109 protein-coding genes, 2 tRNA genes, 1 other RNA gene and 1 pseudogene (2 of these 113 cut by a window edge) are annotated in these 109,351 nt (G+C 65.0%); 53 read left to right on the top strand and 60 right to left on the bottom strand.

Annotation, left to right across the window (positions count from 1 at the left end; translation table 11 throughout):
- Window positions 1–292, top strand: the end of a protein-coding gene (locus ACO2Q4_RS07975; RefSeq protein WP_395132805.1) for an adenosine kinase. It extends 716 nt beyond the left edge of the window; only the last 292 of its 1,008 coding nucleotides appear in the window; the start codon falls outside the window, past its left edge; the stop codon is at window positions 290–292.
- An 81-nt stretch (window positions 293–373) separates the two neighbouring features.
- On the opposite strand, the gene ACO2Q4_RS07970 is transcribed toward ACO2Q4_RS07975, so the two are convergent.
- From ACO2Q4_RS07970 to ACO2Q4_RS07940, 7 genes are all read right to left on the bottom strand, one after another.
- The gene (locus ACO2Q4_RS07970) at window positions 374–2,557 is read right to left on the bottom strand and encodes a 3-hydroxyacyl-CoA dehydrogenase NAD-binding domain-containing protein (RefSeq protein WP_423318500.1); all 2,184 of its coding nucleotides are present in this window, start codon (window positions 2,555–2,557) and stop codon (window positions 374–376) included.
- Window positions 2,554–3,024, bottom strand: coding sequence for a cupin domain-containing protein (locus ACO2Q4_RS07965; protein ID WP_423318498.1), 471 nt, complete (start codon window positions 3,022–3,024; stop codon window positions 2,554–2,556). Before ACO2Q4_RS07965 ends, ACO2Q4_RS07970 begins: the two co-directional genes overlap by 4 nt.
- Window positions 3,024–4,235: an acetyl-CoA C-acetyltransferase gene (locus tag ACO2Q4_RS07960; RefSeq protein WP_395132811.1), complete on the bottom strand. Its 1,212-nt coding sequence runs from the start codon at window positions 4,233–4,235 to the stop codon at window positions 3,024–3,026. Before ACO2Q4_RS07960 ends, ACO2Q4_RS07965 begins: the two co-directional genes overlap by 1 nt.
- Complete coding sequence (locus tag ACO2Q4_RS07955; protein ID WP_423318496.1) at window positions 4,232–4,873, bottom strand: glutathione S-transferase family protein; 642 nt, start codon at window positions 4,871–4,873, stop codon at window positions 4,232–4,234. The genes ACO2Q4_RS07960 and ACO2Q4_RS07955 overlap by 4 nt, the downstream gene beginning before the upstream one ends.
- A 275-nt stretch (window positions 4,874–5,148) precedes the next feature.
- A complete protein-coding gene (locus ACO2Q4_RS07950; protein ID WP_423318494.1) occupies window positions 5,149–6,927 on the bottom strand; it encodes an acyl-CoA dehydrogenase C-terminal domain-containing protein in 1,779 nt (592 codons plus the stop codon).
- Between the two features lie 19 nt (window positions 6,928–6,946).
- Window positions 6,947–7,348: a MerR family transcriptional regulator gene (locus tag ACO2Q4_RS07945; RefSeq protein WP_311758601.1), complete on the bottom strand. Its 402-nt coding sequence runs from the start codon at window positions 7,346–7,348 to the stop codon at window positions 6,947–6,949.
- Window positions 7,349–7,515: 167 nt separating this feature from the next.
- Window positions 7,516–7,923: a MerR family transcriptional regulator gene (locus ACO2Q4_RS07940; protein WP_423318492.1), complete on the bottom strand. Its 408-nt coding sequence runs from the start codon at window positions 7,921–7,923 to the stop codon at window positions 7,516–7,518.
- 141 nt (window positions 7,924–8,064) lie between these two features.
- On the opposite strand from ACO2Q4_RS07940, the gene ACO2Q4_RS07935 reads away from it, so the two are divergent.
- From ACO2Q4_RS07935 to ACO2Q4_RS07925, 3 genes are read left to right on the top strand one after another with little or no spacing between them, the layout of a single operon-like run.
- The gene (locus tag ACO2Q4_RS07935; RefSeq protein ID WP_311758603.1) at window positions 8,065–8,505 is read left to right on the top strand and encodes a PaaI family thioesterase; all 441 of its coding nucleotides are present in this window, start codon (window positions 8,065–8,067) and stop codon (window positions 8,503–8,505) included.
- Window positions 8,506–8,507: 2 nt separating this feature from the next.
- Complete coding sequence (locus ACO2Q4_RS07930; protein WP_311758604.1) at window positions 8,508–9,011, top strand: PaaI family thioesterase; 504 nt, start codon at window positions 8,508–8,510, stop codon at window positions 9,009–9,011.
- Complete coding sequence (locus tag ACO2Q4_RS07925; protein ID WP_311758605.1) at window positions 9,004–10,317, top strand: MATE family efflux transporter; 1,314 nt, start codon at window positions 9,004–9,006, stop codon at window positions 10,315–10,317. Before ACO2Q4_RS07930 ends, ACO2Q4_RS07925 begins: the two co-directional genes overlap by 8 nt.
- A 56-nt stretch (window positions 10,318–10,373) precedes the next feature.
- On the opposite strand, the gene ACO2Q4_RS07920 is transcribed toward ACO2Q4_RS07925, so the two are convergent.
- On the bottom strand, window positions 10,374–10,688 hold the full coding sequence (locus ACO2Q4_RS07920) for a DUF1476 domain-containing protein (RefSeq protein WP_311758606.1): 315 nt from the start codon (window positions 10,686–10,688) through the stop codon (window positions 10,374–10,376).
- Between the two features lie 149 nt (window positions 10,689–10,837).
- Between ACO2Q4_RS07920 and purC the strand changes: the two genes are divergently transcribed.
- The 9 genes from purC to rnr all read left to right on the top strand — a co-directional run bounded on the left by purC (window position 10,838) and on the right by rnr (window position 21,131).
- On the top strand, window positions 10,838–11,602 hold the full coding sequence (gene purC, locus ACO2Q4_RS07915; RefSeq protein WP_311758607.1) for a phosphoribosylaminoimidazolesuccinocarboxamide synthase: 765 nt from the start codon (window positions 10,838–10,840) through the stop codon (window positions 11,600–11,602).
- An 11-nt stretch (window positions 11,603–11,613) separates the two neighbouring features.
- A complete protein-coding gene (gene purS / locus ACO2Q4_RS07910; RefSeq protein ID WP_423318488.1) occupies window positions 11,614–11,853 on the top strand; it encodes a phosphoribosylformylglycinamidine synthase subunit PurS in 240 nt (79 codons plus the stop codon).
- Window positions 11,854–11,935: 82 nt separating this feature from the next.
- Window positions 11,936–12,808, top strand: a complete 873-nt coding sequence (locus ACO2Q4_RS07905; RefSeq protein ID WP_423318486.1) for a LysR family transcriptional regulator — start codon at window positions 11,936–11,938, stop codon at window positions 12,806–12,808.
- An 81-nt stretch (window positions 12,809–12,889) separates the two neighbouring features.
- On the top strand, window positions 12,890–13,369 hold the full coding sequence (locus tag ACO2Q4_RS07900) for a formate dehydrogenase subunit gamma (protein ID WP_311758610.1): 480 nt from the start codon (window positions 12,890–12,892) through the stop codon (window positions 13,367–13,369).
- Complete coding sequence (locus ACO2Q4_RS07895; RefSeq protein ID WP_395132823.1) at window positions 13,366–14,901, top strand: formate dehydrogenase beta subunit; 1,536 nt, start codon at window positions 13,366–13,368, stop codon at window positions 14,899–14,901. Before ACO2Q4_RS07900 ends, ACO2Q4_RS07895 begins: the two co-directional genes overlap by 4 nt.
- On the top strand, window positions 14,898–17,777 hold the full coding sequence (gene fdhF / locus ACO2Q4_RS07890; protein WP_423318484.1) for a formate dehydrogenase subunit alpha: 2,880 nt from the start codon (window positions 14,898–14,900) through the stop codon (window positions 17,775–17,777). Before ACO2Q4_RS07895 ends, fdhF begins: the two co-directional genes overlap by 4 nt.
- 7 nt (window positions 17,778–17,784) lie before the next feature.
- Entirely contained in the window at window positions 17,785–18,588 is an 804-nt protein-coding gene (gene fdhD, locus ACO2Q4_RS07885) for a formate dehydrogenase accessory sulfurtransferase FdhD (RefSeq protein WP_423318482.1), read from the top strand.
- Window positions 18,589–18,594: 6 nt separating this feature from the next.
- Window positions 18,595–18,822 carry a formate dehydrogenase subunit delta gene (locus ACO2Q4_RS07880; protein WP_311758614.1) on the top strand — a complete coding sequence of 76 codons (228 nt, stop codon included), beginning with the start codon at window positions 18,595–18,597 and terminating at the stop codon, window positions 18,820–18,822.
- 44 nt (window positions 18,823–18,866) lie between these two features.
- Complete coding sequence (gene rnr / locus ACO2Q4_RS07875; RefSeq protein WP_423318480.1) at window positions 18,867–21,131, top strand: ribonuclease R; 2,265 nt, start codon at window positions 18,867–18,869, stop codon at window positions 21,129–21,131.
- Window positions 21,132–21,241: 110 nt separating this feature from the next.
- On the opposite strand, the gene ACO2Q4_RS07870 is transcribed toward rnr, so the two are convergent.
- Window positions 21,242–22,840: a phosphoenolpyruvate carboxykinase gene (locus ACO2Q4_RS07870; protein ID WP_311758616.1), complete on the bottom strand. Its 1,599-nt coding sequence runs from the start codon at window positions 22,838–22,840 to the stop codon at window positions 21,242–21,244.
- 213 nt (window positions 22,841–23,053) lie between these two features.
- Between ACO2Q4_RS07870 and ACO2Q4_RS07865 the strand changes: the two genes are divergently transcribed.
- The 6 genes from ACO2Q4_RS07865 to ACO2Q4_RS07840 all read left to right on the top strand — a co-directional run bounded on the left by ACO2Q4_RS07865 (window position 23,054) and on the right by ACO2Q4_RS07840 (window position 26,375).
- A complete protein-coding gene (locus ACO2Q4_RS07865) occupies window positions 23,054–23,494 on the top strand; it encodes an HPr kinase/phosphorylase (protein WP_423318478.1) in 441 nt (146 codons plus the stop codon).
- Window positions 23,495–23,558: 64 nt separating this feature from the next.
- Complete coding sequence (gene rapZ, locus ACO2Q4_RS07860) at window positions 23,559–24,500, top strand: RNase adapter RapZ (protein WP_423318476.1); 942 nt, start codon at window positions 23,559–23,561, stop codon at window positions 24,498–24,500.
- Window positions 24,501–24,532: 32 nt separating this feature from the next.
- A complete protein-coding gene (locus ACO2Q4_RS07855; protein WP_311758619.1) occupies window positions 24,533–24,958 on the top strand; it encodes a PTS sugar transporter subunit IIA in 426 nt (141 codons plus the stop codon).
- Entirely contained in the window at window positions 24,955–25,245 is a 291-nt protein-coding gene (locus ACO2Q4_RS07850; protein WP_311758620.1) for an HPr family phosphocarrier protein, read from the top strand. Before ACO2Q4_RS07855 ends, ACO2Q4_RS07850 begins: the two co-directional genes overlap by 4 nt.
- 9 nt (window positions 25,246–25,254) lie before the next feature.
- Window positions 25,255–25,863 carry a TetR/AcrR family transcriptional regulator gene (locus ACO2Q4_RS07845; protein WP_423318473.1) on the top strand — a complete coding sequence of 203 codons (609 nt, stop codon included), beginning with the start codon at window positions 25,255–25,257 and terminating at the stop codon, window positions 25,861–25,863.
- An 83-nt stretch (window positions 25,864–25,946) separates the two neighbouring features.
- On the top strand, window positions 25,947–26,375 hold the full coding sequence (locus tag ACO2Q4_RS07840) for a DUF2852 domain-containing protein (protein WP_423318472.1): 429 nt from the start codon (window positions 25,947–25,949) through the stop codon (window positions 26,373–26,375).
- A 37-nt stretch (window positions 26,376–26,412) separates the two neighbouring features.
- Here ACO2Q4_RS07840 and ACO2Q4_RS07835 read toward each other — a convergent pair whose 3' ends face one another.
- From ACO2Q4_RS07835 to ACO2Q4_RS07815, 5 genes are read right to left on the bottom strand one after another with little or no spacing between them, the layout of a single operon-like run.
- Window positions 26,413–27,792 carry a glutamate--cysteine ligase gene (locus tag ACO2Q4_RS07835; RefSeq protein ID WP_423318470.1) on the bottom strand — a complete coding sequence of 460 codons (1,380 nt, stop codon included), beginning with the start codon at window positions 27,790–27,792 and terminating at the stop codon, window positions 26,413–26,415.
- A 50-nt stretch (window positions 27,793–27,842) separates the two neighbouring features.
- The gene (locus ACO2Q4_RS07830; protein WP_423318468.1) at window positions 27,843–28,358 is read right to left on the bottom strand and encodes a hypothetical protein; all 516 of its coding nucleotides are present in this window, start codon (window positions 28,356–28,358) and stop codon (window positions 27,843–27,845) included.
- Window positions 28,359–28,775 (bottom strand): GNAT family N-acetyltransferase, encoded by a 417-nt coding sequence (locus ACO2Q4_RS07825; RefSeq protein ID WP_395132837.1) that lies wholly within the window; start codon window positions 28,773–28,775, stop codon window positions 28,359–28,361. It lies immediately after the preceding gene.
- Window positions 28,772–29,920 carry a succinyl-diaminopimelate desuccinylase gene (gene dapE, locus ACO2Q4_RS07820; protein WP_395132839.1) on the bottom strand — a complete coding sequence of 383 codons (1,149 nt, stop codon included), beginning with the start codon at window positions 29,918–29,920 and terminating at the stop codon, window positions 28,772–28,774. The genes ACO2Q4_RS07825 and dapE overlap by 4 nt, the downstream gene beginning before the upstream one ends.
- Before the next feature lie 28 nt (window positions 29,921–29,948).
- Window positions 29,949–30,722 carry a sulfite exporter TauE/SafE family protein gene (locus tag ACO2Q4_RS07815; RefSeq protein ID WP_423318466.1) on the bottom strand — a complete coding sequence of 258 codons (774 nt, stop codon included), beginning with the start codon at window positions 30,720–30,722 and terminating at the stop codon, window positions 29,949–29,951.
- A gap of 160 nt (window positions 30,723–30,882) precedes the next feature.
- Here ACO2Q4_RS07815 and ACO2Q4_RS07810 point away from each other — a divergent pair, with 160 nt between their 5' ends.
- Both ACO2Q4_RS07810 and ACO2Q4_RS07805 read left to right on the top strand, forming a co-directional pair.
- Complete coding sequence (locus ACO2Q4_RS07810) at window positions 30,883–32,538, top strand: acyl-CoA dehydrogenase family protein (RefSeq protein ID WP_423318464.1); 1,656 nt, start codon at window positions 30,883–30,885, stop codon at window positions 32,536–32,538.
- 77 nt (window positions 32,539–32,615) lie between these two features.
- Entirely contained in the window at window positions 32,616–33,038 is a 423-nt protein-coding gene (locus tag ACO2Q4_RS07805; RefSeq protein ID WP_311758628.1) for an META domain-containing protein, read from the top strand.
- Between the two features lie 46 nt (window positions 33,039–33,084).
- Here ACO2Q4_RS07805 and recO read toward each other — a convergent pair whose 3' ends face one another.
- Window positions 33,085–33,810, bottom strand: coding sequence for a DNA repair protein RecO (gene recO, locus ACO2Q4_RS07800; protein ID WP_423318665.1), 726 nt, complete (start codon window positions 33,808–33,810; stop codon window positions 33,085–33,087).
- A gap of 63 nt (window positions 33,811–33,873) precedes the next feature.
- Here recO and ACO2Q4_RS07795 point away from each other — a divergent pair, with 63 nt between their 5' ends.
- The gene (locus ACO2Q4_RS07795) at window positions 33,874–35,649 is read left to right on the top strand and encodes an adenine deaminase (RefSeq protein WP_423318462.1); all 1,776 of its coding nucleotides are present in this window, start codon (window positions 33,874–33,876) and stop codon (window positions 35,647–35,649) included.
- On the opposite strand, the gene recF is transcribed toward ACO2Q4_RS07795, so the two are convergent.
- The 6 genes from recF to mutM all read right to left on the bottom strand — a co-directional run bounded on the left by recF (window position 35,646) and on the right by mutM (window position 41,958).
- Window positions 35,646–36,716, bottom strand: a complete 1,071-nt coding sequence (gene recF / locus ACO2Q4_RS07790) for a DNA replication/repair protein RecF (RefSeq protein WP_423318460.1) — start codon at window positions 36,714–36,716, stop codon at window positions 35,646–35,648. The genes ACO2Q4_RS07795 and recF overlap by 4 nt on opposite strands.
- A complete protein-coding gene (gene dnaN, locus ACO2Q4_RS07785; RefSeq protein ID WP_311758631.1) occupies window positions 36,713–37,831 on the bottom strand; it encodes a DNA polymerase III subunit beta in 1,119 nt (372 codons plus the stop codon). Before dnaN ends, recF begins: the two co-directional genes overlap by 4 nt.
- Before the next feature lie 97 nt (window positions 37,832–37,928).
- On the bottom strand, window positions 37,929–39,275 hold the full coding sequence (gene dnaA / locus ACO2Q4_RS07780) for a chromosomal replication initiator protein DnaA (RefSeq protein WP_311758632.1): 1,347 nt from the start codon (window positions 39,273–39,275) through the stop codon (window positions 37,929–37,931).
- 509 nt (window positions 39,276–39,784) lie between these two features.
- Window positions 39,785–40,054, bottom strand: a complete 270-nt coding sequence (gene rpsT / locus ACO2Q4_RS07775) for a 30S ribosomal protein S20 (RefSeq protein WP_311758633.1) — start codon at window positions 40,052–40,054, stop codon at window positions 39,785–39,787.
- Window positions 40,055–40,206: 152 nt separating this feature from the next.
- Window positions 40,207–40,983, bottom strand: a complete 777-nt coding sequence (locus ACO2Q4_RS07770) for an enoyl-CoA hydratase (RefSeq protein WP_311758634.1) — start codon at window positions 40,981–40,983, stop codon at window positions 40,207–40,209.
- A gap of 129 nt (window positions 40,984–41,112) precedes the next feature.
- Window positions 41,113–41,958 (bottom strand): bifunctional DNA-formamidopyrimidine glycosylase/DNA-(apurinic or apyrimidinic site) lyase, encoded by an 846-nt coding sequence (mutM, locus tag ACO2Q4_RS07765; RefSeq protein ID WP_423318457.1) that lies wholly within the window; start codon window positions 41,956–41,958, stop codon window positions 41,113–41,115.
- 76 nt (window positions 41,959–42,034) lie between these two features.
- On the opposite strand from mutM, the gene ubiE reads away from it, so the two are divergent.
- From ubiE to ACO2Q4_RS07745, 4 genes are all read left to right on the top strand, one after another.
- Complete coding sequence (gene ubiE, locus ACO2Q4_RS07760; protein ID WP_311758636.1) at window positions 42,035–42,787, top strand: bifunctional demethylmenaquinone methyltransferase/2-methoxy-6-polyprenyl-1,4-benzoquinol methylase UbiE; 753 nt, start codon at window positions 42,035–42,037, stop codon at window positions 42,785–42,787.
- Window positions 42,788–42,790: 3 nt separating this feature from the next.
- The gene (gene ubiB / locus ACO2Q4_RS07755; RefSeq protein WP_395132849.1) at window positions 42,791–44,332 is read left to right on the top strand and encodes a 2-polyprenylphenol 6-hydroxylase; all 1,542 of its coding nucleotides are present in this window, start codon (window positions 42,791–42,793) and stop codon (window positions 44,330–44,332) included.
- Between the two features lie 50 nt (window positions 44,333–44,382).
- The gene (locus ACO2Q4_RS07750; protein ID WP_311758638.1) at window positions 44,383–45,201 is read left to right on the top strand and encodes a TIGR00282 family metallophosphoesterase; all 819 of its coding nucleotides are present in this window, start codon (window positions 44,383–44,385) and stop codon (window positions 45,199–45,201) included.
- 100 nt (window positions 45,202–45,301) lie between these two features.
- Window positions 45,302–47,080: an SLC13 family permease gene (locus ACO2Q4_RS07745; RefSeq protein WP_311758639.1), complete on the top strand. Its 1,779-nt coding sequence runs from the start codon at window positions 45,302–45,304 to the stop codon at window positions 47,078–47,080.
- A gap of 31 nt (window positions 47,081–47,111) precedes the next feature.
- On the opposite strand, the gene ACO2Q4_RS07740 is transcribed toward ACO2Q4_RS07745, so the two are convergent.
- From ACO2Q4_RS07740 to ACO2Q4_RS07730, 3 genes are all read right to left on the bottom strand, one after another.
- Window positions 47,112–47,975 carry a lysophospholipid acyltransferase family protein gene (locus ACO2Q4_RS07740; protein WP_311758640.1) on the bottom strand — a complete coding sequence of 288 codons (864 nt, stop codon included), beginning with the start codon at window positions 47,973–47,975 and terminating at the stop codon, window positions 47,112–47,114.
- Window positions 47,972–48,754: a GNAT family N-acetyltransferase gene (locus ACO2Q4_RS07735; RefSeq protein WP_311758641.1), complete on the bottom strand. Its 783-nt coding sequence runs from the start codon at window positions 48,752–48,754 to the stop codon at window positions 47,972–47,974. The genes ACO2Q4_RS07740 and ACO2Q4_RS07735 overlap by 4 nt, the downstream gene beginning before the upstream one ends.
- Window positions 48,755–48,905: 151 nt before the next feature.
- A complete protein-coding gene (locus ACO2Q4_RS07730; protein WP_311758642.1) occupies window positions 48,906–49,082 on the bottom strand; it encodes a DUF3553 domain-containing protein in 177 nt (58 codons plus the stop codon).
- 41 nt (window positions 49,083–49,123) lie between these two features.
- Between ACO2Q4_RS07730 and ACO2Q4_RS07725 the strand changes: the two genes are divergently transcribed.
- The gene (locus tag ACO2Q4_RS07725; RefSeq protein ID WP_311758643.1) at window positions 49,124–49,813 is read left to right on the top strand and encodes a histidine phosphotransferase family protein; all 690 of its coding nucleotides are present in this window, start codon (window positions 49,124–49,126) and stop codon (window positions 49,811–49,813) included.
- On the opposite strand, the gene ACO2Q4_RS07720 is transcribed toward ACO2Q4_RS07725, so the two are convergent.
- The 7 genes from ACO2Q4_RS07720 to ACO2Q4_RS07690 form a co-directional block, all read right to left on the bottom strand.
- Window positions 49,810–50,712, bottom strand: coding sequence for a hypothetical protein (locus ACO2Q4_RS07720; protein ID WP_423318453.1), 903 nt, complete (start codon window positions 50,710–50,712; stop codon window positions 49,810–49,812). The genes ACO2Q4_RS07725 and ACO2Q4_RS07720 overlap by 4 nt on opposite strands.
- 52 nt (window positions 50,713–50,764) lie before the next feature.
- Entirely contained in the window at window positions 50,765–52,036 is a 1,272-nt protein-coding gene (locus ACO2Q4_RS07715) for a glutamate-5-semialdehyde dehydrogenase (protein WP_311758645.1), read from the bottom strand.
- 70 nt (window positions 52,037–52,106) lie between these two features.
- Window positions 52,107–52,460, bottom strand: a transfer-messenger RNA (tmRNA) gene (gene ssrA / locus ACO2Q4_RS07710).
- Window positions 52,461–52,592: 132 nt separating this feature from the next.
- Window positions 52,593–53,648, bottom strand: a complete 1,056-nt coding sequence (locus ACO2Q4_RS07705) for an ABC transporter substrate-binding protein (protein WP_311758646.1) — start codon at window positions 53,646–53,648, stop codon at window positions 52,593–52,595.
- A gap of 132 nt (window positions 53,649–53,780) precedes the next feature.
- The gene (ppk2, locus tag ACO2Q4_RS07700) at window positions 53,781–54,695 is read right to left on the bottom strand and encodes a polyphosphate kinase 2 (RefSeq protein WP_423318450.1); all 915 of its coding nucleotides are present in this window, start codon (window positions 54,693–54,695) and stop codon (window positions 53,781–53,783) included.
- A gap of 2 nt (window positions 54,696–54,697) precedes the next feature.
- Window positions 54,698–55,624, bottom strand: coding sequence for a homoserine O-succinyltransferase (locus ACO2Q4_RS07695; protein WP_423318448.1), 927 nt, complete (start codon window positions 55,622–55,624; stop codon window positions 54,698–54,700).
- Window positions 55,624–56,487 (bottom strand): ATPase, encoded by an 864-nt coding sequence (locus ACO2Q4_RS07690; protein ID WP_311758649.1) that lies wholly within the window; start codon window positions 56,485–56,487, stop codon window positions 55,624–55,626. The genes ACO2Q4_RS07695 and ACO2Q4_RS07690 overlap by 1 nt, the downstream gene beginning before the upstream one ends.
- A 200-nt stretch (window positions 56,488–56,687) precedes the next feature.
- Here ACO2Q4_RS07690 and ACO2Q4_RS07685 point away from each other — a divergent pair, with 200 nt between their 5' ends.
- From ACO2Q4_RS07685 to recN, 13 genes are all read left to right on the top strand, one after another.
- Window positions 56,688–57,857: an FtsW/RodA/SpoVE family cell cycle protein gene (locus ACO2Q4_RS07685; RefSeq protein WP_311758650.1), complete on the top strand. Its 1,170-nt coding sequence runs from the start codon at window positions 56,688–56,690 to the stop codon at window positions 57,855–57,857.
- A complete protein-coding gene (murG, locus tag ACO2Q4_RS07680) occupies window positions 57,854–58,948 on the top strand; it encodes an undecaprenyldiphospho-muramoylpentapeptide beta-N-acetylglucosaminyltransferase (protein WP_311758651.1) in 1,095 nt (364 codons plus the stop codon). Before ACO2Q4_RS07685 ends, murG begins: the two co-directional genes overlap by 4 nt.
- On the top strand, window positions 58,945–60,372 hold the full coding sequence (gene murC, locus ACO2Q4_RS07675; RefSeq protein WP_311758652.1) for a UDP-N-acetylmuramate--L-alanine ligase: 1,428 nt from the start codon (window positions 58,945–58,947) through the stop codon (window positions 60,370–60,372). Before murG ends, murC begins: the two co-directional genes overlap by 4 nt.
- Complete coding sequence (locus ACO2Q4_RS07670; RefSeq protein WP_311758653.1) at window positions 60,369–60,629, top strand: DUF2484 family protein; 261 nt, start codon at window positions 60,369–60,371, stop codon at window positions 60,627–60,629. Before murC ends, ACO2Q4_RS07670 begins: the two co-directional genes overlap by 4 nt.
- 2 nt (window positions 60,630–60,631) lie before the next feature.
- Window positions 60,632–60,997 (top strand): hypothetical protein, encoded by a 366-nt coding sequence (locus ACO2Q4_RS07665; RefSeq protein ID WP_423318445.1) that lies wholly within the window; start codon window positions 60,632–60,634, stop codon window positions 60,995–60,997.
- A 46-nt stretch (window positions 60,998–61,043) separates the two neighbouring features.
- Entirely contained in the window at window positions 61,044–61,964 is a 921-nt protein-coding gene (gene murB / locus ACO2Q4_RS07660) for a UDP-N-acetylmuramate dehydrogenase (protein ID WP_423318443.1), read from the top strand.
- A 117-nt stretch (window positions 61,965–62,081) separates the two neighbouring features.
- The gene (locus ACO2Q4_RS07655; RefSeq protein WP_311758761.1) at window positions 62,082–63,005 is read left to right on the top strand and encodes a D-alanine--D-alanine ligase; all 924 of its coding nucleotides are present in this window, start codon (window positions 62,082–62,084) and stop codon (window positions 63,003–63,005) included.
- Window positions 62,993–64,033: a cell division protein FtsQ/DivIB gene (locus ACO2Q4_RS07650; RefSeq protein WP_395132860.1), complete on the top strand. Its 1,041-nt coding sequence runs from the start codon at window positions 62,993–62,995 to the stop codon at window positions 64,031–64,033. Before ACO2Q4_RS07655 ends, ACO2Q4_RS07650 begins: the two co-directional genes overlap by 13 nt.
- 23 nt (window positions 64,034–64,056) lie before the next feature.
- Window positions 64,057–65,391, top strand: coding sequence for a cell division protein FtsA (gene ftsA, locus ACO2Q4_RS07645; protein WP_311758657.1), 1,335 nt, complete (start codon window positions 64,057–64,059; stop codon window positions 65,389–65,391).
- A gap of 219 nt (window positions 65,392–65,610) precedes the next feature.
- On the top strand, window positions 65,611–67,281 hold the full coding sequence (ftsZ, locus tag ACO2Q4_RS07640) for a cell division protein FtsZ (protein WP_311758658.1): 1,671 nt from the start codon (window positions 65,611–65,613) through the stop codon (window positions 67,279–67,281).
- A gap of 229 nt (window positions 67,282–67,510) precedes the next feature.
- Complete coding sequence (lpxC, locus tag ACO2Q4_RS07635; protein ID WP_395132865.1) at window positions 67,511–68,452, top strand: UDP-3-O-acyl-N-acetylglucosamine deacetylase; 942 nt, start codon at window positions 67,511–67,513, stop codon at window positions 68,450–68,452.
- Window positions 68,453–68,603: 151 nt separating this feature from the next.
- Complete coding sequence (locus ACO2Q4_RS07630; RefSeq protein WP_311758660.1) at window positions 68,604–69,449, top strand: outer membrane protein assembly factor BamD; 846 nt, start codon at window positions 68,604–68,606, stop codon at window positions 69,447–69,449.
- A 7-nt stretch (window positions 69,450–69,456) separates the two neighbouring features.
- Window positions 69,457–71,100, top strand: a complete 1,644-nt coding sequence (gene recN / locus ACO2Q4_RS07625) for a DNA repair protein RecN (protein WP_423318440.1) — start codon at window positions 69,457–69,459, stop codon at window positions 71,098–71,100.
- Here recN and ACO2Q4_RS07620 read toward each other — a convergent pair.
- The 5 genes from ACO2Q4_RS07620 to ACO2Q4_RS07600 all read right to left on the bottom strand — a co-directional run bounded on the left by ACO2Q4_RS07620 (window position 71,097) and on the right by ACO2Q4_RS07600 (window position 76,210).
- Window positions 71,097–71,423, bottom strand: coding sequence for a hypothetical protein (locus tag ACO2Q4_RS07620; protein WP_423318438.1), 327 nt, complete (start codon window positions 71,421–71,423; stop codon window positions 71,097–71,099). The genes recN and ACO2Q4_RS07620 overlap by 4 nt on opposite strands.
- A gap of 146 nt (window positions 71,424–71,569) precedes the next feature.
- Window positions 71,570–72,448, bottom strand: a complete 879-nt coding sequence (gene mmsB, locus ACO2Q4_RS07615) for a 3-hydroxyisobutyrate dehydrogenase (protein WP_423318436.1) — start codon at window positions 72,446–72,448, stop codon at window positions 71,570–71,572.
- Complete coding sequence (locus ACO2Q4_RS07610; protein ID WP_395132875.1) at window positions 72,445–73,452, bottom strand: enoyl-CoA hydratase/isomerase family protein; 1,008 nt, start codon at window positions 73,450–73,452, stop codon at window positions 72,445–72,447. Before ACO2Q4_RS07610 ends, mmsB begins: the two co-directional genes overlap by 4 nt.
- Window positions 73,452–74,597 (bottom strand): acyl-CoA dehydrogenase family protein, encoded by a 1,146-nt coding sequence (locus tag ACO2Q4_RS07605; RefSeq protein WP_423318434.1) that lies wholly within the window; start codon window positions 74,595–74,597, stop codon window positions 73,452–73,454. The genes ACO2Q4_RS07610 and ACO2Q4_RS07605 overlap by 1 nt, the downstream gene beginning before the upstream one ends.
- Before the next feature lie 113 nt (window positions 74,598–74,710).
- Complete coding sequence (locus ACO2Q4_RS07600) at window positions 74,711–76,210, bottom strand: CoA-acylating methylmalonate-semialdehyde dehydrogenase (protein ID WP_395132879.1); 1,500 nt, start codon at window positions 76,208–76,210, stop codon at window positions 74,711–74,713.
- Between the two features lie 109 nt (window positions 76,211–76,319).
- Here ACO2Q4_RS07600 and ACO2Q4_RS07595 point away from each other — a divergent pair, with 109 nt between their 5' ends.
- The 3 genes from ACO2Q4_RS07595 (at window position 76,320) to coaD (ending at window position 78,333) form a co-directional block, all read left to right on the top strand.
- On the top strand, window positions 76,320–77,225 hold the full coding sequence (locus tag ACO2Q4_RS07595) for a LysR family transcriptional regulator (RefSeq protein WP_423318432.1): 906 nt from the start codon (window positions 76,320–76,322) through the stop codon (window positions 77,223–77,225).
- Window positions 77,226–77,299: 74 nt separating this feature from the next.
- Window positions 77,300–77,737, top strand: a complete 438-nt coding sequence (locus ACO2Q4_RS07590) for a CBS domain-containing protein (RefSeq protein ID WP_311758668.1) — start codon at window positions 77,300–77,302, stop codon at window positions 77,735–77,737.
- Between the two features lie 101 nt (window positions 77,738–77,838).
- A complete protein-coding gene (coaD, locus tag ACO2Q4_RS07585) occupies window positions 77,839–78,333 on the top strand; it encodes a pantetheine-phosphate adenylyltransferase (RefSeq protein ID WP_423318429.1) in 495 nt (164 codons plus the stop codon).
- A gap of 220 nt (window positions 78,334–78,553) precedes the next feature.
- On the opposite strand, the gene ACO2Q4_RS07580 is transcribed toward coaD, so the two are convergent.
- The 8 genes and pseudogenes from ACO2Q4_RS07580 to pyrC all read right to left on the bottom strand — a co-directional run bounded on the left by ACO2Q4_RS07580 (window position 78,554) and on the right by pyrC (window position 87,231).
- Window positions 78,554–79,060 carry a bactofilin family protein gene (locus ACO2Q4_RS07580; RefSeq protein WP_311758670.1) on the bottom strand — a complete coding sequence of 169 codons (507 nt, stop codon included), beginning with the start codon at window positions 79,058–79,060 and terminating at the stop codon, window positions 78,554–78,556.
- Window positions 79,050–80,333: a DUF5930 domain-containing protein gene (locus ACO2Q4_RS07575; protein ID WP_423318427.1), complete on the bottom strand. Its 1,284-nt coding sequence runs from the start codon at window positions 80,331–80,333 to the stop codon at window positions 79,050–79,052. Before ACO2Q4_RS07575 ends, ACO2Q4_RS07580 begins: the two co-directional genes overlap by 11 nt.
- A gap of 426 nt (window positions 80,334–80,759) precedes the next feature.
- Entirely contained in the window at window positions 80,760–82,154 is a 1,395-nt protein-coding gene (locus tag ACO2Q4_RS07570; protein ID WP_311758672.1) for a helix-turn-helix domain-containing protein, read from the bottom strand.
- A 58-nt stretch (window positions 82,155–82,212) separates the two neighbouring features.
- On the bottom strand, window positions 82,213–83,421 hold the full coding sequence (locus ACO2Q4_RS07565; RefSeq protein WP_423318425.1) for a multidrug effflux MFS transporter: 1,209 nt from the start codon (window positions 83,419–83,421) through the stop codon (window positions 82,213–82,215).
- Window positions 83,422–83,502: 81 nt separating this feature from the next.
- A pseudogene (locus ACO2Q4_RS07560) lies at window positions 83,503–83,847 on the bottom strand (DMT family protein); the annotation flags it as partial.
- The gene (locus tag ACO2Q4_RS07555) at window positions 83,844–85,343 is read right to left on the bottom strand and encodes a replicative DNA helicase (RefSeq protein ID WP_423318423.1); all 1,500 of its coding nucleotides are present in this window, start codon (window positions 85,341–85,343) and stop codon (window positions 83,844–83,846) included. The gene ACO2Q4_RS07555 and the pseudogene ACO2Q4_RS07560, both read right to left, overlap by 4 nt.
- A 176-nt stretch (window positions 85,344–85,519) precedes the next feature.
- A complete protein-coding gene (locus ACO2Q4_RS07550) occupies window positions 85,520–86,191 on the bottom strand; it encodes an orotate phosphoribosyltransferase (protein WP_311758675.1) in 672 nt (223 codons plus the stop codon).
- A complete protein-coding gene (gene pyrC / locus ACO2Q4_RS07545) occupies window positions 86,188–87,231 on the bottom strand; it encodes a dihydroorotase (RefSeq protein ID WP_423318421.1) in 1,044 nt (347 codons plus the stop codon). The genes ACO2Q4_RS07550 and pyrC overlap by 4 nt, the downstream gene beginning before the upstream one ends.
- Window positions 87,232–87,357: 126 nt before the next feature.
- Here pyrC and ACO2Q4_RS07540 point away from each other — a divergent pair, with 126 nt between their 5' ends.
- A complete protein-coding gene (locus tag ACO2Q4_RS07540) occupies window positions 87,358–87,672 on the top strand; it encodes an antibiotic ABC transporter (protein ID WP_423318420.1) in 315 nt (104 codons plus the stop codon).
- An 80-nt stretch (window positions 87,673–87,752) separates the two neighbouring features.
- Here ACO2Q4_RS07540 and gap read toward each other — a convergent pair whose 3' ends face one another.
- From gap to purB, 4 genes are all read right to left on the bottom strand, one after another.
- Window positions 87,753–88,754 (bottom strand): type I glyceraldehyde-3-phosphate dehydrogenase, encoded by a 1,002-nt coding sequence (gene gap, locus ACO2Q4_RS07535; protein WP_311758678.1) that lies wholly within the window; start codon window positions 88,752–88,754, stop codon window positions 87,753–87,755.
- Window positions 88,755–88,907: 153 nt separating this feature from the next.
- The gene (locus ACO2Q4_RS07530) at window positions 88,908–89,051 is read right to left on the bottom strand and encodes a hypothetical protein (protein WP_311758679.1); all 144 of its coding nucleotides are present in this window, start codon (window positions 89,049–89,051) and stop codon (window positions 88,908–88,910) included.
- Window positions 89,052–89,146: 95 nt separating this feature from the next.
- Window positions 89,147–90,178, bottom strand: a complete 1,032-nt coding sequence (locus ACO2Q4_RS07525; RefSeq protein WP_423318417.1) for a FliG C-terminal domain-containing protein — start codon at window positions 90,176–90,178, stop codon at window positions 89,147–89,149.
- 56 nt (window positions 90,179–90,234) lie between these two features.
- Window positions 90,235–91,551 carry an adenylosuccinate lyase gene (gene purB, locus ACO2Q4_RS07520; protein WP_311758681.1) on the bottom strand — a complete coding sequence of 439 codons (1,317 nt, stop codon included), beginning with the start codon at window positions 91,549–91,551 and terminating at the stop codon, window positions 90,235–90,237.
- A 282-nt stretch (window positions 91,552–91,833) separates the two neighbouring features.
- Here purB and ACO2Q4_RS07515 point away from each other — a divergent pair, with 282 nt between their 5' ends.
- Window positions 91,834–92,895: an alkene reductase gene (locus ACO2Q4_RS07515; protein ID WP_423318663.1), complete on the top strand. Its 1,062-nt coding sequence runs from the start codon at window positions 91,834–91,836 to the stop codon at window positions 92,893–92,895.
- Between the two features lie 98 nt (window positions 92,896–92,993).
- Here ACO2Q4_RS07515 and glnA read toward each other — a convergent pair whose 3' ends face one another.
- Together glnA and ACO2Q4_RS07505 are read right to left on the bottom strand one after the other, a co-directional pair.
- Window positions 92,994–94,400 carry a type I glutamate--ammonia ligase gene (gene glnA, locus ACO2Q4_RS07510; RefSeq protein ID WP_311758683.1) on the bottom strand — a complete coding sequence of 469 codons (1,407 nt, stop codon included), beginning with the start codon at window positions 94,398–94,400 and terminating at the stop codon, window positions 92,994–92,996.
- 83 nt (window positions 94,401–94,483) lie between these two features.
- On the bottom strand, window positions 94,484–94,822 hold the full coding sequence (locus tag ACO2Q4_RS07505; RefSeq protein ID WP_311758684.1) for a P-II family nitrogen regulator: 339 nt from the start codon (window positions 94,820–94,822) through the stop codon (window positions 94,484–94,486).
- A 153-nt stretch (window positions 94,823–94,975) separates the two neighbouring features.
- Between ACO2Q4_RS07505 and ACO2Q4_RS07500 the strand changes: the two genes are divergently transcribed.
- From ACO2Q4_RS07500 to ACO2Q4_RS07490, 3 genes are all read left to right on the top strand, one after another.
- Complete coding sequence (locus ACO2Q4_RS07500; RefSeq protein WP_423318414.1) at window positions 94,976–96,496, top strand: NAD(P)H-hydrate dehydratase; 1,521 nt, start codon at window positions 94,976–94,978, stop codon at window positions 96,494–96,496.
- Between the two features lie 86 nt (window positions 96,497–96,582).
- Window positions 96,583–96,667 (top strand) — tRNA-Leu (locus tag ACO2Q4_RS07495).
- Between the two features lie 193 nt (window positions 96,668–96,860).
- Window positions 96,861–97,433, top strand: a complete 573-nt coding sequence (locus tag ACO2Q4_RS07490; protein ID WP_311758686.1) for an outer membrane protein — start codon at window positions 96,861–96,863, stop codon at window positions 97,431–97,433.
- A 175-nt stretch (window positions 97,434–97,608) separates the two neighbouring features.
- Here the strand turns inward: ACO2Q4_RS07490 and tig are convergent, their stop codons facing one another.
- Window positions 97,609–98,943 carry a trigger factor gene (gene tig, locus ACO2Q4_RS07485; protein WP_311758687.1) on the bottom strand — a complete coding sequence of 445 codons (1,335 nt, stop codon included), beginning with the start codon at window positions 98,941–98,943 and terminating at the stop codon, window positions 97,609–97,611.
- 375 nt (window positions 98,944–99,318) lie between these two features.
- Between tig and ACO2Q4_RS07480 the strand changes: the two genes are divergently transcribed.
- Window positions 99,319–99,394, top strand: a tRNA-Ala gene (locus ACO2Q4_RS07480).
- A 96-nt stretch (window positions 99,395–99,490) separates the two neighbouring features.
- On the opposite strand, the gene ACO2Q4_RS07475 is transcribed toward ACO2Q4_RS07480, so the two are convergent.
- From ACO2Q4_RS07475 to rpsF, 4 genes are all read right to left on the bottom strand, one after another.
- Complete coding sequence (locus ACO2Q4_RS07475) at window positions 99,491–100,189, bottom strand: hypothetical protein (protein ID WP_423318412.1); 699 nt, start codon at window positions 100,187–100,189, stop codon at window positions 99,491–99,493.
- A gap of 153 nt (window positions 100,190–100,342) precedes the next feature.
- Window positions 100,343–100,927, bottom strand: coding sequence for a 50S ribosomal protein L9 (gene rplI, locus ACO2Q4_RS07470; protein ID WP_311758689.1), 585 nt, complete (start codon window positions 100,925–100,927; stop codon window positions 100,343–100,345).
- Between the two features lie 12 nt (window positions 100,928–100,939).
- Window positions 100,940–101,167 (bottom strand): 30S ribosomal protein S18, encoded by a 228-nt coding sequence (gene rpsR / locus ACO2Q4_RS07465; protein WP_022704737.1) that lies wholly within the window; start codon window positions 101,165–101,167, stop codon window positions 100,940–100,942.
- An 18-nt stretch (window positions 101,168–101,185) separates the two neighbouring features.
- Complete coding sequence (gene rpsF / locus ACO2Q4_RS07460) at window positions 101,186–101,611, bottom strand: 30S ribosomal protein S6 (protein ID WP_311758690.1); 426 nt, start codon at window positions 101,609–101,611, stop codon at window positions 101,186–101,188.
- Window positions 101,612–101,905: 294 nt separating this feature from the next.
- Here rpsF and ACO2Q4_RS07455 point away from each other — a divergent pair, with 294 nt between their 5' ends.
- The gene (locus ACO2Q4_RS07455) at window positions 101,906–102,487 is read left to right on the top strand and encodes a YceI family protein (RefSeq protein ID WP_423318409.1); all 582 of its coding nucleotides are present in this window, start codon (window positions 101,906–101,908) and stop codon (window positions 102,485–102,487) included.
- Window positions 102,488–102,562: 75 nt separating this feature from the next.
- On the opposite strand, the gene ACO2Q4_RS07450 is transcribed toward ACO2Q4_RS07455, so the two are convergent.
- Window positions 102,563–102,901: a hypothetical protein gene (locus ACO2Q4_RS07450; protein WP_311758692.1), complete on the bottom strand. Its 339-nt coding sequence runs from the start codon at window positions 102,899–102,901 to the stop codon at window positions 102,563–102,565.
- Window positions 102,902–102,912: 11 nt separating this feature from the next.
- Window positions 102,913–103,140 carry a glycine zipper 2TM domain-containing protein gene (locus tag ACO2Q4_RS07445; RefSeq protein WP_311758693.1) on the bottom strand — a complete coding sequence of 76 codons (228 nt, stop codon included), beginning with the start codon at window positions 103,138–103,140 and terminating at the stop codon, window positions 102,913–102,915.
- A gap of 248 nt (window positions 103,141–103,388) precedes the next feature.
- Between ACO2Q4_RS07445 and prfA the strand changes: the two genes are divergently transcribed.
- From prfA to ACO2Q4_RS07430, 3 genes are all read left to right on the top strand, one after another.
- Window positions 103,389–104,444, top strand: a complete 1,056-nt coding sequence (gene prfA / locus ACO2Q4_RS07440; RefSeq protein ID WP_311758694.1) for a peptide chain release factor 1 — start codon at window positions 103,389–103,391, stop codon at window positions 104,442–104,444.
- Complete coding sequence (gene prmC, locus ACO2Q4_RS07435; RefSeq protein ID WP_423318406.1) at window positions 104,441–105,328, top strand: peptide chain release factor N(5)-glutamine methyltransferase; 888 nt, start codon at window positions 104,441–104,443, stop codon at window positions 105,326–105,328. Before prfA ends, prmC begins: the two co-directional genes overlap by 4 nt.
- A 228-nt stretch (window positions 105,329–105,556) precedes the next feature.
- The gene (locus tag ACO2Q4_RS07430) at window positions 105,557–106,495 is read left to right on the top strand and encodes a DUF4167 domain-containing protein (RefSeq protein ID WP_423318405.1); all 939 of its coding nucleotides are present in this window, start codon (window positions 105,557–105,559) and stop codon (window positions 106,493–106,495) included.
- A 12-nt stretch (window positions 106,496–106,507) separates the two neighbouring features.
- On the opposite strand, the gene rsmA is transcribed toward ACO2Q4_RS07430, so the two are convergent.
- The 3 genes in view from rsmA to ACO2Q4_RS07415 are tightly spaced (at most 58 nt apart) and all read right to left on the bottom strand, a layout consistent with a single transcriptional unit that may run on beyond the window.
- On the bottom strand, window positions 106,508–107,356 hold the full coding sequence (gene rsmA, locus ACO2Q4_RS07425; protein ID WP_311758697.1) for a 16S rRNA (adenine(1518)-N(6)/adenine(1519)-N(6))-dimethyltransferase RsmA: 849 nt from the start codon (window positions 107,354–107,356) through the stop codon (window positions 106,508–106,510).
- Window positions 107,353–108,321, bottom strand: coding sequence for a 4-hydroxythreonine-4-phosphate dehydrogenase PdxA (gene pdxA, locus ACO2Q4_RS07420; RefSeq protein WP_423318403.1), 969 nt, complete (start codon window positions 108,319–108,321; stop codon window positions 107,353–107,355). The genes rsmA and pdxA overlap by 4 nt, the downstream gene beginning before the upstream one ends.
- Before the next feature lie 58 nt (window positions 108,322–108,379).
- Window positions 108,380–109,351, bottom strand: the 3' portion of a protein-coding gene (locus ACO2Q4_RS07415) for a peptidylprolyl isomerase (protein ID WP_311758699.1). The gene runs 315 nt beyond the window's last position; only the last 972 of its 1,287 coding nucleotides appear in the window; its start codon lies beyond the right edge, outside the window — the gene reads right to left on this strand; its stop codon occupies window positions 108,380–108,382.

The following is a 109,351-nucleotide window of genomic DNA, read 5'->3' as shown; positions in this document are numbered from 1 at the left end:
TCTTGCCGCGGCCGATTGCGACACGGTCGTCTGCACGCGGTCGGGCGACGACGCGATCCTGATCCGCCAGGGCGAGCGGGTGACGGCCCCGGTCCACAAGGTCGTTCCGGTCGATGCGACGGGGGCAGGGGACCAGTTTGCGGCGGGGCTGATCTATGGGCTTGCGACCGGTGCGCCGCTGGCGGCTGCGGGGCGCATGGGCTGCATCGCTGCGGCCGAGGTCATCGGCCATGTCGGGGCCCGGCCGGAAAGCGATCTGCGCGCGGCCTTCCGGAGTGAAGGGCTGATCTGAACGCGCGGATTTGCGCTGTCGCAGGGGTACTTGAAAAACGGTGAAAGGGCAGAGGGTCGCGCCTCTGCCCTTCTGTACTTTTCAGGCAGCCTTGGCCTTGCCGCCGAAGCGGCCATAGAAGCTGTCGCCCTTGGCGGCCATGTCCTTGAGAAGCGCGGGCGCGGCAAAGCGATTGCCGAATTTCGCGGCAAGGCCATCGGCGATCTCGGCAGCGCGGGGTGCGCCCAGCATGTCGAGCCAGCCGAAGGGGCCACCTGACCACGGCGCGAAGCCCCAGCCGAGGACCGCGCCAACATCGCCTTCGCGGATATCTTCGAGCACGCCTTCCTCAAGCGCGCGGACGGCTTCGAGCGATTGGGCGAACATCAGGCGGTGCTGGATCTCGGTCAGTTCGGGCTGCGTTTCCGCCTCGGGCCACTGGATGGAAAGGCCGGACCAGAATCCCTGCCGCTTGCCGGCTTCGTCATAGTCATAGAAGCCCGCCTTGGACTTGCGGCCAAGTCGCCCCTGATCGGCCAGCTTGAAGATGACCTCGTCCACCGCGCCGTCGGGATAGGCGTCGCCCATCGCGGCGCGCGTCGCTTTGGCGATCTTGACGCCAAGATCTATCGAGGTCTCGTCCACCAGTTGCAGCGGCCCCAGCGGCATCCCCATCAGTTTCGCGGCATTCTCGATCAGCGTCGGGCTGACACCCTCGGCCACCATGCGGATGCCTTCGTTGATATAGGGGATGATGCAGCGGTTCGCGTAGAAGAAGCGCGCGTCATTGACCACGATCGGCGTCTTGCGGATCTGGCGCACGAAATCCAGCGCCTTGGCGACGGCACGCGGTCCGGTCTGCTTGCCCTTGATGATCTCGACCAGCAGCATCTTGTCGACGGGCGAGAAGAAATGGATGCCGATGAACTGGTCGGGCCGGGCGCTGGCCTTGGCCAGTTCGCTGATCGGCAGGGTCGAGGTATTGGTCGCGAAGATCGCGTCCTGCGGGATCACCGCCTCGGCCCGTTTCGTGACATCGGCCTTGACCGAGGGATCTTCGAACACCGCCTCGACGATCAGGTCGCAGCCGGCGAGGGCGGCATAGTCGGTGGTCGCGGTGATGCGGGCCAGAACCTCGGTCTTCTTTTCCTCGGTCGAACGCTTGCGGCTGATTGCCTTGTCCAGAAGCCCGGTCGAATAAGCCTTGCCGCGATCAGCCGCGTCCTGTGCCGCATCGATCAGTACGACCTCGATCCCGGCCATGGCCGAGACATAGGCGATGCCCGCGCCCATCATGCCCGCGCCAAGGATGCCGACCTTCTTCACGGTCTGATCCGGGGCCTCCGGGCGGTTTGCGCCCTTCTCAAGTGCCTCCTTGTTGATGAAGAGGCTGCGGATCATCGCGGTTGAACTGGGGTTCATCAGCACATTGGTGAACCAGCGCGCCTCGATCTTCAGCGCCGTGTCGAATGGCACCAGCGCACCTTCATAGACCGCGCTGAGCAGCGCCTTGGCTGCCGGATAGACGCCCAGCGTCTTGCCATGGACCATGGCGGAGGCGCCGACAAACGTCATGAAGCCCGCCGGGTGATAGGGCTCGCCCCCCGGCATCTTGTAGCCCTTGGCGTCCCATGGCTTCACCAGATCCGCCTCGGTCGCCTTCAGCACCCATTCGCGCGCATCAGCGACCGGATCGGCCACGACCTCGTCGATCAGGCCGGCAGCCTTTGCCTTGGCCGGATCGGAAAGCTTGCCTTCCAGCAGGAAGGGGGCAGCGGCCAGCGCGCCCATCTTGCGCGTGAGGCGGGTGGTGCCACCGGCGCCGGGAAAGATCCCGACCATGATTTCGGGCAGGCCGATCTTGGCCTTCGGGTTTTCGGCGGCAAAGATGCGGTGCGTCGACAGCGGCAGCTCCAGCCCGATTCCCAGCGCGGTTCCGGGAAGCGCCGCGGCAATCGGCTTGCCGCCCTTTTTCGTCTTGGGGTCCATGCCCGCGAGCTCGATCTTGCGCAGCAGGTGATGCAGCGTCATCACGCCCTCAAAGATCGCCTGCGCGCCGCCCTGTTTCATCTGCGCGATGACGTTGAGGTCCATACCGCCGGCGAAATCCTTCTTGCCGGAGGTGATGACGATGCCCTTGACGGCCTCGTCGGCCAGTGCTTCGTCGATCAGACCGTTCAGGTTCGCCGCGCCGTCAAGGCTCAGCACGTTCATCGATTTGCCGGGCACGTCCCAGGTGATGATGGCGACGCCGTCCGCGTCCTTCTGCATGGTGAAGTCGGTCATTCTTTATCTCCCTGTTGCGGGTAGGGGGTACCGTCCAGATGCGTGTACCCCGCAGGCGTCGCCAGAAGGTCGAGGCCCGGATAACGGCAGATGTTTTCCGGCCGGCGGCTGCCCACGATCAGGTAGGTTGCCGGCTGGTCTGTATGGTTCCTGAGGCAATGCGCTACCGGCGCTCCTGCCTTCCAGCAGCAGGCATCGCCGGGGCCAATCACGGTCGGAATCCCGTCCTCGATCACGGTCAGTTCGCCCGAGAGCATATAGAGGAACTCATCCTCATGCTCTTCCCAGTGCATTTGCGAGCTTTGTCCGCCGGGATGCAGCGTCTCGAGCGCTGCGCCGAACTGGTCAAGCCCGCCCGCCTCTGAGATCAGGCGATAGGACAGGTTGCCGGAACCCAGATTGTAGGGCGCCGGATAGGTAGAGACCGCATGGGTCTCGGCCACGCTGTCCTTGCGCAGGATCGCCATCAGACCCGCTCGATGATGGTCGCCGCGCCCATGCCGGATGCAATGCAAAGCGTGGCAAGGCCGACGGTCTTGTCCTGACGCTCCAATTCATCCAGCAGCGTGCCGATGATGATAGCGCCGGTCGCGCCCAGCGGGTGGCCAAGTGCGATCGAGCCGCCATTGACGTTGACGATGGCAGGATCGACCTGGAAGGCCTGCATGAAACGCAGCACGACCGAGGCGAATGCCTCATTCACCTCGAACAGGTCGATGTCCGAAATCGACATGCCGCTGTCTCGCAAGATCTTTTCCGTCACCGGAACCGGGCCGGTCAGCATGATCGTCGGATCGGTGCCGATCTTGGCGGTGGCGCGGATGCGGGCGCGGGGCTTCAGGCCATGGGCCTTGCCGAATTCGGCATTTCCGATCAGCACGGCCGCCGCGCCGTCCACGATCCCCGACGAGTTTCCGGCATGGTGGATGTGGTCGATATGGTCGAGATGCGGGTATTTCAGCATCGCCACCTTGTCGAAACCGGGCATCATCTCGCCCATTTCCTTGAAGCTGGCCTTGAGCCTTGCCAGATCCTCGACCGTCGTGCCCGGACGCATGTATTCGTCGCGGTCAAGGATGGTCAGGCCGTTCTGGTCGATGACCGGGACGATGGATTTCGCGAAACGGTTCTCGGTCCATGCCAGTGCCGCGCGGCGCTGGGATTCGACTGCCAGCGCATCAGCCTGTTCGCGGGTGAACCCGTACTCGGTCGCGATGATATCGGCCGAGATGCCCTGCGGCACGAAATAGGTGCCGAAGGTCAGGCTGGGATCCACCGCGATTGCGGCGCCGTCGCTGCCCATGGCGACGCGGCCCATCATCTCGACTCCGCCGGCGATATAGGCCTGACCGGCACCGCCCCTGACCTGGTTCGCGGCAAGGTTCACCGCCTCCATCCCGCTGGCGCAGAAGCGGTTGATCGCAAGGCCGGGGATGGACTCGTCCAGATCCGAGGCCAGCACCGCCGAGCGGGCAAGGCAGCCACCCTGCTCCTTGACCTGGGTGACATTGCCCCAGATCACGTCCTCGACCGCGTGACCTTCCAGTCCGTTGCGTTCCTTGACGGCGTTCAGCAGGCGGGCCGACAGCGCGACCGAGGTGACTTCGTGCAGGCTGCCATCGGGGCGGCCCTTGCCGCGGGGGGTCCGGGCGGCGTCATAGATATAAGCTTCGGTCATGCGTCCTCCTTCACGGCCCGGTCGGAAGGGTTGCCGGGCATCAGGTCATAGGGGTGTTTCCAACCGGGCAGGGCGGCAATGCCATCCAGCCAACGGTCGATATTGGGCCAATCGGCGCGGTCGAAACCGAAGGGCTCGGGATAATAAAGATAGCTGCAGCAGGACAGGTCGGCGATCGTCGCCTGCTCGCCCGCCAGCCAGGCGCGGTCCTGCAGATGCGTGTCCAGTGTCTTCAACGCTGCTCGCGCGCGTCCTTGCAGGAAGGTGATGACCTCGGCCGGGCGCTTCTCGGGCGGCAGGAAGTTCATCAGGAAACGCAGGGTGCCGAATTGCGCCGATCCCTTGTGGTTGTCCCAGAACAGCCAGCGCAGGATCTCGTTCCGATCCCCATTAAGGAAGCGCCCGGTCCTTTCGGCCAGGTGCAGCAGGATCACGCCCGATTGCGTCAGGACCTGCCCATCTTCGACCAGTACCGGCGCTTCGCCCATCTCGTTCAGGCTGCGGTAATCCGCCCCGCGCGTTGCTCCGCCGAAGAAATCGACGAAGACCGGCTCCCATGGGTGCCCCGTCATCTCCATCATCAGCGCCACCTTGTAGGAGTGGCCGGATTCCCCGAAGCAATGCAGTCTTGCCGTCATCTGTTGTCCATCCTCAAGCGTTTCGACAGCGGCACCGCCGCGATTGGGTATTTCGAAAAGGGTGAAGCGGTTAGGTCTTCCTTAACTGCTTCGCCCCTAGTCTCGGATTCGCGGTACAGGCTGGAGAGCCGATGACCGCAAACGGTGAAAGCGCCCCGGCTGCCCGGCAATCCGCTGTCCCGCAGGGAGGACCCGGCGGTCCGGGGCGCGACCTCAACATTTCACCGTTTAACAAATACCCATGCCAAGCGTGACGCTCTCGCAAGGTTTGCAGGTCAGAACTGGTCTTCGGCCAGCGCCATGACAGGTTCGGCACCGGACCGGATACGGGCCAGATGCGTCGCGGTCATCGGCAGTTGCCGCGCCATGTAATAGCGGCCGGTCGCCAGCTTGCTTTGGAAAAAGTCACGATCCTCGGCACCCTCGGTCAGGGCCGAGCGGGCGGCGGCGGCCATGCGGGTCCACATCAGGCCCAGCGCGACGTGCCCGAACAGGTGCATGAAGTCATAGGAGCCCGCGAGCGCCGTGTTGGGATTCTTCATCCCCTGCTCCATGAAGAACATGACCGCCGCCTGCAGATCCTTCGACGCGGTCTTGAGCGGTTCAAGGAAGCCCACGCGCAGCTCCTCGTCGGTTTCATGGGTCTTGATCTCATGCTTGACCAGATCGAAGAAGCGCATCATGGGCTTGCCGCCCTCGGCTGCCAGTTTGCGTCCCACAAGGTCCAGCGCCTGCACGCCGTTCGCGCCCTCGTAGGTCATGGTAATGCGGATGTCGCGGACGAATTGCGACATGCCCTGTTCCTCGATGTAGCCGTGGCCGCCAAAGACCTGTTGGGCCAGGACCGCAGTCTCGAAACCCTTGTCGGTCAGGAAACCCTTGACCACAGGGGTCAGCAGCGACACGAGGCCCTCGGCCTCGGCGTCATTCGCAAGATGGCTGCGGTCGATCAGGTGCGCGCACCAGGTCGCCAGCGCCCGCGCGCCTTCCAGGAAGCTTTTCTGATCCATCAGGTTGCGGCGGATGTCCGGGTGGACGATCAGCGGATCGGCCGGGCCGGAGGGGTTCGCGTCGCCGGTGATGGCGCGGCCCTGCAGCCGTTCGCGGGCATAGGCGGCAGCGTTCTGATAGGCGGCATCCGCCACCGCATAGCCCTGCAGGCCGACGCCGATCCGCGCCTCGTTCATCATCGTGAACATCGCGCGCATGCCCTTGTGCAGGTCGCCCAGCAGCCAGCCTTTGGCGCCGTCATAGTTCATAACGCAGGTCGAGTTGCCGTGGATGCCCATCTTGTGTTCGAGATTGCCGACCGACAGCTTGTTGCGTTCGCCGGGGGTGCCGTCCTCGGTGACCAGGTATTTCGGCACGATGAAAAGCGAGATGCCCTTGGTTCCCTCGCCACCGCCGGGGGCCTTGGCAAGAACCAGGTGGATGACGTTTTCGGACATGTCGTGGTCACCGGCCGAGATGAAGATCTTCTGCCCGGTAATCAGGTAGCTGCCATCGTCCTGCGGTTCGGCGCGGGTCCGCAGCATCCCCAGGTCGGTGCCGGCATGCGGCTCGGTCAGGTTCATGGTGCCGGTCCATTCGCAGCTGACCATCTTGGGCAGATAGGTTGCCTTCTGCCCGTCCGTGCCGTGGGCATGGATCGCGGAATAAGCGCCGTGGGTCAGACCCTGATACATGGTGAAGGCCATGTTAGAAGCAGTCATCAACTCGCCCACCGACAGGCCGATGACATAGGGCATGCCCTGTCCCCCATATTCCGGGTCGCAATCGATCGCCGTCCAACCGCCATCGCGCACCTGGTCGAAGGCTGCCTTGAAGCCGTCGGGTGTACGCACGACGCCGTTTTCCAGGCGGCAACCCTGCTGGTCGCCCACCGCGTTCAGCGGCGCGAGCACATCCGAGGCGACCTTGCCCGCCGCTTCCAGAATGGCATCGGTGAATTCGCGGTCGAGATCCTCATAACCGGGCAGGTCCTGTCCCGAGATGTCCAGCACATCATGCAGGATGAACTGGATGTCGCGCACGGGGGCATTGTAGATGGTCATGTGGTCCTCCGGGAAAGTCTCACGCCCCTTTGCGGGCGTCGGATTTCAGGTCTGCGAGCCAATTTTCGCCATTGGCGATCTGCTGGCGCAGGTCGATGATCGCGGCCGCCAGTTCGCGCTGCTGCCGTTCCATGTCGGCAAGCCGTTCACGCGCGGTGACAAGCGTTGCCTCGGTCTGGGTCACGTTGCGTTCGGTCGGATCGTAAAGTTCAAGCAGCTGGCGGATCTGCTCCAGCGAAAAGCCGAAGCGCTTGCCGCGCAGGATCAGCGTCAGGCGCGCGCGTTCCTCGCGGCCGTAGAAGCGGTTCTGTCCGCGCCGCTGGGGAAAGATCAATTCGCGGGATTCATAGAAGCGCAAGGTGCGCGGCGTGACGTCGTAAGTGTCGCACATCTCGCGGATGGTCATCAACTGATCGCTCATGGCCGTCCCTCCCGAAGGTTCCAGTCGCTTTGAATGAGTATAGGACAGGTTGACGTTCGCGTAAGCCGCGACGTGGCGTCAGTGCAGGACGGCAGGTCCGGGCTGCGCGAATGCAAAGGCCCGGCGCGCGGGGGCGGGCCGTTCAAAAACTGCAAGCCTGCGGAAGATCAGGCGGATTTCGTGTTTTCGCCGCCTTCGTCCATCCGCGACAGGATCGCGCTGGTTTCGTCGCGCAGCGCGCGCAGGTCGCCGATGGCCGTCTCGATTTCGTCGCGCTGCTGGGTCAGCACCTCAAGCTGGCGGTTCGCAAGGTCGATCCAGACGCGATACTGTTCCTGCGTGCCCTTTTCGCCATAGATCAGTAGCCATTGCCGGATATCCTCCAGCGAAAAGCCGAAGCGGCGGCCGCGCAATATCAGCTTCATGCGCGCGATTTCGCGGGCACCGTAGAAGCGCGAGCGGCCTTCCTTCCGGGGGCTGAGCAGTTCGATATATTCGTAATACCGCAATGTCCGCGGCGTCACGTCGAACTTCGTGCACATGTCCTTGAAACTGATGAAATCGCTGTCTGTCATGAATGGGACCTGCCGATTATGCTGCAAACCCTAGCTTAGGGCCTGCGCAAACTCAACCGTCGCAATGATGCGGACTTGTGACAGGTCCGGGGCGGGGTTAAGCCTTGGGGACAAGGACGAAATCCAGGACATGAGGTGCCCATGGCCGAGCCCCAGGAAAGCGAGCAGGACCAGCGCCGTCGCATTGCCCGGCAATTCATCGAGGCCATTCCCCATGCCCGCGCGCTGGGAATGACGCTTGAGGATCTGTCCCCCAGCGGCGCCGTCATCTCGTTGCCCTGGAATCCCGACCTTGTCGGTGATCCGCGCAGCGGCGTGATCCATGGCGGGGTGATCTCGGCGCTGATGGACACTTGCTGCGGGGCGGCGGTGATGGCCCATCCCGACGGGCCGAAAGTCACCGCGACCATCGACCTGCGCATCGACTACATGCGGGCGGCGACGCCGTTGCAGGGGATCAAGGCGCGGGCCGAATGCTATCACGTCACCCGCTCGGTCGCCTTTGTCCGGGCCTGGGCGATGGACGAGGACGAAACCCGCCCCGTGGCCTCGGCCACCGGGGCCTTCACCTTCGAGCGTTGAACATGGCCGACCGCAACGAACCCCTTGCCGCGATCAAGTCCCGCCGGAACACGACGCTGAACGCGCTGGTCGCGGGTGTGCCCTATATCCGGTGGCTGGGCATCCAGTTCGACCGGCGCGGGGACGAACTGACCGCGATCCTGCCCTTTGACGAAAAGCTGATCGGCAACCCGATGCTGCCCGCCATCCACGGCGGCGTCACCGCCGCCTTCCTTGAGGTCGCGGCCATCGTCGAGCTGACCTGGAGCGCGATCTGGCAGGACATGGAAGAGGGGCGGATCGCCCCGGACGCAGCAGTGCCCGACAGCCTGCCGCGCCTGCCCAAGACCATCGACTTCACCGTCGACTACCTGCGTTCTGGCCTGCCGCGCGATGCCTATGCCCGCGCGCGGGTCGTTCGTTCGGGGCGGCGCTATGCAAGCGTCCATGTCGAGGCGTGGCAGGACCAGAGAACGCGGCTTTTCGCGCAGGCGACCGGGCATTTCCTGATGCCGCAGAATGGCTGAAGCCGGGGCCGCGGCGACGCTGACCCATCGCCGCGTCCTGGCCATCGCCCTGCCGATCGTGCTGTCGAATGCGACCATCCCGCTGCTGGGCGCGGTCGATACCGGCGTGATCGGACGCCTGGGTGAGGCCGCGCCGATCGGGGCGGTGGGGCTTGGCTCGGTCATCCTGACCTCGATCTACTGGATTTTCGGGTTCCTGCGCATGGGCACCTCGGGATTGGTCGCGCAGGCGCGCGGCGCCGGAGACGAGGCCGAGACGGGGGCGCATCTGCTGCGGGCGCTGGTCATTGCCGCTGTGGCGGGGCTTTCGCTGATCCTGCTGCAATCCTTGCTGCTGACGGGGGCCTTTGCGCTGGCCCCGGCCTCGGCCGAGGTCGAGGAGATGGCACGGCGCTATCTTTCCATCCGAATCTGGGGTGCGCCCGCGACCATCGGGCTTTACGCGCTGACCGGCTGGCTGATCGCGCTGGAGCGGACGCGGCTGGTGCTTGTGCTGCAGCTGGTGATGAACGGGCTGAACGTCCTTCTGGACGTGGGTTTCGTGCTTGGCCTTGGCTGGGGCGTGGGCGGCGTCGCGCTGGCGACGCTGATCGCGGAATGGTCGGGCCTGCTGCTGGCGCTGTGGTTCGCGCGCGACGGACTGCGCGCGGGCCTGCGCCGCGCGCTTTTCGCGGGGGGTGCGATGCGGCGGCTGTGGCGGGTCAACAGCGACATCCTGGTCCGCTCGGTCCTGCTGCAGGGGTCGTTCACCTGTTTCATGTTCATCACGGCGGGGCAGGGGGATACGGTTCTGGCCGCAAACCAGGTGCTGCTGCAGTTCCTGTCCTTTGTCGCCTATGCGCTGGACGGCTTCGCCTTTGCCGCCGAATCGCTGGTGGGTCAGGCAGTCGGCGCGCGCCGGCCCGACCGGCTGCGCCGCGCAGCCCTGATCAGTTCGCAATGGGGTGTCGGCGGGGCATTTGCGCTGGCGCTGGTCTTTGCGCTGGGCGGAACCGCGATCATCGACCTTTTGACCACCGCCCCCGATGTCCGGGCCGAGGCGCGGCACTACCTGCCCTGGCTGGTCGCCGCCCCGCTGGTCGGCGTCGCCTCGTGGATGCTGGACGGGATCTTCATCGGCGCGACCCGCACGCGCGAGATGCGCAATGCCATGGTCGTCGCGGTGGGCGTCTATGCCGTGCTTCTGTTGATCCTGCCGCGGTTCATGGGCAACCACGGACTGTGGGCGGCGTTGACGGCGCTGAACGCGCTGCGGGGCCTGACGATGTGGCGCCTGTATCCAAGGGTCGCGGCCGCCGCCGCCTGAAAGCCGAAACGCCCCGCAAGGCAGGGCGTTCGTCGTCAAGTCCAATGGGTTGGGGCTCAGTTCTCGTTCAGGATCTGCTCGCGCGCGGTCATCCTCAACTGGACCATCTTGGTGCGGATCTCGGCCTCGTCCATCTTGCCGGCCAGATCGGCCGCGATCTTGCGAAAGACGTCCTCGTCCCCCGGCTCGTCGAAATCCGACGACACGACCGTCAGCGCATAGGAGCGCGCGTCGTCGCCCGTCTTGCCCAGAAGCGCTGCCGCCCATTCGCCCAGCAAGCGGTTCCGCCGCGCCTCGGCCTTGAAGTTCAGCTCGGCATCGCGGGCAAACTTTGCCTCGTAAGAGCGCTCGCGTTCGTCGAAAGTGGTCATGACGGCCTCCTCCCTCGTGTCGGTCTGACACGCCATAATGGTATGCTTGCAGGGGGGGCACATCGCAAGCTCGTATTGCCCCTGACCCTGTTTCTGGCCTATAGCCGCATGAAGAATACCACTTACCTTGCGGACGGGAGACGCGCAGCATGGCACCAAGGCGCAAGAAAATCTACGAAGGCAAGGCGAAGATCCTTTACGAAGGCACCGAGCCGGGCACCCTGATCCAGTATTTCAAGGACGATGCCACCGCCTTCAACGCCCAGAAGAAGGCCACGATCGAGGGCAAGGGCGTCCTGAACAACCGGCTGTCCGAATACTTCATGACCGGCCTGACCAATATCGGCGTCCCGAACCATTTCATCCGCCGCATCAACATGCGCGAGCAGCTGATCCGCCAGGTCGAGATCATTCCGCTGGAAGTGATCGTGCGCAACTTTGCCGCCGGTTCGATTGCCAAGCGTCTTGGCATGGAAGAGGGCACGCCGCTTCCCCGCCCGATCGTCGAGTACAGCTTCAAGAATGACGAGCTGGGCGATCCCTTCGTTTCGGAAGAATATGTCATCGCCTTCGGCTGGGCCTCGCAGCAGGATCTGGACGACATCGTCAGCCTTGCGCTGCGGGTGAACGACTTCCTGTCGGGGGTCTTCTTCGGCGTTGGCATCAAGCTGATCGACTTCAAGATCGAGATCGGCCGGATCTGGGATGGCGATTTCATGCGTCTTGTCGTCGCCGACGAGATCAGCCCCGACAGCTGCCGCCTGTGGGACGTCAAGACCGGCCAGAAGCTGGACAAGGACGTGTTCCGCCGCGATCTCGGCAGCCTGACCGACGCCTATACCGAGGTGGCGCGCCGGCTGGGCCTGATGCCCGCCAACACCACCAGCCTGTCCAAGCCGACCCTGATCAACTGAAAGGCCCTGCCATGAAAGCCCGTGTCACCATCATGCTGAAGGATGGGGTTCTGGACCCGCAGGGCGAGGCGATCCGCCATGCTCTTGGCGGACTTGGCTTTTCGGGCGTCGATGGCGTCCGTCAGGGCAAGGTGATCGAACTGGACCTGGCCTCGGCCGATGCCGATGCCGCCAAGGCCGAAGTCGCCCGCATGTGCGAGGGTCTGCTGGCCAATACCGTGATCGAGAAATACGCCGTCGAGATCGTCTGAAACGCCGGACCGGGGCTCTGCCCCGGACCCCGGGGTATTTCGGAAACGGTGAGAGTGGGCGCGGCCGGGGAGGGCGCGACTTGTGATCGACAAGCTGTCGATGTTCATGGTCCTTGCCCGCGAGAAGCATTTCGGCCGCGCGGCCGAAGTGCTGGGCATCACCCAGCCCACCCTGTCATCCGCGATCCGTGCGCTTGAGGAGCAGCTGGGCGTCCAGCTCGTCCGGCGCGGTTCCCGCTTTCAGGGACTGACGCCCGAGGGCGAGCGCGTCCTCGGCTGGGCGCGACGCATCGTCGGCGATGCCCGCGCCCTGCAGGCCGAGATGCAGGCCAGTCGCAAGGGCGTGACCGGGTTGCTGCGGCTGGGCGTGATCCCCACCGCAATGCCCCGCATCGCCGAGCTGACCGGACCTTTCCTGCGCCGCCATCCCGAGGCGCGGGTGTCGATCCTGTCGCGGTCCTCGGACGAGATTCGCGAGCAGATCGAGGCGCTGGAGCTGGATGCCGGCGTCACCTATCTGGACAGCGAGCCGCTGGGCCGGGTGCAGAGTCTGCCTTTGTATCGCGAGACCTATTGCCTGATCTCGCGCGATGTCTCGCAAGGCCCGGTGGACTGGGCCGAGGCGGCCGAACGTCCGCTGTGCCTGCTGACCCCCGACATGCAGAACCGCCGCATCGTCACCCGCCACCTGGTCGAGGCGGGATCGGACGCTTTGCCGCGGGTGGAATCGACGTCGATGCTGGCGATCCTGTCGCATGTGGCGACCGGTGACTGGGCGGCGATCCTGCCGCGCAGTCTGGCCCGTGGCCTGCCCTTGCCCGAAGGCGTGGGCGCGCGCGATCTGGTCGGCGAGGGGCATATGGTCGGCCTTGTCACCGCGCGGCGCGAACCGCACCCGCCCTTGGTCGAGGCCCTGTTGAGATCGGCGGATATGATAGAAAAGTCCAATCAATAGACGGGACTTTGATATTGTTATGACTATTGAGCGGCCCTAATCTTGGTGTAGACAGGAATAGAGCCCGGACCCGACCCAGCCATGACTAATCCAGCGATTTCCGCTGATTTCCGCGAACGTCTCGACGCGATCATCAATCTTCACAAGGATCGCGAAGGGCCGTTGCTGCCGATCCTGCATGATATCCAACATGAATGGGGCTTTGTTCCCGAGGAATCCGAACCGGTCATCGCCCAGGCATTGGGGATGACGCGGGCCGAGGTGCATGGCGTCGTCAGCTTCTATCACGATTTCCGCGATCACCCCTCGGGGCGGCATGTGCTGCGCTTGTGCCGGGCGGAAGCCTGTCAGTCGATGGGTGCCGATGCGCTGGCCGATCAGGTCCGCGCGGCGCTGGGGATCGATTTCCACGAGACGACGCCGGATGGCCGGCTGACGCTGGAACCGGTCTTCTGCCTTGGGCTTTGCGCCTGTGCGCCGTCAGCGCAGATGGGCGACAAGCTGGTCGGACGGGCCAATCTTGCCAAGGTGCAGCGGCTGGTGACGGAGGCGGGTGCATGAGGGTCTGGGTTCCGCTTGACGCCGCCGCGAAGGCACTGGGTGCGGATGACGTGGCAGCCGCACTTGCACGGGAATTGCCGGGGACGACGATCACCCGCAATGGCACGCGCGGCATGATCTGGCTTGAGCCGCTGGTTGAGATCGAACGGGATGGCGTGCGCCTGGGCTTTGGTCCGGTCGACCCCGATGACGTGCCGGGCCTGGTCGAGGCGATCCGCATTGGCGCGGCGCATCCGCTGGCGCTGGGACCGGTCGAGGAATTGCCCTGGATGAAGGCGCAGTCGCGGCTGACCTTTGCCCGTGTCGGTGTGATCGACCCCCTGTCGCTGACCGAGTATGAGGCGAATGGTGGTCTGGCCGGCTTGCGGCGCGCCATCGATATCGGCCCCTCCGCCGTGGTCGAGGATCTGATCCAGTCTGGCCTGCGCGGCCGGGGTGGCGCGGGTTTCCCGACCGGGATCAAGTGGAAGACTGTCGCTGGCGCGAAGGCTTCGCAGAAATACATCGTCTGCAACGCGGATGAAGGCGATAGTGGCAGCTTTGCCGACCGCATGCTGATGGAGGGCGATCCCCTGACCCTGATCGAGGGCATGGCGATCGCAGGTATCGCCGTGGGTGCGACCCAGGGCTATGTCTATTGCCGCAGCGAATATCCTGACGCGATCCGCGTGACCGAGGCGGCGATTGCGCTTGCGCGACGGGGCGGTGTCCTGGGCGAGTCTGTCCTTGGGTCGGAATATGCGTTCGACATGGAGGTTCGCGTCGGGGCGGGCGCTTATGTCTGTGGCGAGGAAACGAGCCTGCTGAACAGCCTGGAAGGCAAGCGCGGCACGGTGCGGGCAAAGCCCCCGATCCCCGCGCTTGAAGGTTTCCTTGGCCGGCCGACGGTGGTGAACAACCTGGTTTCGCTGGCGACGGTGCCCTGGATCCTGGCCAATGGTGGCGAGGAATACGCCAAGCTTGGCATCGGGCGGTCCAAGGGGACGATTCCGATCCAGATCTCGGGCAATGTCCGTCACGGCGGCCTTTTCGAGGCGGCCTTCGGCATGACGCTGGCCGAGATCATCGAGGAGGTCGGCGGCGGCACTGCCAGCGGTCGCCCGGTCAAGGCCGCGCAGGTGGGCGGGCCGCTGGGGGCCTATATCCCCGCGAAGGATTTCGACGTGCCTTTCGGCTATGAGGAACTGGCGGGCCGTGACGGGCTGCTGGGCCATGCCGGGATCACCGTCTTCGACGACACCGCCGACATGCTGAAACTTGCGCGTTTTGCGATGGAGTTCTGCGCGGTCGAAAGCTGCGGGAAATGCACGCCATGCCGCATCGGATCGGTCCGTGGGGTCGAGACGATCGACCGGATCGCCGCGGGCGACAGTGACGGGGTCGAGATCCTGAAGGACCTGTGCAACACGATGAAATGGGGTTCGCTTTGCGCGCTGGGGGGCTTTGCGCCATTCCCCGTCATGTCCGCGCTGACCCATTTCCCAGACGAATTCAGCGGGCGCAACGAACCCCGCAAGGAGGCCGCAGAATGAAAGACTTCATCATTCCCGACCGTGATTATGGCACTCCGGCCGCAAAGTCGGATGTGACCGTCAACCTGACCGTCGACGGGATCGCCGTGGCGGTGCCCTATGGCACCAGCGTGATGCGCGCCGCGGCCGTCGCCGGGATCACGGTGCCGAAGCTTTGCGCGACCGATCACGTCAGCGCCTTCGGCTCGTGCCGGCTGTGCGTCGTCCAGATCGACGGGATGCGCGGCACCCCCGCGTCCTGCACGACCCCGGTCGCCGAGGGGATGGTCGTCCATACCCAGACCGAGGATGTCGCGAAGATCCGCAAGGGCGTGATGGAGCTGTATATCAGCGACCACCCGCTGGACTGTCTGACCTGCGCGGCCAATGGCGATTGCGAACTGCAGGACATGGCGGGGGCCGTCGGCCTGCGCGAGGTCCGCTATGAACCCGGCGCGAACCACTTCGCCCGTCGCGATGCCGAGGGGCCAAACCCCGAATACCGGCCCAAGGACGAGTCGAACCCCTATTTCACCTTCGACCCGGCCAAATGCATCGTCTGTTCGCGCTGCGTCCGCGCCTGCGAGGAAGTGCAGGGCACCTTTGCCCTGACGATCGAAGGGCGGGGCTTTGACAGCCGCGTTTCGGCCGGGATGGGGTCGGACAGCTTCCTCAGCTCGGATTGTGTCAGCTGCGGGGCCTGCGTGCAGGTCTGCCCGACCGCGACCCTGATCGAGAACAAGGTGATCGAGATCGGCACGCCCGAGCATGTCGTGAAGACCACCTGCGCCTATTGCGGCGTCGGCTGTTCCTTCGACGCGCATATGCGCGGCGAAGAGGTCGTGCGCATGGTTCCCAGCAAGGATGGCAAGGCGAACCGCGGCCATAGCTGCGTCAAGGGGCGCTTCGCCTGGGGCTATGCCACGCACCAGGACCGCAAGCTGGAACCGATGGTGCGCGCGAAGATCACCGATCCCTGGCGCGTCGTCTCGTGGCAGGAGGCGCTGGACTTCGCGTCCGAGCGCCTGCACCGGGCGCAGGCTGACCACGGCCGGGATTCGATCGGCGTCATCACCTCGTCCCGCTGCACGAACGAAGAGACCTATCTGGTCCAGAAACTGGCCCGCGCGGTCTTTGGCACGAACAACACCGATACTTGCGCGCGCGTCTGCCATTCGCCGACCGGCTATGGGCTGGGCGCGACCTTCGGCACCTCGGCGGGGACGCATGACTTCGATTCGGTCGAGGATACCGACCTGGCGCTGGTCATCGGCGCGAACCCGACCGACGGGCATCCGGTCTTTGCCTCGCGCCTGCGCAAGCGGCTGCGGCAGGGGGCGGGGCTGATCGTCCTTGACCCGCGCGAGATCGACCTGCTCAAGACCCCGCATATGGGAATGGGCATGCACTTGCCGCTGCGCCCGGGCACAAACGTCGCCGTCATCACCTCGATCGCGCATGTGATCGTGGCCGAGAAGCTGTATGACGAGGCTTTCATCCGCGAACGCTGCGACTGGGATGAATTCCTGGCCTATTCCGAATTCCTTCTGGATCCGCGCCACTCGCCCGAGGAAGTCGAGAAGCTCAGCAAGGTCCCGGCCGAAAAGATCCGCGCCGCTGCCCGTGCCTATGCCGCCGCACCGCGCGCCAGCATCTTCTATGGCCTGGGCGTGACCGAGCATTCGCAAGGCTCGACCACCGTGATGGCCATCGCGAACCTTGCCATGCTGACCGGCAATATCGGCCAGCCGGGCACCGGGGTGAACCCGCTGCGCGGCCAGAACAACGTCCAGGGTTCCTGCGACATGGGCAGTTTCCCGCACGAATATCCGGGCTATCGCCATGTCTCGGACCCGGCCGCGCGCGAAATCTATGAACGCGCCTGGGGGGTCGAGCTGTCGCCCGAGCCGGGTCTGCGCATCCCGAACATGTTCGACGAGGCCTTGGCCGGTCGCTTCCGCGGCCTTTACTGCCAGGGCGAGGATATCGTTCAGTCCGACCCGGATACCAAGCACGTCACCTCGGCCTTGTCGGCCATGGACATCGTCATTGTGCAGGACCTGTTCCTGAACGAGACCTCGAACTATGCCCATGTCTTCCTGCCGGGTTCTTCCTTCCTGGAAAAAGACGGCACCTTCACCAATGCCGAACGCCGCATCAACATGGTGCGCCGCGCGATGACGCCGAAGAACGGGCATGAGGATTGGGAGATCACCCAGATGCTGGCCAATGCGATGGGCGCGCATTGGACCTATACCCACCCGCGCGAGATCATGGCCGAGATCGCGATGACGACCCCCAGCTTTGCCGGCGTCAGCTATGATCTTCTGGACCGCGAAGGTTCGGTGCAATGGCCCTGCAACGACAGCGCACCGCTGGGCACGCCGTTGATGCATGTCGACGGCTTCGTGCGCGGCAAGGGTCGCTTCATCCATACGGAATATGTCGCGACCGAGGAACGGACCGGCGCGCGCTTCCCCTTGCTGCTGACGACCGGACGGATCCTGTCGCAGTACAACGTCGGCGCGCAGACCCGCCGCACCGACAACCTGGTCTGGCACGGAGAGGATATTCTTGAGATCCACCCCTCGGATGCCGAGAACCGGGGCGTGCGGGACGGGGACTGGGTGCGGGTGGCGTCCCGTTCGGGCGAAACCACGCTGCGGGCGCTGTTGACCGAACGGGTTGCGCCGGGCGTGGTCTATACCACCTTCCATCACCCGACGACTCAGGCCAATGTGGTGACCACAGACAATTCCGACTGGGCCACCAACTGTCCCGAGTTCAAGGTGACCGCGGTGCAGGTCAGCCCCTCGAACGGTCCGTCGGATTGGCAACAGGAGTATCGAAACCATTCCGAACGCGCCCGCCGCATCCTGCCCGAAGCCGCCGAGTGACGCGCGCATGAAGGATCTTGTCCCGCGCGCGGTGCGCTGGGAAAAGGGCGGCTGGCAGCAGGAACCGCCCGGTCCCAGCCCCGAGGAATGCCCGGTGGCGATCGTCATCGACGGTGTGTCGCAGGCCGTGCTGATGTCGACCCCCGCCGACCTGCAGGACTTCGCCATGGGCTTTGCCCTGACCGAAGGGCTGATCGCCTTATTGGCCGACGTGACCGGGTTCGAGGAAGAGCCAGTCCATGTCGGCGGCCATCCCGCGCTTGAAGCGCGGCTTTGGCTGCGGCCGGGGCTGGCCGCGGGCCTGGCCAAACGGCGGCGCAGCACCGTCGGCCCGGTCGGCTGCGGCCTTTGCGGCGTCGACAGCATCGAGGCTGCCCTGCCTGCGGTCGTGCCCGTCACCTCGGACTGGACCATGCCACCCGAGGCGGTGGGCCGCGCGATTTCTGCGCTGGCTGCGGGACAGGTTCTGCGCCGCGCCACGCCCGCGATTCACGGTGCGGGCTTCTGGGATGGCAGCCGGATCACCGTGCGCGAGGATGTCGGACGCCACAATGCGCTGGACAAGCTGGCCGGGGCGCTGGCCCGGCAGGGCCGCGATGCGGGGCAGGGCGCCATCGTCATGTCCTCGCGCCTGTCGGTGGATCTGGTGCAGAAAGCTGCCCGGATCGGCGCGCCCGTGCTGATCGGTGCCAGCGCGCCCACGGCTCTGGCTCTGACCTGGGCCGAGGAAGCCGGCATCACCCTGATCGCCCGCGCGCGCGGCGACAGTTTCGAACTTTATACCCATCCCCGGCGCATCGCCGGAAGCTGAGGCAAGATGTCCCATAGCAACGATGACAAGCTGATCCGCATGGCCACCCAGATGGCCCAGTTCTTCGAAAGCCAGCCCGGCGGCGGCGCGGCCGAGGCCGTGGCCGCGCATATCAACGCCTTCTGGACCCCGCGGATGCGGCAGGATTTCGTCCAGCATCTGGATGGCGGCGCGACTGCCGGCCCGGTTGTCCGCGACGCTGCGCGCTTCGTGCGGCTGCCCGACGCCGCCTGATTTTGCCCCTGCCGCCCGGACAGGGCGCGTGCTAGCCTGCGGGCATGGCACAGCTACCTTCCCGACAAGAGATTCTCGACTGGGTGCACGCGCACCCGGACGCCACTGCGAAACGCGACATCGCCAAGGCCTTCGGCATCAAGGGCGCCGCCCGGATCGAGCTGAAGCGCCTGTTGAAGGAGCTTGAGGCCGAGGGCCTGCTGGAGCGTCGCCGCCGCCATTATCACGATGCCGAGCGTCTGCCGCCGGTCACCGTCATCCAGCTTCTACCGCCCGACAAGGACGGCGACATTTTCGCAAAGCCGATGGAATGGCAGGGCGACGGCCCGATGCCGCGCATCCTATACGCGGCGCTGAAATCCGATCCGGCGACCGCCCCGGGCGAGCGTATCCTGGCCCGCCTGATCGAGGTGCAGGGCGAAGACCACCAGTATCAGGCCCGCCTGATCCGCCGCATCGGCACGACGCAGCACCGGCTTGTCGGCATCTTCCGCCGCAATTCGGCCAGTCCAGAGGCTGGCGGGCGCATCTTGCCCATCGACAAGGGCCAGGACAAGGAATGGCAGGTCCCGCCGCATGAGATTCACGGCGCCCAGAATGGCGAGTTGGTCGAGGCTGAGCAGATCGGTCCGCGCGGTCGCATGGGCCTGCCCGTCGCGCGCATCCTGGAACGCCTGGGCGATCCCTCGGCCCCGCGTGCGGTCAGCCTGATCGCGATCCATCAGCACGGCATCCCCGATGACTTCCCCGACGAAGTCATTGCCGAGGCCGATGCCGCCAAGCCCGCGACCATGAAAGGTCGCGAGGATCTGCGCCACCTGCCGCTGGTCACAATCGACCCTTCGGATGCACGCGACCATGACGATGCCGTCGCGGCCGAGATCCGCGAGGATGGCGGGGCCGATATCTGGGTCGCCATCGCCGATGTGGCGCATTACGTCCGCCCGAACTCGGCACTTGACCGCGAGGCGCGAAAGCGCGGCAACTCGACCTATTTCCCCGACCGCGTCGTGCCGATGCTTCCGGACATCCTGTCGGGCGACCTGTGTTCGCTGCATGAAGGGGTGGATCGCCCCGTCATCGCGGTCAGGATGCGGCTTGACGCGCAGGGCAACAAGGTCAGCCACAGCTTCCATCGCGGCATGATGCATTCCGCCGCCAGCCTCAGCTATGAACAGGCGCAGGCGGCGGCGGACGGGAACCCGGACGATGCCACGGCTCCGCTTCTGGACAGCGTCATCCGGCCGCTCTGGCATGCCTATGCGCTGCTCAAGGCCGCGCGGGACCGTCGCCAGCCGCTGGAACTGGATCTGCCCGAACGCAAGATCATCCTGACCCCGGACGGGCGGGTGAAGTCGGTGAATTTCCGCGAACGCTTCGACGCCCACCGGCTGATCGAGGAATTCATGGTCCTGGCCAATGTCGCCGCCGCCGAGGAACTCGAACGCCTGCGCCGGCCGCTGCTGTATCGCGTGCACGAGGAGCCCTCGGCGGAAAAGCTGGATGCGCTGCGCGAGGTCGCCGAGGCGTCGGGGTTCACGCTGGCCAAGGGGCAGGTGTTGCAGACGCGCCACCTGAACCGGCTGCTGGAACAGGCCGAGGGGTCCGATTTCGACGAGCTGATCAACATGACCGCGCTGCGCTCCATGCAGCAGGCCTATTACCACCCCGAGAATTATGGCCATTTCGGGTTGGCGCTGCGCTCCTATGCGCATTTCACCTCACCCATCCGGCGCTATTCGGACCTGATCGTCCACCGTGCGCTGATCCTCGGCCATAAATGGGGCGACGACGGCCTGTCAGCCTGGGATATCGAAAATCTCAGCGAGACGGCGAAGCAGATCTCTGACAGCGAGCGTCGCTCGATGGCGGCGGAACGCGATACGACCGACCGTTACCTTGCCGCTTATCTTGCCGACCGCGTGGGGGCCGAGTTCACCGGGCGCGTCAGCGGGGTGCAAAAGTTCGGCGCCTTCATCCGTCTGGATGAAACCGGTGCCGACGGCCTTCTGCCCATCCGCGAGATCGGACGGGAATATTTCCACTATGACCCCGAGGCTCAGATCCTGATGGGATCGGAAACCGGGCTGGAAATCGGCATCGGTCAGCGCGTCACCGTGCGTCTTTCGGAAGCCGTGCCCACGACTGGCGGCCTGATGCTGGAATTGCTTGAGGTCGAGGGGCGGCCGCTGCCCCAAGGGGGCGCTGGTCGCGGTGGCAAGGGGCCGCAACGGCGCCGCGCCACGCAATCGCGCCTGTCCGAGGTCAAGCGCGCGCAGAAACGTCGCCGCATCCGCCGCGAACGCTAGGCCTGCGCAGCCTGAAATGAAGAAAGGCGGGGCCGATGGCACCCGCCTTTTTCACTGTTTCGAAAATACCCCGGGGGTGCGGGGGCCGCGCCCCCGCTGGTCCGGAAAGATCAGCCGATCGCTGCGGCGCGGACGTCGGCGTCAATCTTGTCGGCATACTGGGCGAAATTGTCGCTGAACATCCCGACCAGTTTCTTCGCCTGCGCGTCATAGGCCGAGGTATCGGCCCAGGTCTGGCGCGGGTCCAGCAGCTTGTCCTCGACACCGGGGACCGAAACCGGAACCTCGAAGCCGAAATTCGGATCCTTGCGGAACTCGACCTTGTTCAGCGATCCGTCCAGCGCCGCGGTCAGCAGCGCGCGGGTCGCCTTGATCGGCATGCGCTTGCCGGTGCCGAAGGCGCCGCCGGTCCAACCGGTGTTCACCAGCCAGCAATTCGCGCCGGTCGCGTTGATCTTGTCCTGCAGCAGCTTGCCATAGACTTCCGGGCGGCGCGGCATGAAGGGTGCGCCGAAGCAGGTCGAGAAGGTCGGGGTCGGCTCGACGACGCCCACCTCGGTTCCCGGCGTCTTCGAGGTGAAGCCCGACAGGAAGTGGTACATGGCCTGTGCCGGCGTCAGACGCGCGATCGGCGGCAGGACGCCATAAGCGTCGCAGGTCAGCATGATCACGTTCTTCGGCATGCCGCCCAGCGAGGTCTCGGACGCGTTCGAGATCTGGTCCAGCGGATAGGCGCAGCGCATGTTGTCGGTGATCGAGTTGTCCTCGAAATCCAGCTCCAGCGTGTCGGGATCGAAGACCATGTTCTCGATCACGGTGCCGAAGTTGAAGCAGGTCGCATAGATTTCCGGCTCGGCCTCGGCAGACAGGTTGATGGTCTTGGCGTAGCAGCCACCTTCGAAGTTGAAGATGCCGTGATCCGACCAGCCATGTTCGTCATCGCCGATCAGCGTGCGCGAGGGATCGGCCGACAGCGTGGTCTTGCCGGTGCCCGACAGGCCGAAGAAGATCGCCGCGTCATCCGGGTTGCCGATCGCGTGGTTTGCCGAGCAGTGCATCGGCATCACGCCTTTTTCCGGCAGGATATAGTTCAGCAGCGTGAAGACCGACTTCTTGTTCTCGCCCGCATAGGCGGTGTTGCCGATCAGGATCAGCTTCTTGTCGAAGTTCAGCGCGATCACGGTTTCCGAACGGCAGCCGTGACGGGCCGGGTCGGCCTTGAAGGTCGGGCAGTTGATGATGGTGAATTCCGGCGCGAAGCTGGCCAGCTCGGCCGCCTCGGGGCGGCGCAGCAGGTGACGGATGAACAGGCTGTGCCAGGCCATCTCGGTCACAAGGCGCACGTCAAGGCGCAGCGCGGGATCGGCGCCGCCGAACAGGTCCTGAACGTAGTAGTCCTTGCCCTTCATGTGCGCGAGCATGTCGGCATGAAGGCGGTCGAAGGCCTCGGGATCCATGGGCTTGTTGTTTTCCCACCAGATCGAATTCTCGACCGAGGGGGTGCGCACGACGAACTTGTCCTTGGGCGAACGCCCGGTATGGGCGCCGGTCGACACAAGGAACGTGCCGCCCAGACCCAGCTTGCCTTCACCGCGCGCGACGGCGGCCTCGATCAGGGCAGGCTCCAGCAGGTTGTAATAGACATTGCCAAGCCCCGTGATCCCTTGATCTTCGAGACGGCAATTCGGATTTACGCGCGGGTCGGACATGTCCTGAAAGCTCCTGATGATCGACGGGCCGGCAGGACCGGCCGTTGCCCCGTGCTATAGCATGGCAATCGCGTGACGAAACCGGGCATGGGAGCGGGTTTAGCGCAACCAGCGAGTGTTCGCGCCAACATTCGTCTACACTTGGGGTTAAGGCAGGGCGTCAAGTCGCCGTCCTGCGGGGTTTTTCACCTGACCGGAGAAATAGTTTCAACTATGACCGACAGTGACGCCGTGATCCTTCATGCCTCGTCCGTGGAAGTCTCGGGTCGGGGCCTGCTGATTCTCGGCGCATCGGGTTCGGGCAAGTCCAGCCTTGCGCTGTCTCTGATGGCACTGGGGGGCGTGCTGGTCGCCGATGACCGGACGCGGGTCTGCCTTCAGCAGGGGCGACTGATCGCGGATTGCCCCGAGGCGATCCGCGGCCGGATCGAGGCGCGGGGCGTCGGCATCCTTGCCGCCGACTATGCCGGTGCGGTTGAACTGACCCTGGCGGTGGACATGGACCGGGCCGAGCCCGAACGCCTGCCGCCCCGTCGTCACCTTGCCGTGCTTGGGGTCGACCTGCCCCTTGTCCTTGGGCAGGGGCGTGGTCATCTTGCATCTGTCCTGCGACAATATCTTGTGGCCGGGCGCGCGGATCGCGACGAGGCTTGACCCCGACGCATATGTGCCGCCCCCTTGAGGGAAGCCGCTTTTCACGAAGCACGCGAAGATTGTCATGAACCAGACCGCGAAACCCGAAGAACAGACCCAGCGCGTCGTTCTTGTCACCGGACCCTCCGGGGCAGGGCGGTCGACGGCCATCGATGTTCTTGAGGATCTTGGCTATGAGGCCATCGACAACCTGCCGCTATCGCTGGTCCCGCGTCTTCTGGACGGGCCCGCGCGCGGTGTGCCGCTGGCGCTGGGGCTGGATGTCCGCAACCGCGACTTCTCTGCCGCGAACGTGATCGAACTTATCGATCGGCTGACCCGGCTTCCCGATTATGAACCCGAGGTGCTGTTCCTTGACTGCTCGACCGAGCAGCTTTTGCGACGGTTCAATGAAACCCGGCGCCGCCATCCCCTGCGCAGCGAAGGCGCGCCGCTGGACGCCATCATGGCGGAACGCGACATGCTGGCCGCCGTACGCTCGCGCGCGGATGTTCTGGTCGATACGTCGGAGCTGTCACCGCACGATCTGAAGGCGGAACTGGCGCGCTGGTTCGATGTCGATCCGGGGCGCCGGCTGACCGTGTCGGTCCAATCCTTTTCCTATAAACGCGGGGTTCCGCGCGGCGTCGACATGATGTTCGATTGCCGCTTTCTGTCGAACCCACATTGGGAGCCGGGATTGAGACCGCTGGATGGGCGCGATCCGGCGGTTCAGGCCTATGTGACGGCCGATCCCCGATTCGCGGAATTCTTCGAAAAGGTGCGCGATCTTGTACTTTTCGCGCTCCCTGCCCATCTAGATGAAGGTAAGGCGCACCTGGTAATCGGTTTCGGGTGCACCGGAGGGCAACATCGTTCCGTCACATTGGCCGAAAAAATGGCAGACGCGCTTGCGAAAGCTGGCTGGCAGGTGTCAATTAGACATAGGGAACTTGAACGCCGTGAGAAGGCGCCGGCACCTGCGGAAGATGGTCTGACACCAGACCATCACGCGGTCTCGGCGTAGCTTTGACGGCAGACCTTGCGTGGTGGGGTAATTTGATCGGAATTGTCATCGTGGCGCACGGAGGGCTCGCTCGGGAATATCTCTCGGCGGTCGAGCATGTCGTGGGGCCGCAGTCGGGAATTCGTGCCGTGACGATCGAGGAGAATCACGATCGCGGCGAAAAGCAGGCGGAAATCTGCGCCGCTGCCGACTCGGTTGATACCGGGGACGGGGTGGTCGTCGTGACCGACCTTTTCGGGGGCTCGCCTTCGAACCTGTCGCTGATGGCCTGTCACCGACGAAATCGGTCCATTCTATATGGCGCGAACCTGCCGATGCTGGTCAAGCTCGCCAAGTCCCGCAAACTTCCGGTCGCGGATGCCGTGACCCTCGCCAAGGATGCCGGGCGGAAATACATCAACAGCTACGATGTTCTGCCCGCCGACATCATCCCCGTCCCCAACCGCGCCGCCTCATGAACGAGATGAGCAACGGGGCCGTGACCCGCGATCTGAAAATCGTTAACGAAAAGGGCCTGCACGCGCGGGCCAGCGCGAAATTCGTCGAAACGGTCGAGAAATTCGATGCCCAGGCCACCGTCGAAAAAGACGGGATGAGCGTTTCGGGCGACTCGATCATGGGCCTGCTGATGCTGACCGCGCCGCGTGGCAGCACGATCCGCGTGACCACCCGAGGGGTGCAGGCCGGTGAACTGGCAGAAGCCCTCAGCGCGCTTGTCGGAGATTATTTCGGCGAAGGCATGTAGGGCCAGAACGTGGCCCGCGAATCCTATCACCACGGAAACCTGCGTCAGGCATTGGTCGAAGCGACCGTGCGCCTGATCGAGGAAAAGGGTCCTCAGGGCTTTACCCTGGCCGAGGCGGCGCGACTGGTCGGTGTCAGTGCCGCTGCGCCCTATCGCCATTTCACCGGCCGTGACGAACTGGTCGAGGAAATTGCCCGTCAGGGTTTCGAAGATTTTGCCGACCGGCTTGGGGCCGCGCTGGCCTCGGGTCGGACGCCGCTGGGCGCGTTCCTGGCGATGGGGCAGGCCTATCTGTCCTTTGCCGCCGAAAGGCGCGGCTATTACATCGCGATGTTCGAATCCGGGATCTCGATTGCCGGCAATTCCGGCCTGACCCAGGCGGCCGAGCGAGCACGGGGCACGCTGCTGCGCGCAGCCGAGGATCTGTTCCAGAACGTCCCCGCCGACCGGCGCCCCCCGGCCGGGATGGCCGCAGATCACATCTGGGCATTGAGCCACGGCGTTGTCGAACTGTTCAGCCGCGGCAAGCCGGGTGGACGCTCTCCCATCTCTCCCTCGGACATGCTGGAAAGCGGTACGCTGATCTATCTGCGCGGACTGGGCGTCATCACATCCTGATTTTTTCGCTGACCCTATTGAAGCGTGACTTTTGGTCTCCATTTATGTAAATGTGATTAACATTCACATCGAAAGGGACGCCAATGAACAGCTATATCGCCCCGCGACCGTCGGTGTTGGACCGGATCGGATCGGCACTTGCCGGAATCCGGGACTGGCTGGACGAACGCGGCAAGGGGGCCTGGATCGTCGCCATGATCCTGGGCTTCGTTTTCTTCTGGCCCGTGGGCCTTGCCATCCTTGGCTATATGATCTGGAGCAAACGCATGTTTTCCTGCCGTCACCGCCATGACCACCACGCGCGCCATGACCGTTTCGCAAGCCGTGGATATTCCGCGCCGACCGGCAACGCCGCCTTCGATGCCTATCGCGATGAAACGCTGAAGCGGCTTGAGGACGAGCACCGCGAATTCCTGGACTTCCTGCAGAAGCTGCGCGAGGCCAAGGACAAGGCCGAGTTCGACCAGTTCATGCAGGGTCGCAAGGACGAGCCCCGCGAATTGCAGTCGTGATGCGAAAAGGGGCCGGGAAATTCCCGGCCCCCTTTGGTCAATAGGAGTAGTCGGCGTAGATCCGGCTCAGATCTCCGTCCCATTCTCCGTGATACTTCTCCAGCAATTCGTCGGCCGGCACCTTGCCGCTGTCGACGCTTTCGCGCAGGGCGTTCAGGAAATGGGTCTCGTCCGGGATCAGACCGCCGGCACCGGGACGGGCACGCGTCTTCAGGCCGTATTCGGCGATGTCCAGCACCTCGCGCGCGATGTCGCGCAGGTGAAGCCCCTCGAACTCGCCCTGAAGCCCTTGGCGCGCGGCCGCGACGCGCAAGCCGTCGCGCTGCTCGGCGCTCCACCCACGGCACAGGTCCCATGCGGCGTCCAGCGCGCCCTGGTCATATATCAGGCCGACCCACAGCGCGGGCAGGGCGCAAAGCCGCCGCCACGGACCACCATCGGCACCGCGCATCTCGATGAACTTTTTCACGCGGGCTTCGGGGAAGACGGTGGTCAGGTGGTCCGCCCAGTCTGACAGTGTCGGAATCTCGCCCGGCAGGGCGGGCAGCTTGCCCTTCATGAAGTCGCGGAAGCTTTGCCCAAGCGCGTTGATGTATTTCCCGTCGCGGTAGACGAAGTACATCGGCACATCCAGGACATAGTCGACCCAGGCCTCGTACCCCATGCCGCTTTCAAAGGCGAAGGGCAGCAGGCCGGTGCGTGCGTCGTCAAGGTTCTGCCAGATATGAGCGCGCCAGCTTTTCATCCCGTTCGGCTTGCCGTCAAGGAAGGGCGAATTGGCGAAAAGGGCGGTTGCGATGGGCTGCAGGGCCAAGGCCACGCGCAGCTTCTGCACCATGTCCGCTTCGCTTGCGAAGTCCAGGTTCACCTGCACCGTGCAGGTGCGATACATCATCTGCGTGCCCAGCGTGCCGACCCGGCCCATATAGTCGGTCATCAGCCGATAGCGGCCCTTCGGCATCATCGGCATCTGGTCCTGCGTCCAGATCGGGGCAGCGCCAAGGCCGATGAAGCCCGCGCCCAGATCATCGGCCACGGACTTCACTTCGGCCAGATGACCGTTCACCTCGTCGCAGGTCTGGTGGATGGTTTCGACCGGTGCGCCAGACAGTTCCAGCTGGCCGCCGGGTTCAAGGCTGACATTGGCGCCGTCCCGCTCCAGCCCGATGATGTTCTCGCCCTCGCGCACCGGGGTCCAGCCGAAACGGTCGCCGATGCCTTCCAGCATGGCCTTGACCGTGGGTGTCCCCTGCGGCCCGTCATAGGGAAGGGGCTTCAGGTCGGAATGGCGATAACCGAATTTCTCGTGCTCGGTCCCGATGCGCCAGCTGTCCTTGGGTTTCTCGCCCGACGAGATGTACTCTGCCAGTTGCTCGGGACGCTCGATCGGGCCGCCGCCCTGCTGTGGAATGGACATCGGTGGCCTTTCAGATTGCCTTGAACGCCACAGGTGACAATCTGCGCGCGTCAAGTCAAGCGCGTGTGGCCTTGCCTGCGCCAAAGGGTCTGAATGGCAGGCCCTTCGGTCGCCAGCGCGGCCGAGACGCGCCCCAGGTCAAAGTCGGGCAACGCGGCAAAGGCGCTGGCCAGAAGCTCGGTACCGCTGGCGTCGACGGGGATCAGAAGCGCTTGTCCGTCAAGACTTTTCAACCGCCAGTAAAGCCGCCCGTTCAGCCGCATCAGCCGGATTTCGGACAGGTCGCGCAATGCGATTTCTCCGCCCAGCAACCGGTCGGGCGAAAGATAGCGGATCGCGCCCTCGTCCAGCTCGACAAGACCGGGCGCGGTGGCGTGGCTTCTGAAGCGCATCCGCCGCCGGGCATCCAACGCCCAGACGGCGGAAACCGTCCCGATCAGCGTGCCGATCGGGCCATAGATCCAGCCGCCCCGCGAGATTACCCAGATCCCGAACGCCGTCACAACAAGCGCCGAAAGGGTTTCGGTCCAGGGACGCAGCTTTTCGGCAAGCTCGGGGCGGATCAATCACAACTCCCGCGACATGTCGCGGTGGGGGATGCCCGCGTCGTCATATTCCGGCCCGAAGGCGGTGAAGCCCAGCTTCTCGTAAAAGCCGATCGCATGGGTCTGCGCGCCAAGCTTGGCGCGGGTGACGCCGGGCTGGGTGCGCAGCTGGTCCAGCGCGGCGCGGATCAGGGCGGCGCCCATGCCCGTGCCACGCGCCGACCGCAGCACCGCCACGCGACCGATCTTGCCCGTCTCGCCGACCAGCAGGATGCGCGCGGTGCCGATGGCGCGGCCCTGATCGTCGCGCGCCAGCAGATGGATCGCCTCGCCGTCGCGGCCGTCCCATTCCTCGGCCTCGGGAACCGATTGCTCGATCACGAAGACCTCGTGCCGGATGGCGCGGCAGGTATCGATATCCTCGGTCCGTTCGATCATGCGAAGTAACGCTCCAGAATGCGGCGATAGATGCGGGAAAGCTGCCGGACCTGTTCGGCCGGGACGCGCTCGTTCACCTGATGCATGAAATGGCCGACAAGGCCGAATTCAAGGACCGGGCAGTGATCCTTGACGAAACGCGCGTCCGAAGTCCCGCCCGAGGTCGACAGTGCCGGATCAAGCCCGGTTTCGTCGCGCACGACATCGCGGACCATCTCGACGAAGGGGCCGGGGCGGGTCAGGAAGCTTTCACCCGACACCTGCGTTTCGATGTTGAATTCGACCCCGGTCTCGGCCTCGATCCCGGCGGCACGGTCGCGGATCATCCGGTCCAGCGTGTGCGAGGTATGCGCGTCGTTGAAGCGGATGTTGATCCGAGCGCTGGCGCGTTCGGGGATCACGTTCGAAGCCGGGTTGCCGCAATCGACGGTCGTGACCTGCAGGCCCGAAGGGTCGAAATGCTCGGTCCCGTGGTCCAGCGGTTCGGCAGCCAGTTCGTTCAGCAACCGCACCAGCGCGTGGATCGGGTTGCGCGCGCGGTGCGGATAGGCCGAATGGCCCTGAACCCCGCGCGCCACGATGTCGAGGGTCATCGAGCCGCGGCGTCCGATCTTGATCATCTCTCCCATGCGGTCGGGGTTCGACGGCTCGCCGACGATGCACACGTCCATGCGTTCGTCATGCTCGCGCATCCAGTCCAGCAGGGCGCGGGTGCCGTCAAGGCTGACGCCTTCTTCGTCCCCGGTGATGGTCAGCACGATCGCGCCGTCGGGGCGGCATTCGCGCACGAAGCCGATGGCGGCGGCGACAAAGGCCGCGACGCCGGACTTCATGTCGGTCGCGCCCCGGCCCCAGATCCAGCCATTTTCCTGATGGCCCGAGAAGGGCGGGTGGGTCCAGCTGGACAGCTCGCCCGGCGGCACGACATCGGTATGTCCGTTGAAGCCGAAGCTGCGCGCCGCGCCCTTGGCGCCCCAGCGGGCGAACAGGTTCGGCGTGCCGTTGCGGTCCGCGCGGTGGCATTCGAAGCCCGCGGCGGTCAGTTCCTGGGACAGCAGGTCCAGCGCGCCGCCCTCTGCCGGCGTCACCGAGGGGCATCGGATCAGGCGGGCAGTCAGGTCGGCGGGATCCGGGGTTGCGGTCATGTGGTCGTCTCCTGTGTTCCCTTGGGGATTACACCGGCGCGCCAATCAGTTCCAGCGCGCGACGCATCAGATTCAGACCCGTCAGCACCAGCAGGACCAGCGTCCAGCGACGGAACTGCGCGACGTCCAGCCGGTCATGGGCCAGATTTCCAAGCCACATCCCGATCAGTGCCGGAATCACGATGACCGCGGACAGCGGCAGCGTCTGCTGGTTCAGCAGCCCCGATTGCAGATGCGAGACGGTCAGCGCCGCCGCTCCGATGCAGAAGACGACGCCCTGCGCCCGCATCTGTTCATCCTTGGGTGCGCGGATCGACAACAGATAGACAAGCAGCGGCGGCCCCCAGATGCCCGAGATGCCGCCGTAAAGGCCCCCGACGATCCCGGTCACGATCTCGACCCGGCGGCGGTGGTGGACGGGAATTGCAAGGCTTCGGCCTGCCAACTGCCACAGCGCGAAAAGCGAGATGGGCACCCCAAGCAGCGCATACATCACCCATTGCGGGACGCGGGTCGCGAACATCGCGCTGACCGGGATGAACAGCACGACCATCGCGATATGCCAGCGATAGGCGCAGACCGCCTGCCAGGCCGGTCCGGGGCCCTGACGCAGCGCCTGCCAGACATTGGTCAGCAGCACCGGCAGGATCACCGCCGCCAGCGCCTGTCGCGCGCTCAGGATCGAGCCGAGCGCCGACATCATGATCATGGGCATCGCGAAACCGATGGCGCCCTTCACGAAGCCGGAAAACAGCGTGACCGCCATCGCGATCCAGAAAACCAGGGGGTCGAGTCCGAACATGCCCAAGCCATAGCCCTTGGGGCGGTGGATGCAAGCGCGGGCGACCGGACATATTCGTGCGAATGTTGTATCCATTGCGCATGATAGTTGCGCTGCGATTGCGAAGCAGCTAGACATGCTGCATCGCCGAATGTGCGCTGCAGCAGCAGAAGGATGGCCCATGAAGGACGCGACGACCCTTTCCGCCGATATCCCCCAGGACCTGCTTGGACAGGCTAGGGACATGCTGCCCGACATCGGCGGGCTGCTCGATTCGGCCATTTCCGCGCTGCGGAGCCGCGTCGCGCCCGCGGGCAAGCCCGATGCCGCGCTTCTGGACCGTCACCAGCACGCCGCGCACGCCCTGTCCTGGATCGCGACCTATGTCGAGGCGATCCGCCAGCTGACCGGTTGGGCCGGTCGGCTGCACGAGGCTGGCGGCCTGGGTCGCACCGAGGCGCTGATCCTGCAGATCGGGCTGGGCGAATACCTGACCCAGCTGGCTGGCGGCATCCCGATGAGCCAGACGGAATTCGCGCGCCTGTCGGATCTTGGCATCGACTGGCAGCCCGGCGCAGCCGCGCGGCTGCTGATGGCCGGGAACACGCCCGAGGCGCGGGCCGAACTGGCGCGCACCATGCAGGCCGATCTGGGGCAGGCGACCTTCGGGGCATCCGGCCTTGATGACGAGCTTGAGATGATCCGCGCCCAGTTCCGCCGCTATGCCGATGAACGGGTGGTGCCCAATGCCCATGAATGGCACCTGCGCGACCAGCTGATCCCCATGGAGATCATCCGAGAACTGGCCGAACTGGGTGTGTTCGGGCTGACCATCCCCGAGGAATTCGGCGGTCTGGGCATGTCAAAGGCCGCGATGGTCGTCGTGACCGAGGAATTGTCGCGCGGCTATATCGGCGTGGGCAGCCTTGGCACCCGCAGCGAAATCGCGGCGGAACTGATCCTGTGCGGCGGGACCGAGGCGCAAAAGGCGCAATGGCTGCCCGGCCTCGCCTCGGGCGAGATCCTGTCGACCGCGGTCTTTACCGAACCGAATACCGGCTCGGATCTTGGCAGCCTGCGCACCCGCGCGGTTCGCGACGGCGACGACTGGCTGATCACCGGCAACAAGACCTGGATTACCCATGCGCAGCGCAGCCATGTCATGACGCTGCTGGCGCGCACCGATCCCGAAACGAGCGATTGGCGCGGGCTGTCGATGTTCCTGGCCGAGAAGACGCCCGGCAGCGACGAGGATCCCTTTCCGACGCCCGGCATGACCGGGGGCGAGATCGGCGTCCTGGGCTATCGCGGGATGAAGGAATACGAGCTTGGCTTTGACGGCTTCCGGGTCGAGGGTGCGAACCTTCTGGGGGGCGAACCCGGCAAGGGCTTCAAGCAGCTGATGGAGACCTTCGAATCCGCGCGCATCCAGACCGCCGCCCGCGCCGTCGGGGTCGCGCAATCGGCTTGCGAGGCGGGGTTGCGCTATGCGGTCGAGCGGCGGCAGTTCGGCAGACCCCTGGCCGAGTTCCCGCGCGTCGCGGACAAGCTGGCCCTGACCGCCGTGGAAATCGTGATTGCCCGGCAGCTGACCTATTTCAGCGCCTGGGAAAAGGATCACGGCCGGCGCTGCGATCTTGAGGCGGGCATGGCGAAGCTTCTGGCCGCGCGCGTCGCCTGGGCCGCGGCGGACAATGCGCTGCAGATTCACGGCGGCAACGGCTTTGCGCTGGAGTACCCGGTCAGCCGCCTGCTTTGCGACGCGCGCATCCTGAATATCTTCGAAGGAGCGGCCGAGATTCAGGCGCAGGTTATTGCACGCAGGTTACTGTCCTGACGCGAAAAAACCGGCCACGGCTGGACAGATTGCGGCGATCAGGCATTATGTGCGGCAATACACAAACGGAGCTGCCAATGACCCGCATCCTCAGCTTTACCGCAGCCGCGGTGGCCCTTGCCACGCTTGCGGCCTGCGAGCCGACCGGCTCCAGTGGCCCCGGCAGCAATATTCCCACCGGCCCCTATGTGCTGGTCGGCATCGGTTCCGATACCGTGCCCCAGCGCAATGTCGGCCTGACCATCGAGTCGGATGGCTCGATCTCGGGGCAGGCGCCGTGCAACCACTATTCCGCGCCGCAGGTCGCCGAACCGCCGGGCTTCAAGCTTGGGCCGCTGACCACGACCAAGATGGCCTGTGGCGGCAAAGCCGGCGCGCTTGAGCAGCGTTACTTCAACGCGCTCTCGCAGGCTGACGGCATCAGCTACAAGGGTGGGGTGCTGGTGATCACCGGCGGGCCGTCCTACCTGACCTTCGAGCCGGGCTACCGCAAGGAATGACCCGCTATGCGGGCTGGCTGGCAGGACCGGCTGGCCCGCACGCTGCCTAGCTATGGCTGACTTCGCTGGCCGTCAGGCGCGCGACGAGCCGTGCGCGCGCGGGCGGCAGCGGCTTTCCGGCATGAAATTCGGCCAGACGCGTTTGCAGGAAGTGACCCGTCAAGCGCAACGCATCGGCAATGCCGCCATTGCCGCAGCCACCCAGCAGCGCGGGCAGTGGCAGCAGCCTTGGCGCCCAGTCCCCGGCACCCGCGGCGCTGACGGCCCGCCCCGATCTTGGGCTGACATAGGCCAGACCCTGCCGCGCGCCAGTCACCGCGCAGCTTGACAGGTCCAGTCCAAAGCCCAGTTCGTCCAGCAGTTGCATTTCCCATCTGAGATAGCTTTCCGCCCAGCCTTGCCCGGCATCGATGCGGTCCAGCAGCGCCTCGGTCGCGTCTGCAAGGGCGGGGTGGGGATCGCGTTCGGGCAGGGCATAGGTCAGCAGCGAGGTGACGGCATTCGTTCCGGCAAGGGCATCGGCGCTGTCCATCAGACCCGGGCGTGCGCGCAGCGGCTCGACCGTGAAGGTGCCCAGATGCTCTTCGATCCGGGCGCGCCAGCGCAGGCTGAGGCGGTTGCCCGGTTGCAGCATCGCGGCCCGCTTGCTGCTGGCCCCACCAGGCACGAGTCCCGACACCAGGCCCGCATCGCGTGACAGCACGGTCAGGATCACGGCGTTCTCTCCGTGCCTGCGCTGCGTCATCACGCTGGCTTCGCCCTGCCATTCCATCGTCACGCCTTTCCTTCGCCGTTACCCTGCCGCAGATTGGCAGACAGGAACAAGGAGAGTGTCATGTTGAAACCCTGGATCGAGGCTCAGGCGCGGCTGGTTGAGGTGGCGGCGGGTCGTGCGTTTGCGGATCTGGTGATCCGTGGCGGGGTCTGGGTCAATGTCCACACGCGCGAGACGATCGCGGGCATCGACATTGCGGTTGCGGACGGGCGTATCGCCTATGTCGGGCCGGAGGCCGCCCCCTCGATCGGGCCGCAGACGCAGGTGATCGAGGCTGCGGGACGCTTCATGGTGCCGGGTCTGATCGACGCGCATATGCATGTCGAATCGGGAATGCTGACTCCTGCGGGCTTTGCGGGCGCGGTCATCCCGCATGGCACGACGACCATCTTCCACGACCCGCACGAGATCGCCAATGTGCTGGGGCTGGAAGGTGTGCGGCTGATGCGGGACGAATCGCTGCTGCAGCCGATCAGCATGTTCACGCAGATGCCCAGTTGCGCCCCCTCGGCACCGGGACTGGAGACGACGGGGTCGCCCATCAGCGAGGGCGAGGTGGCGCAGGCGATGGGCTGGGACGGTATCATCGGACTGGGTGAGATGATGAACTTTCCCGGCGTCGCGGCTGGCGATCCCCAGATGCTGGGCGAAATCGCGGCAACCCGCGCCTCCGGCAAGACGGTCGGTGGCCATTATGCCAGCCCCGATCTTGGGCGGCCCTTCCACGCCTATGTCGCGGGGGGCGCGGCGGACGATCACGAAACCACCAATGAAGAGCAGGGCATTGCCCGCGTCCGGCAGGGCATGGGCTGCATGATGCGACTGGGTTCAGCATGGTATGACGTCGAAACCCAGATCACCGCGATCACCGAAAAGGGGCTGGACCCGCGCTTCTTCATCCTGTGCACCGATGACAGCCATTCGGGCACGCTGGTCCATGACGGCCACATGAACCGCGTCGTGCGCCATGCCATCGATTGCGGCTGCGATCCGCTGATCGCGATCCAGATGGCCACGATCAATGCCGCCAGTCATTTCGGGGTCGAACGCGAGCTGGGTTCGATTACCCCCGGTCGGCGCGCCGATGTCATCCTGACCTCGGACCTGCGGGCGCTGCCGATCGAGGCCGTCATCGCCCAAGGGCAGTTGGTTGCCGAAAACGGGCAGCTTCTGGTCGATTGCCCCCGCATCGAGTGGCCGGAGTCGGCGCGGAACTCGGTCCATCTTGGCAAGCAGCTGGCCGGGCCCGACTTCGCGGTCCGGGCCAGCGGCGACAGAGCCCGTGTTCGCGTCATCGGCGTTGTCGAGAATCAGGCCCCGACCCGCGCGCTTGAGGCCGAGTTGCCGATCCGCGACGGCGTGATTGAGGGGCAGGGCGAGGTCTGCCAGATTGCCCTGGTCGAGCGCCACCGCGGCACGGGCGGGGTCGTGAACGGATTCGTCTCAGGCTTCGGCTATCAGGGGCGGGTCGCGGTCGCCTCGACCGTGGCGCATGACAGCCACCACATGATCGTGGTCGGCACCGACCGCGACACGATGGCGGCGGCGGCCAACCATCTGGGCCAGGTCGGTGGCGGTGTCACCGTCTTCCGCGACGGGGCCGAACTTGCGACGGTGGCGCTGCCCATCGCCGGGCTGATGTCCGACCTGCCGGCGACCGAAGTCGCCGAGGCCGCGCAGGCCATCGTTCAGGCCATGCTGGATTGCGGCTGCAGCCTGAACAACGCCTATATGCAGCATTCGCTGCTGGCGCTGGTGGTGATCCCGGAGTTGCGTATCTCGGACCTGGGAATCGTGGATGTGCGCAGCTTCGAACTCGTTGACCTGATCGTCTAGACCAGGTGCGAGGCGTCGCCATCCCGGGCGACGCTCAGGAATTGTGCCCGGTCCCGAAGCGTCTCGAACAGCTCGGGGCCGGTTCCCGTCAGGAAGGCCTGGGCGCGCAGCGCGGTGATTTCGTCATAAAGGGCGGCGCGGCGGTCGGCGTCCAGATGGGCGGCCACCTCGTCCAGCAGCAGCACCGGGGTTTCGTCGGCAAGCGCACGGGCATTGGCAAGGATCAGCGACAGCAGCAGGGCTTTCTGCTCTCCGGTCGAGGACAGGGCGGCAGGCATGTCCTGAGGGCCCCAATGCGCGCCAAGATCTGCCCGGTGTGGGCCGGTCAGGGTCCGACCGGCGGCCATGTCGCGTCCGCGACCCTCGGACAGACGGGTCGCGATGCTGTCAGGGTCGGGATCGTCGGCGGCGCCTTCGCCGGGCAGCAACGTCAGGGTCGCGGCGGGAAAGGCGGTTTCAGCCCCGTCCTGCGCGGCCATGATCCGGGCAATGGCGTCCAGCCTGTTGCGGGTGATCGCGGCACCGGTATCGGCCATCTGCAGTTCAAGCGCCCGGTACCAGCCTGCATCGCGGACCTCGTCGCGCAGCAACCGGTTCCGTTCGCGCATCGATTTCTCATAAGCCAGCGCATCCTCGGCATGGCCGGGGGTGAAGCTCAGCGTGATGCGATCCAGAAAGCGCCGACGCGCTTCCGGGGCATCGGCCCATAGCCGGTCCATCGCCGGCGTCAGCCAGATGACCCGCATCAGGCTGCCAAGCGCCACCTGCGTCGATGCCTTGTCATCTATGGCGACTTCGCGCGAAAGGCCGGGCAGGGCGCGGGTCGTGACCTGACGTTCACCGATCACCGCCCGGACCTGCCAGCCGACATCCGGCCCCCTGCGCGCCTGATCGCCCGGCGCCGCCCCCCGCATCCCGCGACCGGGCGAGAGCATGGAGATGGCTTCAAGGATGTTGGTCTTGCCAGCGCCGTTCGGCCCGTGGATCGCCACGGGCCGTTGATCTGGTTCAAGCTGAAGCCGGTCCCAGCTGCGGAACTGGGTCAGGTGCAGGTGGGTAAGCGTCACACGCGCATCGGCATGACGACATAAACCGCGGTGGTGTCGCCGCCTTCGCGGATCAGCGCCGCGTCGCCCGAACCGTTGAACAGGAAGACCGCGTTTTCGCGATCGATCTGGCCCGCGATCTCATGCAGGTATTTCGCGTTGAAGCCGATCTCCAGCGGCTCGTCTGCATAGGCGACGGGCAGCTCTTCCTCGGCCGCGCCCGAATCGGGGGCGTTGACCGACAGGACCAGCCGGTCTTCGTCCAGCGACAGCTTGACCGCGCGCGAGCGTTCGCTGCTGACGGTGGCGACGCGGTCGACGGCCTTGGCGAAGTCACCGGCGTCCACCTCCAGCTTGCGGGTGTTTCCGGCAGGGATGACGCGCGAGTAATCGGGGAAGGTGCCGTCGATCACCTTCGAGGTCAGGGTGATGGTCGGCGTGGCGAAGCGCACCTTCGTCTCGCTGACCGAAACGGCGATCGGGGTCGCGTCGTCATCCAGCAACTTGCGCAGTTCGGTCACGGTCTTGCGGGGCACGATCACGCCCGGCATCTCGGCCGCGCCGTCGGGCAGGGGGGCGTCGATCCGCGCAAGACGGTGCCCATCGGTCGCCACGCAGCGCAGCGACGGCCCTTCTTCGCCCTGCGCCACATGCATGTAGACGCCGTTCAGGTAATAGCGCGTCTCTTCGTTCGATATCGCGAATTTCGACTTGTCGAACAGCCGGCGCAGGACCACCGCGGGGGCCGAAAAATTCGCCGGGTATTCCGACGAGGACATCACCGGGAAATCCTCGCGCGGAAGGGTCGCAAGGCTGAAATTCGACCGACCTGCCAGGACCGACAGGCGGCCCGAATTGGGATCAAGGTCAAGTTGCACCAGCGCGCCATCGGGCAGCTTGCGGGCTATGTCGTTCAGCATGCTGGCCGATACGGTGGTCGCGCCGGGGCGCTCGACCTGGGCATTGGTCAGATAGACGATTTCGGTGTCCAGATCGGTCGCGCGGAAGCTGACGCCCTCGGGCGTCGTCTCGATCAGGACATTGGCCAGAATCGGGATCGTGTTGCGCCGCTCGACAACGGACTGGGCCTGAGAAACTGCCTTAACCAGATCGGCACGTTCGATCGCAAATTTCATGGTCGGTCCTTATGTCACTCTCGCGGCGGGAAGGGTGACTATAAGACCCAACCCGGTGCCGGGCAATTTCGCAGATTTGCCCGGCGGGTCAAGCGGATCAGGCCTCAAGAAGACGGCGCAGCAGGTCGATATCTTCTGCAAGGCTGCGATCGGCACTGCGCAGCTCCTCGATCTTCCTGACACCGTGCATGATGGTGGTGTGATCGCGCCCGCCAAAACGGCGCCCGATCTCGGGCAGCGAACGCGAGGTCATCTGCTTGGACAGGTACATCGCGATCTGGCGCGGGCGCGCGACGGTGCGCACGCGCTTCGGCCCGATCATGTCGGACAGGCGGATATTGTAATGTTCGGCCACCTTGCGCTGGATCTCTTCGATCGAGACCTTGCGGTCATTTGCGCGCAGGATGTCGGCCAGGCATTCCTGGGTCATGTCCAGCGTGATTTCGCGGCCCATCAGGCTGGCGAAGGCGAACAGGCGCTGCAACGCGCCTTCCAGCACGCGCACGTTCGAGGTGATGCGGTGGGCCAGGAATTCCAGCACGCCCGGCGCCAGCTGCAGCCCCGGATATTGCAGGCGGAAAACGTCGGTCTTGGATTGCAGGATGCCCAGGCGCAATTCGTAATCGGTCGGGTGCAGGTCGACGACCAGACCGCATTGCAGGCGCGATTTGATGCGCTCTTCCATGTCCTTGATCTCGCCCGGCGCGCGGTCGGCCGAGATGACGATCTGCTTGCCTTGATCGACCAGGGTGTTGAAAGTGTGGAAGAATTCCTCTTGCGTGGAATCCTTGCCGGCAATGAACTGGACGTCATCGACCATCAGCACCGACACGGTGCGGAACAGCTCCTTGAAGTCCATGACGGTGCGGTCGCGCAGCGCCTGAACGAAGCGGTACATGAACTGCTCGGCCGAAAGGTAAAGCACCCGTGCCTCGGGTTGGCGGGCCTGGATCTCGCGCGCGATGGCGTGCATCAGGTGGGTCTTGCCCAGACCGACGCCACCGTAAAGGAACAGCGGGTTGAACGTGACCGGCCCGCCTTCGGCGACGCGACGGGCGGCGGCATGGGCCAGCTCGTTCGGCTTGCCGACGACGAAATTGTCAAAGGTGAAGCGCTGGTCCAACGGGGCGGTCAGTTCCTCGTCGACAGCACGCGGAGCGGGCTGGGGGCGCGGCTCGACCGAATTCGCGGCCTGGCGGATGACCGGGCTGCGCGTTTCGAAATTCAGCCGGTGCACGGGTCCGCCGACACGGTCCAGGACCTTCAGGATGTCGTCGCTGTAATGGCGCGAGACCCAGTCTGACAGAAAGCGCGTGGGGCAGGCGATGACCGCGGTGCCGTCGGTCACACCGGCGAGGCGAAGCGGTTCGATCCAGGTCGCGAAACTGTCGGCTCCGACGATTTTCTGAAGTTCTTCACGCGCTTGCCCCCAAATCTTGTCCATCTCGCCCACGTCCGTTCGTTGCCCATGTTCCGCCGGCTTTGCCCGGCGTGAAGTGTGATTCGGCATCGGCGCCCGACGGACTGGTGGCGACAACAGATCCCCACGCCGCAAAGTGATGCAGCGCAAAGGCCGGTCGAGGCCTCGTCTCCAGACATGAATCGGAACCGGTGGCAGCCGGTTTCCGACTTCATTGGTGAGCTGATCGTCCCCCGATCAAGCTTGCCTGCCCCGGCCTTCCGGCCAAAAGCCGGTCCACGGGGCTTGTCCCCCAGGTGCGACGTGAATCGCTGGACCGAAGCTAGCAAGAACGGCGCTCCGCCGACAACCGATCTTCGCGCTTGACAGTCACTTTGCCCATTCGAATCTCACGGGCGGGTGACGAAATCGTGACAGCGCGAAAGCCGTTATTTTACTGTTTGTTAGTCCGCGGGACTAACGGAAAAGGGCGCGCCAAGATGGAGCGCGCCCAATCTATTTCTACCGCTAGTTGCGGATTTGCAGCAGCCGTATCAGGCGGTTGCGAGCGCTTTCACGCGTGCCGTCAGGCGCGAGATCTTGCGGGCGGCGGTGTTCTTGTGAACGACGCCTTTGGTCACGCCGCGCATCAGCTCGGGCTGGGCTTTCAGCAGTGCCTCGCGGGCGACAGCCGCATCACCGCTTTCCAGCGCTTCTTCGACCTTGCGCAGATAGGTGCGGATGCGCGAGCGGCGCGCCTTGTTGACTGCGGTGACGCGCTCGATCTGGCGGGCGCGCTTCTTGGATTGGGGCGTATTGGCCATGGGATGCGATCCTGTTTGTTCTTCGTATCGATTACGCAAAAGCCCCACGGCACCGTCCAATCGAGGACGGTCATGATTCTTGCCTTAAAGCGGGCCCACGCGCATGTAAGCTCGGCCCTATACAGGTGGTTCGGGCCAATGCCAAGCGGAAATCACCGGTCGCGGAACTGGGGCTCGCGCTTTTCCAGGAAGGCGGCCATGCCTTCCTTCTGGTCTTCGGTCGCGAACAGGGCCTGGAAGCTGCGGCGTTCGAACAGGATGCCTTCGCGCAGGGTGGTTTCATAGGCGCGGTTGACCGCCTCCTTGGCCGCCATGACGGCGACCTGGGATTTCTCGGTGATCTTCTTGGCCACGGCGACGGCCTCGGCGACCAGCCGTGCAGCGGGCACGACCCGGCTGACCAGGCCCGAGCGCTCGGCTTCGGCCGCATCCATGAAGCGACCGGTCAGGTGCATGTCCATGGCCTTCGACTTGCCGACGAAGCGGGTCAGGCGCTGGGTGCCGCCGATCCCGGCCATGACGCCCAGGTTGATCTCGGGCTGGCCGAACTTGGCGTTGTCGGCGCAGATGATGAAGTCGCAGGCCATGGCCAGCTCGCAGCCCCCGCCAAGCGCATAGCCCGATACCGCCGCAATGATCGGCTTGCGGGTCGATGTGATGCGGTCGATCTCGGCCCCGAACAGGTCGCTGGTATAGACGTCGACGAAGCTTTTCGTCGACATCTCCTTGATGTCGGCACCTGCGGCAAAGGCTTTCTCGCTGCCGGTCAGGACGATGCAGCGGATCTTCTCGTTGCGGTCGGCCTCGTTCAGTGCCGTGCCCAGCTCGCTCAGCAGCTGCGAATTCAGGGCGTTCAGCGCATCGGGCCGGTTCAGACGGATCAGCGCAACATAATCGTCAAGCTCGACGGTCAGGGTCTGGTACGCCATCGGATATCTTGCCTTTCAGAAATAGCTGGACAGGACTCGTAACAAAGCCGCGACCGTCTGGCTAGCGTCCCCCGGCGTTCTTTGTCCGGCTCCATCGTTTCCCGTCGCTGCGGAACTCATGCCCTGGCGCTATTTCTGGCAATCGGGGCAGAAGAAGCTGGACCTGCCCGATTGCACGACGCGACGGATTGTCCCGGTGCAGCCGGGGGTGGGGCAGGGTGCGCCTTCGCGGCCATAAACGCGGAACGAGTGCTGGAAATAGCCCAGCTCGCCCGTCGCCTGGCGGTGATCGCGCAGGCTTGATCCGCCGGCGGCGATGGCCTCGGTCAGGACGTCGCGGATATGCCGGACAAGCGCCGCGATCCGCTGGTCCGAGATCCGCCCGGACGCCCGCCTCGGGTCGATGCCGGCGCGGCTCAGCGCCTCTGAGACATAGATGTTGCCCAGCCCGGCCACGATCCGCTGGTCCAGCAGCGCGGCCTTGATCGGGCTTTTGCGACCCGCCAGCGCCTCGGCCAAAAGGGCAGGCGTGAAGTCGTCCGAAAGCGGCTCGGGTCCAAGATGAGCCAGCATCGGGTGGGTGGCGCCCGGCGCGACCAGGTCCACCATGCCAAAGCGCCGCGCGTCGTTGAAGGTGATCCGCGTGCCCTGTTCATTCCAGAACAGCACATGGTCGTGTCGCGGAAGGATGGCGGGATCGCGGTGGAAATCGCCCTGAAGCGCATCCTCGATCAGCATCCGGCCGGACATGCCCAGATGCAGAAGGATGCTGCCGCGGTCCTCCAGATCGACCAGGATGTATTTCGATCGCCGCCGCAGGCCGGTCACGCGCGCGCCGGTCACGACCTGCACCAGATCGGGCGGCAGGGGCCAGCGCAGGTCGGGCCGGCGGGCCTCGGCGCGGGCAATGACGTGGCCCTCCAGATGCGGGGCAAGTCCGCGGCGGACGGTTTCGACCTCAGGCAGTTCTGGCATTTATTTTCCATTCGTCGCATGGTGCGCGGCGCACATCTGGCCTATCTGGGCGCGAAACGACGAATGGACAAGCAAGATGACCGACGACCAGCGCAAGGAAACCCATTTCGGATTCCGCACCGTGGCGGAAGAGGAAAAGGCGGGGCTGGTACATGGCGTCTTTTCTCGGGTCGCGTCGCGCTATGATGTGATGAACGACCTGATGAGCGTGGGGGTCCACCGCGTCTGGAAGACCGCGATGATGGACTGGCTGGCGCCGCGCGATGGCCAGCACCTGCTGGATGTCGCGGGCGGCACGGGCGACATTGCCTTTCGGTTTCTTGGCCGCGCTTCGGGCGCGCGCGTCACAGTCTGCGACATGACCGAGTCGATGCTGGTCGAAGGGCGCAAGCGGGCCGAGGCGGGACGCCTTGCCGACCGCCTGGCCTGGGTTACGGGCGACGCGATGAAGCTGCCCTTCGCCGATGACAGCTTCGATCGCTATACGATCAGCTTCGGCATCCGCAACGTCACCCGCATCCCGGATGCACTGGCCGAGGCGCGCCGCGTCCTTCGTCCGGGCGGGCGGTTGATGGTGCTGGAATTCAGCCAGATGCCTGTCCCGATGCTGCAATGGCTATACGACCGCTACAGCTTCAACGTGATCCCGAAAATGGGCGAGATCGTGGCCAATGACCGCGACAGCTATCAATACCTGGTCGAGTCGATCCGCAAATTCCCCGACCAGGAGAGCTTCGCGACGATGATCCGGCAGGCCGGTTTCGGCCGTGTGCAATACCGCAACCTTTCCATGGGGATCGCCGCGCTGCATTCCGGCTGGAAGGTCTGAGACATGCGTGGACCCCACAATATCTGGCGCCTGATCCGGACCGGCGCGACCTTCGAACGCACGGGGGCGATGGGTGCCGCGCTTGACGCGATGAACGCACCCGCCCGGATCCGCATGGCCGCGCATGTGCTGGGCTGGCCCTTTGCCTGGCTTGGTTACAAGGGCGATCCGGCGCTGCCGCCGGTGACACGCGCGATCACGGCGCTGGGTCCGGCCTATATCAAGTTCGGGCAGATCCTTTCGACGCGCCCCGACGTGGTTGGCCCCGAACTGGCCGAGCAGCTGTCGATGCTGCAGGACCGCCTGCCTCCGTTCCCGCAAGATCAGGCGCTGGCCATCGTCGCCGAGGCTTTGGGCCAGCCGGTCGATGCGCTTTTCGACGAGTTTTCGGAACCTGTCGCCGCCGCCTCGATCGCGCAGGTGCACCGGGCGCGGCGTGCGGACAATGGCCGTGAGGTGGCGGTCAAGGTGCTGCGCCCCTCGGTCGAGGCCGACTTCCGCCGCGACATCGACGCCTTCCATTTCGCGGCCGGGATGATCGAGCGAATCTCTCCCGCGACCCGGCGGCTGCGTCCGCGCGACGTGGTGACGCATTTCGAAACCGTGGTCACGGGCGAGCTGGACCTGCGGCGCGAGGCCTCGGCCGCGTCGGAATTCGCCGAGAACACGCGCGAGGACAAGGGGATGCGCGTTCCCCGTCCGCATTGGCATCTGAGCGCGCGGCGCGTCCTGACCAGCGACTGGGCCGAGGGCACGCCGCTGGGCGATGTCGCGGCGCTGCGTGCGGCGGGCCACGACCTACCTGCGCTGGCTGCACGGGTGCTGCAGCTTTTCCTGCAACATGCTCTGCGCGACGGGTTTTTCCACGCCGACATGCATCAGGGCAACCTGAAGGTCGGGGCCGACGGCGATGTCATTATGTATGACTTCGGCATCATGGGCGAGATCGACGAATATACCCGTCGTGTCTATGCCGAAATCCTGATGGGGTTTATCCGGCGCGACTATATGCGCGTCGCGCGTGTTCATTTCGAGGCGGGATACGTGCCCCGCGACCGCGACATGGCGGAATTTGCCCGCGCGCTGCGCGCGGTCGGCGAGCCGATCTTCGGCGCCGATGCCAGCCGCATCTCGATGGCGAACCTGCTGGCCTATCTGTTCGAAGTGACCGAGCGTTTCGGAATGCGGACCCGGACCGAGTTGATCCTGCTGCAACGCACCATGGTCGTGGTCGAAGGCGTGGCCCGTTCGCTGGATCCGCAGATGAACATGTGGGAGGCGGCCCGCCCCGTCGTCGAGAACTATATCCGGGATAACCTGGGGCCAAAGGCCGCAGTGCGCGACCTGGCGCGCTCGGCCCAGGTGCTCAGCCGCTATGCGCCGCTTCTGCCGGAATTCCTGGAGCGGCGGATGCCCGAGATGCTGCGCGAACCCGACAGCCGGTCGGAGGATGCGCGCGGAAAGCGGGGCGGCCTGCTGGCCGGCATGGCCGCGGGTGCGTTCATTGCGCTGGTTTCGGTTGCGATTGGCGTCTGGCTGGCCTGAAACCGCAGCGGGGGCTTGAGCGCGGCGCGGCTTTGGCCTAACGCTCGGCCATGCGAATTCTTTATCTTGGGGACGTGATGGGCCGTGCCGGTCGTCGCGTCATTGCCGAAGGGCTTCAGCCGCTGAAAGAGCGGCTGGGCGTCGATTTCACCATCGTGAACGGGGAAAATGCCTCGGGCGGCATGGGTCTGACCGGCGGTCACGCCAAGCTGATCCTGGATGCGGGCGCGGATTGCGTGACGCTGGGGGACCATGCCTTCGACCAGAAGGAAATGCTGTCCTTCATCGAGACCGAGCCGCGCGTCATCCGGCCGCTGAACTTCTCGAAGGTCGCGCCGGGCCGGGGCGCCCGCGTGTTCGAGGCGACGCGGGGCCGCAAGGTGCTGGTCGCGCAGGTCCTGGGGCAGGTGTTCATGAAGCGGCCCTTCGACGATCCCTTCTCGGCCATCGACACGGTTCTGCGCGCCCATCCGCTGGGCGGGTTGGTGCAGGCCGCGGTCGTCGACATCCATGCCGAGGCGACCAGCGAGAAGATGGCCATCGGCCATTGGTGCGATGGCCGCGCCAGCCTTGTCGTCGGCACCCATACCCATGTGCCGACCGCCGACACCATGATCCTGCCACGCGGTACCGGCTATCAGTCGGATGCAGGGATGTGCGGCGACTACGACAGCATCATCGGCATGGAGAAGGCCGAGCCCCTGCGCCGCTTCCTGACCGGCATGGCATCCGAGCGCTTTACCCCCGCCGAGGGCGAAGCGACCATCTGCGGCGTGCTTGTCACCACCGATGATCGCAGCGGCAAAGCCGTCAAGATCGAGCCGGTGCGGCAGGGCGGTGTCCTGCAAGGGACGCAGCTTCCCGCCTGAGCGCAGCCGCTGCGGGCTGTTTTGCTTGCGGCGGTGCAGAAAATTATTCTAAAACCCATCGAAAGGGCCGTGATTTACGGCGCATGGGACAGAATTCTGCATGCTCGGATTCCAACTGACCGGAACCAACGCGGCGATTGCGATGCTTGTCATCGTCGCCCTCACATTCATCCAGTTCATCCGCGAGAAACACCCGCCAGAGGTCGTCGCGATCGGCTCTGCCGCCACGATGATGCTGCTGGGATTGCTGCCGGTAAAGGACGCAGCCAGCGTGCTTTCGAACGCCGCGCCCTGGACCATCGCCTTCATGTTCCTGATCATGGGCGGCCTGCTGCGGACCGGCGCGCTTGAGATGATGTCGCGGCTGGTTTCGGCCCGCGCCACGACCCATCCGATCCTGACGGTCTGCGCGCTGTTCGGTTTCGTGATCCTGGCATCGGCGATCATGAACAATACCCCGGTGGTAGCGGTGATGATCCCGATCTGCATCCAGCTTGCGCTGCGGATGGGCATGTCACCGTCGAAGCTGCTGATGCCGCTGAGCTACTTCACCATCCTGGGCGGGATGCTGTCGCTGATCGGCACCTCGACCAACCTTCTGGTGGACGGGGTGGCGCGCGAACAGGGGCTTGCCCATTTCACCATCTTCGAGATCGCGCCGGTCGGCATCGCCGTCACGCTGGCGGGCATCGCCTACTTCGCGCTGATCGGTCGCAAGCTTTTGCCCGAACGCACTTCGCTGGCGGGCTTCCTGGGCTCACGGCGCGAGATGAAGTACTTCACCGAGGTCGCGATCCCCGAGGATTCCTCGCTTGTGGGGCAAAGCGTGACCGAGGTCGCCATGTTCAAGCGCGATGCCGTGCGCCTCGTCGACGTGCTGCGCGGCGATGCCTCGCTGCGGCGCAACCTGGCCGAGGTCGTGCTTGAGCCGGGCGACCGCGTCGTCCTGCGCACCGAAATGGCCGACCTGCTGGAAATGCAGGCCAACAAGAACCTGCAGATGGTCGACAAGCTCAGCTCGGTCGCGACCGAAACTGTCGAGGTCCTGATTTCTCCCGGCGCGCGGCTGATCGGTCGCAAGCTGGGCGACATGCGCCTGCGCCGCCGCTATGGCGTCTATGTGCTGGCCGCCCATCGTCGCAGTCAGAATATCGGCCGCCAGCTGGATGACCTGGTGGTGCGTGTGGGCGATACGCTGCTGCTGGAAGGTGCGCCCGAAGACATCGCCCGGCTTGCCGCCGACATGGAACTGGTCGACGTCTCGCGTCCGGCCGCCCGCGCCTATCGCCGCGAGCGCGCACCGATCGCGGTGCTTTGCCTGCTGGCGGTGGTGATCCTGGCGGCCGCAGATGTCGCGCCAATCCTTGCGCTGTCCTTCATCGCCGCGGCGGTGATTCTGGTCACGCGCTGCGTCGATGCGGAGGAGGCGTTCTCGTTCATCGACGGTCGGTTGCTGGCGATGATCTTTGCCATGCTCGCGGTCGGCGAGGCGCTGGAATATACCGGGACCGTCAACCTGATCGTCGATGCGCTGGCCCCCTCGCTGAAGGGATTGCCGCCCTTTGTCACGCTGTTCGGGATCTATTTCCTTGGCCTCGCGATGACAGAGGTGCTGTCGAACAACGCGGTCGCAGTCCTGCTGACCCCGATCGCCATCGCGCTGGCCAAATCGCTGGGCCATGATCCGCGCGCCTATGTGGTGGCGGTGATGTTCTCGGCCACGGTCGCCTTTGCGACGCCCATCGGCTATCAGACGCACATGATGGTCTATGGGCCGGGTGGCTATAAGTTCAGCGATTTCGTGAAGGTGGGGGTGCCGCTGGACATCATCACCGGTATCGTGGCCTGCCTGACGATCCCGCTGTTCTGGCCGCTGTAAGCGGCGGCCCAGTGCCGTTTCCCCGCGCCGTTCAGGCTGCGGGGAAGCCCGAGCGGACCGCGGCTTCGGCCTTGGCGGACAAGCTCTTGCGATTTTCGCCCTCGACCGGGATCGGATCATGCAGGCGCACGGTCACGCTGCCCTGCCTTGGTTGGGCCAGCACGGCCAGCAGGTGCGGACCCAATGCCATGTCCCCGAACCAGCCATAAAAGCGCGGATCGCGTCCCGCAGGAGCGCGATAGATCGCAGTCACCGGCTGGATGGCAAGATCCGTGGGCAGGGCCGGGTCAAGGAAGCCCTGGAACAGCGTCGGCTTGAACGGCAGGACGCGGCGGCTGTCGGTGCTGGTGCCCTCGGGGAAGAACAACAGGCGATGCCCGGCATGGGTGCGCAGTGCGAATTCCTGGGCCTGCACCCGTGCCAGCCTTGGGTCGCGCGTCACGAAATGGGTATCGGTCACGCGGGTCAGGATATTGATGCCGGGCCAGCCCGCGACCTCGGCCTTCGAGACAAAGAAGACCGGCATGGCTGCGTTCAGCACGAAGATGTCCAGCCAGCCCGAATGGTTCGCGACGACCGCGCCCGGGCCGTGCATGGGTTGCCCCTCGCGCCGCCAGCGGATGCCGACGATCCACAGGACCATCCGGCAGACGCCCTGGACCCAAGGACCGGTCAGGGGGCGGCGCGGTCCGGCGAACAGACGCTCGATCCAGCGCAGCGGAAGGATCAGCAGGACGCCCAACAGCAGGACGGACAGCACGCCAAGACCGCGAGTCGCGACAAGGGCCCAGCCCAGCGGACCGATCCGGGGGATTTCCGGGCTTGGATCGTCGCCGTACCAAGCGTGGCCATTCGTCGCCAGCGGGGGCACGTCCCGGGTGATGGTGTCCGTCATTGGGCCTGCCAGCGCGTCTCGTAGAACTTGCGGTGCTTCTGGGACATGGCTGCCGTATCGACCAGCAGGAACACGTCCGTCGTATTGAATTCGCGGTCCAGATAGGCGCCTTCGCCCACCGTGCCGCCCAGGCGCAGATAGGCCTTGATCAGCGGCGGCATCAGGGTCATCGCGCCGCGCCGTTCCAGTTGGTCGGCCGGGATCAGGTCCATGCGCTGGAACCCTTCGGGATGGGCGCGGGGGCGGATCTGCGGCAGGGCAAGATGGTGGTGGTGCAGCCAGGACAGCGGTTGGCTTAGCGCCTGGGCATCGGTTCCGTGGAACGAGGCGACTCCGAACAGAAGCTGGATCTCGCGGCTCAGGACGTATTCGGCCAGCGCGGTCCACAGAAGATACATGCCGGTGCCGCCGCGCATCCCCGCATCCACGCAGGAACGTCCCAGTTCAAGCAGCGACCGCCCCGACTGGCGCAGCGGGTCCAGGTCGTATTCCGCGTCGCAATAGAAGCGTCCGAACTTTTCCGCGCGGTCGCCCGGCAGCAGGCGATAGACACCGACGACATGGTCGAGATCCGCGACCGAGCGGCGGTGATCGACAAGGACAAGATGATCGACCACGGGGTCGAATTCATCGCGTTCCAGCCGGTGCTGGTGATCGACCAGCGGGCCATCCGCGCCCAGCTCTTCGACGAAGACACGATAGCGCAGCCGCTGTGCGGCCAGCAGATCCGCCTCGCCAGTGGCGAGCCGCGTTTCAAGATACGAGCTCTCTGGCGTCATTCTTGGGGGGCCGGGCCTGTCATCATGCATTTTTCCGCACCGTGTCTAGGCGGGCGCGGGTCTTATTGCAACATCTCGCGTCATCGGCGGTACGGAAGGGCGCAGATGGTTGACGCACGCATAGGTTGTATTACCCTGACGCTTTCAGAGTTCAGGAGCCTTCGGTGACCAGTTCAAGACTGACATGACGGCCGTCGACCACCTGCTTTCCGGCATTGGCGAAATTGACCGTGATCCGGTCGCCGATCCGCGACTGGACCTGACCGATGCCCCATTCCGGCGCATTCGGATGCCGAACCAACATTCCGGGTTCAAGAATTTCATTCATGGCGCGCCGACTCCTCGCGTGACGAACAAGGCTAGACTTCAATGAACGACGTTACAATCAGCCGATCCACGGCATCCCCCTTTCCAGCGCTACCCGAACGGCTGGCAAGCCTGGTCAGCTCGCGCCTGTGCCACGACCTGATCTCTCCTCTGGGGGCGATCGGGAACGGGGTCGAGTTGCTGCAGATGTCGGGGGATTATCCGGGGCTGACGAAAAGCCCCGAGCTTGGGTTGATCGCCGAAAGCGTCGAGGCGGCGCGCGCCCGCATCCGCTGGTTCCGGCTGGCCTTTGGCCATGCCTCGGCCGAACAAAGGCTGGCGCTGAACGAGCTGGCGGGACTGATGGCCGACATCGAACGGCAGGGCCGCATCCGCGTGCGGCTGGAGGCGCAGGGTGACCTGCCCCGGTCCGAGGCGCGACTGATCCTGTTGGGCGTCATGTGCCTTGAGACCGCCTTGCCCTGGGGCGGCAGCATCCTCATCTGTCGCGGTGCCGTCGGCTGGCGCCTGCTGGCCGAGGCCGCGCGCACCAAGTCGGATCCCGCTCTTTGGGCTTGGCTTGACGCGGATCCGGCCCTTGAACGGGTCGAGCCGCAGCCGTCCGAGATCCATTTCCCGCTTCTGGCCGCCTTTGCCGCGCAGGAGGGACGCAGCCTTGGCTGGGAGCTGGACGAGAAGGGCGGAGAGATCTGGTTTCATGGCGCACAATCCGGCTTGCGCCAGGGGGGCTAGTCCTCGATCGCGTCCAGCGCCTGCTCGATCCGCCGCGCCCAGGAAGCGGGCGGATCGGGGTTTTCGTCCAGAAGCCGGGTCAGCGCCTCGGTCCCGGCGGCAGCGTCGCGGGTCAGAAGCGCAAGTCCGGCCTCCAGCCGCAATTGCGGCGCGCCGCGCAGCGCAACGTCGCGCAGCAGCGGCTCGACGCGCGCGCCGTGCCGCTTCAGCGCGGCGCTGGCGAGGTTGAAGCTGTAACGGATCGAGTTCCGCCGCGCCTCTCGGTGCAGGTTGCGGATCCTGACCGGGTCCAGCCGGTCCTGCACCAGCATGGTCGAGACGTTGCCGATGCGCCCGATATCGGCAATGACGCCGCTGGCCGGGTGGCCGCCATGCGGCAGGGCCACCAGTCGCAGCAACGGAAAGGCTGCGCCGATGCGCAGCGCATGCTGGCGGTCGGCCGAAATCGAGGGATCGAACAGCAGGACGCCGGAAATCCCCGGATTGCCCCATTGCTCGGGGCAGGGCATGTCGCGCCCGATGCGGGCGAATTTCCGATGCCGTCCGGGGTCATAGGGGGCGATGGCGGGGTCGATGCAATATTGCGGCGACACGGCCAAGATGCGGCTTACGCGGGCCGCGCGCGAATAAAGCAGTGCCCCGTAACCGCCCATCGAGAAGCCCGAGGCCGTCACCTCGTCATAACCAGCCGTCGCCCTGTCCAGCGCCGCCGCGAGATCATCGCTTTTCGCGGACAGGAACCAGTCGCGCCGCGCGGTCTGCACGGTCAGCGCATCGATGCCAAGCCTTTCAGCAAAACGCGGGCACTGGGTCGGTTCGAACCCCTGCATCCGTTCGCGCCCCGGCTCAAAGCAGACGACGACGCGCGAACTGCCACCGGGCGCGCGAAACAGCGTCACCCGGTGGCGGCCATCCTGATGCAGCCGCTGGGCCTGCCTTGCGGCAGGGACCTCAGGGGCGGATGGTGCCGTCACCCGTGACCAGATATTTGAAGCTGGTCAGCTGCTCGGCGCCGACGGGTCCGCGCGCGTGCATCTTGCCGGTCGCGATGCCGATTTCTGCGCCCATGCCGAACTCGCCCCCGTCCGCGAACTGGGTCGAGGCGTTGCGCATCAGGATCGCGCTGTCGAGGCCGCTGAAGAAGCGTCCGGCGGTGGCGTCGTTCTGGGTCAGGATCGATTCCGTGTGACCCGAACCGAAGCGCCGGATATGGGAGATCGCCTCGTCCACGCCATCGACCAGCTTCACGGCGATGATCTTGTCGAGGAACTCCTGCCCGAAATCCGAAGGCTGGGCGGGGATGGTACCTGCGACCTGGGCAAGCTCACCCTCTGCCCGGACTTCGACCCCTGCGTCCAGGAGGTCCTGCACCAGCACGGCGCCGTGCCGCGCATAGAAGGCACGGTCGATCAGCAGGCATTCGGCGGCACCGCAGATGCCGGTGCGGCGGGTTTTGGCGTTCAGGACCACCCGGCGCGCCTTTTCCACGTCCGCATCGCCATCGGCATAGACGTGGCAAATCCCTTCAAGGTGGGCAAAGACAGGAACGCGGGCTTCCTTCTGCACCAGTCCGACCAGACCCTTGCCGCCCCGCGGGATGATCACGTCGATCAGGCCCTGTGCGCGCAGCATCGCGGCCACGGCCTCGCGGTCGCGGGTCGGGACAAGCTGGATCGCGGCGTCAGGCAGGCCCGCCTGGCGCAGGCCGGTGGCCAGCGCGGCATGGATCGCGGCCGAGGAGTTCAGGCTTTCCGAGCCGCCGCGCAGGATCACGGCATTGCCCGATTTCAGTGCCAGCGCCGCCGCATCCGCTGTGACGTTCGGGCGGCTTTCATAGATGACGCCGATCACGCCCAGGGGGGTCGCCACGCGCTGGATGTGCAGGCCGTTCGGGCGGTCCCATTCGGCCAGCACACGGCCCACGGGATCGGGCTGGGCGGCGACGGCACGCAGACCTTCGGCCATCGCGCGGATGCGCGGGCCGTCAAGCCGCAGGCGGTCCATCATGGATGGCGCAAGACCCTTTGCGGCGGCAAAGCCCATATCTTCGGAATTGGCATCGAGGATCGCGGTTTCCGATGCAATGATCGCGTCGGCCGCGCCGATCAGGGCGGCGTGCTTGCGTTCGGCGCTGGCTTCGGCCAGCACAAGCGTTGCATCGCGCGCAGCCTTGCCAAGCGTGGCGATCAGGGCATCCGCGTCGGTCTGGGTCAGGTCTTTCATGTCGGCATTCCCTTGGATGTGCCATGAGATAGGCCGGGGCCGCGTGAAAAACCAGCGTTGAAAGGGGGAAGGTGCAGGATTCTGTTGCCAGGTTCCTGCGGACCCCGCCTTACACTGCTAGGCGCAAGGGCTTAAGGTTCGGTAACTCGAACTGCTTACGCAGCCAGAGCGACCGGAGCACGGTTGTCGTTGGCAACTGTACAATTTGCACCGATAACGGTGGTAGCTCACCGAGACAAAGCAAACAGCTTTAGACGTTCGTCGATCCTGTTTCGACCCCAGGTGCCCCCAACGAGGGAGTTTGGTGGAGTCGCCGGGTACCGCCCCCGGGTCCGATCCGCTTATTACCTGCGCGTTTATGTCCATAGTCCGGGCGAACCCGAACAGGGCGAATATAGGCGCGGGCGGGGGGCAGCGCAAGGGCGGGGGAACGTCCCGTTCCCCCCTTGGTCCGTTCCCGTCGGACGCACCAATTCCCCCCTTTGGGGGTATTTCCGAAACGATGAGGGGGCGCGGTTCTTCGCGCCCCCTGAAACGATTTAACCTCAGATCCGGATCAGAAGCCGGCCTTGATCTTTTCGAATTCGGCCAGTTGGCGTTCGCGCTGTGCCGGGTCGTTCGGGGTCTGGGCCAGGATCGGGGCGTCGACCGCGGACAGGCCTTCCTTCACCGCCGGTTCGTCCTTGATCGTCTCCATCGCGACGGTCGAGGTATGGCCGTAGCCGATCGTGTCCAGCAGGCCCTTGGCCGCTTCGGGGGCAAGCCAGGCATTGATGAAGTCATAGGCCTTGTCTTCATTGCCAGGTCCGTCCTTGAGGTTGACGAAACCGCAGAAGAAGGTCGACGACCCTTCCTTCGCCGCGCGCTGGAAGCCGACCGGGAAGCCTTCATTCTGCAAAAGCACGACGCCGTCGTTCCAGGACCATGCGACATCGACCGCGCCCGAGGCCATCAGCTGCGCCTGTTCCGAGGGGTCGGCCCAATAGGCGGCGACGTTCTGATGCGCCTTGCGCAGCCAGTCGGCGGCGGCGGTGAACTGTTCGTCCGTCACCTTGGTCCAGTCCGTCACGCCCGTTGCCAGATAGGCCAGCGCCCAGACGTCATCTGCCGAATCGGGCAGCGAGGTGCGGCCCTGGTATTTCGGGTCGATGAAGACGTTCAGGCTGGCCACGTCCTCGGCCGGGACGTTGTCGGCATTATAGGCGATGGCGGTCGCGCCCCAGTCCGTCGGGATGTACCAGACGCCCTTGTCATCCTTGAAGATCGGCGAATCCAGGAATTTCGGGTCGATCGTCGCGAAGGCGGGGATCTTCGAGACATCCCAGGGTTCGATCAGCCCGGCATCGCGATATTTCGACACCATCTGCGAGCAGGGATGCGCGACGTCCGCTTTGAACCCCGAGGCGAGCTTCTGATACGCCTCGTCATCGTCGCCATAGAAGGCGAAGGTCGGGCTGTCGCCGTTCTTGTCGATATAGCCCTGGAAGATCGAGGGTTCTTCGAATCCGGCCCAGTCGAACACGGTCAGCTGGGAATCGGCGGCATGGGCAGGCATGGCAAGCGCCGCGCCCGTGAGGATGAGCGAAAGGGCGGAGGAGCGCAGAAGTTTCATCTGGGACCTTGTCTAATGCGTGGCAGATGATCGAACGCTAGCCGCGGCAGGGGCACCCCGCAAGCATTCGCTGCACCTGCGGCATGGTCAAACCCGCCGCCGCATCACAAGTGGGCGCGGATGCGGGCGGGTCTATTCCGGCAGCATGATCTCTGGCCCGCCGACGATGCGGGCGTCGGGGGTGCCGATCAGGTCGTCGTCGCGGCCCTCGAAATCTACGGCGCGCAGGATGGTCTGGATCGCAGCGATCCGGGCGCGGCGTTTGTCATCGGCGCGGATCACCGTCCAGGGCGCGATGCCGGAATGGCTGCGGCGCAGCGTGTCGTGGATGGCGTCGGTGTAATCGTCCCATTTCGCCAGCCCGTCCACGTCGATCTGGCTAAGCTTCCACTGCTTCAGGGGGTCTTTCTCGCGATCAAGGAAGCGCTGCAATTGCTCGGCGCGACCGACATTCAGCCACAGCTTGACGAGGATGATCCCGTCGTCGACCAGCACGTTTTCGAAATGGGGCAACTGGCGGAAAAATGTCTCGCGCTGGCTGTCGGTCGAGAAGCCGAAGACCTTCTCGACAACGCCGCGGTTGTACCAGCTGCGATCAAACAGGGCGATTTCACCCGCCGCCGGAAGCCAGTCGACATAGCGCTGGAAATACCACTGGCCGGTTTCACGCTCGGTCGGTTTCGGCAGCGCGACGATATAGGCCGAGCGCGGGTTCAGGTTTTCACGCACGCGCTCGATGGTGCCACCCTTGCCGGCAGCGTCGCGACCTTCGAACAGGACGACGATGCGCTTTCCGGTCTGGATCACGTCGCGCATCAGGCGGACAAGCTGCAATTGCAGCGCCTCCATGCGCTCGTCGTAATCCTTGGACTTCATCTCCTCGTCATAGGGATAATCCCTGTCGAGGATCTCTCGGTCGCGGGCGCCGGTGATCTCCTTGCGGATCGCGTCCGGGGCGTCCTTTTCAAGATACCGGCTGATCGCGCCCACGAAGGGCAGATCGGGCAGCTCCGGCGCGGTCGACTTGTCCCCGGATTTCTTCGCCATGTTCAGCCCTTTCCGATGCGCCCGATGTCGTAATAGGTGGTCTGGTAGATCTCGTTGATCCAGTTACCGTAAAGCAGGTGGGCATGGCTGCGCCAGCGGTTCGTGGGCTGCTGTCCGGGGTCGTCGTCAGGGTAATAGTTGACCGGCACGTTGATCTGTTTGCCCGAGATCACGTCGCGGTCATATTCGTCCTTCAGCGTCGTGCTGTCATATTCGAAATGGTTGAAGACATAGAGCGCGCGATGCCCCGCATCCTCGATCAGGCAGGGCCCGACCTGATCCGAGGCGATCAGCGTGCGCAAGCCGGGGGTGGCGTCGACCTCTGGTTGGCGGACCTCGGTCCAGCGGCTGACCGGGACCAGCACGTCATCCGAGAAGCCGCGCAGATAGGGACTGGCGGGGGCAAGGTTGCGATGCCGGAAGCAGCCGAAGGCCTTGTGGTCCAGGACGTGCTTTTCCAGCCGGTTGAAGTGCCAGGCCATGGCCATGCCGCCCCAGCAGACCCCGAAGGTCGAATGCACATGGGTCTGGGTCCATTCGAAGACACGGGTCAGTTCTTCCCAATAGGTCACCTGGTCAAAGGGCAGGTGTTCGATGGGCGCGCCGGTGATGATCAGGCCGTCGAATTTCTCGCCCGTTGCCTCGACGTCGCAGAAGCGGCGGTAGAAGCTTTCCATGTGATCGGCGGCCGTGTTGCGGCTTTCGTGGTCCGACATGCGGATCAACTGGAAGTCGATCTGCAGGGGCGTCGCGCCGATCAGCCGGGCAAACTGGTTCTCGGTCTGGATTTTCTTGGGCATCAGGTTCAAGAGCCCGATGCGCAAGGGCCGGATATCCTGGGTCGCGGCCCGGCCCGGCGACATGACCATCACGCCTTCATTCGACAGGATGTCGAAGGCGGGCAGGTCATTTGGCAGGGTAATGGGCATCATGCGTCCTTTCTGTCGATGGCAAGTCCGATCAGGGCGATCAGGTCTTCGGGCGTTTTCACCCCGGCGACCTCCTCGGCCAGGATGGTCACGCCGCGCCGGGCCATGGCCTGATAACGGGGCTGGCGATGGGCCAGCGCGCGGGCATAGGTCCAGCGGATGAAATCGTCGGGATTGACCTGTTCCTCGGTCAGGCCTTTTTCAACCCTGTAGGCCGTCCAGGCGCGGTCGAGGAACTGGGGCTGGTAATACATCGGCTTCGGCGCGCGGTCGAAGCGGCGCACCAGTTCCGCCGTATGCGCATCCGATCCGCGGATCCAGACCAGCAGCATGTCGCGCTGAAGCGCGTCCAGGACCGGGTCGTCATCGGCAAAGGGGTCAACCACTTCGCAGACCGAACCCCCCGAATCACATACGAAATTCGGGATGGCATAGATCTCCTGCGCGCGGCGGATGAAATGGCTGCCATCCAGCAGCGCCGCGATCTCGGCGGTGCGGTGCTGGTCCTGGCGGCGCATGTATTCCTCGAAATCCAGCCCCCCGCGCGATGGGCTGCCGGGCTTGCCCAGATAGGTGGACAACGGGGCCAGGTTCTCGAACGTGATGTTCGAGGCGATATAGACCGAATCCGACAGCAACAGCTCGCGCAGGAAGGGGACTTTCATCGCCTCGCGCTTGAAGTTGTCGGCAATCAGTTCCCCCATGTAGCGGGTGCCGATCCGGTAATCGACCGAGTAATGGAACCAGTCGCCGGCATTGCGCAGCATGCTGGCCAGATAAGTCTTGCCCAGCCCGGACATGCCGAAGAAAAGCACGCGCTTGCGCGGTGCTGCCTGCCATTCGGCCCTGGTCTTGTAAAGCATGGTCCATCCTTTGCCGGGTCAGCGATAGTTAAAGCGCCGCGCCGGGATAGGAAAGGGGCAGGCGGCCCGCTGCCGGGCTTCGCGGAAAGGATGAATCCGTTGTAGCGCGATCACACCTTTCGCGCTATCATCCCGCCCAGACCCGGAAAAACGGGCACCCGGAAACGGGATATGGCAGAGGCAGTGACGGCGGTTCATCCATGACCGAAATGGTCTTTGGCACCACGCCCGTTCGGGCTGGTGATCCGATTCTTCCCCGTTGGTGGCGCACGGTCGACCGATGGTCGCTCGCCTGCGTCCTGGGGCTGTTCGCGATAGGGTTGTTGCTGGGGCTGGCGGCCTCGGTTCCGCTGGCGGAAAAGAACAACCTGCCGCAATTCTATTATGTGACCCGACAGGCGGTCTTCGGCGCGATGGCGCTGGTGGTGATGATGGTCATCTCGACCTTCTCGCCGCGCTTCGTGCGTCGGATTGCCGTCCTGGGCTTTGCCATCGCGATGGTCGCGATCGTGCTTCTGCCCTTCATCGGCACCGATTTCGGCAAGGGCGCTGTGCGCTGGCTGCGACTGCCGGGCGGGATGTCCGTCCAGCCGTCCGAGTTCCTGAAGCCCTGCTTCATCGGCATCTGCGCCTGGTTCATGGCGGCCAGCCAAGAGGTGGGCGGCCCCCCCGGACGGCTGTATTCGGCCGGAGTCGCGGGGGCAGTCGTTGTGCTGCTGGCGCTCCAGCCTGACTTCGGCCAGGCCTCGCTGGTGCTGTTTTCCTGGTGCGTGATGTATTTCATCGCGGGCGCGCCGCTTTACCTGCTGTGCAGTGTCCTTGGCGTGTCGGTGGTCGGCGCGGTCTTCGCCTATGGCGCATCGGAACACTTCGCGCGCCGCATCGACGGTTTCCTTGCGGCCGAGGTCGATCCCCGCACCCAGCTTGGCTATGCCGCGAACGCCATCCAGGAGGGCGGCTTCTTCGGTGTCGGCGTGGGCGAGGGCTCGGTCAAGTGGTCGCTGCCGGATGCCCATACCGATTTCATCATCGCCGTCGCGGCCGAGGAATACGGCCTGATCATGGTCTTGGCGATCATCGTGCTTTACAGCACCGTGGTCGTGCGTTCGCTGCTGCGGTTGCGGGATGAACGCGATCCCTTTGCGCGGATCGCGGGCACCGGACTTGCCTGTGCCTTCGGCGTGCAGGCCCTGATCAACATGGGCGTCGCCGTCCGACTGCTGCCGGCCAAGGGGATGACATTGCCCTTCGTCAGCTATGGTGGGTCGTCGGTCATCGCCTCGGGCGTGGCGGTCGGGATGCTGCTGGCGCTGACGCGATCACGCCCGCAGGGGCGGATCTCGGACGTGTTCGGGCGGGGACGGTCATGAACACCGTGAAGGTTCCCTATTGCCTGATCGCCGCGGGCGGAACGGGCGGGCACATGTTCCCGGCCCAGTCTCTGGCCGAGGAACTTCTGGACCGCGGCTGGCGGGTCACGCTGTCGACCGATGAACGCGGCGCGCGCTATGCCGGGGGCTTTCCCCATTCGGTGACGCGTGAGGTGGTGAATTCCGCGACCACGGCGCGTGGCGGTATGCTTGCGCGGGTCGCGGCCCCGCTGCGCATCGGCAGCGGCGTCCTGTCCGCGCTGCGTGCGCTGCGGGCCGACCGTCCCGCGGTGGTCGTGGGCTTTGGCGGCTATCCGACGATCCCGGCCATGTCGGCGGCACTGTCGCTGCGCATTCCGCGCATGATCCACGAACAGAACGCGGTGATGGGCCGCGTGAACGGCGTCTTTGCGCGTCATGTGAACAAGATCGCCTGCGGCACCTGGCCGGCCGAACTGCCCCAGGGCGTGCAGGGCGTCCATACCGGCAACCCCGTGCGTCAGGCTGTGCGAGAGCGCGCCGGCGCTGCCTATCACCCTCCGGGGGACGGGCCGCTGAACGTGCTGGTCATCGGTGGCAGTCAGGGTGCCCGCGTGTTGTCCGACATGGTCCCCGAGGCCATGGCGGGCCTTCCGCCCGAGGTTCGCGCGCGGTTGCGCGTCAGCCATCAGGCCCGGGTCGAGGACGGCCCCCGCGTCACAACAGCCTATCGCGAGGCCGGGATCGAGGCCGAGGTTCAGCCCTTTTTCGAGGACGTTCCGCAACGTCTTACCGACTGCCATCTGGTCGTCAGCCGGGCGGGCGCGTCCTCGCTTGCGGACATCACCGTGATCGGCCGTCCGGCCATCCTGATCCCGTTCGCGGCCGCCAGCGGCGACCACCAGACAGCGAATGCCCGTGCCCTTGGGGAATCGGGCGCGGCCATGGTGCTTCCCGAATCCGTGCTTGACGCCGAGAGCCTGAGGCGCGACATGCGGGAGATTCTTTCGGACGGCGCGCGCGCCACCTCCATGGCTGCGGCTGCATTGGCCCTTGGTCGCCCTGACGCGGCGCAGCGACTTGCAGATCTAGCGACGGACCTGACCGCATGAACGCAGCGACCAAACTTCCGGGCGAACTTGGCCCCATTCATTTCATCGGCATCGGTGGGATCGGCATGTCCGGCATCGCCGAGGTGCTGATGACGCTGGGCTATGCCGTGCAGGGGTCGGATGCGAAGCGGTCCAAGATCACCGACCGCCTGGAATCCCTGGGCGCCACGATCTTCGAGGGGCAGGGCGCACAGAACATCGGCGAGGCGGGCGTCGTCGTCATCTCGACCGCGATCAAGAAGGGCAACCCCGAGCTTGAGGAAGCCCGCCGCCGTGGCCTGCCCATCGTGCGCCGGGCCGAGATGTTGGCGGAACTGATGCGCCTGCGTTCGAACGTCGCGATTGCGGGCACGCATGGCAAGACCACCACGACCACGATGGTCGCGACCCTGCTGGATGCCGGCGGCTTCGATCCGACGGTCATCAATGGCGGCGTGATCCATGCCTATGGCTCGAACGCCCGCGCCGGCGCAGGTGAGTGGATGGTGGTCGAGGCCGATGAAAGCGACGGCAGCTTCAACCGCCTGCCCGCGACCATCGCCATCGTCACCAACATCGACCCCGAGCATATGGAGCACTGGGGCAGCTTCGACGCGCTGCGCAAGGGCTTCCAGGACTTCATCTCGAACATTCCGTTCTATGGCCTTGCCGTCTGCTGCACCGACCACCCCGAGGTGCAGTCGCTGGTCGGCAAGCTGACCGACCGCCGCGTCGCGACCTTCGGCTTCAACGCACAGGCGGATGTTCGCGCGATCAACCTGCGCTATGAAGACGGTATCGCCCATTTCGACATCGCCCTTCAGGGCGAGGCCGAGCTGAACGATGGCGAGATCCCGGTGATCGAGGGCTGCACCCTGCCAATGCCGGGTGACCACAACGTCTCGAACGCGCTGGCGGCAGTGGCCGTTGCCCGCCATCTGGGCATGAAACGCGCCCAGATCCGCGAGGCGCTGGCGAAATTCGGTGGGGTCGGGCGCCGCTTCACCCGCGTCGGTGTCGTGAACGGCGTGACCATCATTGACGATTACGGCCATCACCCGGTCGAGATCGCGGCGGTGCTGAAGGCCGCCCGGCAGGCAACCAAAGGCCGCGTCATCGCTGTCCACCAGCCGCACCGCTACACCCGTCTCTCCAGCCTGTTCGACGACTTCTGCACCTGCTTCAACGAAGCCGATGTCGTCGCCATTGCCGAGGTCTATTCCGCGGGCGAGGAGCCGATCCCCGGCGCATCGCGCGACGATCTGGTCGCAGGGCTGATCGCGCATGGTCATCGCCACGCCCGCGCCGTCATCGACGAGGCCGACCTGGCCCGGCTGGTCCGCGAACAGGCCCGGCCCGGCGACATGGTCGTCTGCCTGGGGGCGGGGACGATCTCGACCTGGGCGAACAATCTTCCCGAGCGATTGCAGGAGTGGGCCGCGTGAGCGAACTGGCCAGCCATCCCGCGACCGCGGCGATCTGCGCGCTGAGCTGGGCGTTTCTCAGCTGCATGCTTCCTTTCCTGCGTCCCGGTCCGCGTCATGTCGCGCTGTGGGCGCTGGTTCTTGCCGGCGTCCCGGTGTTGGGCTGGCTGACCTTCCTGTACGGACCCGGCTTTGGCGTGCTGTTCATGGCGCTTGGCCTGTCCATCCTGGTCTGGCCGCCGGTCGAATGGATGCGCAGGCGGCAGGGAACCTCCTGACCGTGGCGCTGGTCTGGGCCGTCGTCATTTTCGTCGCCCTGGGCCATCTGTGGATCGGCTATCGTCGCGCCGCCATGCGGTCCTGGCGTCAGCTGGGCGCGGCGCTTGCGGTGCTGCTGGCAGGCGCGCTGGTCTGTCAGTTGATCGGAGAGGGCAAGACCGGCGGTTATCTGGCGGGGATCATCGGTTTCATGATGATGCTGCTGTTGCTGATCGCGGCCGGTTCGCTGGCTTTGGGCGGATTGATCCGACTTGGCCTTGAGGCGGCGGGAAGGCCCCGGCTGACCGTCGTTGCATTGCCCTGGTGGGATCTGGCGGTCGTCGGGACATTCGCAGCGCTGGCCATCGGTTTCAGCGCGGCCGAGTAGGGCGCGCCCGATTGACGCCCGATCCGGCCTTGATTACGAGCAGCCCATGACCCAGACGCTTCCGACCCCCCGCGGCATGCTGACTCCGAACCGGTCTTTGGCCGAACTGACCTGGCTTCGCGTCGGCGGCCCGGCAGAGGTGCTGTTCCAGCCTGCCGATCATGACGATCTGGCCGCATTCCTGGCGGCGCTTGACTCCTCCGTCCCGGTCTTTCCGATCGGGGTGGGGTCGAACCTGATCGTGCGCGACGGCGGCATTCGGGGCGTGGTCATCCGTCTGGGCCGGAACTTCAACGCCATTGAATGCGACGGCGAGTTCGTCACTGCGGGCGCAGCGGCGCTTGATGCCCATGTCGCCCGCCGCGCGGCCGAGGCTGGGCGGGATCTGACCTTCCTGCGCACCATCCCCGGCAGCATCGGCGGTGCGGTCCGGATGAATGCGGGCTGCTATGGCTCGTATGTCGCCGATCATCTTGTCTGGGTCCGGGCCGTGGCGCGCGACGGCAGCCGTCACGAGATTCCGGCTGCCGACCTGCGCTTTGGCTATCGCCAGTCCGAACTGCCCGAAGGCTGGATCGTGACCGAGGCCCGCTTCCGCGCCGATGCCGGCGATCCCGCGGCCCTGCTGGCCCGGATGGAAGAGCAGCTTGCCCGCCGCGACGCCAGCCAGCCGACCCGCGATCGCAGTGCCGGTTCGACCTTCCGCAACCCGGCCGGGTTTTCCTCGACCGGGCGCGCGGATGACAGCCACGAGTTGAAAGCCTGGTCCTTGATCGATGCGGCAGGCTTGCGCGGTTATCGCCTTGGCGGCGCGCAGATGTCCGAGAAGCACCCGAATTTCCTGCTGAATGCCGAAGGCGCAACCGCTGCGGATCTTGAAGCTTTGGGCGAATATGTGCGCAGCCGCGTACGCGAGACCAGCGGCCATGACCTGCAATGGGAAGTCATTCGCATAGGTGAGCCGTAACCCGCCGGTCTGACTGGAAAAATCGCGCGGAACGCGAAAAGGGACTTTTGCGGAAAGGGATCAGCGGCTATCCTCATGGGATAAATACCCGGATCAACCGGGTGCATGAGGCAGAAATTGGCGGGCAGGTCGAGCAGGACAGCCCCGAAAGTCGCAGTTCTCAAGGGCGGACCCTCGGCCGAGCGCGAGGTGTCCCTGTCCTCGGGGCGGGAATGCGCGCAGGCGCTGCGGCAAGCGGGCTATGAAGTCACCGAGATTGATGCGGGCAAGGATCTGCCCGAGCGCCTGGCCGAGGCCGCGCCAGATGTCGTGTTCAACGCGCTGCATGGCCGTTGGGGCGAGGATGGATGCGTTCAGGGCCTGATGGAATGGCTGGGCGTGCGCTATACGCATTCCGGCGTCCTTGCCTCGGCCATCGCGATGGACAAAAGCCGCGCCAAGCAGGTGTTCCGCGATGCTGGGCTGCCGGTGCTGGAAAGCCTGATCGCCGACGCCGCCGAGGTGCGCACACGCCACGTGCTGCCCCCGCCCTATGTCGTCAAGCCGAATGACGAAGGGTCGTCGGTCGGCGTCTATATCGTGCATGAGGCCGCGAACAGCCCGCCGCAACTGTCCGACCAGATGCCCGCGCGGGTCATGGTCGAAACCTATGCGCCGGGGCGCGAGCTGACGGTCGCCGTGCTGGGCGATCGCGCGCTGGGTGTGACCGAGATCGTGACGACCGGCTGGTACGACTATGACGCGAAATACAAGCCCGGCGGCTCGACCCATGTCGTGCCTGCCGAGGTTCCGGCCCAGATCGATGCCGCCTGCCGCGACTATGCCATCCGCGCCCATGCGGCGCTGGGATGTCGTGGCCTGAGCCGCAGCGACTTCCGCTGGGACGACAGCCGCGGGCTGGACGGGCTCATCATCCTTGAAACGAACACCCAGCCCGGCATGACCCCGACTTCGCTGGCGCCCGAACAGGCGGCCAAGGTCGGAATGGATTTCCCGGCACTGTGCAGCTGGATCGTCGAGGAGGCGCTATGCAGGGCCTGAACCCCTTTGGCCAAGGTCACGGCGATGCCGCGCGTCCCGCGCCGATCCGTCACGCGCCCCTGCGCCCCGCCCCGCAGGCCAAGGTGACGCAGCGCCGCGACCCGGCGCCGTCGCGCCTGGCCTATCGCCTGAACCGGATGATGCTGCGCCCGCTGATCCGGCGCCTTGTCCGCATCGGGATCCCCGCCTTTCTGGCCGCGATGGTGGCCGGGATCTGGCTGTCGGATGAGACCCGCCGGGCGAATCTGGCCAGCGGAATCGACGGGATCGTGGACAAGGTCCAGCATCGCGACGCCTTCATGGTCCACTCGATGGAAATCGAGGGTGCCTCGGAAGCCGTGGACAAGGGGCTGCGCGCGATGCTGCCGGTCCAACTTCCGGCCTCCAGCTTCGATATCGATTTGGAAAAGCTGCGCGAACGCGTGCTGATGCTGGATGCCGTCGAATCGGTCCAGCTGCGGGTCACACCGGGCGGCGTGCTGTCGGCCGCCGTGACCGAGCGGGTTCCGACCGTCTTGTGGCGTCACGCCCGCGGGATCGAGCTTCTGGACAAGACCGGCCACCGCGTCGCTTCGGTCACGTCGCGCGAGGTTCGCAAGGATCTGCCGATCATCGCGGGCGAGGGGGCCGACCGCGCCGCGCCCGAGGCTCTGGCGCTGATCGATGCGGCCGGGCCGATCCTGCCGCGGCTGCGTGGGCTGGAACGTATCAGCGCGCGGCGTTGGGATGTGGTTCTGGAAGGCGGCCAGCGCATCAAGTTGCCCGAGGAGGGCGCGCTACGCGCACTTGAGCGTGCGATTGCCATGGATCAGGCGCAGGGGCTGCTGTCCCGCGACGTATCCGTCGTGGACCTGCGTCTGGAAGCCCGCCCGGTCGTGCGGATGGGGCTGGATGCGCAGAACGCGATCCGCCGGGCCCGTGGCCAGGATGAGATCGGGCCGGACGGACAGCCCATTGCATCGGGCGCTGACGGCAAGAGCAAGGGCAAGACCGGGACGACTTCGGGAAGTGGCGTGAAAAAGACCTGACAAAGGGTCGAGGGGGCAGGGACATGAAGGATCTGTATCAGGGCCAGCGCGCGATGCGGAACATGCGCCGACAGGCCATGCAACGCGGCGTGATCGCCGTGCTGGACATCGGAACCTCGAAGATCGCTTGCCTGGTCCTGCAATTCGACGGTCCCGGCCAGTTCCGCGAGACGGACGGCGTCGGCCCCATGGCGGGACAGTCGAACTTTCGCGTGATCGGCACTGCGCATACCCGATCCCGGGGGATGCGCTTCGGCGAAATCCAGAACATGGCGGAAACCGAACGTGCGATCCGCACCGTCATCCAGTCCGCGCAGAAGGCGGCGGGGACTCGTGTCGATCACGTCATCGCCTGCATCTCGGGGGCAAGGCCCGCGTCCTATGGGCTGGCCGGCGAACTTCCCCTGGCCGGAGGCAAGGTCGCGCAGGACGATGTGGCGCGCGTGCTGGGCGCCTGTGAGGTTCCCGATTTCGGGCGCGGTCGCGAAGTGCTGCACGCCCAGCCGGTCAACTTCGCCGTCGACGGGCGCACAGGGCTTGCCGATCCGCGCGACCATTCCGGCGAACGCCTGGCGGTGGACATGCATGTCCTGACCGTCGACGGGGACGCGGCCGGCAATCTTGTCCATTGCATCCGGCGCTGCGACATGGAGCTTGCGGGCGTGGCCTCGGCCTCATATGCCTCGGGGCTGGCCGCGCTGGTCGAGGACGAGCAGGAGCTGGGCGCCGCGTGCATCGATCTGGGCAGCGGCGCGACCGGGGTCTCGGTCTTCATCAAGAAGCACATGATCTTTGCCGATGCGGTGCGCTTTGGCGGCGATCTGATCACGCAGGATATCTCCAAGGGGTTGCGCGTCAGCTATGCGCAGGCGGAACGCCTGAAGACACTTCACGGCGGGGTCGAGGCGACCGGTCGCGACGACCGCGAGATGATCGAGCTCGGAGGTGATACGGGCGACTGGGATACCGACCGGCGCAGCGTCAGCCGCGCCGACCTGATCGGCATCATGCGTCCGCGCGTCGAGGAAATTCTGGAAAACGTGGCCGAGATTCTGGATGCGGCGGGTTTCGAATTCATGCCTGCGCGTCAGGTCGTGCTGACCGGCGGCGGCAGCCAGATCCCCGGACTGGACGTGCTGGCGGCGCGGATGCTGGGCCAGAATGTCCGGATCGGGCGTCCGCTTCGGATCCAGGGACTCCCGCATAACGCGACCGCTCCGGGGTTCTCGGCGGCGATCGGGCTGGCCCTGCTGACGGCCCATCCGCAAGACGAATGGTGGGATTTCGAAATGCCTGCAGAAGCCTATCCGGCGCGCAGCTTGCGCCGGGCCTATCGGTGGTTCAAGAACAACTGGTAGTTGAGAAATGACTTGATGCGGTGGTGGCGGGAATCATTCCCACCACATGCTGGGGAATGGGCAAGATACCGCCGAAATACGCGGTGATTCCCGCCATATTTTGTGGAACGACCGTGATTTTAGGGTGACGCTGCGGCCGAATCTGGCTAGGCTTTCACCTATACGGGGATTCGACCGGACCGCGCACAGATCCGGCGCAACAGACAAGGCAGGCGAGACATGGAACGGCAGATCCATCTGATGCTGAACGATGACCAGGAACTGAAGCCGCGTATCACCGTTTTCGGCGTCGGTGGTGCAGGTGGCAACGCGGTCAACAACATGATCGACAAGCAGCTCGAAGGTGTCGAGTTTGTCGTTGCCAATACCGATGCCCAGGCCCTGACCAATTCCAAGGCGGAAAGCCGCATCCAGATCGGTCCCAAGGTGACCGAAGGTCTGGGCGCGGGTGCCAAGCCCTCGATCGGCGCCAAGGCCGCCGAAGAGACGATTGAAGATATCGTCGATCACCTGATGGGCGCGCATATGTGCTTCATCACCGCCGGCATGGGCGGTGGCACCGGCACCGGCGCCGCCCCGATCATTGCCCAGGCCGCGCGCGAGATGGGGATCCTGACCGTCGGCGTCGTGACCAAGCCCTTCCAGTTCGAGGGCACCAAGCGGATGCGCCAGGCCGAGGATGGGGTCGAGGCCCTGCAAAAGGTCGTCGACACGCTGATCATCATCCCGAACCAGAACCTTTTCCGCCTGGCCAACGAGAAGACGACCTTCACCGAAGCCTTCGCGATGGCCGATGACGTGCTGTATCAGGGCGTCAAGGGCGTGACCGACCTGATGGTGCGTCCGGGCCTAATCAACCTCGACTTCGCCGACGTCCGCGCCGTGATGGACGAGATGGGCAAGGCGATGATGGGCACGGGCGAAGCCTCGGGCGAGAATCGTGCGGTGCAGGCGGCCGAGAAGGCCATCGCCAACCCGCTGCTGGACGAGATCAGCCTGAATGGCGCCAAAGGCGTCCTGATCAACATCACCGGCGGCTACGACCTGACCCTGTTCGAGATGGACGAGGCGGCCGAGAAAATCCGCGAGAAGGTCGATCCCGAGGCGAACATCATCGTCGGCTCGACGCTTGATCCGTCGATGGAAGGCTCGATCCGCGTGTCGGTCGTCGCGACCGGTATCGACGCCTCGGTGGCCGAGATCCCGGCCCCGCGCCGTGGCATGAAAGAGCCGCTGACCCAGCATCCGTCGGCCACGCAGCGCGTCGCCGAAGAAGAGGCGCAGGTTCCCCCGCGTCGCACCGCGCCGCTGGTCGAGCAACCCGTGACCGCGGCAGCTCCGGCCCCGCAGATGCCGCGCCCGCAACAGCCCGCTGCCGCGCGCTATGAGGACGAGGACATGCCCCGCCCGGCCTATCAGCCCGAGACGCGGCAACCCGCAGCCGATGCGCTGAGCGCAGATTCGGGCAGCTTCGTGGCCCCGCGCCGCGCCCCGAACGGCCCGGCGGGAACGCCCTCGGATGCGGTGATGCAGCGTCTGGCCCAAGCGGTGCAGCGCGCGCCCGAACGTCAGCCCGCCCCGGCCCCGCAGCAACCCGCCGCTGCGTCGCGTCCCGCACCGGCGCCGCAGCAGCCGGCACAGGACATCGCCAGCCGCGTGCAAAGCCGCATGGGTGGTCTCAGCCGCATGCTTGAGCGCATCTCTGGTCATGGGGACTCATCCTCGGCGGCCGAGAAGCCCCCGGCCTCGACCCTGGCCGAGCGGGTGAACGAACGCGTGGCCGCGCGTCGCAGCACCGGCTTCGATGCCGGTTTCGACGACCTGGCAAGCCCGGACCGCAGCGACGACAACGTCGAAATTCCGGCTTTCCTGCGCCGTCAGGCCAACTGAGGCGTTCACAAATATTTCGCGACATTTCGACAAGGGACCGCTTCGGCGGTCCTTTTTCATTCGAAATTACAGGGATTTACAAGGAAGCGCCGCAACACCCTGCAGGACGGGGTCGCTATGTTTCATGCCGTTACAATTCGTTAATTGTGACTTCTACATGTCGCGCCTAATTCAGCATCAGGGTCAAGGACAAGGATCGTCCGGCCCGAGGTATTAGGAAGGCAAGACCATGCAAACGACCATCGCACAAAAAGCTCAGTTCCGCGGAGTCGGGCTGCACTCGGGTGCGGCGGTCCGCCTGGCGATCCTGCCTGCGCCTGTCGGCCACGGGATCGTCTTCGTGCGGACCGATCTGGGCGGCGTGCGCATTCCCGCGCGCTGGGACCACGTCACCCCCTCGCAGCTGTGCACCCTTCTGGACAACGGGCAGGGCGCCACCGTCTCGACGGTCGAACATGTCATGGCCGCGCTGGCCGGCACCGGCATCAACAACGCCGTGGTCGAGGTCAACGGGCCGGAAGTTCCGATCCTTGACGGCTCCGCCGAGCCTTTCGTTCAGGGCATCGTCGATGCCGGCATCCGCCACCAGCCCGAAGCCGATCTGCGCGCGATCCGGATCCTGCGCCCGGTCGAGGTGCACCACGGTCAAGGTTTCGCGCGCCTGTCGCCGGCCGACCATCTGGAGATCGATTTCGACATCGACTTCGACGATGCCGCGATCGGTCATCAGCAGAAGACGCTGGACATGGCGAATGGCAGCTTCGTGCATGAGCTGATGGACAGCCGCACCTTCTGCCGCCAGTCGGATGTGCTGCAAATGCAGCAGAACGGCCTGGCGCTGGGTGGAACCTATCTGAACGCAGTCGTGATCGACGGCGACAAGGTGCTGTCCCCCGGTGGCCTGCGCCACGCGGATGAGGCCGTGCGTCACAAGATGCTGGATGCGATGGGCGATCTTGCGCTTGCCGGTGCCCCGATTCTGGGCCGCTATACCGGCCACCGCGCCGGCCATGCGATGACCAACAAGCTGCTCCGTGCGCTTTTTGCGGCGCCGGACGCTTGGGAATGGGTCACCGTGACGCCGGATATGCAGCAAAGCCTGCCCGGCGCGGGTGTCGTGGCCGAGGTTGCGCGCAGCCCGCGTTCCGCCATGCAGCTTGCCGTCGCCTGACCGCTTGGGCGGCGGCTGTCGGTTCTGTGTTCAATCATCCCGCCTTTTCCGTGTTTTGGCATTTTGCGCAGGCCGATTTTCTGTGCTAGGACGGCCGGGCCGCGCGGCCGTTCGGTGCGGGGCGCAAAGAGTTACTGACGGGCAGGTAGATATGGCGGGCATCAGATCGGCGGGTTCCTTGGTCACGGTGGCCCTCTCTGTTGCCCTGCTGGCGGGCTGCGGTGGCGGCAGCAGCAAGGCGCCCGAATCGCTCGACAGCTTCACGGCCGAAGAAATCTACAAGCGCGGCGAGTATGAGCTTGAGAACAGCCGCAAGCCCGAAGATGCGGTCCATTACTTCTCGGAAGTCGAGCGGCTTTACCCCTATTCCGAATGGGCCAAGCGCGCGCTGATCATGCAGGCCTATTCCTATCACCGTGCCCGCGACTATGAAGAGGCGCGCGGCGCCGCGCAGCGTTTCCTGGACACCTATCCGGGGGATGAGGATGCGGCTTATGCGAAATACCTGCTCGCGCTCAGCTATTACGACCAGATTGATGAGGTCGGCCGCGACCAGGGCCTGACCTTCCAGGCGCTGCAGGCGCTGCGCGAGGTGATCGAGCAATATCCCGATACCGAATATGCGCGCTCCTCGATCCTGAAATTCGATCTGGCCTTCGATCACCTTGCCGGCAAGGAGATGGAGATCGGGCGCTACTATCTCAAGCGCGGGCATTACACCGCCGCGATCAACCGCTTCCGTGTGGTGGTCGAGGAATACCAGACGACGACCCACACGCCCGAGGCGCTGATGCGGCTGGTCGAAGCCTATCTGGCCCTGGGCCTGACCAACGAGGCGCAGACGGCAGGCGCGATCCTTGGGCACAACTTCCGCTCGTCGCCCTTCTATCTGGACGCCTATGCGCAATTGCGCGGGGCGGGGCTGACGCCCGAGGCGACCGGGAACAGCTGGCTGACGGGTGTCTATCGCCAGATGATCCAGGGCAAGTGGCTGTAGTTGCCTGATGCTGCGGCATCTCGACATTCGTGACATGCTGCTGATCGACCGGCTGGAGCTTGAGTTCCGGCCGGGTCTGAACGTGCTGACCGGTGAGACCGGGGCGGGCAAGTCGATCCTGCTGGACTGCCTGGGTTTTGTCTTGGGCTGGCGTGGCCGGGCCGACCTGATCCGCACCGGTGCCAGCCAGGGCGAGGTAACGGCCGTCTTCGAATTGCCGGCTGTCCATCCCGCGCGTGACCTTCTGGCCGAAGCCGGTTTTCCGGTTTCCGATGAGTTGATCCTGCGCCGCGTAAACGGCGGCGACGGTCGCAAGACCGGCTATATCAACGACCGCCGCGCCTCGGGCGAGGTGCTGCGCAGCCTGTCTGAAACATTGGTGGAACTGCACGGCCAGCATGATGACCGTGGGCTTTTGAATCCGCGTGGGCATCGCTTGCTGCTGGACGCCTTTGCCGCGCTGGACCTTTCGGCGGTTAGGACCGCCTGGGCAAAACGGCGCGAGGCGCGTGCCGCGCTGGTTGCCGCGCAAGAAGCCCTGGCAGCCGCCAAGGGCGAAGAAGATTTCTTGCGCCACGCCGTTGCCGAACTCGACAAGCTTGCACCGCAGCCGGGCGAGGAGGCCGAACTGGACACCCGCCGCCGCGCCATGCAGGGGGCCGAGCGGATCCGGGGCGATGTCTCCCGCGCGCTTCAGGCGCTTGGCACTGACGGGGCCGAGGGCGCGATGCTTGATGCATCACGCTGGCTTGACGCCGCCGCCGAGCGGGCCGAAGGCAGGCTGGAAGCGCCAGCGGCCTCGCTGCAGCGCGCGCTGATCGAACTGGGCGAAGCCGTGTCGGGGGTCGAAGCGGCACTGGACGCGATGGAATTCGACCCGCGCGATCTGGAAACGACCGAGGAGCGCCTTTTTGCGTTGCGCGCCCTTGCACGCAAGCACGAGGTCCTGGCCGACGATCTGGCGGGGCTTGCCGACGATTTGCGCGAACGCTTGACCCGCATTGATGCCGGGGATGCGGATCTCGTGCGCCTGACCCAGCAGGTCGCCGATGCCGATGCCGCCTATGACACCGCTGCCGCCGCTGTCGGCGCGGAACGCGTCGCGGCCGCCAAGCGGCTTGATGCCGCGATGGCGGCCGAGCTTGCGCCCCTGAAGATGGAGCGCGCGGTGTTCGAAACGCGCCTTTCCGCCGCCGATCCCGGTCCCGACGGGCGCGACGCGGTTGCCTTTACCGTTGCGACCAATCCCGGCGCGCCGAGCGGACCGCTGGACCGGATCGCGTCGGGGGGCGAACTGTCACGCTTCCTGCTGGCGTTGAAGGTCTGTCTTGCACGGGGCAGCGACTCTCTGGTGCTGATCTTTGACGAGATCGACCGCGGTGTGGGCGGGGCCACCGCTGACGCTGTCGGCCGTCGGCTTGCCCGGCTGTCCGAAGGGGCGCAGGTGTTGGTGGTTACGCACAGCCCGCAGGTCGCGGCACTGGGCGGGCACCATTTCCGTGTCGCGAAATCGGTGGCCGCCGGCATGACGACATCACGCGTTGCCGCGCTTGCGCCGGATGAGCGGGTGCAGGAAATCGCACGGATGCTGTCGGGTGAAGAGATCACCGCCGCCGCGCAGGAAGCGGCCAAGGCCTTGCTTCAGGGCTAATCCAGGACGTAATCGACCTGCCTGATGATGGACTGGACCTGCAATGTGTGCTGGTCATAGCGGATTAGCCGACCGTCGATGACCCCGTATTCGCTGCCCTCGGGCGGACCGCTGATTCCATAAAGGCCAGGACGGCTGACCTCATGCAGGACCGCAGGATCCAGCTTGTCGCCGACGCGGATCGGCTGGTGGCCGCCGAAAGAGGCCTCGCGGACGCTGCTGGACTGGGCGTCGCCGGGGTCCAGATGCTGCGCAAAGGCCATTGTCGCGACCGCCAGCACGAGTGCTGCGGCGAATGAATATCGTTTGATCCGGGTCTTCATGGTCGTATCAGTCTACTACCCACTACCTGCCAAAGCGTAAACGCCGTCCGCTTCGACGCCGTGTCGGGGTAACGGGTGACTGCGCCGGATGGATCCCCTACCTCACGCGGTTTTGCGCAGGCGAAGGGATCCGTGGCAATGTTGCATCAGGACCGACTGCGTCCCTGGCCCGCAAGGCGCGGCAGCATGGCCGAGAAATCGCGGCCGCGTCCATCGCCATCCTCGACGAACTCGGCGTAAAGGCGGGTCGCAAGCTCGCCCATCGGGGTGGCGGCATCGACCCCCTCGGCCGCCTGCTGGCTAAGGCGCAGGTCCTTCAGCATCAGCTCCGCGGCAAAGCCCGGCTTGTAGCCGTTGTCGGCGGGCGAGGTCGGCCCGACGCCCGGCGCGGGGCAATAGGCGTTCATCGACCAGCTGTAGCCGGACGAGGTCGACACCACGTCGAACATCTTCTGCCGGTCAAGGCCCAGCTTGTCGGCCAGCGCAAAGGCTTCGCAGGTCGCGATCATCGTCGCGCCAAGGATCATGTTGTTGCAGATCTTCGCAGCTTGCCCCGCGCCTGCGTCTCCGCAATGCACGGCCTTTTGCCCCATGATCTCGAACAGTGGTCCGACCGTCGCGAATGCGGTGTCCGATCCCCCGACCATGAAGGTCAGGGTGCCCGCTGCGGCGCCGCCGATCCCACCCGAGACGGGCGCGTCCAGCGCGCCAAGCCCGCGGTCCTGCGCCTGTCGCGCGACCGCGACCGCGCTTTCGACATCGACGGTCGAGCAGTCGCACAGGACCGCGCCCGCGTTCATTGCGGGGATGATCTCGGCCGCAACGCTGCGCAGGATCTGGCCGTTCGGCAGCATGGTGATGACCACCTCGGCCCCCGCGGCGACGGCGGCCGCATCCGGTGCGGGACTGACGCCCTCGGGCATTGGCGCGGCGGGGTCGAAGCCCGCGACCTCGTGCCCGGCACGGACCAGATTCGCGGCCATCGGCGCGCCCATGTTGCCCAGACCGATGAAACCGATCTTCATTCGCATTCCTCCCATGTCAGCCCGCCATCCTGCAGCGGCCCCAGCAGCGCGCGAACATTGCCGTCGCTGGCATCCGCCGACCATTTCGGCTTGCGGTCCTTGTCTATGATCTGGGCGCGCACGCCCTCAAGAAAGTCGCTTTCGGCGGTCGCGCGAAAGGTGAATCGGTATTCGCGCGCAAGGCTGTCGCGGATCGAAAGATCTCCCCGCGCCGCCCGGACCAGTGCCAGCGTCGCCGCCATGGACAGCGGAGAGTTGCGGTTCAGGGCGGCCAGGCTCGTCTCGTCGATATCCGATTGCAGCGAGGCCATGATCTCGTCGACATTGCGGCCACCGAAGGCCGAAAGGTCCATCCCCTCAAGTGGTGCATCCGGCCGTGGCCGGCCCTTGATGACCGAGACATCGCCCTCGGCCGCCAGACGCTCGATCAGGGCGGGCCATTCGTCGAAGGGCAAATAGGTATCGGCGAAGCCCGCGAAGATCGCGTCGCCCGGTCCCATCCGCCCCGAGGTCAGGCCCAGATATTCGCCAACCCGACCCGGAGCATGGCCCAGCAGCCAGCTTCCGCCCACATCCGGGATCAGGCCGATCCCGGCCTCGGGCATGGCGACCTGGGTGCTGTCGCAGACGATGCGGTGGCTGGCATGGCCGCCGACGCCGACGCCGCCGCCCATCACGAAGCCCTGCATGAAGGCTACGATGGGTTTGGGATATTCCGCGATCTTGGCGTTCATCTGGTATTCGTCGCGAAAGAAGTCGCGCCCGACCTGATGGTCCCCGGCAAGGCCCGCGCGATAGACAGCGGCAATGTCGCCGCCCGCGCAGAAGGCGCGCTCACCCTCGGCGTCGATGATGACAAGCTGAACCTGGGGATCGTCGCGCCAGTCGTCCAATGTCGCATCGATGGCCAGCGCCATGTCGTGGCTCAGCGCGTTCAGTGCCTGTGGCCGCGTAAAGGTGATGCGGCCGGCGCGCCGGTCCTTGCGAATATGGATATCGGCCATCAACGATGCTCCGCCAGCAGGGCGCGGCTGACGATCAGCCGCATGATTTCATTGGTGCCTTCCAGGATCTGGTGAACGCGCAGGTCGCGCACGATCTTCTCGATCCCGTAATCGGCAAGATAGCCATAGCCGCCATGCAGCTGCAGGCACTGGTTCGCGACCTCGAAAGCGCGATCGGTCACATGCAGCTTTGCCATCGCGCAGAATTTGCCGGCGTCGGGCGCGGCCCGATCCAGCTTCCATGCCGCCTGGCGCAGGAAGATGCGCGAGGATTGCAGCGCGGTCTCCATCTCGGCCAGCCGGAATTGCAGGGCCTGGAACTGGTCCAGCGTCTGGCCGAAGGCGCGGCGCTCGCCCATATAGCGCAGGGTGGCGTCAAGCGCCGCCTGCGCCCCGCCAAGTGCGCAGGCCGAGATATTCAACCGCCCGCCATCCAGGCCCGCCATCGCATAGGCAAAGCCGCGGCCTTCCTCGCCCAGCAGGTTGTCGGCAGGAATCGCGCAATCGTCGAACTGGACCTGCGAGGTTGGTTGCGAACGCCAGCCCATCTTGTTTTCGGGTGCCCCGAAGCTCAGCCCCGGAGCCCTGCTTTCCACCACGACCGAGGAAATGCCCTTGGGCCCGTCCTGCCCGGTGCGGACCATTGCGACATAGGCGTCCGAATACCCCCCGCCCGAGATGAAGGCCTTGGTGCCGTTCAGCCGCCAGCCATCATTCGTCCGCTCGGCCCGCGTGCGCAACGCGGCGGCGTCCGAACCGGAGCCGGGTTCGGTCAGGCAATAGGAAAAGACCTTGTCCATCCGGCACAGCGCGGGCAGCCAGCGTGCCTTGGCGGCGTCCGATCCGAACTTGTCGATCATCCCGCCGCACATGTTGTGGATGGACAGGAACGCCGCGACGGATGGACAGGCCATCGCCAGCGCCTCGAAGACCAGCGTGCCGTCCAGCCGCGACAGGCCCGACCCGCCATGCTCTTCCGAGACGTAAAGCCCGCCCAAGCCAAGCTCGGCTGCCTTGCCCCACAAGTCGCGCGGGATCGTCCCGTCCTGTTCCCAGTCGCGGGCATGGGGGGCGATGTGTTCGGCCCCGAAATCCCGCGCCATGTCGAAAATGGCCTGTTGTTCCTCGCTCAGCGCGAAATCCATGCTCCCCCCCATGTCTTTCGGTCCCGCCGCCGGTATAGGCCGCGAAATGTTGCGCAAGTTTTGCACCGGCGCAAAAGGAAAGGCGAGGGTCGATGCCCTCGCCTTTGACCTGTTCAGTCCATCGCCTTGAAGTTCAGGGCGGCGCCTTCCTTGATGCCCGAGAACCAGCGGGCAGTAACCGTCTTGGTCTTGGTATAGAACCGGAAGGCGTCCGGCCCATACTGATTGAGGTCGCCAAAGGCCGATTTCTTCCAGCCGCCGAAGGTGTAATAGCTCAGCGGAACCGGGATCGGGAAGTTGATCCCGACCATGCCCACATTCACCCGGCTGGCAAAGTCGCGCGCAGTGTCGCCGTCGGCGGTGAAGATCGCGGTGCCATTGCCATATTCGTTGTCGATAACAAGGCTCAAGGCGTCTTCATAGGTCTCGGCGCGGACGGTGGTCAGGACCGGACCGAAGATCTCTTCCTTGTAGATGTCCATGTCGGCCGTGACGTTGTCAAACAGCGATGGGCCGCAGAAGAAGCCCTCCTCATAGCCCTGGATCTTCAGATCGCGCCCATCGACCACCAGCTTCGCGCCCTGTTCCACGCCCGAGGCGATCAGGCCGTTGATGCGGTTTTGCGAAGCCTTGGTGATGACCGGGCCGAAATCCACGTCGTCGCCTGCGGTATAGGGGCCGACCTTCAGCTTTTCGATTTTGGGGATCAGGCGTTCGATCAGCGCGTCGGCGGTCTTCTGCCCGACCGGAACCGCGACCGAGATCGCCATGCAGCGTTCACCCGCCGCGCCGAAGCCCGCGCCGATCAGCGCATCCGCCGCCTTGTCCAGATCGGCGTCCGGCATGATGAGCATGTGGTTCTTGGCACCGCCGAAGCATTGCGCCCGCTTGCCGTTGTTCGCGGCGCGTCCATAGATATATTGCGCGATCGGGGTCGATCCGACAAAGCCGACCGCCTGAATGGTCGGATGGTCAAGGATCGCGTCCACGATTTCCTTGTCGCCGTTCACGACCTGCAGCACGCCGTCGGGCAACCCGGCCTCTTGCGCGAGCTTGGCCAGCGCGATCGAGGTCGAGGGCACGCGCTCGGACGGCTTCAGGATCATCGCGTTGCCGGAAGCAAGGGCAGGGCCCATCTTCCACAGCGGAATCATCGCGGGGAAGTTGAAGGGCGTGATACCCGCAACGACGCCCAGCGGCTGGCGCATCGAATAAAGGTCGATACCGGGGCCGCCATTGTCGGTGAATTCGCCCTTGAGAAGCGCGGGCGCACCCATGCAGACCTCGATCACCTCAAGCCCGCGCTGCACATCACCGCGCGCGTCGGGCAGGGTCTTGCCATGCTCTCGGCTGACAAGCTCGGCCAGCTTGTCCATATTGTCGTTGATGAGTTGGCCGAACTTCATCATCACGCGGGCGCGGCGCTGCGGGTTGGTGGCAGCCCAGACCAGTTGGGCGCGCGCGGCGCTGGCAACGGCTGCGTCAAGTTCGGATGGCGTGGCCAGCGGCACGCGCGCCTGCACTTCGCCGGTCGCGGGATTATAGACATCGCTGAAGCGGCCCGAGGTTCCCTTGACCTCTTTGCCATCGATCCAGTGGCACAGTTCTTCCATCTTGGCCTCCCTTGGGATTCGCGTTTCCCGGATCATAGGGTTGCAGCATTGCTGTCAAAAGCGAAAGTATGGCAAAAGGGTTTTGCATATTTGCAAAGGTGGCGATGCGATGGAATGGGATGACCTGCGCATCTTCCTGGCAGTGGCGCGATCGGAAAGCCTGTCCGGCGCGGGGCGTCGGCTGGCGATCGACGCCTCGACCGTGGGGCGCAGGATCGCCCGGCTTGAGGCCGCGCTGGGTGCCAAGCTGTTCGTGAAGACGCCGCAAGGCTATGCCCTTGCCCCCGAGGGAGAGCGGCTTTTGCCCCATGCCGAGGCGGCCGAGGCCGCGCTTGCCGGCGCGCGCGAGGCGTTGTCCGGCCCCGGCGACCTGACGGGACAATTGCGCATCGGCGCGCCCGATGGCTGCGCGAACTATCTGCTGCCGCAGATCTGCGCCCGGCTTTGCCAGGACCATCCGGGGCTGGAGATTCAGATCGTCGCCTTGCCACGCGTCTTCAACCTGTCGCGGCGCGAAGCGGACATGGCCATCGCCGTGTCGCAACCTCAGGCGGGGCGGCTGATCGTGCAGCGGCTGACCGATTACCAACTGCATCTGGCTGGCCATGACGATTATCTGAACGCGCATCCCCCGATCCGCTCGCGCGAGGAACTGCGCGGTCACCGGATGATCGGATATATTCCCGACATGATCTTCGACCGCGAGCTGGACTATCTGACCGAGACGGGGGCGGAATGGGCGCAGCTTGCCTCGAACTCGGTCTCGGTCCAGATGCAGGCGATCCGCGCGGGGGCGGGGCTGGGCATCGTCCATGACTTCGCGATTCCCTTTTGCCCGGGCGTTCGCAGGCTGCTGAGCGACCAGATCTCGTTGGTGCGAAGCTTCTGGTTGATCCGCCACGCCGACGACCGCAGGTCCGAGCGGATGAACCGGCTGGCCGATGCGCTGGGGCAGGGCATTCGTGCCGAGGTTGCAAGACTGCAAGCCCTTTTGCCCGAAGATGCATCCACATAACAGCGTACTTGACGGAACCCAGGCTTGGGGCAACGCTTGAGTTACGAGGCCTTTCGCAAGCAGGAGGAACCGCAATGCTCGTGAACCAGATCCTGTCGATGAAATCTGTTGGCGATGTGATCACCATTGCCCCCAGCGCCACCGTGGCCGATGCCGCGAAGCTGCTGTCGGAAAAACGCATCGGGGCGATCGTGGTGTCCGAGGACGGAATGACGCCGCTCGGCATCCTGTCAGAGCGTGACATCGTGCGTGAATTGGGCAGGCGGGGCGCTTCGGTGCTGGACCTGACCATCAGCGAACTGATGACGCGCAAGCTGATGACCTGCCGCACCGGTGACGACGCGCTGGACATCCTGAACCGCATGACGCAGGGGCGGTTTCGTCACCTGCCGGTCGTGGACGAAAGCGGCGTGATGATCGGCCTTGTGTCGATCGGGGACGCCGTCTCTGCCCGGCTGAAGGAGTTGAACGCCGAGAAGGAAGCCCTGACCGGCATGATCATGGGAAACTGAGCGTTTCCCTTCGTCCCGGATTCCGCAACGACGCGGAACCCCTTGCAATCGGCGGGCAAAAACTGTTCGTTGTGCCCGTCCGTTGAAGAGTAGGGCAAGCCATGCGCATCGGGTTGTACCCCGGAACTTTCGACCCGATCACGCTGGGTCATCTTGATATCATCCAGCGCGCCCTTGCCCTGGTGGATCGTCTTGTCATCGGTGTCGCGATCAACCGCGACAAGGGGCCGCTGTTCTCGCTGGACGACCGCGTCAGCATGGTCCGCCAGGAATGCGCCGAGATCACCTCGCGCATCGGGGGCGAGATCCTGGTCCATCCGTTCGAGAACCTGCTGATCGATTGTGCCCGTGACGTCGGCGCGACCGTGATCGTGCGGGGCCTGCGCGCGGTGGCGGATTTCGAGTATGAATTCCAGATGGTCGGCATGAACCGTGCGCTGGATTCCAGCATCGAGACGGTGTTCCTGATGGCGGATGCCCGGCGGCAGGCGATTGCCTCGAAGCTGGTCAAGGAAATTGCCCGGCTGGGGGGCGATGTGACCAAGTTCGTGCCCCCCGCCGTGAACGAGGCGCTGCTGACCCGCTATCCGCGCTGAGGCCGCGTTCCGCAGCCAAGGGCGGGGGCGCTGCCGGATCTGACCGAAAGGAGCATCCGCATGACCCTGCCTGCCCGCGAACCGCAGCCCATCCCCGATCCCGATCGTCTACCGATGCCCGATCCCGAGCCTGATCCGGCCCCCGGTGAAAACGACATCCCCGGAAACTGAAAAGCGGCCCCAAAAGGGGCCGCTTTCCATTCCGGCATGATCAGTCCGGTTATTCTGCCTCGGGGCTTTTCGTTGCCACGGGGGGCGCAAGCTTCGGGGTCGGGCCGTTCGCCAGCGGGTCTTCCTGACGCTGCACCGAGCCCTCGAAATGCGCGCCGGATTCAATGGCGATGGTCTTGTGGATGATGTCGCCTTCGACACGCGCGGTCGCGGTCAGGCGGACTTTCAGGCCACGGACGCGGCCGATGACGCGGCCATTCACGACCACTTCCTCGGCAACGATCTCGCCGCGGATGGTGGCGCTTTCGCCGACGATCAGTTGATGCGCGCGGATATCACCTTCGACCGTGCCCTCGATCTGGATATCGCCCTGGGTCTTGATATTGCCGGTGACGGTCAGATCCGAGGACATGACCGACGGCGCGGTGCGGGTCCGCGGCGCGGCCGGAGAGGCGGGCACGTCATAGGTCGTGTCAAAGCTGCGCGGGGCTTCGGTGGGCTCGGGCGTCGGTTGGGTCCGGGGGCCAGGTTCGGTCACACGCGTCTTAGAAAACATTTTGGGCTGCCTTGATGAAGGTCATGGGGTTCACAGCATTGCCGTTCACGCGGACTTCATAGTGAAGGTGCGGACCGGTCGACCTGCCGGTATTGCCCATAGCACCGATCAGGCTGCCGCGCGACACTTTTTGCCCGACCTTGACCTTAATCTTGGACAGGTGGCCATAGCGGGTTTCGGTGCCCAGCTCGTGCTGGATCTTGATCAGGTTGCCGTAACCGCGCTGCCAGCCGGCATAGGTGATGGTGCCGTCGCCCGTCGCAAAGACCGAAGTTCCGATCGGCGCGGCCATGTCGATGCCCTCGTGACCGCGACCCCAGCGGCGACCAAAGGGTGAGGTATAGCGGAAGGCCGCCTTGACCGGCATCGCCAGCGGCATCTTTTCCGCCGCGATGCGATAGCTGTTCACCTTGTCCAGCGTGATCATGATCTCTTGCGCCTTGGCTTCGCCTTGGCCGATCTGCGCATTGCCGCTGGAGGAATAGCTGACCGGGTTCAGCGGCCCGCCCTCGCCGGAATAGCCTTCGCGGATGGTGCTGAGAACCTTGTCCGGATTCATGCCGACACTGCGGAACATGTCGTCGAAGGGCTTGACCGAGATGGTGACCGCATCCTCGATCTGGGTCAGGATCTCGTCGTTGCGGGCGATGACCTGGTCGCGTTCAAGCGTCGCGGCATCAGCAGTGCGGCGGGCGTCGGCCGCCACCTTGACCGCGTCGGCGCGATCGTCGGCGGATTTCTTCAATTCGTCCGAGAGGATATCGAAAGCGACCTGCAAGTCCGCGGCCTGCGCGTCCGGGGTGCCCGCGCTTGCGCTGCGGGTGTCGTCGGCGCGGTCCTTGATCTCGGTCTGCAGGCGGGCCTGGACGGCGCCGATGCCGGTTTCCAGCTCGCGCCGGCGGGCCTCGGACTCCAGCAGTTGCGATTGCATCTGCGAGACCTGGTCCAGCGCGACGGAATAGCGGTTCTGGGCAGCCAGCGCCTCGGTCGCGCGGTTGTCGCGCTCGGTGGACAGATCGGCCAGCCGCTCTTCGAAGGCGTCCTGCGAACGGCGGGCCTGATCGCGCGAACCGTGGGCGCTGATGGCATCGATGGCAAGGATCGAGCTTGCAATGATTGCCCATCCGAAGACAAAGGCCGTGCCGCTGAGCGCGACAAGCTGCGTCGACGGACTGAGCCGGACAAAGCGGGTCGAACAGTCGGATTTCAGAAAGAGACGCTGCTCTGGCAGCCAGCGCTCAAGCACCGAATTCAGACCCTGTGTGATGCCCAATGTCCCTGTTCCATTCTGTTGCTGTTGCGGCCCCGCCGAGCAGAGGTGGGCCGTTGCTTGGCACTCATAAATCCGACATGTGCCCAAAGCGCAACATTCGCGGAATTTGTGCATCCATTATGGGCGGATTGACGCCGACAGGTTTGACCGGAACTGGTGGATATTCGCTGTCGACATGATGCGACATCGCATCGTCGATTGCAGGGCCGAACTTCAAGTCCCGGTCGGAAATTCCTGAGGGGAAACGCTAATCCGACGCCCTGTCACGAAAGAGCCGCGATTTTCGGGGGCGTTCGGCTGCTTGCGGCGGCTGCTGCCAAAATTGCCTGTCAGACAGGCAGATGAGCCAGAACTGGCGGTTCCACGTTGTGTATCCGCAACTCCTGGTATGGAACCGAAGGCGCGCGAGTGCGTTCTTCGCACCTTTCACGCGATTTCATAGGGCAGAGGGCCCGGGCGGTCGCGCGGGATGCGGATATGGCCATCCATTGGCGGGACCGAACGCTGGTGACAGGACGGGCGCGGACAGATCCGGCAGGAGACGCCGATCGGCTCGAACAGCTGCGGATTGCCAAGATCCAGCCCGTCCGAATAGACCAGATCGCGCGCATGGCTGATCTCGCATCCAAGGCCGATGGCAAAGCGGCGGACCGGCGCACCGAACGCGCCCGCTGCCTTGCTTACGTCGCGGGCCAGCAGCAGATAGCGCTTGCCGTCCGGCGTCTCGGCCAGTTGGCGCAGGAAGCGGCCCGGCGCCTCGAACGCCTGGTGCACGTTCCACAGCGGACAGGCGCCGCCAAAGCGCGCGAATTGCATGCGCGTGGCCGAATGCCGCTTGGTGATTGTCCCGGCCTGATCGACGCGCACGAAGAAGAACGGCACGCCCCGGTCGCCTCCGCGCTGAAGCGTGGACAGCCGATGCGCGACCTGTTCCAGCGAGGCATGAAACAGATGCGCCAGCCGCTCAAGGTCGTGGCGCTCGGTCCGGGCGGCGGCAAGGAAGGGGCCATAGGGCATCATCGCCGCGCCCGCGAAATAGTTCGCAAGCCCCAGCCTTGCGATGTCGCGCGCGGTCTGGCTGCGGAACCGCGCAAGCTCCAGCGTTGCATCCAGCAATTCGCCCCGGCTTTCCAGCGCCAGCAGATGCAGCAGCTGAAAGGCCTGGGTTGCCGGCTCGGCGGCGGCGTTCACCGTCACGCGGTTGCCATCTCGCAGATAGACCGAGCCGCTGCCCAGCTCAGCCAGTTCGACCGTGATCCCGCGCTCCTTCAGCGCAAAGATGGCGCGGGCCAGTGGATCCGGCTGGGGATGGGTGCGGGCAAAATGCTCGGCGGCACGGTCGACCGCATCGATGTAATTGTCGCAATAGTGGAAGAAGTCGCGGACCTCCTCCCACGGAGAGGGGGTGGCATTCTGGGCGCCGGCGCCGATCGCTTCGTCCAGCGCGCCCAGCCGTTCCTGACCTTCGCGATGCGCGCGATACAGGTCCAGAAAGGCGCGCACCAGCGCCGGGGCATTGGTGGCCGCCAGCCGCAGATCTGCCTGGGGCGGCGTCGCGTCGAAAAGCGGGTCGGCAAAGGCCTCGACCATGTCGATGACCATGCGTTCGGCATCACCCACCGTCATCGTGCCCAGATCGACCGAGAATTCCGAGGCCAGGCGAAGCAGCACCCCGGCAGAAACCGGGCGATGGTTGTTCTCCATCTGCGACAGATAGGGCAGCGAGACGCCCAGCCGGTCGGCAAAGGCGCGCTGCGTCAGCCCGGCCCGGCTGCGGGTTTCGCGCAGGGCAACCCCGGCATAGATCTTCTGCAATCCCATCCGGACCCCCTTTTGCAAAGACACAGTATGCTTTGCAAAAGTTCCGGCGCAAGCGGGATCAGCCCTGCGCGAGAAGCCGCCTTTCGCGGGCCATCACCCACAGCGCCGACAGGATCGAACCGGCCGAAACGATGACCATGATGACAAGCAGCGGCGCGGCCCCCGTGTCCTCGTGCAGGAAGGCCCCGGCAAGCGCGGCAAGGCCGGCGCCGCCGGCGACGGCCATCGCGCCACCAAGTCCGCTGGCGGTGCCCGCCAATTCGGGGCGCACGCTCATCATCCCGGCATTGGCGTTGGGCAGAAGCATCCCGTTTCCCAAGCCCATGAAGGCGACCGAGCCGAAGAAGATCAGCGGTGTCTGGCCGTCCAGCATGTCGATCACCAGCGCCACGGCCAGCGGCAAGGTGCAGATGATTGCGCCGGTCAGGATCATGCGGTTCATCCCGAAGCGGGTCGAATAGCGCGCCGAGATGAAATTTCCCATCGCATAGCCGATCGAGGGCGCGGCGAACCAGTATCCGACCTCGGCCGGGCGCAGGTGCAGGATCGTCTGCCCGACAAAGGGGGCACCCCCGAGATAGGCGTAAAAGGCCCCCGCGCTTAGCGTCGCGGCCAGCGCATAGCCCCAGAACCGTTGCGACCGTGCGAGCAGGGGATAGGTCGCGATCTGTTCCCTCAGCGGGACGCCCCCGCCGCGCGAGGTTTCGCGAAGGTCGAACCAGCACAGCACGAAGACGACACTGGCAAGCACGCCCATTGTCACGAAGCTGGCGCGCCAGCCGAAATTCTCGTCCAGGATGCCGCCGATGGTGGGGGCGATCATCGGCACCAGCGACATGCCCATGGTGACATAGCCGATCATGCTGGCGGCACGCTCGGCCGGGACCATGTCGCGCACGACCGCGCGGCTCAGCACGAAGCCCGAGGTGACGATGGCCTGGATCATGCGGAAGAACAGGAACCATCCCGCGGTCGGGGCCAGCAGCGTTCCCACCGTCGCCAGCAGGAAGACGGCGAATGAAACAAGGATGACCGGCCTGCGCCCGAAGCTGTCGCTGATCGGCCCGCAAAGCAGTTGCACACAGGCGCTGACCGCCAGAAACGCCGATACGGACAATTGCATCAGCGCGTAATCGACGCCGAAATCCCTGGCCATGCCGGGCAGCGACGGCAGGAAGATGTTCATTGACAGCGCGCCGGCGCCGGTGATCGACACCAGCGTGAACAACTTGGGACGTCTGGTGGCCGGAACCGGGTTTGCAGTCATCCCTGCCTATTCGCGCGTGTCGGCGGGAATGGCAACGGGCTGATTGTATGGAAGTGTTTCCTGTGGCTTTGAGGCATGGCCGAAATTCGAAAAGATCATGAACGCGCCAAGGCAGATCAGGCCAAAGCCCAGCATGACGTTCCAGGTGATCTTCTCGCCCAGATAGGCCCAGGAAAAGATGACGAAGACCGAAAGGCTGATGACCTCCTGAATGGTCTTCAGCTGGGCCGCGTTGAAATGGCCATAGCCGATGCGCTTCGCGGGAACCTGCAGCAGGTATTCAAAAAAGGCGATGCCCCAGCTGACCAGGACCACGATCATCAGTGGCGCGGCCTTGAACTTTAGGTGCCCATACCAGGCGAAGGTCATGAAGACGTTCGAGGCCAGGAGCAGCCCGATCGTCATTACGGGAACAGGCAGGTTCATTCGGTACGATCCCAGCTGCGGTGCTTCTCAAGGTTGCCGAAGCGCGTGAAGCGGCCTTCGAAGCTTAGCTCGACGGTGCCGATGGGGCCGTGACGCTGCTTGCCGATGATGACCTCGGCCTTGCCGTGACAGGCCTCCATGATCTGCTGCCAGTTGGCCATCTTGTCGAGTTCGTGGTCGGCGGGCTTTTCGCGTTCGCGGTAATATTCCTCGCGGAAGACGAACATCACGATATCTGCGTCCTGCTCGATCGAGCCGGATTCGCGCAAGTCGGACAGTTGCGGGCGCTTGTCCTCGCGGCTTTCGACGGCGCGCGACAGCTGCGACAGCGCAATGACCGGGATGTCGAGTTCCTTGGCGACTGCCTTCAGCCCCTGGGTGATCTCGGAGACCTCGTTCACCCGGCTGTCCTTGGCAGATGCGGCGCGCAGAAGCTGAAGATAGTCGACGATCAGCACGTCGAGGCCCATCGTCCGCTTCAGCTTGCGCGCGCGCGCGGCCAGCTGGTTGATCGGCAAAGCCGGGGTGTCGTCGATGTAAAGCGGGCAGTTCTGCAGGTCATGCGCCGCCTTGACGAAACGGCGGAACTCATCCTCGGTCATATCGCCGCGACGGATGGATTCGCTGGGCACCTCGGCCGCTTCGGACAGGATCCGCGCGGCAAGCTGCTCGGCCGACATTTCCAGACTGAAGAAGCCGACGACGCCGCCGGCGACGGTGCCGTGGGTGCCGTCGGGCATCTCGCCCATGCGGTGCACCTTGGCCACGTTGAAGGCGATGTTGGTCGCCAGCGAGGTTTTGCCCATCGAGGGGCGACCCGCCAGGATGATCAGGTCCGAGCGGTTCAGGCCGCCCATCTTGCCATCAAGGTCGATCAGGCCCGTCGATATGCCCGACAGCCCGCCGCCCCGGCTGAAAGCCGCGTTCGCGGCGGTCAGCGCGCCGCTGACGGCGGACAGGAAGCTTTGAAAGCCCCGTTCGGCCACGCCCTGTTCGCCCAGCTTGTAAAGCGTCTGTTCGGCTTCCTTGATCTGGTCCTCGGCCGAGTCGCTGACGGACACGGTCGTGGCGCGCGCGGCGATATCCTGCCCCAGCGAGATCAGGTCGCGCCGCAGCGCGAATTCGCGGATCATCTGGGCATAGTCGCGCGCAGCATGGGACGAAATCGCCGCCCCCGCCAACCGCGCAAGATAGGCCGGGCCGCCAAGTTCCTTCAGTCCCGCGTCGTTTTCCATGAAGGCCTTGATCGTCACCGGGCTGGCCAGCGCGTTCTTGGCGATGCGCTCGATGCAGATCTCATAGATGCGGCGATGGACCGGATCATAGAAATGGCGCGGCTGGATGATGCGCGAAACGTGGTCATAGACCTCGTTATTGGTCAGGAGCGCGCCCAGAAGCTGCTGCTCGGCCTCGATCGAGAAGGGCACGGCCTGACTGGCTGCGGCCTCGGCGATTTCGCTGGGGTTCCTGATTTCGACGGCGCGTAGCTCGCTCATCCCTGATGACTCCGGATGTTCGACTGGGGGTGTGGGTTCTTATCCACCTTATGACGGCGGGGGTCCATCTGGATATGCTGTGGATAAGCTGGGGACAAAATGCTGCCCCTGCGCAGGTGGCGGGGGCAGCATGGGTATTTGCAAAACGATGAAGCAGGACGCTTGCGCCCCGCCGTTCAGGGATGGGCGGCCTGCCAGGCGCGCGGATCGGTCAGGAAGCTTTCGACTTCGGCCAACGTTTCCTGGTCATAGAAGCCCTGCTGGCGTGCCTCGGCCAGCACGTCCCACCAGGTGCACAGGTGGTGAAGCTGGACGCCGTGATCGGCCAGGCGCTGGGTCGTTTCCGGGAAGATGCCGTAATAGAAGATCACCGCAGTGTGGCCGCAGCTGGCGCCCGTTTCGCGGATCGCATCGACGAAGCTCAGCTTCGAGCCGCCATCGGTGGTCAGATCCTCGACCAGCAGGACGCGCTGTCCTTCGGTCATGGCGCCTTCGATGCGGGCGTTGCGGCCGTAACCCTTGGGCTTCTTGCGCACATAGGTCATCGGCAGTTGCAGGCGCTCCGCGATGAATGCGGCAAAGGGAATGCCCGCCGTCTCGCCGCCCGCGATATTGTCGAAAGCGTCGAAGCCTGCGTCGCGCAGCACGGTCGCGGCCAGGAAATCCATCAGGGTCGAGCGGATGCGCGGATACGAGATCAGCTTGCGGCAGTCGATATAGGTCGGCCCCTTCAGGCCCGATGCATAGGTGAAGGGCTCGGCCGCGTTGAAATGCACGGCCTTGATTTCCAGAAGCATCCGGGCGGTCAGCCGGGCGATTTCCTCGCGCGGGGGGAAGGGCAGGGTCATGCGGGATCCTCGACATGCCAATACAGCGGGAAGCCGGGGTCGAACACGGTCACGGTCTCGTCTCCGGCAGAGATATGGGTCGGGTATGAGGCCGGCTGGTCGCGCTTGACAAGACGGATCCGGTCCTCGTTCGGGGGCAACCCATAGAAAGCCGGTCCGTGAAGCGAGGCAAAGCCCTCAAGCCGGTCCAGCGCGCCATCCTGTTCGAAGACCTGCGCAAGGATCGACATGGTGTTCGGCGCCGTGAAGCAGCCAGCGCAGCCGCAGGCCGATTCCTTGGCGCGGTCGGGATGGGGCGCCGAGTCGGTCCCAAGGAAGAACCGCGCATCCCCCGAGGTTGCCGCCTTGCGCAGTGCCAACCGGTGGCTTTCGCGTTTGGCGACTGGCAGGCAATAGTAATGCGGCCGGATTCCGCCCACTAGGATGTGGTTGCGGTTGATGACCAGATGATGGGTCGTGATGGTCGCGCCGATATTGTCGTTCGCGCTGACGTAATCCGCCCCGTCCGAGGTGGTGATATGTTCCATCACCACGCGCAGGCCGGGGGTCGCGCGGCGGATCGGATCCAGCACCCGGTCAATGAACACGGCCTCGCGGTCGAAGATGTCGATGGCGGGATCGGTGACTTCGCCATGCGTGCAAAGCGGGATGCCCGCTTCGGCCATCGCCTCCAGCACGGGACGGACCTTGTCAAAGTCGCGCACGCCCGAGGCCGAGTTCGTGGTCGCGCCGGCCGGGTAAAGCTTAACCGCCGTAATGATTCCCTGCGCGTGCGCCGCGACCAGATCAGCCGGATCTGTGGCTTCGGTCAGGTACAGCGTCATCAGCGGACGCAGCGTCACATTTTGCGGCAATGCAGCAAGAATGCGATCGCGATAGGCGGCGGCCTGCGCCCCGGTCACGACGGGGGGCACAAGATTCGGCATGATGATGGCCCGGCCGAAATGGCTGGAATATGCTGCAACTGCAGCAAGCATCTCGCCATCACGCAGGTGCAGATGCCAGTCGTCGGGGCGTCGGAGCGTCACGGAGTTTGTCATGGGGTTCCTGTATACCGGGCGGGTTGCCATGAAAATAGCCTGCAGGCCCTGTCGGAAAGAATGACTTGGCAAGCGGGGATCAAGGGCGCAAATTTCTTGGCCTGTGACTAAAGATCGGAGATCGAGATGGCGAATGGCAAGCCGGATCCGTTCGCGGTGGGCAATCCTTTTCTGCTGTGGCAGCAGATGACGCGGATCGCTTGGGAATCGCAGATGGTGATCGCGATGCGCACGGCGGGGATGATGGGGCTGGTGCCCCAAGACGTGGGTGAGCCCGCGCGCATGGTCGTGGAAAAGGCCGATGCGGCGTCCGAGGCGATGCTGGCGGCGCTGCGTGCCGCCGGGCGTGGCGAGCGGGCGGACAAGGTCATGGCGGCGGCGTTGCGCCCCTATCGCCGGCGGACCAAGGCCAATGTGAAACGACTGTCGCGCAAGTCCTGACCTGCGCTTCAGCCCCCTGAATGCGAAACGCGCCCCATATCGGGGCGCGTTCGTTTTTCATTGCAATCCTGCGGACCGGATCAGATCAGCTTGCCCATCGCGACAGCGGTATCCGACATGCGGTTCGAGAAGCCCCATTCGTTGTCGTACCAGGTCAGGATACGGCAAAGCTTGCCTTCCATCACCTTGGTCTGGTCCATGTGGAAGACCGAGCTGTGCGGGTCGTGGTTGAAGTCCGACGAAACCAGCGGCTCATCGGTATAGCCCAGGATGCCCTTCAACTGGCCATCCGCTGCGGCGCGGATCGCGTCATTGATCTCGGCGACCGAGGTTTCGCGGGCGGCTTCGAAGACCAGGTCGACGACCGACACGTTCGGCGTCGGCACGCGGATCGACACGCCGTCCAGACGACCTTTCAGCTCGGGCAGCACCAGGCCCACGGCCTTGGCTGCACCGGTCGAGGTCGGGATCATCGACAGCGCGGCGGCGCGGGCGCGGTACAGATCCTTGTGCATCGTGTCCAGCGTCGGTTGGTCGCCGGTATAGCTGTGGATGGTCGTCATGAAGCCGCGCGCGATGCCGATCGAGTCGTTCAGCACCTTGGCGACGGGCGACAGGCAGTTGGTGGTGCAGCTGGCGTTCGACACGACCAGGTCATCCTTGGTCAGCGTGTTGTCGTTCACGCCGAAGACGATGGTCTTGTCCGCATTGTCGCCGGGGGCCGAGATCAGCACGCGCTTCGCGCCGGTGGACAGGTGCGGCTGCACCTTTTCCTTGGACGTGAAGATGCCGGTGCATTCCATGATGACGTCGATGTCGCCCCAGGGCAGATCGGCAGGATTGCGGACCGCGGTGACCTTGATCGGCCCACGGCCGACATCGATCGAGTCGCCCGACACGGTGACCTTGGCCGGGAAGCGGCCATGAACCGAATCGTAGCGCAGCAGGTGCGCGTTCGTCTCGACCGGGCCAAGATCGTTGATCGCCACGACCTCGATATCGGTGCGTCCCGATTCGATGATTGCGCGCAGCACGTTCCGGCCGATCCGGCCGAAGCCGTTGATTGCCACCTTAACAGCCATGGGCTTTCCTCCGCCGCTGATGATGTTCGGCTGGCAGATAGCCCGCATTTATCTGGAAATGCAAATGGCTGGGGCGCGATCGGGGACGAAAACTCTCCGAAATTTCCATGTTAGCGCCTTGAGTTCGCGCGGCAATCCGCCAAGGCCGTGCCGTTAGCGCCAGAAGCTGAGATACTCGATCAGCGCCGCGAACTCCTTACCAAGGAAAAGCGGCAGGTTTCCCTGAAGGAAGATCGCATCCCCAAGGAAGACTGCGAGAATCACGAGCCCCAGTCCAAGGGCGATGGCGTTGGTCATCGGGGTCTCCGTCACCGGGCCCGCGCGGGCCGTCGGGGGATAGAGCTAGGCCAGTCGGCGGGGCTGGGCAAGGGGCGGACCAAGGTGCGTGCAGCTCAGGAAAGTTCGCCGTCCTGATCTTCGCTGGCCAATGGGGTGATCAGGAAAAGATCGCCCGCCGCCTCCATCCTGCGGATCGTGGCCACCACCGCGTCCATCGCCTCTTCCGCGTCGCGCGCGGCGACATTGCCAAGAACCTCGACCTCGTCGCGCATGGATTCCGCAAGCCGTGTCGACAGACCGCGCAGGAAGAAGTCCATGGTCGCCCGATACTCTGCCTTCGCACCGGCAAAGGCCCTGACCAGCACGGCGGGATCCATCTCGCGGATGATGCGGGGCAGGTCGCGACTGTCCACGCGGTTGGGGATGTTGAGCCAGGTGAAGATGGTCTTGCGCACTTCGCCCGCAAATTCCGGCTCTTCATTCTCAAGCCGGGACAGGACGTCGTCGCGGGTCTGGGCCGAGGACACGTTCAGGATCGCGCCGATCTTTTCGGCGGCCTTGCCCTCGATCGCGGGACGGGGGATGGCATCGGCCGCGCGGATCAGCGCCAGCCCGATCCGGTTCAGCGCCGGGGATTCGATGGTTCCGGTCAGGGACATCGCATAGGCGATCTGGCGCGAGCGGTCGGGCTCGATTAGGCCAAAGACCTCGGCCGCGCGCGGCACCGGCAGCTTGGAGAACATTACGGCGGCGATTTCGACCGCCTCGGTCCGGGCAAGTTCGGCGAGAAGAACGGGAGAGAGCATCGCGATCCGGTCCCAGGGATCGCCGGTGCCGTTCAGGGCCGCCAGTCGGCGCAGCCGGTCGCTGGTCTCGGCCGACAAATGGCCGTCCAACAGGTTCAGCGTGCCGTCGATATCGCCGGGAAAGCTAAGCCCGATCGCCTCAAGCCGGTCGCAGAATTCGGCAACCACCGCATTGCGGGTCTCGCGGTCCACCAGACCCATCAGGGCCATTTCCTGCGCCAGGTCGGTCTGGGCCGCGGCAGGCAGGCCGGACAGGTCCAGGTCATCGCCTTCGGCCAGAGCAAGGCGCACGATGATCGCCGCCTTCTGCCTTGCGCTCAGCGCCGGATTTGCCGTCATGGACTGCCCCCGTTTTCCGTTCGGGGGCAGTCTTGCATCAAATGCCGAACGGGCGGTTAATGCGCGCCGTTTTCGCCGAAGACACGAGCGAAGATCGTGTCGACATGCTTGGTGTGATAGCCAAGATCGAACTTCTCTTCGATTTCGGCAGGAGACAGCGCGGCCGTTACTTCGGCATCACCCAGCAGCTCGGTCTTGAAGTCGGCGCCCTGTTCCCAGACCTTCATCGCGTTGCGCTGGACCAGGCGGTAAGCATCTTCGCGGCTGACACCGGCTTGCGTCAGCGCCAGAAGAACCCGCTGTGACATGACCAGGCCTTTGAACTTGTTCATGTTCTTCAACATGTTCTCGGGATAGATGACCAGCTTTTCAATGACGCCGGCCAGACGGTTCAGCGCGAAATCCAGCGTGATCGTCGCATCCGGGCCAATGGCGCGCTCGACCGAGGAATGGCTGATGTCCCGCTCGTGCCACAGCGCGACGTTTTCCATCGCGGGAACCACGGCCATGCGGACCAGACGGGCAAGACCGGTCAGGTTTTCGGTCAGGACCGGGTTGCGCTTGTGCGGCATGGCCGAGCTGCCCTTCTGGCCGGGGCTGAAGAACTCCTCGGCCTCAAGCACTTCGGTGCGCTGCATGTGACGGATCTCGATCGCCACGTTTTCCATCGACGAGGCGATGACGCCCAGCGTGGCAAAGAACATCGCGTGCCGGTCGCGGGGAATGACCTGCGTGCTGATCGGCTCGGGCTTCAGACCCAGTTTCGCGCAGACGTGCTCTTCGACGCGCGGGTCGATATTGGCGAAGGTGCCGACAGCGCCCGAGATCGCGCCGGTCGCAATTTCCTCGCGCGCGGCGACAAGACGTGCGCGGCCGCGGTCCATCTCGGCATAGAAGCGGGCGAAGGTCAGGCCCATCGTCGTGGGTTCCGCATGGATGCCGTGGCTGCGGCCGATGCGAACGGTATCCTTGTGCTCGAACGCGCGTTTTTTCAGCGCGGCCAGAACGCGGTCCATGTCGGCCAGCAGGATGTCCGCGGCGCGGACCAGCTGGACGTTCAGGGTGGTGTCCAGCACATCGGACGAGGTCATGCCTTGATGGACGAAGCGGGCCTCGTCGCTGCCGATATGTTCGGCCAGATGGGTCAGGAAGGCGATGACGTCATGCTTGGTGACGGCTTCGATCTCGTCGATGCGGGCGACGTCGAATTCGACATCCTTCGCTTTCCAGACCGCTTCGGCGTTTTCGCGCGGGATCACGCCCAGATCCGCTTGGGCGTCGCAGGCATGTGCCTCGATCTCGTACCAGATGCGGAACTTGGTTTCGGGCGACCAGATGGAGACCATTTCGGGGCGGGAATAGCGCGGGATCATCGGATTCTCCTGTATTTGCGGGGGTTCTAGCGGCTTGCCCCCTTGCCCGCAACAGCGCCGCGACAGGGGCGGGCGATCATGGAGATCGCAAGGTCGAGAATTTGGCGGCAAACAACTGGAAAGGCAGCGAAAGACTGGAGCCTCGGCACCGGCTTACCGCATCCTTGCTGTCGCGCATTCAGCCATGCGTCGGGCGGGATACTGGATTGCATCTGGCGCGATTGCGGCAGGTCGGGGGCGCGCACACCTAGAAACGACATGCAATTAGCAAGAGGGCATATGATGCCGACGCTTTTCGACCCCCTGAAGCTGGGCGCACTGACGCTGAAGAACCGTATCGTCATGGCACCGCTGACGCGCAGCCGCGCTGTCGACAACCGCGTCCCGAATGCCCTGATGGCCAAGTATTATGGGCAGCGTGCGCAAGCCGGCATGATCCTGTCCGAGGCGACCAGCGTCACCCCGATGGGGGTTGGCTATGCGGATACGCCCGGCATCTGGAACGACGAACAGGTCGAAGGCTGGAAACAGACCATCAAAGCCGTGCATGACAAGGGCGGCGTGATCTTCCTGCAGCTTTGGCATGTCGGGCGCATCTCGGATCCGGAGTTCCTGGATGGCGAAACCCCGGTTGCCCCCAGCGCGATCCAGCCCGAGGGCACCGTCAGCCTGGTGCGGCCGAAGCGTCCCTATGTCACACCCCGTGCGCTGGAAACGGACGAGATCCCCGCCATTGTCGAAGCCTATCGCCTGGGTGCCGAGAACGCGAAGCGCGCGGGTTTTGACGGCGTCCAGATCCATGCCGCGAACGGCTATCTGATCGACCAGTTCCTGCAGGATGGCACCAATCACCGCACCGACCAGTATGGCGGCTCGATCGAGAACCGCACCCGCCTGCTGGAAGAAATCGCCGATGCCGTGATCGGCGTCTGGGGCGCGGATCGTGTGGGCGTTCACCTGGCCCCGCGCGGCGACAGCCACGACATGAGCGACAGCGATCCGAAAGCCCTGTTCACCCATGTCGCGCGCCAGTTGGGCCAGCGCAAGATCGCCTTCCTGGGCGTGCGCGAGCACTTGGCCGAGGATAGCCTTCTGCCCGACATCAAGGCGGCTTTCGGCGGCGTCGTTATCGCGAATGAGGGGCTGACCCAGGAATCCGCCGAGAAGCTGGTCGAGGCGGGCCGCGCCGATGCGGTGGCCTTTGGCAAGGACTTCATCGCGACGCCCGACCTGCCGCACCGCTTCCGCGAACGGCTTGCGCTGAACGAGATCGACTTTGCGACCTTCTACGGAGGCGGAGCCAAGGGCTATACCGACTATCCGCTGGCCGAAGAACTGGCCTGATCAGGTTGGCGCCCGGTTCAGGGCGTCCGACCGCAATGGCAACGAAAAAGGGCGCCATTCGGCGCCCTTTCCCAATTCTCCCTGTCGAACCTTGCCGATCAGCAGCTGTAATACATCGCGTATTCGATCGGGTGGGGGGTATGCTCGTAGGCGTACACTTCTTCCCACTTCAGCTTGATATAGGCCTCAAGCTGGTCGCGGGTGAACACGTCACCGGCCAGCAGGAAGTCCATGTCCTTCTCAAGCTCTTCCAGCGCTTCGCGCAGCGAACCGCAGACGGTCGGGATCTCGGCCAGTTCTTCCGGCGGCAGATCATACAGATCCTTGTCCGAAGCCGGGCCCGGATCGATCTTGTTCTTGATCCCGTCAAGGCCGGCCATCAGCAGCGCGGCAAAGGCGAGATAGGGGTTCGCGGCCGGATCGGGGAAACGGGCCTCGACGCGTTTGGCTTTCGGCGATTCCGTCCACGGAATACGGACGCAACCCGAGCGGTTGCGGGCCGAATAGGCGCGCAGGACCGGGGCTTCGAAGCCGGGGATCAGGCGCTTGTAGCTGTTGGTCGACGGGTTGGTCAGCGCATTCAGCGCCTTCGCATGCTTCAGGATGCCGCCGATGAAATACAGCGCTTCCTGCGACAGGTCGGCATATTTGTCGCCGGCGAACAGCGGCTTGCCGTCCTTCCAGATCGACATGTTGACATGCATCCCCGAGCCGTTGTCGCCCTTCATCGGCTTCGGCATGAAGGTCGCGGACTTGCCATAGGCGGCAGCGACGTTGTGGATGACGTATTTGTACTTCTGGATGTTGTCGGCCTGCTGGACCAACCCGCCGAAGATCATGCCAAGCTCGTGCTGGCCCGAGGCGACCTCGTGGTGGTGCTTGTCGACCTTGATGCCCATGCGCTTCATCGTGCTGAGCATCTCGCCGCGCAGATCCTGGGCCGCGTCGATCGGGTTCACCGGGAAATAGCCGCCCTTGTGAGGCGCGCGGTGGCCAAGGTTGCCGTCCTCATAATGGGTGTCGGTGTTCCAGGCGGCGTCGACCGAGTCGATCTCGAACGAGACCTTCTGGGGGCTGATCTGGTATTTCACGTCGTCGAACAGGAAGAATTCGGCTTCCGGCCCGAAATAGGCCGTATCGCCGACCCCCGAGGATTTCAGATAGGCCTCGGCCTTGACGGCAGTGCCGCGCGGGTCGCGGGAATAGGCTTCGCCGGTGTCGGGCTCGGCCACGTTGCAATGCACGCAAAGCGTCTTTTCGGCATAGAACGGGTCGATGTAGACCGAGGAGGGGTCCGGGAACAGTTTCATGTCGGACTGGTCGATGGATTTCCAGCCGGCGATCGAAGAACCGTCGAACATGAAGCCTTCTTCGAAGAAGTCCTCGTCAACCAGGTCCGCAACCAGCGTCACGTGCTGCAGCTTGCCCTTGGGATCGGTGAAGCGGATGTCGACATATTCGACCTCCTCGTCCTTCATCAGATCCAGAACGTCTTTGACTTGCATTGGATTCCTTCCTCCATTCAGTCGGACCGGCCGCCGCGGCCGGTTGGAAAAACTTGGTAAGGCCGCTGGGCCGGTCAGGCAGGTCAGACGGCGTCGTCGCCGGTTTCACCCGTGCGGATGCGGATCGCCTGTTCGACAGGGATAATGAAGATCTTGCCGTCGCCGATCTTTTCGGTGCGCGCGGCCGAGATGATCGCGTCCACCGCGACTTCGACCAGATCGTCGGGCAGCACCATCTCGATCTTCACCTTGGGCAGGAAGTCGACGACGTATTCGGCGCCACGATAAAGTTCGGTATGGCCTTTCTGACGGCCGAAGCCCTTGACTTCGGTGACCGAGAGACCCTGGACGCCCACTTCCTGAAGCGCTTCTTTCACATCATCCAGTTTGAAGGGCTTGATGATGGCTTCGACTTTCTTCATCGCCTGATCCTTCCTCGCGACTTGCCTGCGACCTGATTGGCGGGTTTGATGCAGATCGTCCATGCGGCATGATGGGGAAAGCGGCATGGAAACGCTTAATCAGAATGAACTGCGCTTTTATTGTGCAGCAAGCCTAAGAGGTATGCAACGATCATGGGCGCGACATCGCCGATCCTGACGACTCGCCAGATGCGCGCGGTCGAAATGGCCGCGATTGCGTCCGGCGTCGAGACGGGCGGCAGCCTGATGGAGCGTGCGGGTGCTGCCGCGGCGCAGGTTCTGGCAGCACGCTGGCCGGGATTCGCGGCGTCGGGGCAGGTGGCGCTGATCCTGTGCGGTCCGGGCAATAATGGCGGCGACGGCTATGTCATTGCGCGGCACCTGGCGGGGCGTGGCTGGTCGGTCCGGGTCGCAGCACTGGTGCTGCCCACCACGTCCGAGGCGCAGGGCGCGGCCCAGTTGTGGCGTGGCGACGTGTCCGAGATCGGGGCAGTTTCGGCCATGCCCGAACAGCGGATCGGGCTGTGCATCGATGCGCTGTTCGGGACAGGAATCTCGCGCCCACTGGATGCTGAGCTGGCCGGCCTTTTGCGGGGCATCGCAGCCTCGGGCTGCCCTATCGTGGCGGTCGATATCCTCAGCGGCATCTGTGCGGACAGCGGCCGGGTCCTGGGCGATCGCGTCCTGCCCGCGGCGGAACTGACCGTGACCTTCCACCGCCGCAAACTGGGCCATGTGCTGGCCGAGGGGGGTGAACTTGGCGGCAGCGTAACCTGCTGCGACATCGGGCTGGAGCCTTGGCGCGACGCCGCGGGGCAGGCCATCCTTTCCGCGGGGCCGGACCCAAGGCTGGCCAAGCGCGCGGGGCATAAATACAGCCACGGCCACGCCCTGATCCTTGGCGGCGGTCCGGGACGGGGCGGGGCCGCGCGCCTTGCCGCGCGTGCCGCACTGCGGATCGGGGCGGGGCTGGTCAGCCTGGCCGTCCCGGCCGAGGCGATGCCCGAGAACGCGGCCCGGCTTGACGCGATCATGCTTGAAGCCCTGGCGGAAGAGGAAGACCTTGCCCGCCGCCTGCGTGATCCGCGCATCACCGCGCTTTGCCTTGGCCCGGGGCTGGGGCTTGACCGTGCCGCCCGGCTTGTTCCCACCGCACTGGCGGCAAAGCGGGCCACCGTACTTGATGCCGACGCGCTCACCGCTTTTGCCGAGGCGCCCGAGCGCCTGTTCGGCCAGCTACACGACCGGGTGTTGCTGACGCCGCATGATGGAGAGTTTGCGCGGCTGTTTCCCGATCTTGCGCGGCGACTGCAGGATGCCCCGGCTCGCGGCCCGGCCTATTCACGCCTGGATGCGGCGCGGCAAGCTGCGGCGCGGACGGGCGCGACGGTGCTGCTGAAGGGGCCGGATACGATCATCGCCGCGCCGGATGGGCAGGCGGCGATCGCGGCGGCGACGGGTGATGAAGCCGCGCCCTGGCTGGCGACCGCAGGATCGGGGGATGTGCTGGCCGGTCTGGTCGCGGGGCTGATGGCACGGGGCTTTCCCGTGCCCGACGCTGCCCGGACCGGAGCCTGGCTTCACGCCGAGGCCGCGCGCCGTTTCGGACCCGGCCTGATCGCCGAGGATCTGCCCGAAACCCTGCCCGCAGTGCTGCGCGACCTTGGGGCATAGGGACTGCATTTTCCCTCTCGCCTCTGCCAGACGGCTTTGCTAATAGACCCGAGCCCTGCGCGCCGAAGCGGCGCGGCGGGACGGATGCGGGTGTGGCGAAATTGGCAGACGCACCAGATTTAGGTTCTGGCGCCGCAAGGCGTGGGGGTTCAAGTCCCTCCACCCGCACCATCTGAAATCAGTCGTTTCGTGATCGTTGCCCGACCCCAGCAGGGGCCGGGTATTTGTCGTATATGCATGCGATGGAAATCTGCGTGCGGTTGTAGTTCCACACTATTCATACAACTTTCCATCACAATTAATTGGCTTTTGTCTCAATCCCATAGTTGATAGCCGGTGTCTCCTTTACTACAGGAGATACAACATGAAATTGGCATGTTACGCGATCCTCGCCGGTCTGACTGCGACCGCGGCGTCCGCGGGCGGCTATGTTGCACCGGTCGTCGAGACGCCGGTTGTTGCACCGGTCGAGCCTGTCGCTCCGGGTGTTGACTGGACCGGCTGGTACGCCGGTGTTCAGTACGGCCAAGGTAGCGCCGACAGCAACTATGCCGGCGACAGCGACATGGACGGCTACGGCCTTCATGGTGGCTACATGCACGACTTCGGGAACTTCGTTCTCGGTGGCGAACTGGACTACAACCGCATCAGCCTCGACGAAACCGACGAGGACGGCGATCTGTGGCGTCTGCGTGGCCGCGCTGGCTACGACATGGGCAAGTTCCTGCCCTACGCCACGCTGGGCGTCGCTCAGCTGGAAGCCGGTGATCTGTCGGAAACCGGGATCACCTACGGCCTCGGCGCTGACTACATGATCAACGACAAGTTCACCGTGGGTGCCGAATACACCCGCAACGACTTCAAAGACGTTGCTGATGTCGACAACGCGGACCTCGACACGGATCTGTTCCAGATCCGCGCGTCCTACCGCTTCTGATAGAACCTCTGGTTCAGTCGAAAACGCCCCCTTCCGAGGGGGCGTTTTTTTATGCGCTGATGCCCGATTGGGAAGGCGGCAGGGAAGGGGCGGTTGCCACCTCAACGGCCGTCCACGGCCATGAAAAAGGCCGCCCCGAAGGGCGGCCCTGATGCCGGTCGCGGCGAGTGCCGGATCAGAACTGATCCAGCGCCTCGATGGCTTTTTCCAGCTCTTCCTTGGTCACGGATTTGTCCGCGACCTTGGCGCCTTCGACGATGTGGTCGACGACCTTGTCTTCGAAGATCGGGGCGCGCAGCTGCTGCTGGGCCTGCTGGTTCTGCTGGATGAATTCCAGGAAAGCACGCTCCTGGCCCGGATATTGGCGGGCCTGGCGCAGCACGGCCTGGGTCATTTCCTGATCCGAGACGGTGATCTCGGCTTTCTGACCGATTTCGGCCAGCAGCAGGCCCAGGCGGACGCGGCGCTCGGCCAGAGCCTTGTGCTCGTCCGTCAGCTCGATCTCGCCATGGTTATGGCCGTGCTCTTCCGGATGCTCTTCGTGCCACAGCTGGTGGGCGATCTGCTGTGCTTCCGCTTCGACCAGCGATTCCGGCAGCTCGAACTTGACCAGCGCGTCCAGCTTGTCCAGCAGCGCGCGCTTGAGGATCTGGCGCGACGCACCCTTGTATTCCGACTCAAGACGCTCGCGGATCTGACCCTTCAGGGCTTCCAGGTCTTCGGCACCGAATTTCTTCGCCAGCTCGTCGTCAAGCTCGGCCGCCTTGGGGGCCTTGACGGCCTTGACGGTGGTCTCGAAGATCGCGTCTTTGCCGGCCAGGGTCGGGTGGCCGTAATCCTCGGGGAACTTGACCTCGACCTTGACTTCTTCACCGGCCTTGGCGCCGACAAGCTGCGCTTCGAAGCCGGGGATGAAGCTGTTCGAGCCCAGCACCAGCGGATAATCCTCGGCAGTGCCGCCTTCGAAGGCTTCGCCGTCGACCATGCCCTTGAAGTCGATCACGACCTGGTCGCCGTCCTTGGCCTTGGTGCCTTTCTTGCGGTCCTCGAAGGACTGCGCATTCTTGGCAAGGTTCTCCAGCGCTTCGGTCACTTGCTCGTCACCAGCTTCGACAACCAGACGCTCAAGCTCGACGCCCGAAAGATCGGCTTCCGGGATCGCGGGCAGGGCTTCATAGGAAACGGTGACGACCACGTCGTCGCCTTCCTTCCAGCTTTCGCCGTTGACCATCTCGACCTTCGGCTGCAGCGCCGGGCGGTCGCCCGAGGTCTCCAGATGGCCGCGCAGCGCGGTGTCGATCGCTTCCTGCATGGCGTCGCCCATGACGCGCTGGCCGAACTGCTTCTTCAGCAGCGCCATCGGCACCTTGCCCTTGCGGAAGCCCTTCATTTCGACCTCGGGCTGGGCCTCTTTCAGCTTCGCTTCGACCTGTGCCGCAAGATCCGATGCGGGCAGGGTGAATTGATAGCCGCGCTTCAGCCCTTCGTTCTGGGTTTCCTTGACCTGCATTTGACTTCCTTCATCCAACCTGAGCGCGGGAGAGGCAATCATAGCCCTTGTGGCGCAGTGGCCCAAAAGGCCGCGCCCCCGCCGTGTTTCAGCGCGCTAGCTAGGGGATTTTGCGTCCCATAGCAAGAACCAAGGCGGTTTTGAGAGGGCTTGTCGGGCCATCCGCGACGTCCCCCGCGCCGCATTGTGCCACGGCTGCCAAGCCAGCCGCACCTGGAGTGCCGTGAGACAGGTGGAGTTCCCGACGTTTCATAAGTAAATTCAAGGCATTGGAAAAAACTTTCGCGAAAGATGTTTTTTCCGCTTGCGCCTATCCGGTACCCCCCATATACGACGCCCCACGCAGACGGCGGAAACGTCATCTGGACCTCCGGTGGGGCCATAGCTCAGTTGGTAGAGCGCTTGAATGGCATTCAAGAGGTCAGGGGTTCGACTCCCCTTGGCTCCACCAAATATCTTTCCAATTCAGTGAATTGACGGACGCTTGACAGAAAGCGTCGACGCGCCGCGGCCGCCTTGAGCGGCCTTGCGGCGTTTGGGTATGGCGCTAAAGCCTGTGGGTGCGCGGGTCGTGATCGGCAGGGCCGGTTTCGGCATTGGCTTCGCGTGTGGCGTCGCCTTCAGGTTCGCGCCGGTCCAGAATGTCGCGCACCAGATCGGCGGCATCCCCGAACTCACGCATGATCGCGCTGGCTTGTGAAGCGACGCCGTGGAAACCCGCGACGGCGGCGGTCACGCTTTTGACCACATTGTCGACGCTGCTGGTCAGCGTGGCGGTATTCGCTTCGATTTCCTCCATCAGGTTCCGCCGTGCGGGCTGGGGCTGCGCAGGGCGGGGCCGGGGGGGCTGCGGCTCCTGCGCAGGGGGCGCGGCAAAGCGCGGCGCAGGCGGCTGGGGGTCGCGCCGGTGGCGCGTGGGACGCGGCGGGCGCGGGCGGTCATCGTCGCGACCCGAGATCAGGTCGCTCAGGTGGCGCGCGGCGATTACGGTGCCGGCAGTCAGGGCGGCCGCTGCGATCCCGGTGCCCCCCCAGACCACCCATTTCGCTAGGCGCGACGGCCGGGGATAGGCGCGCAACCCGTCGGGTGAGACATCTCCATGCGGGGGGATGCGCCGGGGCTCGGGGCGCTCCGAAGGGTGGTGGTGACCCTCGGGAACCGGGCGCGGGCCAAAGCGTGTCTGGCTGGTCACGTCCGCTTCGGTGCGGGGGGTGTCCAGTTCGTCAAAGGGCGGCTCTTGGCTCATCTTCGGATCCTTGTGCGAAACGCGCGGTCGCAGCCTCAACCCCGCAATGCGGCGAATGTTCCGTGACCGAGTTCCCCGCTTGCCAGCCAGCAGGCATGAAAAAACGCGCCGGTTCGCGGCGCGTTCTTCCTTGTCTTCGTGGTGAAGCAGCGATCAGTTCGCGGCTTCGTCCTCGTCGCGGCCGGCCGAGCCGATCTCGTCGAAGAGTTCCGCGATTTCGAAATCGGCGGCGGCATCTTCTTCCGCGGCCAGTTCCTGGATCGACTTGCCCGAAGCTTGCAGTTCGGCTTCTTCGGCCGAACGGGCGACGTTCAGGTGGATCGTCGCGTCGACTTCCGGGTGCAGGTGCACGCGAACGTCGTGCAGGCCCAGCTCCTTGATCGGGGCGGTCAGGACAACCTGACGGCGCTCGATCGAGAAGCCTTCGGCATTGGCGACTTCGGCGGCGTCACGCGGGGTGACCGAGCCGTAAAGCGCGCCGGCGTCCGAGGCCGAGCGGATGATGACGAAGGTCTGGCCGTCGATTTTCTCGGCGACTTTCTGGGCTTCGGCGCGGGTCTCGTCGTTGCGAACCGCCAGGTCGGCCTTGCGCTCTTCGAATGCCTTGACGTTGGCGTCCGAGGCACGCATCGCCTTGCCTTGCGGCAGCAGGAAGTTACGCGCGAAGCCGTCTTTGACTTTCACGACTTCGCCCATTTGGCCAAGCCGGGCCACACGTTCCAGCAGGATGACTTGCATGATCGTCTCTCCTTACTTCACGGCATAGGGGAGCAGGGCGAGGAAGCGGGCGCGCTTGATGGCGCGGGCCAGCTCACGCTGCTTCTTTGCCGAGACGGCGGTGATGCGCGAGGGCACGATCTTGCCGCGTTCCGAAACGTAACGCTGCAGAAGGCGCGTGTCCTTGTAGTCGATCGCAGGAGCGTTGTCGCCCGAGAACGGGCAGACCTTGCGGCGGCGGAAGAAGGGTTTGTTAGCCATTTCTCTGGTTCCTATCCCTTAGTTCCGGTCGTCGCGGTCACGACGCTCGCGGCGTTCGCCACCACGGTCGCCACGATCACCGCGGTCGCCACGGTCGCCGCGATCACCACGCTCGCGCTCGTCGCGCTTCTGCATCTGGATCGAGGGGCCTTCCTTGTGCTCGTCGACGCGGACGGTCAGCACGCGCATGACGTCGTCATGCAGGCGGGCAAGGCGCTCCATTTCCTGCACGGCGGCCGAGGGCGCGTCCGAACGCAGGAAGGCATAGTGGCCCTTGCGGTTCTTGTTGATCTTGTAGGCGAGGGTGCGGACACCCCAGTATTCGTTTTCGACGACCTTGCCACCGTTATCGGCAAGCACGGTCGAGAAATGTTCGATCAGCCCTTCGGCCTGCGTGTTCGACAGGTCCTGGCGGGCGATCAGCACATGCTCGTAAAGCGGCATGACTGCTACCTTTATATCAGGGCGCATTTCAACGGCGGGACAATCCCTCCGCGCCCCGCCACGAGAGGCTGCGCCGGTTTCGCATTTGCGGAAGGATGCGGCTTTATAGCGGCGAAATCCGGGGGAGCAAGGGAAAACCGACCGTTTGCTGGGAAAATCGCCGTGGCGGCGACACTGTTTCCACGCTGCGCGGCAACACGAAATTGTCAGGAAGATGTGGTCAAACCCTTGTTGCGATTGACGCATTTCACCAGCACATAGCCAAACATGACGAATTCAATCAGGAGTCTCCGCATGAAGTCCCTTGTCGCCCCCGTCGCCGTTCTCACTGTTCTTGGTGCTTCGGCTGCCCTGGCCGAGCCTGTTGCCTATGACTTCGATCCCTCGCACAGCCAGGTCGTGTTCGAATATGGCCACATGGGCTTTTCGACCAGCACCGGCATCGTCAATGGCGTGACCGGCAAGCTGCTTCTGGACAACGAGAATCCCGCGAATTCCAGTGTCGAGGCGACGATCCCACTGGCCGGGTTGCGGACAGTCTCGCGCGAACTGGACAAGCACCTGTTCGGCGCTGACTTCTTCAACGCCGACCAGGGCGAGGCCGTCGCGACCTTCAAGTCGACCAAGGTCGAGCAGGACGGCGATGACGAAGCGAAAGTCACCGGCGATTTCACGCTGAACGGCGTGACGAAACCCGTCGTGCTTGAAGTTGACCTGAACAAGATCGGCGCGCACCCGATGACCGGCAAGGACGCCGCCGGCTTCGACGCCGAAACCCGGATTGCACGTTCGGAATTCAACCTCGGAAAATTTGCCCCGGCGGTCGATGACGAGGTTGCGGTCATGATCACTGTCGAGGCCGTGAAGACCGAGTAATCTCAGCCTGCGGATCGACACAAAAAAGGGCCCCGTCGGGCCCTTTTTCCTGTTTCTGTCCGGCGGCGCGCAAGATCAGTTCAGCGCGCCGTTCTTGTCCAGATCCGAGGCGGCGAAGTCGGCCTTGGCCGCGGCAGCGAACTCGGACTTGCTGAGGCTGCCATTCCGGTTCGTGTCGACCGCGGTGAACTGCTCCGCAGAAACGGTGGTGCCGGCTTCCGCCTGCGACAGCGCGCCGTTCTTGTCTGCGTCCAGCGTCGTGAAGACCTTGTCGGTGAACGCCGCGAATTCGTTGGCGTCGACCGACATGTCCCCGTTGGTGTCCATGGCCGCAAGATAATTGCCCGAAACCTGGGCGAAGGTCGGGGTGCCGGCAAGCAGGAAGACGGCGACGGCAGAAAATGTTCTGTTCATGGCTTTCCTCCTTAGCCGCAAGAATAACGCTGACCGGCATAGCCGCCAGCGACCGAGCCTGCCGCGATGGCGACATCGCGACCGACACCGCCGCCGATCAGGCTGCCCGCTGCGCCGCCCAGCACCGCGCCCATGAAGCTGCCCGATATGCAGGCGACCTCGTGCTGTTGCTCGGGGGTCTGGTTGGCGCAGGCACTTGCAACAAGTACCATTGCGCCGAGGATAAGAGGTGATTTCACGATCGTGCTCCTGTGCTGTTCCAGTGGTCGGCTCTGCAGTCAGTTGCATTCGGGCGGTTAAGTCATCCCGCATCAGAACGTCGACGGGCTGTGTTCGTTCCCGTAACCCTCTGTCTTCGTAAGATTAGGTGTAGACCGGCAAAGCCCGTCTGCCAATCATGGATTTTCTGCGGCCGCTTGCCGTGTTCGCTTTGGCGGCCAAGCGATCGGCCTTGCGGCAAGGCAGCGCAGCGGATAATCCCGCTGACATGCTGCCCCAGGACAGACTTTCCCAGATCGTTCAGCGTTTCGAGTTTCTCGAGGCGAAGCTGAACGCCGGACCCGCCCCTGACGAAATCGCGCGCATCAGCCGCGAATATGCCGAGCTGAAGCCGGTCGTCACCCAGATCGCCGAATGGCGCGCAGCCCAGGACGGCATCCGAGAGGCGCAGGCCATGCTTGCCGATCCCGAGATGCGCGAGCTGGCCGAGGATGAGCTGTCGCGCCTGCGCGCGCAGTTGCCTGACCTGGAGCACCGCCTGCGCATCGCGCTTTTGCCCAAGGATGCCGCGGACGCACGGCCCGCGATCCTGGAAATCCGGCCCGGCACCGGTGGCGACGAGGCCGCGCTGTTCGCGGGCGACCTGTTGAACATGTATCGCCGGTTCTCGGAATCGCAGGGCTGGAACTTCCAGCTGCTCGAGCTTTCCGAATCCGAGCTGGGCGGCGTGCGCGAGGCCGTGGCGAGAATCGAGGGCGAGGGGGTCTTTGCCCGGTTGAAATATGAATCCGGCGTCCATCGCGTCCAGCGCGTGCCCGAAACCGAATCCGGCGGGCGGATCCACACCAGTGCCGCCACCGTCGCCGTTCTTCCCGAGGCGGAAGAGGTGGATATCGACATTCCGGCCGGCGACATCCGCATCGACACGATGCGTGCCAGCGGCGCGGGCGGGCAGCACGTCAACACCACCGACTCGGCCGTGCGGATCACGCACCTGCCCACCGGGATCATCGTCACCAGTTCTGAAAAGTCGCAGCACCAGAACCGCGCCAATGCGATGGCGGTCCTGCGCGCGCGGCTTTACGACCTGGAACGCAGCCGGGCCGATGCAGAGCGGGCCGCAGATCGCAGGTCGCAGGTCGGATCGGGCGATCGGTCCGAGCGTATCCGCACCTATAACTTCCCGCAGGGTCGGATGACGGACCACCGCATCGGGCTGACGCTTTACGCGCTGGATCGAATCATTGCGGGTGATCTGGGCGAGACCACCGATGCGTTGATCGCCCATGACCAGGCGGCGCGGCTGGCGGCGGAACTGGAATGACCGCCTCCGAGGGTCGGCCGGACCATCCGACGGGCAGCGTGCTTTGTTCGGCTGCCGAAAAGCGCCTGCAATCCGTTGGCATCGAGGGGGCGGCCGGCGATGTCCGCGCGCTGTTTCTGCATGCGCTGACAACCGCGCTGGGTTGGCCGGTGCCGCGCCACGCCCTGCGTGATCACTTGGCTGCGCCTGTTCCCCAGGCGGTTGTGGACGCCTTTGCCCGGATGGTCGCCGCGCGTGAGGCGCGCCAGCCCGTCAGCCAGATCACCGGGCGGCGCGCCTTCTGGAAGCATGACTTCCGCGTCACGCCCGACACATTGGATCCGCGCCCGGAAACCGAACTGCTGGTCGAACTTGCACTGACCGAAGGATTCCGCTCCGTCCTGGACCTGGGGACGGGGACGGGGGCAATTCTGATCTCGGTTCTGGCCGAACGTCCGGGCGTTGCCGGGCTCGGAGTGGATCTTTCGCCCGTCGCCCTTGATGTGGCGCGCCAGAACGCCCAGATGATCGGAGTACAAGCGGATTTCGTTCTTTCCGACTGGTTCGCGGTGATTTCGGGCGATTTCGACCTGATCCTGTCCAACCCGCCCTATATCGCCGAAAGCGAGATGCCGGAACTGGCCCCCGAAGTTCGGGAGTGGGAACCGCGCATGGCGCTGACGGATGAGGGCGACGGGCTGGCCGCCTATCGCGCCATCTGTGCCGCCGCGCCCGCCCATCTTCGGCCCCAAGGCCGGCTGATGGTCGAGATCGGGCCCAGCCAAGGCAACGCGGTGGCAGAGCTGATGCGCCGGGCGGGGTTGGCGGGTGTTACCGTCTGTCGCGACCTTGACGGGCGCGATCGCGTCGTCTGGGGCCGGAAAGCCGGATTGCAGAGCACTTAATCGCCAAAAACCCTGCATCCTGTGAAATTTTTGCTTGTCAGCACCGTTGCGGGATGCTTAGTGGCGTTTGTGACGGGGGCGTAGCGCCCACGCACGGGTCAGTTGCACTCCCAGCCTCAAACTGGTCACACAGGAAAAGCCTCAGGGCCAATCCTGAACTGGCAACCGCTGCAAGAGATGACCCTAACCTGAGCCGGCCATTGCCGGTCCACGAATGACAGCAAGCTGATGAGATCATCCAAATCCCGTTCGCGTAACAAGTCGAACCGCCAGCGCACGACGCTGGGAAACATCGTCAACCGCGTTTTTGACAGCTCGGGCCCCGAGGGCAAGGTGCGCGGCACGCCGCAGCAGATCATCGAGAAATATCTGACGCTTGCGCGCGACGCTCAGCTTTCGAACGATCGCGTGGCCGAGCAGAGCTTCCTGCAGCACGCCGAGCATTATACCCGCATGCTGGGCGAGGCGCAGCGCGAGCAGGCCGAACGCCAGCAGCATCAGAACGGTGGTCGCGACGACGACCGCGACGATGTGTCGGGCGATTACGGCCAGTCTCAGAATGGCAATGGCCAGGGCGGCAACAACCGCGGCGACGACAATCGTCGGGACGATAGCCGCCGGGAAGACAACCGTCGTGACGACAACCGTCGTGACGACAGCCGACGGGACGAACAGCGCGGTGAAGGCCGCCAGGAGAACCGTCGCGACAACCGCCGTGATGATCGCCGTGACGAAAACCGTCGGGATGATCGCAAGGACGACCGCAAGGACGACCGTCGCGAGGAGCGTCCGGCCCCTGCCGCCGAAGCCTCCGAGGAACGCGGCCTGCCGCTTGCGATTTCCGCTGAGGAAGAGCGTGGCCCGGTCGATACGCCCGAAACCAACCGTGCCAAGCCCGCGCCCGAAGCTGCCGCGGAAACCGCGCCCGTGGCCGAAACCCCGGCCGCTGTTGAGCCTGCGGTCCCCGCTGCGGCCGCCCCGGCGGAAGAGGCGCCCGTCGCAGCTCCGCGTCGTCGCCGCAGCACCACGGCCGCGACCGGCACAGCCGCCGCGCCGGCCGCAGCCGGCACGACGCCGACGCGTTCGCGCCGCCGCACGACCAGCGAGCCCAAGGCAGAAAACGGGGCCGATACCCCGGCAGTTGCAGAAAAGGCCTCGGGCGAGTAATCGCCCGGCCATTCAGCGCGGCGCGGCGGCCAGACCCCGCGCCAGCGCGCAGAATTGCTCCAGCCCGATTTCCTCGGCCCGCGCGGTGGGCGCGATACCTGCCTCAAGCAGGATGTCCTCGATGGCCGGATGCAGCCCTTTCAGCGAAGCCCGCAGCATCTTGCGCCGTTGGTTGAAGCCAGCGGCGACCACGCGGTTCAACACCTTGGGATCGGCGGGATAACGGGGGCCGGGCAGAGCGGTCAGATGCACGACCGCCGAGTGGATCTTGGGCGCCGGCACGAAAGCCTCGGGCGGCAGCGTCATCACGATCTTCGCGTCCGAACGCCATTGCGCCAACACTGCAAGACGGCCATAGGCCTTGCCGCCGGGCTTCGCGACGATCCGCTCGGCCACTTCTTTCTGAAACATCAGGGTCAGGGACTGCCAGAAGGGCGGCCATTCGGCAGGCGTCAGCCAGCGGATCAGAAGCTCGGTCCCGACATTATAGGGAAGGTTCGCGACGATGCGGACCGGCGGCGTCAGATATTGCAGCGGGTCTATTTCCAGCGCGTCGCCATTGATGACCTCAAGCCGGCCCGGATAAGCCTCGGCGATCTCGGCCAAAGCGGGCATGGCGCGGGCGTCCTTTTCGATCGCCAGCACGCGGCGCGCGCCTTCGGCCAGCAGGCCGCGGGTCAGGCCGCCGGGGCCTGGACCAACCTCGATCACGTCGCAGCCGGCAAGGTCGCCCGCCGCACGCGCGATCTTGGCCGTCAGGTTCAGATCCAGAAGGAAGTTCTGGCCCAGTTGCTTCTTGGCCTTCAACTCGTGCCGCGCGATCACTTCGCGCAGCGGGGGCAAACCGTCAATCGCGCTCATCTTTTTCCTGCCATGTCATGGGCCATGCGCAAGGCGGCGATCACGCTGCCCGCGTCGGCGATGCCGCGGCCTGCAATATCGAATGCCGTGCCGTGATCGGGCGAGGTCCGCACGAAGGGCAGGCCCAGCGTGACGTTGACGCCGCCCGCGAAATCCAGCGTCTTGATCGGGATCAACGCCTGATCGTGATAGGCGCAGATCGCCGCATCATAGCGCGCCCGCGCCGGGGCATGGAACATGGTATCGGCGGGCAGCGGCCCGGAAATATCCAGCCCCTCGGCGCGCAGATGTTCCAGCAGAGGGGCGATCCAGGCAGTCTCCTCGGTTCCAATCACGCCATTCTCGCCCGCATGGGGATTCAGCCCGGCCACGGCGATGCGCGGCGCGGCGATAGCGAAGTCGCGGCGCAGGGCGGCATCGGTGATGCGGATCGCCTGCTCCATCGCGACCGGGTTCAGGGCGCGGGGAACCTCGCTCAGCGCGATATGGATGGTGACGGGCACCACGCGGCAGGGCGGCGAAACCGTGGTCGAGGCCAGCATCATCACAACCGGCACGTCGCCCGCCAGATGCGCGAGAAACTCGGTATGGCCGGGGAAGGGGAAACCGGCGCCGGTCTTCAGCGCCTCCTTGTTGATCGGCAGGGTGCAGATGCCACCTGCCGCGCCGCTTTGCGCCAGGTGGACGGCACGGGCAATGACTTCGATCACCGCGGCGGCATTGGCAGGGTCGGGACGACCCGGCACGGCGGGGGCGGGAAAGTCATGACGCAGGACCGCCAGCACGCCATCCTCGACCCTGTCGGCAGGTGTCGCCACCTCGGCCCAGCGGGTGCTGGGCGGCAGGTGACGCGGATCGCCCAGAAAGACGAAGGGGACGCCGGCGGCCAGCGCTTTCGGCGCAAGCTCTGGACCGACGCCAGCGGGCTCGCCGCAGGTCAGGATGATGGGGCGAGTTCCGGTCATGTTCGTATCCTTGGCAGACGGTGGCGCGACGGGCGGCCGAACCGCCCGTCAGGCCCGTTCAGGGCCGGCGAATGATCGCGTTCGCGCGCAGATCGGCCAGATAGGTTTCCGCCGCCTCGCCGACCTTGCGGTTGAAGATCTGGTTGCGCACCTCGTCACGACCGGGCAGCGCGTCAGGGGCGCGCGTCTGGTCACCCTCGTTGCTGGTCGCGACCGGGGCTTCGCCTGCATTTGCGGCCAGCGCCGGGCTGCGCTTGCACAGCATCAGCAGGTCGATCCCGCCGCCATAGTTCACGATCGTCGACTCGTTGTCGTCCAGGACTGCAAGGCGAACCCCCTCTCCGGTCGGGATCTGGCCTTCGGGGACCGTCTGACGCATCCACTGGCTGGCGGGATAGCGGCCCGACTGGACCTCAAGATCGTTGCAGGTTCGCGACACGGCGGCGATGCGCGCGGCTTCCTCGGCCGTGGCAAGGCGCAGGCGGGCATATTCGATGACCTGCTGGGTCGCACCGGGCCGCAGGGTGCCCCGCGTTTCGCGCAGGAAGAACAGGACGACCGCGCCCTTGACCTGCAGAGGCTGCGTGGTCTGGCCCGGTTGCAGCTGCATCAGGATCGGGCGCAGCGTCGGCGGCAGATTCGCCAGCGGCGTCAACGGCAGCCGTCCGCCGTTTTCGGCCGAGGGCGTCGCCGAATACTGGCGCGCGAACGAGGCGAAATCGGCTTCGGAATGGGTCTGCGAGACGATGCGTTCGGCCAGCGCCATCGCCTCGTCCTCCCGCCCCTCGGGGGCGGGGATGATCAGTTCGGACAGCCCGACATGCGAGGTCTGGGGCGTCTCGATGATCTTCTTCATTTCCTCGTCGATCTCGGCATCGGTGACGCGGACCTGTCCGACCAGGCGTTGGCGCACGTAATCGCGCCAGACAATGCCCGCGACCACGAAGTCCTCGAAGGTTTGCCGGTCGACGCCGTTCTGGCGCAGCAGCTGCACGAACTGGTCGACGCTGAGGTTGCCGCGGCTGGCAAA

The organism is Paracoccus sp. KR1-242, from assembly GCF_049446195.1.
In the GTDB taxonomy this organism is placed as follows: domain Bacteria; phylum Pseudomonadota; class Alphaproteobacteria; order Rhodobacterales; family Rhodobacteraceae; genus Paracoccus; species Paracoccus broussonetiae.
The sequence above is the reverse complement of the archived record's forward strand: the minus strand, read 5'-3'. Positions and strand labels throughout refer to the sequence as shown.

Excerpts from the sequence above, each read along its gene's own strand:
- ACO2Q4_RS07970 (WP_423318500.1), bottom strand. The coding sequence starts at position 2,557 with ATGACCGACTTCACCATGCAGAAGGACGCGGACGGCGTCGCCATCATC.
- ACO2Q4_RS07965 (WP_423318498.1), bottom strand. The coding sequence starts at position 3,024 with ATGGCGATCCTGCGCAAGGACAGCGTGGCCGAGACCCATGCGGTCTCT.
- ACO2Q4_RS07960 (WP_395132811.1), bottom strand. The coding sequence starts at position 4,235 with ATGACCGAAGCTTATATCTATGACGCCGCCCGGACCCCCCGCGGCAAG.
- ACO2Q4_RS07955 (WP_423318496.1), bottom strand. The coding sequence starts at position 4,873 with ATGACGGCAAGACTGCATTGCTTCGGGGAATCCGGCCACTCCTACAAG.
- ACO2Q4_RS07950 (WP_423318494.1), bottom strand. The coding sequence starts at position 6,927 with ATGACCATCTACAATGCCCCCGTGCGCGACATCCAGTTCATCCTGCAT.
- ACO2Q4_RS07945 (WP_311758601.1), bottom strand. The coding sequence starts at position 7,348 with ATGAGCGATCAGTTGATGACCATCCGCGAGATGTGCGACACTTACGAC.
- ACO2Q4_RS07940 (WP_423318492.1), bottom strand. The coding sequence starts at position 7,923 with ATGACAGACAGCGATTTCATCAGTTTCAAGGACATGTGCACGAAGTTC.
- ACO2Q4_RS07935 (WP_311758603.1), top strand. The coding sequence starts at position 8,065 with ATGGCCGAGCCCCAGGAAAGCGAGCAGGACCAGCGCCGTCGCATTGCC.
- ACO2Q4_RS07930 (WP_311758604.1), top strand. The coding sequence starts at position 8,508 with ATGGCCGACCGCAACGAACCCCTTGCCGCGATCAAGTCCCGCCGGAAC.
- ACO2Q4_RS07925 (WP_311758605.1), top strand. The coding sequence starts at position 9,004 with ATGGCTGAAGCCGGGGCCGCGGCGACGCTGACCCATCGCCGCGTCCTG.
- ACO2Q4_RS07920 (WP_311758606.1), bottom strand. The coding sequence starts at position 10,688 with ATGACCACTTTCGACGAACGCGAGCGCTCTTACGAGGCAAAGTTTGCC.
- purC (WP_311758607.1), top strand. The coding sequence starts at position 10,838 with ATGGCACCAAGGCGCAAGAAAATCTACGAAGGCAAGGCGAAGATCCTT.
- purS (WP_423318488.1), top strand. The coding sequence starts at position 11,614 with ATGAAAGCCCGTGTCACCATCATGCTGAAGGATGGGGTTCTGGACCCG.
- ACO2Q4_RS07900 (WP_311758610.1), top strand. The coding sequence starts at position 12,890 with ATGACTAATCCAGCGATTTCCGCTGATTTCCGCGAACGTCTCGACGCG.
- ACO2Q4_RS07895 (WP_395132823.1), top strand. The coding sequence starts at position 13,366 with ATGAGGGTCTGGGTTCCGCTTGACGCCGCCGCGAAGGCACTGGGTGCG.
- fdhF (WP_423318484.1), top strand. The coding sequence starts at position 14,898 with ATGAAAGACTTCATCATTCCCGACCGTGATTATGGCACTCCGGCCGCA.
- fdhD (WP_423318482.1), top strand. The coding sequence starts at position 17,785 with ATGAAGGATCTTGTCCCGCGCGCGGTGCGCTGGGAAAAGGGCGGCTGG.
- ACO2Q4_RS07880 (WP_311758614.1), top strand. The coding sequence starts at position 18,595 with ATGTCCCATAGCAACGATGACAAGCTGATCCGCATGGCCACCCAGATG.
- rnr (WP_423318480.1), top strand. The coding sequence starts at position 18,867 with ATGGCACAGCTACCTTCCCGACAAGAGATTCTCGACTGGGTGCACGCG.
- ACO2Q4_RS07870 (WP_311758616.1), bottom strand. The coding sequence starts at position 22,840 with ATGTCCGACCCGCGCGTAAATCCGAATTGCCGTCTCGAAGATCAAGGG.
- ACO2Q4_RS07865 (WP_423318478.1), top strand. The coding sequence starts at position 23,054 with ATGACCGACAGTGACGCCGTGATCCTTCATGCCTCGTCCGTGGAAGTC.
- rapZ (WP_423318476.1), top strand. The coding sequence starts at position 23,559 with ATGAACCAGACCGCGAAACCCGAAGAACAGACCCAGCGCGTCGTTCTT.
- ACO2Q4_RS07850 (WP_311758620.1), top strand. The coding sequence starts at position 24,955 with ATGAACGAGATGAGCAACGGGGCCGTGACCCGCGATCTGAAAATCGTT.
- ACO2Q4_RS07840 (WP_423318472.1), top strand. The coding sequence starts at position 25,947 with ATGAACAGCTATATCGCCCCGCGACCGTCGGTGTTGGACCGGATCGGA.
- ACO2Q4_RS07835 (WP_423318470.1), bottom strand. The coding sequence starts at position 27,792 with ATGTCCATTCCACAGCAGGGCGGCGGCCCGATCGAGCGTCCCGAGCAA.
- ACO2Q4_RS07825 (WP_395132837.1), bottom strand. The coding sequence starts at position 28,775 with ATGATCGAACGGACCGAGGATATCGATACCTGCCGCGCCATCCGGCAC.
- dapE (WP_395132839.1), bottom strand. The coding sequence starts at position 29,920 with ATGACCGCAACCCCGGATCCCGCCGACCTGACTGCCCGCCTGATCCGA.
- ACO2Q4_RS07815 (WP_423318466.1), bottom strand. The coding sequence starts at position 30,722 with ATGTTCGGACTCGACCCCCTGGTTTTCTGGATCGCGATGGCGGTCACG.
- ACO2Q4_RS07810 (WP_423318464.1), top strand. The coding sequence starts at position 30,883 with ATGAAGGACGCGACGACCCTTTCCGCCGATATCCCCCAGGACCTGCTT.
- ACO2Q4_RS07805 (WP_311758628.1), top strand. The coding sequence starts at position 32,616 with ATGACCCGCATCCTCAGCTTTACCGCAGCCGCGGTGGCCCTTGCCACG.
- recO (WP_423318665.1), bottom strand. The coding sequence starts at position 33,810 with ATGGAATGGCAGGGCGAAGCCAGCGTGATGACGCAGCGCAGGCACGGA.
- ACO2Q4_RS07795 (WP_423318462.1), top strand. The coding sequence starts at position 33,874 with ATGTTGAAACCCTGGATCGAGGCTCAGGCGCGGCTGGTTGAGGTGGCG.
- dnaN (WP_311758631.1), bottom strand. The coding sequence starts at position 37,831 with ATGAAATTTGCGATCGAACGTGCCGATCTGGTTAAGGCAGTTTCTCAG.
- dnaA (WP_311758632.1), bottom strand. The coding sequence starts at position 39,275 with ATGGACAAGATTTGGGGGCAAGCGCGTGAAGAACTTCAGAAAATCGTC.
- rpsT (WP_311758633.1), bottom strand. The coding sequence starts at position 40,054 with ATGGCCAATACGCCCCAATCCAAGAAGCGCGCCCGCCAGATCGAGCGC.
- ACO2Q4_RS07770 (WP_311758634.1), bottom strand. The coding sequence starts at position 40,983 with ATGGCGTACCAGACCCTGACCGTCGAGCTTGACGATTATGTTGCGCTG.
- mutM (WP_423318457.1), bottom strand. The coding sequence starts at position 41,958 with ATGCCAGAACTGCCTGAGGTCGAAACCGTCCGCCGCGGACTTGCCCCG.
- ubiE (WP_311758636.1), top strand. The coding sequence starts at position 42,035 with ATGACCGACGACCAGCGCAAGGAAACCCATTTCGGATTCCGCACCGTG.
- ubiB (WP_395132849.1), top strand. The coding sequence starts at position 42,791 with ATGCGTGGACCCCACAATATCTGGCGCCTGATCCGGACCGGCGCGACC.
- ACO2Q4_RS07750 (WP_311758638.1), top strand. The coding sequence starts at position 44,383 with ATGCGAATTCTTTATCTTGGGGACGTGATGGGCCGTGCCGGTCGTCGC.
- ACO2Q4_RS07745 (WP_311758639.1), top strand. The coding sequence starts at position 45,302 with ATGCTCGGATTCCAACTGACCGGAACCAACGCGGCGATTGCGATGCTT.
- ACO2Q4_RS07740 (WP_311758640.1), bottom strand. The coding sequence starts at position 47,975 with ATGACGGACACCATCACCCGGGACGTGCCCCCGCTGGCGACGAATGGC.
- ACO2Q4_RS07735 (WP_311758641.1), bottom strand. The coding sequence starts at position 48,754 with ATGACGCCAGAGAGCTCGTATCTTGAAACGCGGCTCGCCACTGGCGAG.
- ACO2Q4_RS07730 (WP_311758642.1), bottom strand. The coding sequence starts at position 49,082 with ATGAATGAAATTCTTGAACCCGGAATGTTGGTTCGGCATCCGAATGCG.
- ACO2Q4_RS07725 (WP_311758643.1), top strand. The coding sequence starts at position 49,124 with ATGAACGACGTTACAATCAGCCGATCCACGGCATCCCCCTTTCCAGCG.
- ACO2Q4_RS07715 (WP_311758645.1), bottom strand. The coding sequence starts at position 52,036 with ATGAAAGACCTGACCCAGACCGACGCGGATGCCCTGATCGCCACGCTT.
- ACO2Q4_RS07705 (WP_311758646.1), bottom strand. The coding sequence starts at position 53,648 with ATGAAACTTCTGCGCTCCTCCGCCCTTTCGCTCATCCTCACGGGCGCG.
- ppk2 (WP_423318450.1), bottom strand. The coding sequence starts at position 54,695 with ATGGCGAAGAAATCCGGGGACAAGTCGACCGCGCCGGAGCTGCCCGAT.
- ACO2Q4_RS07695 (WP_423318448.1), bottom strand. The coding sequence starts at position 55,624 with ATGCCCATTACCCTGCCAAATGACCTGCCCGCCTTCGACATCCTGTCG.
- ACO2Q4_RS07690 (WP_311758649.1), bottom strand. The coding sequence starts at position 56,487 with ATGCTTTACAAGACCAGGGCCGAATGGCAGGCAGCACCGCGCAAGCGC.
- ACO2Q4_RS07685 (WP_311758650.1), top strand. The coding sequence starts at position 56,688 with ATGACCGAAATGGTCTTTGGCACCACGCCCGTTCGGGCTGGTGATCCG.
- murG (WP_311758651.1), top strand. The coding sequence starts at position 57,854 with ATGAACACCGTGAAGGTTCCCTATTGCCTGATCGCCGCGGGCGGAACG.
- murC (WP_311758652.1), top strand. The coding sequence starts at position 58,945 with ATGAACGCAGCGACCAAACTTCCGGGCGAACTTGGCCCCATTCATTTC.
- murB (WP_423318443.1), top strand. The coding sequence starts at position 61,044 with ATGACCCAGACGCTTCCGACCCCCCGCGGCATGCTGACTCCGAACCGG.
- ACO2Q4_RS07650 (WP_395132860.1), top strand. The coding sequence starts at position 62,993 with ATGCAGGGCCTGAACCCCTTTGGCCAAGGTCACGGCGATGCCGCGCGT.
- ftsA (WP_311758657.1), top strand. The coding sequence starts at position 64,057 with ATGAAGGATCTGTATCAGGGCCAGCGCGCGATGCGGAACATGCGCCGA.
- ftsZ (WP_311758658.1), top strand. The coding sequence starts at position 65,611 with ATGGAACGGCAGATCCATCTGATGCTGAACGATGACCAGGAACTGAAG.
- lpxC (WP_395132865.1), top strand. The coding sequence starts at position 67,511 with ATGCAAACGACCATCGCACAAAAAGCTCAGTTCCGCGGAGTCGGGCTG.
- ACO2Q4_RS07630 (WP_311758660.1), top strand. The coding sequence starts at position 68,604 with ATGGCGGGCATCAGATCGGCGGGTTCCTTGGTCACGGTGGCCCTCTCT.
- recN (WP_423318440.1), top strand. The coding sequence starts at position 69,457 with ATGCTGCGGCATCTCGACATTCGTGACATGCTGCTGATCGACCGGCTG.
- ACO2Q4_RS07620 (WP_423318438.1), bottom strand. The coding sequence starts at position 71,423 with ATGAAGACCCGGATCAAACGATATTCATTCGCCGCAGCACTCGTGCTG.
- mmsB (WP_423318436.1), bottom strand. The coding sequence starts at position 72,448 with ATGAAGATCGGTTTCATCGGTCTGGGCAACATGGGCGCGCCGATGGCC.
- ACO2Q4_RS07610 (WP_395132875.1), bottom strand. The coding sequence starts at position 73,452 with ATGGCCGATATCCATATTCGCAAGGACCGGCGCGCCGGCCGCATCACC.
- ACO2Q4_RS07605 (WP_423318434.1), bottom strand. The coding sequence starts at position 74,597 with ATGGATTTCGCGCTGAGCGAGGAACAACAGGCCATTTTCGACATGGCG.
- ACO2Q4_RS07600 (WP_395132879.1), bottom strand. The coding sequence starts at position 76,210 with ATGGAAGAACTGTGCCACTGGATCGATGGCAAAGAGGTCAAGGGAACC.
- ACO2Q4_RS07595 (WP_423318432.1), top strand. The coding sequence starts at position 76,320 with ATGGAATGGGATGACCTGCGCATCTTCCTGGCAGTGGCGCGATCGGAA.
- ACO2Q4_RS07590 (WP_311758668.1), top strand. The coding sequence starts at position 77,300 with ATGCTCGTGAACCAGATCCTGTCGATGAAATCTGTTGGCGATGTGATC.
- coaD (WP_423318429.1), top strand. The coding sequence starts at position 77,839 with ATGCGCATCGGGTTGTACCCCGGAACTTTCGACCCGATCACGCTGGGT.
- ACO2Q4_RS07580 (WP_311758670.1), bottom strand. The coding sequence starts at position 79,060 with ATGTTTTCTAAGACGCGTGTGACCGAACCTGGCCCCCGGACCCAACCG.
- ACO2Q4_RS07570 (WP_311758672.1), bottom strand. The coding sequence starts at position 82,154 with ATGGGATTGCAGAAGATCTATGCCGGGGTTGCCCTGCGCGAAACCCGC.
- ACO2Q4_RS07565 (WP_423318425.1), bottom strand. The coding sequence starts at position 83,421 with ATGACTGCAAACCCGGTTCCGGCCACCAGACGTCCCAAGTTGTTCACG.
- ACO2Q4_RS07555 (WP_423318423.1), bottom strand. The coding sequence starts at position 85,343 with ATGAGCGAGCTACGCGCCGTCGAAATCAGGAACCCCAGCGAAATCGCC.
- ACO2Q4_RS07550 (WP_311758675.1), bottom strand. The coding sequence starts at position 86,191 with ATGACCCTGCCCTTCCCCCCGCGCGAGGAAATCGCCCGGCTGACCGCC.
- pyrC (WP_423318421.1), bottom strand. The coding sequence starts at position 87,231 with ATGACAAACTCCGTGACGCTCCGACGCCCCGACGACTGGCATCTGCAC.
- ACO2Q4_RS07540 (WP_423318420.1), top strand. The coding sequence starts at position 87,358 with ATGGCGAATGGCAAGCCGGATCCGTTCGCGGTGGGCAATCCTTTTCTG.
- gap (WP_311758678.1), bottom strand. The coding sequence starts at position 88,754 with ATGGCTGTTAAGGTGGCAATCAACGGCTTCGGCCGGATCGGCCGGAAC.
- ACO2Q4_RS07530 (WP_311758679.1), bottom strand. The coding sequence starts at position 89,051 with ATGACCAACGCCATCGCCCTTGGACTGGGGCTCGTGATTCTCGCAGTC.
- ACO2Q4_RS07525 (WP_423318417.1), bottom strand. The coding sequence starts at position 90,178 with ATGACGGCAAATCCGGCGCTGAGCGCAAGGCAGAAGGCGGCGATCATC.
- purB (WP_311758681.1), bottom strand. The coding sequence starts at position 91,551 with ATGATCCCGCGCTATTCCCGCCCCGAAATGGTCTCCATCTGGTCGCCC.
- ACO2Q4_RS07515 (WP_423318663.1), top strand. The coding sequence starts at position 91,834 with ATGCCGACGCTTTTCGACCCCCTGAAGCTGGGCGCACTGACGCTGAAG.
- glnA (WP_311758683.1), bottom strand. The coding sequence starts at position 94,400 with ATGCAAGTCAAAGACGTTCTGGATCTGATGAAGGACGAGGAGGTCGAA.
- ACO2Q4_RS07505 (WP_311758684.1), bottom strand. The coding sequence starts at position 94,822 with ATGAAGAAAGTCGAAGCCATCATCAAGCCCTTCAAACTGGATGATGTG.
- ACO2Q4_RS07500 (WP_423318414.1), top strand. The coding sequence starts at position 94,976 with ATGGGCGCGACATCGCCGATCCTGACGACTCGCCAGATGCGCGCGGTC.
- ACO2Q4_RS07490 (WP_311758686.1), top strand. The coding sequence starts at position 96,861 with ATGAAATTGGCATGTTACGCGATCCTCGCCGGTCTGACTGCGACCGCG.
- tig (WP_311758687.1), bottom strand. The coding sequence starts at position 98,943 with ATGCAGGTCAAGGAAACCCAGAACGAAGGGCTGAAGCGCGGCTATCAA.
- ACO2Q4_RS07475 (WP_423318412.1), bottom strand. The coding sequence starts at position 100,189 with ATGAGCCAAGAGCCGCCCTTTGACGAACTGGACACCCCCCGCACCGAA.
- rplI (WP_311758689.1), bottom strand. The coding sequence starts at position 100,927 with ATGCAAGTCATCCTGCTGGAACGTGTGGCCCGGCTTGGCCAAATGGGC.
- rpsR (WP_022704737.1), bottom strand. The coding sequence starts at position 101,167 with ATGGCTAACAAACCCTTCTTCCGCCGCCGCAAGGTCTGCCCGTTCTCG.
- rpsF (WP_311758690.1), bottom strand. The coding sequence starts at position 101,611 with ATGCCGCTTTACGAGCATGTGCTGATCGCCCGCCAGGACCTGTCGAAC.
- ACO2Q4_RS07455 (WP_423318409.1), top strand. The coding sequence starts at position 101,906 with ATGAAGTCCCTTGTCGCCCCCGTCGCCGTTCTCACTGTTCTTGGTGCT.
- ACO2Q4_RS07450 (WP_311758692.1), bottom strand. The coding sequence starts at position 102,901 with ATGAACAGAACATTTTCTGCCGTCGCCGTCTTCCTGCTTGCCGGCACC.
- prfA (WP_311758694.1), top strand. The coding sequence starts at position 103,389 with ATGCTGCCCCAGGACAGACTTTCCCAGATCGTTCAGCGTTTCGAGTTT.
- prmC (WP_423318406.1), top strand. The coding sequence starts at position 104,441 with ATGACCGCCTCCGAGGGTCGGCCGGACCATCCGACGGGCAGCGTGCTT.
- ACO2Q4_RS07430 (WP_423318405.1), top strand. The coding sequence starts at position 105,557 with ATGAGATCATCCAAATCCCGTTCGCGTAACAAGTCGAACCGCCAGCGC.
- rsmA (WP_311758697.1), bottom strand. The coding sequence starts at position 107,356 with ATGAGCGCGATTGACGGTTTGCCCCCGCTGCGCGAAGTGATCGCGCGG.
- pdxA (WP_423318403.1), bottom strand. The coding sequence starts at position 108,321 with ATGACCGGAACTCGCCCCATCATCCTGACCTGCGGCGAGCCCGCTGGC.